The organism is Rahnella sp. Larv3_ips (assembly GCF_003697865.1).
GTDB classification, from domain to species: domain Bacteria; phylum Pseudomonadota; class Gammaproteobacteria; order Enterobacterales; family Enterobacteriaceae; genus Rahnella; species Rahnella rivi.
In genome coordinates this window covers 459,778-543,606 of the sequence record NZ_MJIB01000003.1, presented here as the reverse complement: position 1 = coordinate 543,606, position 83,829 = coordinate 459,778, and the positions used below count along the sequence as shown (strand labels likewise).

The 83,829-nt window shown below is 55.0% G+C and carries 70 protein-coding genes, 1 tRNA gene, 2 rRNA genes and 1 riboswitch (1 of these 74 only partly in view); of the genes, 50 read left to right on the top strand and 23 right to left on the bottom strand.

The annotated features are described in order from the left end of the window. The 7 genes from rrf (ED901_RS02495) to aceK form a co-directional block, all read left to right on the top strand. Positions 1–90 (top strand): 5S ribosomal RNA (rrf, locus tag ED901_RS02495); the annotation flags it as partial. Between the two features lie 50 nt (positions 91–140). Continuing rightward, positions 141–216, top strand: a tRNA-Thr gene (locus ED901_RS02490). Positions 217–253: 37 nt separating this feature from the next. After that, positions 254–369 (top strand): 5S ribosomal RNA (gene rrf / locus ED901_RS02485). Positions 370–661: 292 nt separating this feature from the next. After that, a complete protein-coding gene (gene metA / locus ED901_RS02480) occupies positions 662–1,591 on the top strand; it encodes a homoserine O-succinyltransferase (protein ID WP_056775984.1) in 930 nt (309 codons plus the stop codon). A gap of 373 nt (positions 1,592–1,964) precedes the next feature. Beyond that, positions 1,965–3,563: a malate synthase A gene (gene aceB / locus ED901_RS02475; RefSeq protein WP_122094583.1), complete on the top strand. Its 1,599-nt coding sequence runs from the start codon at positions 1,965–1,967 to the stop codon at positions 3,561–3,563. Between the two features lie 40 nt (positions 3,564–3,603). Further along, entirely contained in the window at positions 3,604–4,926 is a 1,323-nt protein-coding gene (aceA, locus tag ED901_RS02470) for an isocitrate lyase (protein ID WP_122094581.1), read from the top strand. A 52-nt stretch (positions 4,927–4,978) separates the two neighbouring features. Further along, a complete protein-coding gene (aceK, locus tag ED901_RS02465) occupies positions 4,979–6,700 on the top strand; it encodes a bifunctional isocitrate dehydrogenase kinase/phosphatase (RefSeq protein ID WP_122094579.1) in 1,722 nt (573 codons plus the stop codon). A 35-nt stretch (positions 6,701–6,735) separates the two neighbouring features. Here aceK and ED901_RS25020 read toward each other — a convergent pair whose 3' ends face one another. Continuing rightward, entirely contained in the window at positions 6,736–7,485 is a 750-nt protein-coding gene (locus ED901_RS25020) for a hypothetical protein (protein WP_156361983.1), read from the bottom strand. Between the two features lie 117 nt (positions 7,486–7,602). Continuing rightward, complete coding sequence (iclR, locus tag ED901_RS02460; RefSeq protein WP_122094577.1) at positions 7,603–8,445, bottom strand: glyoxylate bypass operon transcriptional repressor IclR; 843 nt, start codon at positions 8,443–8,445, stop codon at positions 7,603–7,605. A 248-nt stretch (positions 8,446–8,693) separates the two neighbouring features. Here iclR and metH point away from each other — a divergent pair, with 248 nt between their 5' ends. Continuing rightward, positions 8,694–12,395 carry a methionine synthase gene (gene metH, locus ED901_RS02455; protein WP_122094576.1) on the top strand — a complete coding sequence of 1,234 codons (3,702 nt, stop codon included), beginning with the start codon at positions 8,694–8,696 and terminating at the stop codon, positions 12,393–12,395. A gap of 149 nt (positions 12,396–12,544) precedes the next feature. Here metH and ED901_RS02450 read toward each other — a convergent pair whose 3' ends face one another. Next, positions 12,545–13,255 (bottom strand): UTRA domain-containing protein, encoded by a 711-nt coding sequence (locus tag ED901_RS02450; RefSeq protein WP_122094574.1) that lies wholly within the window; start codon positions 13,253–13,255, stop codon positions 12,545–12,547. Positions 13,256–13,457: 202 nt separating this feature from the next. On the opposite strand from ED901_RS02450, the gene ED901_RS02445 reads away from it, so the two are divergent. From ED901_RS02445 to ED901_RS02415, 7 genes are all read left to right on the top strand, one after another. Next, positions 13,458–14,516 carry an ABC transporter substrate-binding protein gene (locus ED901_RS02445; protein ID WP_056775999.1) on the top strand — a complete coding sequence of 353 codons (1,059 nt, stop codon included), beginning with the start codon at positions 13,458–13,460 and terminating at the stop codon, positions 14,514–14,516. A gap of 78 nt (positions 14,517–14,594) precedes the next feature. Further along, positions 14,595–15,392, top strand: coding sequence for an alkaline phosphatase family protein (locus tag ED901_RS02440; RefSeq protein ID WP_122094572.1), 798 nt, complete (start codon positions 14,595–14,597; stop codon positions 15,390–15,392). Between the two features lie 26 nt (positions 15,393–15,418). Next, on the top strand, positions 15,419–16,261 hold the full coding sequence (locus tag ED901_RS02435; protein WP_056776004.1) for an ABC transporter permease subunit: 843 nt from the start codon (positions 15,419–15,421) through the stop codon (positions 16,259–16,261). 22 nt (positions 16,262–16,283) lie between these two features. Next, complete coding sequence (locus tag ED901_RS02430) at positions 16,284–17,069, top strand: ABC transporter permease (protein ID WP_056776006.1); 786 nt, start codon at positions 16,284–16,286, stop codon at positions 17,067–17,069. 1 nt (position 17,070) lies between these two features. After that, entirely contained in the window at positions 17,071–18,063 is a 993-nt protein-coding gene (locus ED901_RS02425) for an ABC transporter ATP-binding protein (RefSeq protein WP_056776008.1), read from the top strand. Beyond that, positions 18,060–18,716: an HAD family phosphatase gene (locus ED901_RS02420; RefSeq protein ID WP_122094571.1), complete on the top strand. Its 657-nt coding sequence runs from the start codon at positions 18,060–18,062 to the stop codon at positions 18,714–18,716. The genes ED901_RS02425 and ED901_RS02420 overlap by 4 nt, the downstream gene beginning before the upstream one ends. A gap of 15 nt (positions 18,717–18,731) precedes the next feature. Then, the gene (locus tag ED901_RS02415) at positions 18,732–20,384 is read left to right on the top strand and encodes a Na/Pi cotransporter family protein (RefSeq protein ID WP_056776013.1); all 1,653 of its coding nucleotides are present in this window, start codon (positions 18,732–18,734) and stop codon (positions 20,382–20,384) included. A gap of 77 nt (positions 20,385–20,461) precedes the next feature. Here ED901_RS02415 and panS read toward each other — a convergent pair whose 3' ends face one another. Then, on the bottom strand, positions 20,462–21,379 hold the full coding sequence (gene panS, locus ED901_RS02410; protein WP_056776016.1) for a ketopantoate/pantoate/pantothenate transporter PanS: 918 nt from the start codon (positions 21,377–21,379) through the stop codon (positions 20,462–20,464). 90 nt (positions 21,380–21,469) lie between these two features. Next, positions 21,470–22,861 (bottom strand): lysine-sensitive aspartokinase 3, encoded by a 1,392-nt coding sequence (lysC, locus tag ED901_RS02405; protein WP_056776018.1) that lies wholly within the window; start codon positions 22,859–22,861, stop codon positions 21,470–21,472. A gap of 106 nt (positions 22,862–22,967) precedes the next feature. Then, positions 22,968–23,159, bottom strand: a riboswitch (Lysine riboswitch). Positions 23,160–23,419: 260 nt separating this feature from the next. Here lysC and pgi point away from each other — a divergent pair. The 4 genes from pgi to ubiA all read left to right on the top strand — a co-directional run bounded on the left by pgi (position 23,420) and on the right by ubiA (position 27,160). After that, positions 23,420–25,069 (top strand): glucose-6-phosphate isomerase, encoded by a 1,650-nt coding sequence (pgi, locus tag ED901_RS02400; RefSeq protein ID WP_056776020.1) that lies wholly within the window; start codon positions 23,420–23,422, stop codon positions 25,067–25,069. Positions 25,070–25,214: 145 nt separating this feature from the next. Beyond that, positions 25,215–25,622, top strand: coding sequence for a phosphate-starvation-inducible protein PsiE (gene psiE / locus ED901_RS02395; protein ID WP_056776022.1), 408 nt, complete (start codon positions 25,215–25,217; stop codon positions 25,620–25,622). Positions 25,623–25,712: 90 nt separating this feature from the next. Beyond that, positions 25,713–26,252 (top strand): chorismate lyase, encoded by a 540-nt coding sequence (ubiC, locus tag ED901_RS02390; protein WP_122094569.1) that lies wholly within the window; start codon positions 25,713–25,715, stop codon positions 26,250–26,252. Between the two features lie 41 nt (positions 26,253–26,293). Next, complete coding sequence (ubiA, locus tag ED901_RS02385; RefSeq protein WP_240993860.1) at positions 26,294–27,160, top strand: 4-hydroxybenzoate octaprenyltransferase; 867 nt, start codon at positions 26,294–26,296, stop codon at positions 27,158–27,160. A gap of 95 nt (positions 27,161–27,255) precedes the next feature. Here the strand turns inward: ubiA and plsB are convergent, their stop codons facing one another. Further along, the gene (gene plsB / locus ED901_RS02380) at positions 27,256–29,736 is read right to left on the bottom strand and encodes a glycerol-3-phosphate 1-O-acyltransferase PlsB (RefSeq protein ID WP_056776028.1); all 2,481 of its coding nucleotides are present in this window, start codon (positions 29,734–29,736) and stop codon (positions 27,256–27,258) included. A gap of 140 nt (positions 29,737–29,876) precedes the next feature. Between plsB and ED901_RS02375 the strand changes: the two genes are divergently transcribed. From ED901_RS02375 to ED901_RS02360, 4 genes are all read left to right on the top strand, one after another. After that, positions 29,877–30,245, top strand: a complete 369-nt coding sequence (locus ED901_RS02375) for a diacylglycerol kinase (protein ID WP_056776031.1) — start codon at positions 29,877–29,879, stop codon at positions 30,243–30,245. A 119-nt stretch (positions 30,246–30,364) separates the two neighbouring features. Then, positions 30,365–30,973: a transcriptional repressor LexA gene (gene lexA, locus ED901_RS02370; protein ID WP_056776034.1), complete on the top strand. Its 609-nt coding sequence runs from the start codon at positions 30,365–30,367 to the stop codon at positions 30,971–30,973. 265 nt (positions 30,974–31,238) lie between these two features. Continuing rightward, positions 31,239–32,603, top strand: coding sequence for an MATE family efflux transporter DinF (gene dinF, locus ED901_RS02365; RefSeq protein WP_122094565.1), 1,365 nt, complete (start codon positions 31,239–31,241; stop codon positions 32,601–32,603). 191 nt (positions 32,604–32,794) lie between these two features. Then, on the top strand, positions 32,795–33,004 hold the full coding sequence (locus ED901_RS02360) for a CsbD family protein (RefSeq protein WP_056776037.1): 210 nt from the start codon (positions 32,795–32,797) through the stop codon (positions 33,002–33,004). A 178-nt stretch (positions 33,005–33,182) separates the two neighbouring features. On the opposite strand, the gene zur is transcribed toward ED901_RS02360, so the two are convergent. After that, positions 33,183–33,692, bottom strand: coding sequence for a zinc uptake transcriptional repressor Zur (gene zur, locus ED901_RS02355; RefSeq protein WP_056776039.1), 510 nt, complete (start codon positions 33,690–33,692; stop codon positions 33,183–33,185). A gap of 99 nt (positions 33,693–33,791) precedes the next feature. Continuing rightward, the gene (locus ED901_RS02350; RefSeq protein WP_122094563.1) at positions 33,792–34,979 is read right to left on the bottom strand and encodes an ROK family transcriptional regulator; all 1,188 of its coding nucleotides are present in this window, start codon (positions 34,977–34,979) and stop codon (positions 33,792–33,794) included. A gap of 109 nt (positions 34,980–35,088) precedes the next feature. Here ED901_RS02350 and ED901_RS02345 point away from each other — a divergent pair, with 109 nt between their 5' ends. The 5 genes from ED901_RS02345 to pspG all read left to right on the top strand — a co-directional run bounded on the left by ED901_RS02345 (position 35,089) and on the right by pspG (position 42,280). Then, positions 35,089–38,343 (top strand): DUF5107 domain-containing protein, encoded by a 3,255-nt coding sequence (locus ED901_RS02345; protein ID WP_122094561.1) that lies wholly within the window; start codon positions 35,089–35,091, stop codon positions 38,341–38,343. A gap of 18 nt (positions 38,344–38,361) precedes the next feature. Next, complete coding sequence (locus tag ED901_RS02340) at positions 38,362–39,261, top strand: aldose 1-epimerase (protein WP_122094559.1); 900 nt, start codon at positions 38,362–38,364, stop codon at positions 39,259–39,261. A 9-nt stretch (positions 39,262–39,270) separates the two neighbouring features. Next, the gene (locus tag ED901_RS02335) at positions 39,271–40,710 is read left to right on the top strand and encodes a sugar porter family MFS transporter (RefSeq protein WP_122094558.1); all 1,440 of its coding nucleotides are present in this window, start codon (positions 39,271–39,273) and stop codon (positions 40,708–40,710) included. Positions 40,711–40,840: 130 nt separating this feature from the next. Further along, complete coding sequence (gene dusA / locus ED901_RS02330; protein ID WP_056776049.1) at positions 40,841–41,851, top strand: tRNA dihydrouridine(20/20a) synthase DusA; 1,011 nt, start codon at positions 40,841–40,843, stop codon at positions 41,849–41,851. Positions 41,852–42,043: 192 nt separating this feature from the next. After that, positions 42,044–42,280 (top strand): envelope stress response protein PspG, encoded by a 237-nt coding sequence (gene pspG / locus ED901_RS02325; protein WP_056776051.1) that lies wholly within the window; start codon positions 42,044–42,046, stop codon positions 42,278–42,280. Positions 42,281–42,659: 379 nt separating this feature from the next. Here pspG and ED901_RS02320 read toward each other — a convergent pair whose 3' ends face one another. Further along, positions 42,660–43,643 carry a quinone oxidoreductase gene (locus ED901_RS02320; protein WP_056776054.1) on the bottom strand — a complete coding sequence of 328 codons (984 nt, stop codon included), beginning with the start codon at positions 43,641–43,643 and terminating at the stop codon, positions 42,660–42,662. Between the two features lie 193 nt (positions 43,644–43,836). On the opposite strand from ED901_RS02320, the gene dnaB reads away from it, so the two are divergent. Further along, positions 43,837–45,243: a replicative DNA helicase gene (gene dnaB / locus ED901_RS02315; protein ID WP_056776056.1), complete on the top strand. Its 1,407-nt coding sequence runs from the start codon at positions 43,837–43,839 to the stop codon at positions 45,241–45,243. Positions 45,244–45,350: 107 nt separating this feature from the next. Next, a complete protein-coding gene (gene alr / locus ED901_RS02310; RefSeq protein ID WP_122094556.1) occupies positions 45,351–46,430 on the top strand; it encodes an alanine racemase in 1,080 nt (359 codons plus the stop codon). A gap of 3 nt (positions 46,431–46,433) precedes the next feature. Here the strand turns inward: alr and ED901_RS02305 are convergent, their stop codons facing one another. After that, the gene (locus ED901_RS02305; RefSeq protein WP_056776060.1) at positions 46,434–47,213 is read right to left on the bottom strand and encodes a transporter substrate-binding domain-containing protein; all 780 of its coding nucleotides are present in this window, start codon (positions 47,211–47,213) and stop codon (positions 46,434–46,436) included. Positions 47,214–47,357: 144 nt separating this feature from the next. On the opposite strand from ED901_RS02305, the gene ED901_RS02300 reads away from it, so the two are divergent. The 3 genes from ED901_RS02300 (at position 47,358) to ED901_RS02290 (ending at position 50,162) form a co-directional block, all read left to right on the top strand. Continuing rightward, positions 47,358–47,822 (top strand): Lrp/AsnC family transcriptional regulator, encoded by a 465-nt coding sequence (locus ED901_RS02300; protein ID WP_056776062.1) that lies wholly within the window; start codon positions 47,358–47,360, stop codon positions 47,820–47,822. Between the two features lie 245 nt (positions 47,823–48,067). Further along, complete coding sequence (locus ED901_RS02295; protein ID WP_056776065.1) at positions 48,068–48,700, top strand: YitT family protein; 633 nt, start codon at positions 48,068–48,070, stop codon at positions 48,698–48,700. Between the two features lie 268 nt (positions 48,701–48,968). Continuing rightward, positions 48,969–50,162, top strand: coding sequence for an amino acid aminotransferase (locus ED901_RS02290; RefSeq protein ID WP_122094617.1), 1,194 nt, complete (start codon positions 48,969–48,971; stop codon positions 50,160–50,162). Positions 50,163–50,206: 44 nt separating this feature from the next. On the opposite strand, the gene ED901_RS02285 is transcribed toward ED901_RS02290, so the two are convergent. Continuing rightward, on the bottom strand, positions 50,207–50,992 hold the full coding sequence (locus tag ED901_RS02285; protein ID WP_056776069.1) for a DeoR/GlpR family DNA-binding transcription regulator: 786 nt from the start codon (positions 50,990–50,992) through the stop codon (positions 50,207–50,209). A gap of 35 nt (positions 50,993–51,027) precedes the next feature. Beyond that, entirely contained in the window at positions 51,028–51,924 is an 897-nt protein-coding gene (locus ED901_RS02280) for a sugar kinase (RefSeq protein ID WP_122094546.1), read from the bottom strand. A gap of 171 nt (positions 51,925–52,095) precedes the next feature. Here ED901_RS02280 and yihU point away from each other — a divergent pair, with 171 nt between their 5' ends. The 7 genes from yihU to ED901_RS02245 all read left to right on the top strand — a co-directional run bounded on the left by yihU (position 52,096) and on the right by ED901_RS02245 (position 60,582). Continuing rightward, on the top strand, positions 52,096–52,992 hold the full coding sequence (gene yihU / locus ED901_RS02275) for a sulfolactaldehyde 3-reductase (protein WP_122094544.1): 897 nt from the start codon (positions 52,096–52,098) through the stop codon (positions 52,990–52,992). A 22-nt stretch (positions 52,993–53,014) separates the two neighbouring features. Next, a complete protein-coding gene (yihT, locus tag ED901_RS02270; RefSeq protein ID WP_122094542.1) occupies positions 53,015–53,890 on the top strand; it encodes a sulfofructosephosphate aldolase in 876 nt (291 codons plus the stop codon). A 15-nt stretch (positions 53,891–53,905) separates the two neighbouring features. Next, positions 53,906–55,147: a sulfoquinovose isomerase gene (gene yihS, locus ED901_RS02265; protein ID WP_122094615.1), complete on the top strand. Its 1,242-nt coding sequence runs from the start codon at positions 53,906–53,908 to the stop codon at positions 55,145–55,147. Positions 55,148–55,210: 63 nt separating this feature from the next. Next, on the top strand, positions 55,211–57,247 hold the full coding sequence (locus ED901_RS02260; protein ID WP_122094540.1) for an alpha-glucosidase: 2,037 nt from the start codon (positions 55,211–55,213) through the stop codon (positions 57,245–57,247). Positions 57,248–57,304: 57 nt separating this feature from the next. Then, positions 57,305–58,690, top strand: coding sequence for an MFS transporter (locus ED901_RS02255; protein ID WP_122094538.1), 1,386 nt, complete (start codon positions 57,305–57,307; stop codon positions 58,688–58,690). 46 nt (positions 58,691–58,736) lie between these two features. After that, positions 58,737–60,152 (top strand): MFS transporter, encoded by a 1,416-nt coding sequence (locus ED901_RS02250; protein WP_056776083.1) that lies wholly within the window; start codon positions 58,737–58,739, stop codon positions 60,150–60,152. Between the two features lie 76 nt (positions 60,153–60,228). Then, complete coding sequence (locus ED901_RS02245) at positions 60,229–60,582, top strand: MmcQ/YjbR family DNA-binding protein (RefSeq protein ID WP_056776086.1); 354 nt, start codon at positions 60,229–60,231, stop codon at positions 60,580–60,582. 2 nt (positions 60,583–60,584) lie between these two features. Here the strand turns inward: ED901_RS02245 and ED901_RS02240 are convergent, their stop codons facing one another. Next, the gene (locus tag ED901_RS02240) at positions 60,585–61,496 is read right to left on the bottom strand and encodes a pyridoxamine 5'-phosphate oxidase family protein (RefSeq protein ID WP_122094536.1); all 912 of its coding nucleotides are present in this window, start codon (positions 61,494–61,496) and stop codon (positions 60,585–60,587) included. A 5-nt stretch (positions 61,497–61,501) separates the two neighbouring features. Then, on the bottom strand, positions 61,502–62,122 hold the full coding sequence (locus tag ED901_RS02235; RefSeq protein ID WP_122094534.1) for a glutathione S-transferase: 621 nt from the start codon (positions 62,120–62,122) through the stop codon (positions 61,502–61,504). 99 nt (positions 62,123–62,221) lie between these two features. Between ED901_RS02235 and ED901_RS02230 the strand changes: the two genes are divergently transcribed. Beyond that, entirely contained in the window at positions 62,222–63,139 is a 918-nt protein-coding gene (locus ED901_RS02230; protein ID WP_056776092.1) for a LysR family transcriptional regulator, read from the top strand. 115 nt (positions 63,140–63,254) lie between these two features. After that, complete coding sequence (locus ED901_RS02225; RefSeq protein ID WP_122094532.1) at positions 63,255–64,436, top strand: esterase; 1,182 nt, start codon at positions 63,255–63,257, stop codon at positions 64,434–64,436. Between the two features lie 48 nt (positions 64,437–64,484). Here ED901_RS02225 and uvrA read toward each other — a convergent pair whose 3' ends face one another. Next, positions 64,485–67,340, bottom strand: coding sequence for an excinuclease ABC subunit UvrA (gene uvrA, locus ED901_RS02220; RefSeq protein WP_056776097.1), 2,856 nt, complete (start codon positions 67,338–67,340; stop codon positions 64,485–64,487). A gap of 347 nt (positions 67,341–67,687) precedes the next feature. Here uvrA and ED901_RS02215 point away from each other — a divergent pair, with 347 nt between their 5' ends. After that, positions 67,688–68,239, top strand: coding sequence for a single-stranded DNA-binding protein (locus ED901_RS02215; protein WP_056776099.1), 552 nt, complete (start codon positions 67,688–67,690; stop codon positions 68,237–68,239). Positions 68,240–68,324: 85 nt separating this feature from the next. On the opposite strand, the gene ED901_RS02210 is transcribed toward ED901_RS02215, so the two are convergent. Together ED901_RS02210 and ED901_RS02205 are read right to left on the bottom strand one after the other, a co-directional pair. Then, entirely contained in the window at positions 68,325–69,755 is a 1,431-nt protein-coding gene (locus ED901_RS02210) for an amidohydrolase family protein (RefSeq protein WP_122094530.1), read from the bottom strand. 94 nt (positions 69,756–69,849) lie between these two features. Continuing rightward, entirely contained in the window at positions 69,850–70,704 is an 855-nt protein-coding gene (locus tag ED901_RS02205; protein ID WP_056776103.1) for a LysR family transcriptional regulator, read from the bottom strand. Between the two features lie 257 nt (positions 70,705–70,961). On the opposite strand from ED901_RS02205, the gene hpxO reads away from it, so the two are divergent. Together hpxO and ED901_RS02195 are read left to right on the top strand one after the other, a co-directional pair. Beyond that, positions 70,962–72,119: an FAD-dependent urate hydroxylase HpxO gene (gene hpxO / locus ED901_RS02200; protein WP_122094528.1), complete on the top strand. Its 1,158-nt coding sequence runs from the start codon at positions 70,962–70,964 to the stop codon at positions 72,117–72,119. Between the two features lie 126 nt (positions 72,120–72,245). Continuing rightward, positions 72,246–73,820, top strand: coding sequence for a hypothetical protein (locus ED901_RS02195; protein ID WP_122094526.1), 1,575 nt, complete (start codon positions 72,246–72,248; stop codon positions 73,818–73,820). Positions 73,821–73,871: 51 nt separating this feature from the next. Here the strand turns inward: ED901_RS02195 and ED901_RS02190 are convergent, their stop codons facing one another. Together ED901_RS02190 and ED901_RS02185 are read right to left on the bottom strand one after the other, a co-directional pair. Beyond that, positions 73,872–74,360 carry a hypothetical protein gene (locus tag ED901_RS02190; RefSeq protein ID WP_122094524.1) on the bottom strand — a complete coding sequence of 163 codons (489 nt, stop codon included), beginning with the start codon at positions 74,358–74,360 and terminating at the stop codon, positions 73,872–73,874. Positions 74,361–74,416: 56 nt separating this feature from the next. After that, entirely contained in the window at positions 74,417–75,319 is a 903-nt protein-coding gene (locus ED901_RS02185) for a LysR family transcriptional regulator (protein ID WP_122094522.1), read from the bottom strand. Between the two features lie 120 nt (positions 75,320–75,439). Here ED901_RS02185 and ED901_RS02180 point away from each other — a divergent pair, with 120 nt between their 5' ends. Beyond that, positions 75,440–76,180, top strand: coding sequence for an SDR family oxidoreductase (locus ED901_RS02180; protein WP_122094520.1), 741 nt, complete (start codon positions 75,440–75,442; stop codon positions 76,178–76,180). Positions 76,181–76,314: 134 nt separating this feature from the next. Here ED901_RS02180 and ED901_RS02175 read toward each other — a convergent pair whose 3' ends face one another. Beyond that, positions 76,315–77,223 (bottom strand): DMT family transporter, encoded by a 909-nt coding sequence (locus tag ED901_RS02175; protein ID WP_122094518.1) that lies wholly within the window; start codon positions 77,221–77,223, stop codon positions 76,315–76,317. A gap of 189 nt (positions 77,224–77,412) precedes the next feature. On the opposite strand from ED901_RS02175, the gene ED901_RS02170 reads away from it, so the two are divergent. The 3 genes from ED901_RS02170 to ED901_RS02160 all read left to right on the top strand — a co-directional run bounded on the left by ED901_RS02170 (position 77,413) and on the right by ED901_RS02160 (position 79,565). Next, positions 77,413–78,285 carry a helix-turn-helix domain-containing protein gene (locus ED901_RS02170; RefSeq protein WP_056776116.1) on the top strand — a complete coding sequence of 291 codons (873 nt, stop codon included), beginning with the start codon at positions 77,413–77,415 and terminating at the stop codon, positions 78,283–78,285. Between the two features lie 79 nt (positions 78,286–78,364). Next, positions 78,365–78,904: a GNAT family N-acetyltransferase gene (locus ED901_RS02165; protein ID WP_122094516.1), complete on the top strand. Its 540-nt coding sequence runs from the start codon at positions 78,365–78,367 to the stop codon at positions 78,902–78,904. 37 nt (positions 78,905–78,941) lie between these two features. Then, positions 78,942–79,565, top strand: a complete 624-nt coding sequence (locus ED901_RS02160; RefSeq protein WP_056776120.1) for a glutathione S-transferase family protein — start codon at positions 78,942–78,944, stop codon at positions 79,563–79,565. A 97-nt stretch (positions 79,566–79,662) separates the two neighbouring features. On the opposite strand, the gene ED901_RS02155 is transcribed toward ED901_RS02160, so the two are convergent. Next, on the bottom strand, positions 79,663–80,778 hold the full coding sequence (locus tag ED901_RS02155) for an SDR family oxidoreductase (protein WP_122094514.1): 1,116 nt from the start codon (positions 80,776–80,778) through the stop codon (positions 79,663–79,665). Positions 80,779–81,250: 472 nt separating this feature from the next. On the opposite strand from ED901_RS02155, the gene ED901_RS02150 reads away from it, so the two are divergent. After that, entirely contained in the window at positions 81,251–82,108 is an 858-nt protein-coding gene (locus ED901_RS02150; RefSeq protein ID WP_122094513.1) for a PA4780 family RIO1-like protein kinase, read from the top strand. Positions 82,109–82,115: 7 nt separating this feature from the next. Here ED901_RS02150 and modA read toward each other — a convergent pair whose 3' ends face one another. Next, positions 82,116–82,856 (bottom strand): molybdate ABC transporter substrate-binding protein, encoded by a 741-nt coding sequence (gene modA, locus ED901_RS02145; protein WP_122094511.1) that lies wholly within the window; start codon positions 82,854–82,856, stop codon positions 82,116–82,118. Between the two features lie 80 nt (positions 82,857–82,936). Then, a protein-coding gene (locus ED901_RS02140) for an ABC transporter substrate-binding protein (protein ID WP_122094509.1) crosses the window boundary here: on the bottom strand, positions 82,937–83,829 show its 3' portion. The gene runs 181 nt beyond the window's last position; 893 of the gene's 1,074 nt are visible here — the last part of the coding sequence; its start codon lies off the right edge, out of view; the stop codon is at positions 82,937–82,939.

Here is an 83,829-nt window from a genome sequence, read left to right as displayed (position 1 = left end):
ACCTGACCCCATGCCGAACTCAGAAGTGAAACGCCGTAGCGCCGATGGTAGTGTGGGGTCTCCCCATGCGAGAGTAGGGAACTGCCAGGCATCAAATTAGTAAGATTTGCTTTAAAGCAAATTGTTATAAGAATAAGCGTGCTGATATGGCTCAGTTGGTAGAGCGCACCCTTGGTAAGGGTGAGGTCCCCAGTTCGACTCTGGGTATCAGCACCAGTAATAAGCGTAGAGTTCGGTAAATTAACAGAATTTGCCTGGCGGCAGTAGCGCGGTGGTCCCACCTGACCCCATGCCGAACTCAGAAGTGAAACGCCGTAGCGCCGATGGTAGTGTGGGGTCTCCCCATGCGAGAGTAGGGAACTGCCAGGCATCAAACAAGTGGAAAGCCCTGTACTGACGTACAGGGCTTTTTGCTGTGTGGAATTTGAGTAAACATGTTCATTAATTGTTCTGTTACCCGCATAAACCGACGTCCTGAAGCATTCTTTTTATCTCTCTCCGCCCCTTATTTTCCTTTCTTTATAACCAGATCCTCTAAATTAATAACCTAAGCTGAAACATTTTCACTTACCGGATGCAGGCTCGACATTGATTCAAAAAACCGTTATCTTCGGCTGTCTAGAAGTCTAAACGTATAAATGGATGCAGTGAGGAAGTTGTTATGCCGATCCGGGTTCCAGATGATTTACCAGCCGTTAATTTCCTGCGCAATGAGAATGTCTTTGTCATGACCTCTTCACGTGCGAAAACCCAGGAAATCCGTCCTCTTAAGGTGCTGGTTCTCAACCTGATGCCGAAAAAAATTGAGACTGAAAATCAGTTTTTGCGGCTGCTTTCCAACTCTCCATTGCAGATAGATGTGCAGCTGCTGCGTATCGACAGCCGCGAGTCAAAAAATACACCCGCCGAGCATTTGAATAATTTCTACTGTGATTTCGAAGATATCCAGCATGACAATTATGATGGTCTGATTGTCACGGGTGCACCTCTTGGTCTGGTCGATTTTTGTGATGTCGCTTACTGGCCTGAGATTGAGCGGGTTATTCACTGGGCAAAAGAACATGTCACGTCAACGCTGTTTGTCTGCTGGGCCGTTCAGGCTGCTTTAAATGTGTTGTACGACATACCCAAGATGACCCGTGAAACCAAGCTCTCGGGCGTTTATCCGCACCAGACGTTGCAATCTGTCGCACTGCTCACCCGCGGGTTTGATGAAACCTTCCTGGCTCCACATTCACGCTATGCTGATTTTCCGGCAGATGTGCTGCGTCAGTACACAGATCTCGACATACTGGCGGAGTCAGAGGAAGCGGGTGCTTACCTTTTCGCGACGAAAGATAAGCGTATGGCGTTCGTTACAGGCCATCCTGAATATGATGCAGGCACGCTGGCCGGTGAATATCTGCGAGATGTCGCGGCCGGTCTTTCTCCCGATATGCCCTACAACTATTTCCCGCAGGATAATGTAGAGCTCTCTCCTAAAGCGACCTGGCGTAGCCACGGGCATTTGCTCTTCACTAACTGGTTGAATTACTACGTTTATCAAATCACACCGTTTGATCTTCGCCAGATGAACCCTACCCTCGAGTAATACTTTGCACGTTCTGACAGACGATCCCCGCGATCGTCTGTTTCATTTCAACGTCTGTCAGATTTTATCCCTTCTAAGAAATCCCCCTTCGTCGTATTCCATATGCAATTACGAAATTCATTATCATTTTTTGAAAATTAATTTTCTTCATATCTTATTGATCATAAATACAAATTATTTTGTTTTAAAATAAAATGGAAATCGTTTTTGATTTTGTGGAAATTCTGATTACGCTTAAATCTATCGGGCAATAAATAACCAGAGCCAAATCGTCAAACGTTGCATCTGACGACGCTGGATTGTTTTCTACCCTAAAAGTATCTGCTAAGTGAGGCGGTCTGGCAGATTAAGCAGATAAATCAGGAGAATAGCGATGTCAGAGCAAATTATCCGCAGTCAGCTTGGCTTCACACGCCGTTTTGGTGAGCACGAAACACATATTCTGACAGAGGAAGCCGTCGATTTTCTTGCGGAACTGGTCATGCGTTTCACGCCACAGCGTAATCGCCTGCTGGCCGAACGCATCGCTGTACAGCAGAGAATTGATCAGGGAGAGCTGCCTGATTTTATTTCGGAAACTGATTCCATTAAAAATTCCGAATGGAAAATCCGTAGTATCCCTGCTGATTTGCAGGACCGCCGTGTTGAAATCACTGGACCTGTTGAACGCAAAATGGTCATTAACGCGCTCAATGCCAATGTAAAAGTATTCATGGCGGATTTCGAAGATTCTCTGGCTCCGGACTGGCAGAAAGTCATTGAGGGGCAGATTAACTTGCGTGATGCAGTTAATGGCACGATCAGCTACACCAATGAGTCGGGCAAAATTTATCAGCTCAGGCCAGACCCTGCCGTGCTGATTTGCCGCGTTCGGGGTCTGCATCTGCCGGAAAAGCATGTCACCTGGCAGGGCGAAGCCATTCCCGGTTCGCTGTTTGATTTTGCTTTGTACTTTTTCCACAACCACCGCGCCTTGTTATCAAAAGGCAGTGGTCCCTATTTTTACCTGCCGAAAATGCAGTCTTATCAGGAAGCTGACTGGTGGAGCAAGGTCTTCAGCTTTGCCGAAGATTATGCGGGATTGTCACGCGGTACGATCAAAGCGACGGTGCTGATTGAAACCCTGCCCGCCGTTTTTCAGATGGACGACATTCTTTACCACCTGCGTGATCACATCGTTGGCCTGAATTGTGGTCGCTGGGATTACATCTTCAGCTATATCAAGACGCTGAAAAATCACGGCGATCGCGTTCTTCCCGATCGCCAGTCAGTCACCATGACGCAGCCCTTCCTCAACGCTTACTCACGATTACTGATCAAAACCTGCCATCGACGCGGCGCCTTCGCGATGGGGGGAATGGCGGCATTTATTCCCAGCAAAGATGCCCGGCGTAACGAATGGGTATTGAACAAAGTCAGAACGGACAAAGAGCTGGAGGCAAAAAACGGGCATGACGGTACCTGGATAGCGCATCCGGGGCTGGCTGATACTGTGCTTGAAGTGTTCGATAAAGTGCTGGGTAATCGCTCAAACCAGCTTGAGGTATTACGTGAAGAAGATGCTGGTATCACCGCAGAGCAGTTACTGGAGCCTTGTTCCGGCGAGCGCACTGAAGAGGGAATGCGCGCCAATATCCGCGTGGCCGTGCAGTACATCGAAGCCTGGATTTCCGGCAACGGCTGCGTGCCGATTTACGGGCTGATGGAAGATGCGGCGACCGCAGAAATTTCCCGCACCTCGATCTGGCAGTGGATCCACCACGGTAAAACGCTCAGCGATGGCCAGCTTGTTACCAAGCCGATGTTCCGGCGCATGCTGAATGAAGAAATGCTGGTGATCCAACAGGAGCTGGGGGAACAGCGTTTCAGCGCCGGTCGCTTCACACAGGCCGCTGCATTGATGGAAAAAATCACCACACAGGACGAACTCATCGATTTCCTGACTCTGCCGGGCTATCAGCTGCTGGCCTGATCTTTCTTACCCTACTTATAAAAAGACCGGAGCACTCGCCATGAAAACAACACGTAATCAGCAAATTCAGCAGCTTGAAGAAACATGGAAACAACCCCGCTGGGCAGGGATCACCCGCCCCTACACTGCAGCACAAGTGATCAGTCTGCGCGGTTCTGTCAATCCGGAATGTACTCTGGCTCAGCACGGAGCCTCCCGTCTGTGGAATTTATTGCACGGCTCGTCACGCAAAGGTTATGTGAACTGCCTCGGCGCGTTGACTGGCGGTCAGGCTTTACAGCAGGCAAAAGCCGGTATTGAAGCCATCTATCTCTCCGGCTGGCAGGTTGCCGCCGATGCCAATACGGCTTCCAGCATGTATCCGGACCAGTCGTTATATCCGGTGAATTCAGTGCCTGAAGTGGTGGCGCGGATCAATAATACTTTCCGCCGTGCAGATCAGATCCAATGGTCGAATAACATTGAACCGGGTCAGCCGGGCTATACCGACTATTTCCTGCCGATTGTGGCCGATGCTGAAGCCGGTTTTGGCGGCGTACTTAATGCCTTTGAGCTGATGAAATCCATGATTGAAGCGGGTGCGGCGGCGGTCCATTTTGAAGACCAGCTTGCTGCGGTGAAAAAGTGCGGTCATATGGGCGGCAAGGTGTTAGTGCCGACTCAGGAAGCGGTGCAGAAACTGGTGTCTGCGCGTCTGGCTGCGGATGTCCTCGGTGTGCCAACGCTACTGGTCGCCCGAACCGACGCCGACGCTGCGGATCTGCTGACGTCTGACTGCGACCCGTATGACAGTCAGTTTATTACCGGTGAGAGAACACACGAAGGCTTTTACCGCACGAATGCCGGTATCGAGCAGGCGATTAGCCGCGGACTGGCGTATGCGCCTTATGCGGACATCGTCTGGTGCGAAACCTCTACGCCAGATCTGGCGCTGGCCCGGCGTTTTGCGGACGCCATTCACGCCAAATTCCCCGGAAAATTAATGGCTTATAACTGTTCGCCATCCTTTAACTGGAAGAAAAATCTCGACGACAAGACCATTGCCAGCTTCCAGGATCAGCTTGCTGCGATGGGCTATCAGTACCAGTTCATCACGCTGGCGGGCATCCATAGCATGTGGTTCAACATGTTTGATCTGGCACATGCCTACGCGCAGGGTGAGGGCATGAAGCATTATGTCGAAAAAGTTCAGGAACCGGAGTTTGCGGCGATAGGGCGCGGCTACACCTTTGCCTCGCATCAGCAGGAAGTGGGGACCGGTTACTTTGATAAAGTCACCAACATCATTCAGGGCGGACATTCTTCAGTCACTGCGTTAACCGGTTCGACGGAGGAACAGCAGTTTTCCCCGACGCCTCACTGATTTCTCTTCAGCCCGGTGTCAGCCGGGCATTTCGCCTTCAGGAACCCAGACTATGCGCATAGAGTTGTTGATTGCTCAGACGATTTTGCAGGGATTCGATGCACAGTATGGCCGTTTTCTGGAAGTGACAGCGGGGGCTCAGCAGCGTTTCGAGCAGGCAGACTGGTCAGCCGTGCAGGCGGCGATGAAACAGCGGATCCATCTTTATGATCATCATGTCGGGCTGGTGGTCGCGCAGCTGAAATGCATTACCGGTCCGCATTTTTATGATGCGGCATTCCTTATCCGCGTTAAGCGCTGTTATTCCGGCTTACTGCCAGACTATCCGCGGGCAGAAATTGCCGAAAGTTTCTTTAATTCCGTCTACTGCCGGATCTTCAAACATCGGGATCTGACCGCAGACAAACTCTTTATTTTCAGCGAACAGCCGGTTCACCGTCCGCAACATTGCGCGCGTCCGTTAGCCAGACAGTATCCGGTACAGGGTCATCTCGCAGATTGCCTCGGGAAAGTGCTTGATGATTTGCCGATACGTTTACCCTGGGAAGACGCCCGGCGTGACGTCGGATTAATTATCACTGTGCTGAAGCAGCGTTTTACCGTGGCAGACCTGTCAGATGCGGTTCTTGAAATGGCGACTGAAATTTTCTACCGCAACAAAGCGGCGTGGGTCATTGGAAAAATCCGCGTTAATCAGCAGATTTTTCCGCTGTTGCTGCCGGTACATCTGAGCCATAAAAACGAATTATTTGTCGATGCCTGCCTGACGGGCAGTGATGATGCCAGCATCGTATTTGGTTTTGCCCGTTCCTATTTTATGGTGTATGCCCCGCAGCCGGGCACGCTGGTGGAATGGTTGCGCGAGATTTTACCCGCTAAAACCACCGCTGAACTTTACAGCGCGATCGGCTGCCAGAAGCACGCCAAAACCGAATGCTACCGTGAGCATTTACGCTTTATGGCGCAGACAAATGAATCGTTCATTATTGCACCGGGCGTAAAAGGAATGGTGATGCTGGTGTTTACCCTGCCGGGTAGTGACCGGGTGTTTAAAGTGATAAAGGACCGTTTTTCACCTCAAAAAGAGGTCACCGAAGCGCAGGTTATGGCGTGCTACCAGCTGGTGAAAGAACACGACCGCGTGGGGCGAATGGCGGATACCCAGGAGTTCGAGCATTTTATTCTGGAGAAGAAAAATATCAGCCCTGAACTCATGGCAGAATTATTACGCGAAGTGCCGGCCAAAATTGAAGATCTGGGAAACTGCATTGCGCTTCGACATCTCTACATTGAAAGACGCATGACACCGCTGAATATCTATCTGGAACAGGCGAGCGATCAGCAACTGCATGATGTGATTGAAGAATATGGCAATGCGATAAAACAACTGGCAGCGGCTAATGTTTTTCCCGGTGACATGTTGTTTAAAAATTTCGGTGTCACCCGCCACGGACGGGTAGTGTTCTATGATTACGACGAAATTTGTTATATGACAGAAGTGAATTTCCGCAATATCCCTGCACCGCGTTATCCCGAAGATGAACTCGCCAGCGAACCCTGGTACAGCATCGCGCCACAAGATGTTTTCCCGGAAGAGTTTCGGTATTTCCTGTGTACTGATCCGCGCATTCGGCATGTGCTGGAAAATCTACACGGCGATATCTTTAAAACAGATTACTGGCAAAGACTCCAGCAGAGGATCCTGAGCGGTCATGTGGAAGATGTTTATGCCTACAGACAAAAGCAGCGTCTGAAAAATATATCAGGGCATTGAATGCCCTGATATATAATTAAAAATCCTGAGATTATTTAGCTGTTATATCCGTCACTCACATTGGATGCTCTGCTGCAATGTGAGCCAAAGGAGGAAAAACTTGAAATATCGGACATGCCCCGCGAACTTGCAGAACCTGCCGAGCTAAATTGTCTGTCAGCGCCCGTACTCAGGCATTCGAAGTCATACGCACTAAAAAGGCTTTCCGGAAGGATTTTCTTAATATTAGGATAGAGATTCGTATGACGGCGGTCCGGTGCAGGTTGATAGTGCCCGCTCGCGTTACTCCATGATACTAAAGTACGATGATTGAAAAGCATGTCTCCGGCAAAAAGCACGTCCTGGCATTGTGTCAGTGAAGTATGCCCTTCAACTTCGCACCGGGTGGTCGAATTAAATACGTTACCCATTGCATCAGCGCCTCTGTCAGATTTATTACTGCCAGAACTTTCGAAGGCTAAAAACTGATTAATGGAGTCGTAAGCTAATCCGCAATAAATTTGTGCAGGGTTGCTGGAAAGAATAACAAACAAGAAGCGACCATTTAAAGGCGGATTAAATATAGAGGATCCTTCAATAGGCGTAATAGAATAACCCTCCGCCAGGCTATGTTGCAAAGTAAAAATCTTATCTCTTCTTGCCGGCGTTTGCGGGGTGTTCAACACAACCTCCATTGGCATTAAAGGATACTTTAGCGAATTAGCTTTTTTTATCCTTTCTAAATGTTTTTCCTTAAGTCCGAAAGAAAAATAGGTTTCCAGCAACTTTAATTCTCTGTGATTCAATGTGAAATATCCTTATAAAACACGGGTGCTATTTTTCAAAAACAGAGGTTATCCTGACCGTCCTTGAAAATCCGTAGCCTGCCTTTCGGCCCATTTGCTACCCCGCTATTTTCTCTTTTAATGCTTACCACCGCCATAGGCTTGCGTAATTTCTTTCGCTGCATGGATAACTAATGCACCTAACTCGGTCACACGATCGTCGGTGATGCGCGAGATCGGGCCTGAAATCGAAATAGCGGCATACGCATCATTATGCTCATCGTAAATGCAGGTCGCCACGCAGCGCAGGCCAAGTGCATGTTCCTCATCATCAAAGGCATACCCACGTTTACGGGTGTCGGCCAGCTCCTGTTTCAGGTTTACCGGAGACGTTTTGGTCAGCGGCGTGTAGCTGTGCAATCCGATTTTATGCAGCAACTTCACCAGCCGCTCTTCCGGCAGCGTGGAAAGAAAAGCTTTCCCCGCGCCCGAAGCATGCATCGGTAATTTTCCGCCGATGGGGGCGGACATGCGCATCAGCGCATTGCATTGCACCTGATCGATGATGATCGCCTGATAATCACTGTGATCCAGTACCGCCAGATTCACCGTTTCTCCAGATTCCTCCATCAGACGGCGCAGCATCGGGTGCACCATCGCCAGTAAATTACGACTTTGCAGGAAGCTGCTGCCCACCACAAAGGCATGTGAACCTATGGTCCACAAACCCAAATCGCCGACCTGACGAACAAACCCCTGCTGTTGCATGGTGGTCAGCAAACGGTGGGTGGTGGAATTCGGTAAACCGGCCTGCTGTGCCAGATCGGTCAGCGCCACGCTGCCCTGAGCTTCGGCAATGTATTCCAGCAATTTCAGTCCACGTGTCAGGGATTGCACCTGCCCGGTGGCGGCGCTGCCTGTCGCGGCAGCGGCTTTGAGTTTTTTAACACGTTTGGCCGGAGTGGAGGCGGAAGTTGCCATGAGTCTGTTCCTTATAAGATGCGCCAAAGACTGGCAAAGAAAAAATCGTTTTTGGAATTGGTTTTCGTTTTTACAGTATGGATCGCAACCTGCCTTTGCGCTCATCCGATGTGTTGCACGCTATTTGCGGGATGTCTTCCCGAATTGAAAAAGTCTCACGTCGGCGCGGCCTTTTGGCCGGGGAAGGTATGCTAGGATGTTGACCATAATTTCCGGCGCAGAAATGAACAATTTGCCGGGTGTGCGTGATGGGTGATGAGGTGAAAGTGACTAATCGAGTAGAGGCGCTACATAAGCAGCTGGCACAGCGCATTTTGGTTCTGGACGGTGGCATGGGCACCATGATCCAAAGCTATCGTCTGGAAGAAGAGGACTACCGTGGCGAACGTTTTGCTGACTGGGAAAGCGATCTTAAAGGCAATAACGATCTTCTGGTGCTCTCCAAACCTGAAGTGATCGTCGAGATCCACAATGGCTACCTGGCTGCTGGTGCCGATATTCTCGAAACCAACACTTTTAACTCCACCACCATCGCGATGGCTGACTACCATATGGAATCGCTGTCAGCTGAAATTAACTACGAAGCGGCCCGGCTGGCGCGCCAGTGCGCCGATGAGTGGACCGCCCGCACGCCGCACAAACCGCGTTATGTGGCCGGTGTGTTAGGGCCGACTAACCGTACCGCCTCGATTTCCCCGGATGTGAACGATCCGGCGTATCGCAACGTCTCTTTTGATCAGCTGGTCGAAGCCTACCGGGAATCTACCCGCGCGCTGGTTAAAGGTGGCGCGGATTTGATCATGATCGAAACCGTTTTCGACACGCTTAACGCCAAAGCCGCCACCTTTGCGGTAGAAACTGAATTTGAAGCACTGGGCATCGTGCTGCCGGTGATGGTTTCCGGCACCATCACCGACGCCTCCGGACGAACCTTATCAGGCCAGACCACCGAAGCCTTCTACAACTCACTGCGTCACGTTAAGCCGCTGACCTTTGGTCTTAACTGCGCGCTGGGGCCGGATGAATTGCGCGAATATGTCGCCGAACTATCACGTATCGCGGAATGCTACGTCACCGCCCACCCGAACGCCGGTCTGCCGAACGCCTTTGGTGAGTACGATCTGGAAGCCAAAGAAATGGCGGAGCACATCGGTGAGTGGGCCCGTTCGGGCTTTCTGAACATCGTCGGTGGCTGTTGTGGCACCACGCCCGCGCATATCGCGGCGATGGTGAAAGCCGTAGAAGGCGTGCCGCCGCGCGTTCTGCCTGACATTCCGGTTGCCTGTCGTCTGGCCGGGCTTGAACCGCTGACCATCGATGCGAAAACGCTGTTTGTGAACGTCGGCGAACGAACTAACGTGACCGGTTCCGCCCGTTTTAAGCGGCTGATCAAAGAAGAAAAATACGCAGAAGCGCTCGCCGTCGCCCGCCAGCAGGTGGAAAGCGGCGCGCAAATCATTGATATTAATATGGATGAGGGAATGCTCGACGCGGAAGCGGCGATGGTGCGCTTCCTCAATCTGATTGCCGGTGAACCGGATATTGCCCGTGTGCCGATCATGATCGATTCCTCCAAATGGAACGTCATAGAACAGGGCCTGAAATGCATTCAGGGAAAAGGCATTGTTAACTCGATCTCCATGAAAGAGGGCGAGGAAGCTTTCCTGCATCATGCACGCATGGTGCGCCGTTACGGTGCCGCCGTGGTGGTGATGGCCTTCGATGAAACCGGGCAGGCGGATACCCGCAAACGCAAAATAGAAATCTGCCGTCGTGCCTATAAATTGCTGACAGAGAAAGTCGGCTTTCCGCCGGAAGACATCATTTTCGACCCGAACATTTTTGCGGTCGCCACCGGCATCGAAGAGCACAACAACTATGCTGTCGATTTCATTGAGGCCTGTGCAGATATCAAAGCGCAGCTGCCGCACGCGCTGATTTCCGGCGGTGTTTCCAACGTTTCATTCTCGTTTCGCGGTAATGACCACGTTCGCGAAGCCATTCACGCCGTTTTCCTCTATCACGCCATCCAGAACGGTATGGATATGGGGATTGTTAACGCCGGTCAGTTAGCCATTTATGATGATCTCCCGGCTGAACTGCGCGATGCCGTTGAAGACGTGATCCTTAACCGGCGCGACGACGGTACTGAGCGCCTGCTCGATCTGGCGGAGAAATATCGCGGCAATAAAGATGATGGGGAGGCCAATAAGCAGCAGGCCGAATGGCGCGGATGGGATGTAAAAAAACGTCTCGAATACTCGCTGATTAAAGGCATTACCGAGTTTATCGAACTGGATACGGAAGAGTGCCGCCAGCAGGCTGCGCGCCCGATTGAAGTGATCGAAGGGCCGCTGATGGACGGCATGAACGTGGTGGGCGATTTATTCGGCGCCGGTAAAATGTTTCTGCCGCAGGTGGTGAAATCTGCCCGCGTGATGAAGCAGGCCGTGGCTTACCTCGAGCCATACATTGAAGCCAGCAAAGAGAAAGGCAAAACCAACGGCAAAATCCTGCTGGCTACGGTGAAAGGCGATGTGCATGACATCGGCAAAAATATCGTCGGTGTGGTGTTGCAGTGCAATAACTACGAGATTATCGATCTTGGCGTGATGGTCGCGACTGACAAAATTCTGAAAACGGCCATCGAAGAAAAGGTCGATATCATCGGGCTTTCCGGCCTGATCACACCTTCGCTGGATGAAATGGTGAACGTGGCCAAAGAGATGGAGCGACGTGGCTTCACAATGCCGCTGCTGATCGGCGGCGCAACGACCTCCAAAGCGCACACCGCCGTTAAAATCGAGCAAAACTACAGCGGCCCGACGGTCTATGTACAAAACGCCTCGCGTTCGGTGGGCGTGGTGTCTGCGCTGCTGTCCGATGAACAGCGCGGCCCTTTCATCGAGCGTACGCGCAAAGAGTACGACACCGTGCGTATTCAGCATGGCCGTAAAAAGCCACGCACGCCGCCGGTCAGTCTGGAGGTCGCGCGTGATAACGCCACCACCATTGACTGGGAAAGCTACACGCCGCCGGTGGCGCACCGTCTGGGCGTGCAGAAAGTGGAAGCCAGCATTGAAACGCTGCGCAATTACATTGACTGGACGCCGTTCTTTATGACCTGGTCGCTGGCCGGAAAATATCCGCGCATTCTTGAAGACGAGGTGGTCGGCGAAGAGGCGAAGCGCCTGTTTAAAGATGCCAATGACCTGCTCGATAAACTCTCCGCAGAGAAATTACTCAACCCGCGTGGCGTTGTCGGCCTGTTCCCGGCAAACCGCAGGGGCGATGATATTGAGATCTACAGCGATGAGCGTCGTCAGGATGTGCTGGTTGTCAGCCATCATCTGCGCCAGCAAACGGAAAAAACCGATTTTGCCAACTACTGCCTGGCTGACTTTGTCGCCCCGAAATCCAGCGGTAAGAAAGATTACATGGGCGCATTCGCCGTGACCGGCGGGCTGGAGGAAGACGCGCTGGCCGAGGCCTATGACAGGCAGCACGACGACTACAACAAAATCATGATCAAAGCGCTGGCTGACCGTCTGGCGGAGGCCTTTGCGGAATATTTGCATGAAAAAGTGCGCAAGGTGTACTGGGGCTTTGCGGCCAACGAGAACCTGAGCAATGAAGAGCTGATCCGTGAGAATTATCAGGGGATACGCCCGGCGCCGGGTTATCCGGCCTGTCCGGAACATACGGAAAAAGGTCAGATCTGGACGTTGCTGGATGTGGAAGCCAACACCGGCATGCAACTGACCGAATCTTTCGCCATGTGGCCGGGAGCGGCTGTTTCTGGCTGGTACTTCAGCCACCCGGACAGCAAATATTTCGCCGTGGCGCAGATTCAGCGCGATCAGGTCGAAGACTACGCCGCGCGTAAAAATATGCCGGTCGCCGAAGTTGAACGCTGGCTGGCGCCAAACCTGGGTTACGACGCCGACTAACACCCGTCATCCTTCAGGCTGACTCTGCGTTGGCTGCCATCACGAACCCCAGTCACTTTCTAAAATAAGTGACTGGGGTTCATTCAGTTGCCGCCTTGATTCATCCCGAATGATTCAGGGTATCCCGGCAGAGTTTTTGCCCACTGAAATCAATTCACTTCTACATCAATGTGCAGCGCGTCATAGCGCCAGTATTCCAGATCGCAGTCGATGACCCGATCGTGCTGGTCGCGGTTGGTGCGCGTAATAAACAGCGCCGGACTGCCGGAGGCGACTCTCAGCGCGCGCGAAGCTTGCTCGGACAGCAGCGTGGGCACCATATCAAAACGAACGCGTCCGTAATGAATATCATAACGGGCAGCGTATAAATCTGTCAGAGATGTCGTGAGATCGGCGCCGAGAATACCCTGAAAATACAGCGGATTAAGGTAGTGCTCGACATACAAAACGGGGCGCTTGTCGATATAACGTAACCGGCGGATACAAATCACCTCACTCCCTGATGGCAACAGGAGTTTCTGGCAGACCGTCTCACTGGCAACGCAATATTTTGCATCAATGACTTCGGTTTGCGCATCGCGCCCCTGATCTTTCGCCATCGCGTGAAAATGACTTCTTTGCAACGGGTTATAGACAATGCGCGGCGGTGACACAAACCAGCCGCGCCGGACTTCGCGATAAATCAGCCCCTGCGCTTCGAGCTGGCCCAATGCTTCCCGCAGCGTGATGCGGGTTGTGGAAAAATGGTCACTCAGCGCACGCTCAGAAGGCAGCCTTCCCTCGGCTGAAAATGCCCCCGTTGCGATACTTTCACTTAACGCCTTACAAATCACGGCAACGGTCGTCTGCGATTCACCCATCGGTCAGCAAGCCTCATTTCAGTGCGTTTTTGCACCAATCCGACCCTTTACTGTGTAAATAATGTGCGCCCGTTAACAGCTGCAAGCTTAAAACTGCTGCTTTTTCACGCTGACATATAATTATCACAATTGATCGTTAGATTGGCTTGGTTCTTGCTGGACTAGACCAGCACTTCACACACTACCATCTGGAGCATCCGTTATGAAACAGTTGTTCGCTTCTGTGTTAACCAGCGCGCTCGTATTGTCCACCTCTGCCGCTTTTGCCGCTGAGCCTCCTGCTGAACTCGTGAAAGCGGCGCAAGCTGAAGGAACGGTAAACAGCGTCGGTATGCCTGATGACTGGGCGAACTGGAAGGGAACCTGGAGTGATTTGAGCACCAAATATGGCCTCAAACACAGCGATACTGACATGAGCTCGGCGCAGGAAATCGCCAAATTCCTCGCGGAAAAAGACAACGCCAGCGCAGATATTGGCGACGTAGGAGCCGCGTTCGGGCCGGTAGCCGTGCAGAAGGGCGTCACCCAGCCTTACAAACCGACCACCTGGGATCAGGTGCCGGACTGGGCGAAAGATAAAGAAGGTATGTGGGCACTCGCTTACACCGGCACCATTGCTTTCATCATTGATAAATCTCAGGTGAAAGATGAGCCGCACAGCTGGGCCGATCTGCTGAACAGTAAATACAAAGTCACTATCGGCGATGTGAGCACCGCAGCGCAGGCCGCCAACGGCGTGCTGGCGGCCACTTACGCCATGGGCGGTAACGAAACTAACCTGAAACCGGGGCTGGAATACTTTGGCAAGCTGGCGAAAGCAGGGCGTCTGAGCCTCACTAACCCGGTGATCGCCTCTCTGGAAAAAGGTGAAGTGCAGGTCGGTGTGGTCTGGGACTTCAACGGTCTGAGCTATCGCGACAAAATCGACAAAACCCGCTTCGACGTGGTGATCCCATCCGATGGTTCCATCACTTCCGGCTATACCACCATCATCAACAAATTCGCCAAACACCCAAACGCCGCCAAACTGGCGCGCGAATACATCTTCTCTGATGCAGGCCAGATCAACTTAGCGCAGGGTTATGCCCGTCCGATCCGTGCCGACCACATCACCCTGCCTGATGATGTGAAAGCCAAACTGCTGCCATCGAGCGAGTACAAAAATGCGCATCCGATTGCGGATACGGCTGCCTGGGATAAGAGCGCTAAAACCTTGCCTCGCCTGTGGCAGGAAAACGTCATGATCAATATGCAGCAGTAAGCGTGGGATCAATAAAATAAAAGCGAACAGCGAAAGCATTGTTTTCATTACAACACCTGCACCAAAGGCAAACGTGTCATGAAGAGCATTCTGGTAGTACTGGACGGCCTGAATTATCAGGTCGGCCACGACGCAATGGGGTATTTACAGGCGCAGTGTGCCGCAGGACGCGGCCGCTTGTATCCGCTGGAATGTGCACTGCCTTCGCTGTCCCGGCCACTGTATGAGTGCATCCTCACCGGCATCACGCCGGTGATGAGCGGCATTGTGAATAATCAGGTTGACCGGTTATCCACACAGCGCAGTATTTTTCATTATGCCCGCGACGCCGGTCTGACGACGGCGGCTGCGGCCTATCATTGGGTCAGCGAATTGTATAACCGCACGCCGTTCGACCCGCCGAGGGACCGTCATACCAGCGATGACACGCTGGCTATTCAGCACGGTCATTTTTATTACGACGACGTCTACCCGGATTCGCATTTGTTCGACGATGCCGAGAGTCTGCGTCGCCGCCACGATCCTGATTTCCTGCTGATCCACCCGATGAACATTGACGACGCCGGGCATAAATTTGGTCTGTCGACGCCTCAGTACCGCAACAAAGCGCGGACGGCAGACGGCATCCTGTCACGCTATCTGGGCGAGTGGCTCGATGCGGGTTATCAGGTCATTGTCACCGCCGACCACGGCATGAACGACGATCGCAGCCACGGCGGCATTTTGCCGCAAGAGCGCCAGGTGCCGTTATTTGTTTTCGGCAGTGCGTTCAGCTTGCAAGATGCCGCGCCTCTGCAAACTGAGCTGTGCGGAACCCTCTGTCAGATCCTCAATATTGCCCACGATAAGCCACACTGCGCGGCATTACTGGCCTGAATCCCGTCACTTTTAAAGGATACCCGATGAAAGCTAAGTGGATTGCAGCGCTTTTTATGCTGCCGTTTCTGGTGTTCTTCATTGCCTTTCAGCTGGCGCCGCTGGCCTGGATTGCGGTCAGCAGCTTTTACAGTGAAACCTATGAAGCCTGGGGGCTGGGAAATTACACCGACATCCTGACCTCGCCGTTCTATCTGCAGGCCATGCGTTTCTCGCTGGATATTTCGATCTGGTCAAGCGTCTACGGTTTGCTGATTGCGTTAGTGGGCAGTTACTCACTTCGCCAGCTCGGCCCGACAAAGCTGCATGACTTCGTGATGTCGTTTACCAACATGACCAGTAACTTTGCGGGTGTCCCGCTGGCCTTTGCCTTTGTGATACTGCTCGGTCTTAACGGCTGCCTGACCCTGCTGCTGCAAAAATACGGGCTGATGGAAAACTTCAATCTGTATTCAAAAAGCGGACTGATCGTTCTCTATACCTATTTTCAGATCCCGCTCGGCGTATTGCTGATGTACCCGGCATTTGATGCGCTGCGCGAAGACTGGCGGGAGTCTGCCGCTTTGCTGGGGGCAGGCCGCTGGAGTTACTGGCGCTACATCGGTATGCCCGTGCTGTTTCCGGCGCTGATGGGGACGTTCGTGATTTTGCTCGCCAATGCACTCGGCGCCTACGCCACGGTGTACGCCCTGACCACCGGCAATTTCAACGTTGTGCCGGTGCGAATTGCCGCGCTGGTGTCCGGCGATATTTCCCTCGACCCCAATATGGGCAGTGCGCTGGCGATGTTACTGGTGGTGCTGATGGCCTTTATCACGCTGATCCATCAGTGGTTATTGCGTAAAAGTTATCTCAGTCAGCGCAGCTGATTGCCGGAAAAAGGAACGTAACATGTCGCGGTCTGAAGCAATTTACCACCGTGTGGTGATCTGGGTTTTACTGATTTTACTGATGCTGCCGCTGCTGGCGACGCTGGTGTATGCGCTGGTACAGGAGTGGGGCGCGACGATTTTGCCGAGCGGTTTTACGCTGAAATGGCTGGTGGCGTTATGGAGTGATCCGCGATTTCTTATCGCGCTCTGGCACTCGCTGCTGGTGTGTTTCGGCACGCTTTTCCTCTCGCTGGTGCTGATCCTGCCACTGATGTTTGTGATCGCTTACTATTTCCCTAAGCTCGATGCGCTGATGAATATCCTGATCCTGCTGCCGTTTGCGGTGCCGCCGGTGGTGTCTTCCGTCGGCCTGATGCAGCTCTACTCCGGCGACCCTTTTCCCCTCACCGGGACGCCGTGGATCCTGATTGGCTGTTACTTCACTATCGCGCTGCCGTTTATCTATCGCGCCATCTCTAACAACATGCAGGCCATCAACCTGCGTGACCTGATGGACGCCGCGCATTTGCTGGGAGCCAGCACCTGGAAAGCGGCGCTGCTGGTGGTTTTACCGAACTTACGCAAAGGCGGGATGATCGCAGTCCTGCTCTCATTCTCCTTCCTGATTGGTGAATTCGTGTTCGCCAACCTGCTGGCAGGCAGCCGTTATGAAACGGTGCAGGTCTATCTTTACAACATGCGTAATGGCAGCGGCCATTTCACCAGCGCGCTGGTCATCTCCTATTTTATGGTCGTCCTGATGTTTACCTGGGTGGCGAACATGCTGAACAAAGGAAAGAGCTGATATGTCATATTTGCAGGTCACTCAACTCAACAAATCGTATGGCCCGACGCAGATTTTTCACAACATTGATTTCTCTGCCGAAGAGGGGGAATTTGTGACCCTCCTCGGGCCGAGCGGTTGCGGAAAATCAACGCTGCTGCGCTGTCTGGCCGGTCTGACCTCCGTCGACAGCGGAAAAATTCTGATCCAGGGGCAGGATATTGTGCCATTGCCGCCACAACAGCGCGGCATCGGCATGGTCTTCCAGAGCTATGCGTTGTTTCCCAATATGAGTGTCGAGGCTAACGTGTCTTTTGGCCTGAAAATGCAGAAACTGCCCGCTGCTGAAGTGCATCGTCGCGTCGGCGAGGTGCTGGAACTGGTGGAAATGAGCGATTATGCCAAACGTTATCCGCATCAGCTTTCCGGCGGGCAGTGTCAGCGTGTGGCGCTGGCGCGATCGCTGGTGACGCAGCCGCGTCTGTTGCTGCTCGATGAGCCGCTGTCGGCGCTCGATGCCCGCATCCGTAAGCATTTGCGTGAACAAATCCGCCGTATACAGCGTGAAATGAACCTTACCGCGATCTTTGTCACCCATGATCAGGAAGAAGCGCTGACCATGTCAGACCGGATTGTGCTCATGAACAAAGGACAAATCGTCCAAAATGCCGATGCCGAAACCTTGTATACTGAACCTGTCGATGCGTTCGCCGCAGGCTTTATCGGCAGCTACAATCTGCTGAGCCCTGAACAAGCGATGGCGCTGACCGGCATGACCTACACTGGCCGCGTCGCCATTCGTCCTGAATCGGTCACGATGTGCGAACTGATTGAAGGGATACCGGCAAAAATCCTCAGCCACAGCCTGCTCGGTAACGTTGTGCGCTATCGCGTTTTAGCGCACGGCGTGGAGCTTTCTGTGGATGTTTTAAACCGTTCTGTGGCCTCACTTCGCGCCGACGGCAGCGATATTGGTCTACAGTTAGATCTTGTTACGTTACGGGAAGTTGCATGAAACTGGCGCTGTTTGATCTCGATGAAACCCTGATTAGCGGCGACTGTTCCAGCCTGTGGTCAGCGTATATGGTGGCACAGGGCTGGGTGGCCGATAAACAGGCTTTCCTGCAACAGGACGCCGCCCTGATGCAACAATATGCGGTGGGAAAAATGGATATGCAGGAGTACATGCGATGTACCCTGATGCCGCTGACCGGTCGCAGTGAACATGACGTGGCGGCGATGGTTGGCCGGTACGTAGAAGAAATTATCGCACCGCGCATTTATGCGCAGGCGCGTGAGTGTCTGGCCACTCACCGCGCACGGGGCGACCGGACGGTGATTATCTCCGCGTCCGGTGAGCATCTGGTGCGACCGATCGCCCGTTTCCTCGGTGTTGAGGAAACGCTGGCGATCGGCGTAGACATTCAGCATGGCCGCTTTACCGGGGCCACGCAGGGAACGATGACCTATCGCGAGGGCAAGGTTTCGCGATTGTTGGAACTCATCAATCAGGACGCATCCCTGCTGCTGCAAGCCAGTTTTTATTCGGATTCTCATAACGATCTGCCGTTACTGACCAAAGTGGGTCAGCCGCATGCAGTGAATCCGGACGCCATCCTGCTCCAGCACGCCCGGCAGGCAGGATGGCCGGTCTATGCCTGGCGTTAATGGAGCTGTTTTTTCGTGTTAACCCTTCTTCATCTGTTATCTGCTGTCTCGCTGCTGGTGTGGGGGACGCACATCGTCCGTACCGGCATCATGCGTGTTTTCGGCGCCAATTTGCGCCGCGTGCTGAGCAGTAGCGTAGAAAAAAAACCGCTGGCCTTCGTGGCCGGTATTGGTGTGACCGCGCTGGTGCAAAGCAGTAATGCCACCGCGCTGCTGGTGACGTCCTTTGTTTCTCAGGGGCTGGTTGCGCTGGCACCTGCGCTTGTGATCATTCTCGGTGCGGATGTCGGTACCGCCGTGATGGCGCGTATCCTGACGTTCGATCTCTCCTGGCTTTCTCCGCTGTTTATCTTCGTCGGCGTGGCGTTTTTCCTCAGCCGTAAACAAACCCGTGCCGGCCAGATGGGGCGCGTCGGTATTGGCCTCGGGCTGATTTTACTGGCGCTTGAACTGATTGTTTCCGCGGCGACGCCGATCATGCAGGCGTCGGGCGTCAAAGTGCTGTTCTCCTCGCTGACCGGTGATGTGCTGCTCGATGCCCTGACCGGCGCCGTTTTTGCCATCATCAGTTACTCCAGTCTGGCAGCCGTTCTTCTGACCGCCACGCTGACGGCGACCGGGGTGATTTCCCTGAAAGTGTCATTGTGCCTGGTGATCGGTGCCAACCTTGGCAGCGGTTTACTGGCGATGATCAACGCCAGCAAAATGAATGCGGCGGGCCGCCGCGTGGCGCTCGGCAGCACCCTGTTTAAACTGATTGGTCTGGTGATTGTGCTGCCGTTTGTCGGGCCGCTCTCGACGCAACTGGCGCGGCTGGGCATCCCGGACGAAGAGTTGGTGATCTATTTCCACATGTTCTACAACCTGATCCGCTGTCTGGCGATGGTGCCACTGACCGCGCCGATGGCCAGAGTGTGCGAGATGATGATTGCTGATGTGCCGGAAGACGATCCGCGCCTGCGTCCGCGCCATCTTGACGTCAGTGCGATTGATACCCCCACGCTGGCGCTGGCCAATGCCGCCCGCGAAACCCTGCGCATGGGCGACGTGGTGGAACACATGCTGATCCTCAACCGGGAAGTTATGCACGGCAAACTGGCACAGGATCGCGAAGTGCGCCGTCTCGATGACGATGTGGACGTGCTGTACACCGCCATCAAACTTTATCTGGCGCAAATCAACAAAGAAGGGCTGGGCGAAGAGGATTCACGCCGCTGGGCTGAAATCATCGAAATGGCGCTCAACCTGGAGCAGGCGGGCGATATTATCGAACGCATGACCGGCGATATTACGGCGAAATCTCATGCCACGCGCCGCGCATTTTCCCCTGAAGGGCTGGTGGAACTGGACGCGCTGCACGAAAAACTGCTGGATAACCTGCGTCTGAGCCTCGGGGTATTCCTGTCGAATGACCTGACCAGCGCCCGTCGTCTGCGCCGTTCTAAACATCGTTTCCGTATTCTCGACCGCCGTTATGCGCACGCGCACGTTGACCGCCTGCATCAGCATAATGTGCAGAGTATCGAAACCAGTTCATTGCACCTTGGCCTGCTGGGCGACATGAAGCGTCTGAATTCGTTGTTCTGTGCGGTCGCGTATAACGTGCTGGATCAGGACGAGCAGGAAGATGAACAGCGTGAACCGAATGATGATATGAAACGGGTTTAATATCCGCTTTCATGAGTAAAAAAAACGGGCGCTGAGGAAGGCGCCCGTTTTTTTATTGCTCTTTTAAGCGTCTGAAATCAGTCTTTTTTGACCGGTTTACCCGACCAGTAACCGGCCAGCAACGAGCCGGAAAGATTGTGCCAGACCGAGAACAGGGCGCCTGGCAACGCGGCCAGCGGGGAGAAGTACATTTTCCCGAGCGTCGCGGCCAAACCCGAGTTCTGCATACCGACTTCCATCGCCAGCGTGCGGCAGGTGGTTTCGTCAAAGCCAAACAGTTTCCCGCCCCAGTACCCGCTCAGCAAACCGATACCGTTGTGCAGAATCACCGCCACAATCACCACTAAACCTACGGAACCGATAAAGCCCTGACTTCCGGCCACTACGGCGCTGATGATGGCGATGATACACACCATGGAAAACAGCGGCAGCAGCGGTTCGATGCGTTTCACGATTTTCGTGAACAGATGATGAATGATAAGGCCAGCCAAAATCGGGATAACCACGATCTGCAAAATGCTCAGCAACATGCCTTCCACATCCACTTTGATGTGCGTATCCACATATAAGCGCGTCAGCAGCGGCGTGGCGAAAACGCCGACCAGCGTGGAAACCGCAGAAATGGTCACGGAAAGCGCGACGTCACCTTTCGCCAGATAAATCATTACGTTGGATGCGGTACCGCTGGCAACGCTGCCTACCAGAATCATGCCGGCAGATAAATCCGCGGGCATGTGGAACAGTTTTGCCAGTACCCAGGCCGCCAGCGGCATGATCAGATAATGCAGGAAGGTGGCGGCGGCTACCGGGCCGGGGCGGGAAAGGACGCGTTTGAAATCCCCGAATTCAAGGGTGACGCCCATCGCGAACATAATCAGCATCAGCAGGGTAGACACATGGGGGCCGATAGGCGTGAAGGTGGTCGGCGAAAAATAGGCCGCGACGGATAACAGCACGGCCCACAGCGGAAACAGGCGGGTGATTATGGCTAACATTGAGGATGATCCTTGTCTTTGTTGTTTTGCAAAAGTACTGACAAAAAAAAGACCGGGCACAAGGCCCGGTCTTCTCAGATACCGCGCCCGTTATTGTTCGAATAGGTTGCGGTGCAGAGTTTTAACGACCTGATCGGCATCGCTGCCCGGCACCAGGAAGCACAGGTTATAGCTGCTCGCGCCGTAACAAATCATGCGGATATTGAACGGATCCAATACACCGAACACTTCTTTGCCCACGCCGCAGGCCTGCGACAGTTTGTTGCCGATAATGGCGATCAGCGCCAGATTCTCTTCCACTTCAACACGACACAGTGACGACAGTTCAGTCAGCAACGACGTGGTCAGCAGGCTGGCATCGGAAGACGTCGAGCCGGTGGTGTCGAGGGTCAGCGCCACGCTGACCTCAGAGGTGGTGATCAAATCAACGGAAATATTGTGGCGCGCCAGAATACCAAACACGTCGGCGAGGAAACCGCGTGAATGCAACATGCTCAGGCTGTGCAGTGTCACCAGCGTCTGCCGGCGACGCAGGGCAATGGCACGGAACAGCGGCGGGTTATCGGAGGTATCACACACCAGAGTGCCGCCGCCCGAAGGATCTTTGCTGGAGCCGACAAACACCGGGATGCCGCGACGTACCGCAGGCAGCAAGGTGGCCGGGTGCAGAACTTTGGCGCCGAAGGTCGCCATTTCGGCCGCTTCTTCAAACGCAATACGATCTATACGTTTTGCCGCCGGGACCAGACGCGGGTCAGTGGTGTAAATACCCGGTACGTCAGTCCAGATATCGACGCGCACAGCCCCCAGCGCTTCGCCCAGCAATGCGGCGGTGTAATCGCTGCCGCCACGGCCCAGCGTGGTGGTGCGGCCTTTGCCTTCCGAGCCGATAAAGCCCTGGGTGATCACCAGCGCATTCTGTAAACGTGGCTGCAATTGCTGAAGGGTCAGGTCGGTGAGCGCCTGCGTGTCCGGCTCTGCGCGTCCGAAATGGTCGCTGGTACGCATGACTTTACGCACATCAAACCATTCCACGGGCACGTTGCGCTGGCGAACGATTTCAACAAACAGCAGGGTGGACATCAGTTCGCCGTGGCTGACCAGTTCGTCGGTCAGCGCGGTGGACGTCGCGAGGCTCGCCGCTTCTGACAGCATCGCAATATTTTCCAGCATGCGGCCAATTTCTTCACGAATAACCGTGGGGTTATCGAGACGATCAATAATGGCATTCTGGATACGGCGGATTTCATCAAGCAGGAACACGCGGCGTTCGGTTTCTTTACCGACAGCCAGCTCGACTAATAAATTGGTGACGCCCGCAGAGGCGGAGAGAACGACCAGACGAACTTCAGGGCGCGCAAGAACGATGTCTGCGCTGCGGTTCATCGCGTCGAAATCCGCCACGCTGGTACCGCCGAATTTGGCGACGATGACGCTGCCAAAAGGCTGTGGGTTGGCGTTGCGGGATGCTGCGTAATTCATGTAAAACCTCATGTCCGGGCCATCAACATCGTGACAGCCAGCTAATCCATAAGAATTGGCACAAGGGGAGAGCGGGAAACGGGGGCAGACGTAGAGATACTACGATACACCCAGAAGCGCCCCACCATGCCAATACCCTTTTTCGGGTATGTCGGTGACAACCCAGAGGATTCAGCCCCTGTGGTCGATCGTCTGCCTGCCGTCAGCATCTGACCTCGGCGCCGCTCCCCCTGATGCACCTTCGTAGGATTTCGGCTCCTCCGGTACACTGCCTGGGCGACGCGCCTCTTCTGGCTCACGCATACCCCGGCGACGTGAATGATTTCGGGGATAAGCTATGCGTAAGTTAGGTGCTTAGGAATAACGGGTTATGGCGCGTCTGTCAACGGTCTGACGGCTTAGCGCGCCACATTTTGAGCGATTGTCATCTAATATTGTTCTCTGTCATTGTGAATCCACAGATCTGGCCTATCGCAAGAAAAGGCATCTCATCTCGGGAAGTTCAGGATACAATCGGGACAGTTACCTCATATTTATTCTCAGCCTAAGAGCATTGCTATGAAAAATATCAATCCAACTCAGACCGCTGCCTGGCAAGCCCTGCAGCAGCATTTCGACACGATGAAAGATGTGCAGATTAGCCATCTGTTTGCTGAAGATGGTGATCGTTTCTCGAAGTTCTCTGCCACTTTTGAAGACCAGATGTTGGTCGATTTCTCTAAAAACCGCATCACTTCAGAAACTCTGGATAAGCTGCAAGCCCTGGCCAAAGAGACTGATCTTCAGGGTGCAATCAAATCGATGTTCTCTGGCGAGAAGATCAACCGCACCGAAGACCGCGCTGTTCTGCACGTTGCCCTGCGTAACCGCAGCAACACGCCGATTGTGGTCGATGGCAAAGATGTCATGCCGGAAGTGAACGCCGTGCTGGCGAAGATCAAAGGCTTCACCGAGCGCGTAATCGGTGGCGACTGGAAAGGCTATACCGGTAAAGCGATCACTGACATCGTGAACATCGGTATCGGCGGTTCTGACCTCGGCCCGTTCATGGTGACCGAAGCGCTGCGTCCTTACAAAAACCATCTGAATATGCATTTCGTCTCCAACGTTGACGGCACGCACATTGCCGAAACGCTGAAAGACCTGTCGCCGGAAACCACGCTGTTCCTGGTGGCGTCAAAAACCTTCACCACGCAAGAAACCATGACCAACGCCCACAGCGCGCGTGACTGGTTCCTGAAAACGGCGGGCGATGATAAACACGTGGCGAAACACTTCGCGGCGCTGTCTACCAACGGCAAAGCTGTGGGTGAGTTTGGTATCGACACCGACAACATGTTCGAATTCTGGGACTGGGTCGGCGGCCGTTACTCTCTGTGGTCTGCAATCGGCCTGTCTATCGCATTGTCTGTAGGTTTCGAAAACTTCGAACAACTGCTGAGCGGTGCTCACGCGATGGATAACCACTTCGCCAATACCCCTGCAGAGAAAAACCTGCCGGTTCTGCTGGCGCTGATCGGTATCTGGTACAACGATTTCTACGGCACTGAAACCGAAGCCATCCTGCCATACGACCAGTACATGCACCGTTTTGCGGCGTACTTCCAGCAAGGCAACATGGAATCCAACGGTAAATTCGTTGACCGTAACGGCAACCCGGTGGATTACCAGACTGGCCCGATCATCTGGGGTGAGCCGGGTACCAATGGTCAGCACGCGTTCTATCAGCTGATCCACCAGGGTACCAAAATCATTCCTTGTGACTTCATCGCGCCGGCTGTCAGCCACAACGCGCTGAGCGATCATCACGCGAAACTGCTGTCTAACTTCTTTGCTCAGACAGAAGCGCTGGCATTCGGTAAATCTCTGGACGTGGTTGAGAAAGAATTCGCCGACCAGGGTAAAAAACCGGAAGACGTTAAACACGTCGCGCCGTTTAAAGTGTTCGAAGGTAACCGTCCGACCAACTCCATCCTGCTGCGTGAAATCACGCCATACAGCCTGGGTGCGCTGATCGCGATGTACGAGCACAAAATCTTTACTCAGGGCGCTATCCTGAACATCTACACCTTCGACCAATGGGGCGTAGAACTGGGCAAACAGCTGGCAAACCGTATTCTGCCAGAGCTGGAAGGCGACAAAGACGTGACCGGCCATGACAGTTCAACGAATGGTCTGATCAACCGCTTCAAAAACTGGCGTGCATAAGTCTTTAGCAAAGTCGTAAATCGCTAAAGTCCGCCAAAATAAAAGGGTTAGCCGTAACTGGCTGACCCTTTTTTAATGCCGCTTTTACTGTGCGGACTCTGTGGTATTCTGCGGGTATTAATAACAAAAGTGGGATGTAGATCACATGGCAGGATCAAAACGTGCAACGATGATATCGGTCATCATGCAGCGAATTTTGAACGTTTTCTTATTAGGGCTGGCGGCGATCCTGATGATTTTTATCGGGCGCGAAACCTATCATCTGGCAATGGTACTGTTCGTGAATAACGATCAGTCATCGTCATATCTTCTGATAGAGGGGATTGTCATTTACTTCCTCTATTTCGAGTTTATCGCGCTGATTATCAAGTATTTTTCATCGGGCTATCATTTCCCGTTGCGCTATTTTATTTATATCGGCATCACGGCAATTATCCGCCTGATTATTGTTGACCACAAAAGTCCTTATGACACGCTGGTTTACGCCTGCGCGATTTTGGTTCTGGTTGTGACGCTGTTCCTGGCCAACAGTGAGCGTCTGCGCCGCGAGTAAAATGATGCGATTACTGCCTCGCATTCATGCGTTAGAATACGAGGCAGATAATTCATTGGAGGTATGAATACCTCCATTACGGAGCCGTTGATGTCTGATTCCCATTCCCCTGCACAACCCCCGATTCACTGGTTTAACGACCCGACAGATGTCCCTGCGGATGTTGCTGACTGGCTGATGGAAATGGGATCCATGACCCGTCGCTTTGAAAAACAGGGTGTTACTGTCACCGTTAAACCTCAAAATGAGTGTTTTGTGACCCGCGCGGAGCTTGGCGAAAGTGAAGCGCAGCAACTCCCGGAAAGCGCCCGTTACTGGGTTCGGGAAATTGTGTTGTTCGGTGATGCCGAGCCGTGGTTACTCGGACGCACCGTGATCCCCGAAGAGACACTGACCGGGCCGGATTTGGCGCTGGTTGATCTCGGCACCGTGCCGCTTGGTCGCTACCTGTTTAGCGGCAATAATCTGACCCGTGATTACATTCATCTCGGGCAGTTACAGAGTGAGCAGGGCGATCTGTGGGCGCGCCGCTCGCGTCTGCGCCTTTCTGATAAACCGCTGCTGCTGACGGAAATCTTCCTGCCAGATTCGCCGGTTCACCGCCCAGAGGGCAAAGTGAGCGGGACATGACCCAAACTAATCAACAAGGAGAACAGAGAGTGTCCGCAAGTATGCCGCAGGGTACCTGGCGTGATTATTGCCGTCTGATGCGTATTGATAAGCCCATCGGTTCGCTGTTGCTGCTGTGGCCGACGTTGTGGGCGCTGTGGCTGGCCGGTGGCGGCATGCCTTCGGCTAAAATTCTCGTGGTGTTTGTGCTGGGGGTCTTCTTCATGCGCGCCGCCGGCTGTGTGGTGAATGATTACGCCGATCGCAAAATCGACGGCCACGTCAAACGCACTGCCAACCGCCCGCTGCCGAGCGGGACTATCAGCAGTACGCAGGCCAAAATGTTGTTTGTCGGGCTGGTGCTGGTGTCTTTCCTGCTGGTTCTGCTGCTTAACCGCATGACGATATTGTTATCTCTGGCCGGGCTGGCGCTGGCGTGGGTGTATCCGTTCATGAAGCGTGTCAGCCATTTACCGCAGTTTGTATTGGGTGCGGCTTTTGGCTGGGCGATCCCTATGGGGTACGCCGCCGTCAGTGAGACGCTGCCGCTGAGCTGCTGGTTATTGTTCCTGGCGAATATCTGCTGGACGGTGGCCTACGACACGCAATATGCGATGGTTGATCGCGATGATGATGTGAAGATCGGTGTGAAATCCACGGCAATTCTCTTTGGTCGTTTTGACACGCTGATTATCGGATTGCTGCAACTGGCGACGCTGGTTCTGATGGCCGTTGTCGGGCATCTTTCAGAGCTTGGCGCGCCATTCTACTGGTCGCTGCTGCTGGCCGCTGCGCTGTTTGTCCATCAGCAAAAGTTGATTGCTAAACGTGAGCGTGACGCCTGTTTTCTGGCCTTCCGCCAGAATAACTACGTGGGCCTGGTGCTGTTCCTCGGTATTCTGATGAGCCTTCAGGCGTTCACTTTCTAAGTTTTCAGCCAGCAGAGCGCGCATAAAAAAACGCCCGGACTTTTACAGAGTCCGGGCGTTTTGTTTTCTGCCATTCATCGCGTTACTGCGGGCGATCAGTGGTCAGTGTCGCGCACATCCATCTTAGGCTCAGCCGGAGGTTCCGTTGGCTGTGGCAGCTCTGAAGGCATACCGGCGCTCTCGATAGTGAGTTTGATATCCGGCGTCATCAGGTCACTCAGCATGATGTAAATCTCACGCGTTTGTTCCTGAATCGCATCCCCGCTATCGCTGATATAGCCTTCTGCGCGCAGAGTGCCGACCAGCGTCGAGAAGACGGCTTTATCGAAGAACTCAGGGGCATTGATGCCGTGCAACACTGACAGGCGCTGAGCCATAATCCGGCTCTCTTTTTCCAGCGCACCACGGTTGATGCTGGGATTCGTGGTGAGCAGCGAGAAGGTGATCGCATAACGTTGCAGCGTTTCACGCACACCCGCAGCCAGCAGTTGCAGCGTGCGGATACGCGCCGGGTTAAGCGATAACTCATCATCTTCCAGATGAATAATCTGCTGACGTGCCAGCTCAAGCGTCAGCACATCCAGCACCTGCGGCAGTTCGGCTTTGTCGAAATGCATAAACAGTTCAGCTTTCAGCATCGGATAAATCAGCTCAACCTGACGCAGTAATTCCGCGCGGCTAACCTGACGATGGTGCATCACAATGCTCGAAATCAGCGACGGCAACACCAGCATATGATGGATGTTGTTGCGGTAATACGTCATCAGCACGGCCTGTTCCCGCGGCAGAACGATGATGTCGCCAATGTTATCTTTTTCGACCTGGAACTTGTTCATGTTCAGCGCGTGATCGAGCAACTGATTAGCGGTCAGATCAGGCACGGTCGAATCCGCGTTATACGGCACATTGCGCAGCAATTGCAGATAACAGTCGATCTGTTCGGTCAGCTGTTCGCGGGTCAGTGAGCGCTGACGCGATGCCAGCAGCGCGGTACAACACAGGTTCATGGCGTTAGCCGCCGCTGAATTGTTGATACGCACCATAATCTGCTCAGCCAGATCCTGCACCGTTGGCGTCAGCCAGCTCGGACGTTGCGCTTCGATAGGGTCGATCGCTTCACGCCAGGTTGGTACGTTCTGGTTCAGGTAAGTGGTCAGATGCAGCGGCTCGCCGAAGTTCACATAACCCTGGCCGAGGTTGCGCAATTTACGCAGGCCATTGAGCATCTGGGTCAGGCTCTCTTTTTCTTTCGTCGCGCCGCGCAACTCTTTGGCGTAAGTGCCCACTTCCATCACGTGCTCGTAACCGATGTAAATCGGCACTAACGTAATCGGACGTGAACCGCCGCGCAGCATGGCCTGAATGGTCATTGCCAGCGTACCTGTTTTTGGCTCCAGCAGGCGTCCGGTGCGTGAACGGCCCCCTTCGACAAAGTATTCCACCGAGTAACCCCGGCTAAACAGTTCGCCCAGATATTCGCGGAAAACGGTCGAATACAGTTTGTTGCCTTTAAAGGTACGGCGAATGAAGAACGCGCCCAGACGGCGGAAAATCGGGCCGGCTGGCCAGAAATTCAGATTGATACCGGCAGCAATGTGCGGCGGCACCAGCCCCTGGTGATAAAGCACGTAAGACAACAGCAGGTAATCCATGTGGCTGCGGTGGCAGGGCACATACACGATTTCCTGTCCGTCTTGCGCTAACTGGCGGACGCGCTCGGCATTGTTGACGTTGATGCCCTTATACAGGCGGTTCCACGTCCAGCTCAGCACGCGGTCAGAAAGGCGCACGGCTTCATAAGAGAAGTTTGCGGCAATTTCTTCCATCAGTGCGATAGCGTTTTGCTGGGCTTTTTCGTGAGAAATTTTCTTGCTACGCGCTTCGTCTTCAATCGCTTTTTCGATGGCTTTAGAGGCCAGCAGCTTATTGAACAAATCCTGACGGGCAGGAAGACGAGGACCGACGGCCGCCAGACGCAGACGGGAGAAGTGCATACGCGCCACGCGGGCCAGTTTCTGTGCGATGGTTTTATCCGTCCCGTGCTCGGTCGCCATGTAGCGCAACGAAACGGTATTGGAGAAACGGACAAAGCTGTCGCGGCCCAGCCACAATACGGCGAAGAATTTCTGGATCCCGTTCAGCACGCGCAGATGCGGCGTGTCCTGACCTTCACGGCCTGGTGCCCGGCCGAACATCACCGAGACCGGCAACATCTGAATGTCTAATTCCGGGTTATTGCGGTGCAGGTCCAGATAGTCATGGAACAGCTTTACGGATTCCTGCTTCGGCGTGTAATACGAGAACACGCGCGGGCCTTCCGCGATAAACACGTGGCTTGGCAGCAGCGTTCCGTCGATATCCAGCGGGATCAGGGGATCGGGCAAATTCTGGGCGAGACACTGCGCACGCAGGGTCAGCAAATCTGCTTTGGAGTTATAAGGTAATACGTACAGGATCGGGCGCGTCGGGTCTAAGTGCAACTCGGTAACCGGATCTGTAGGTATGACTTTGCTCTTTACCAGCATCGAAAGCGGTAAATTCAATAATGTGTAATAAAGTCTACGCCAACCTGACATAAAAACGTGAAGCCTCTTGTTAGCCATTTCGCCGCAAGGATACCAGAAAGCTCAAATGAGATCTGTGGTGATGAGATACCATTAAACCGCTAAAATGCATCAAACACCCGAAGGACAACCCCTCAAGGATCAGTAACAGAATGGCGAACCAAGTCACTGGATTTACCCGAATTTATAAAGCAGCCGGTTACTCATGGAAAGGGCTGAAAGCGGCGTGGCAGAATGAAGCTGCCTTTCGTCAGGAAGCCAGCGCTGCTATCCCGTTAATTTTTCTCTCTTTCTGGTTCGATGTCAGCAGCATTGAACGCATCTTACTTATCGGCTCAGTGGTGCTGGTTTGCGTGGTCGAACTGCTCAACAGCGCCGTGGAATGTGCGATTGACCGCATCGGACCTGAGTTCCACGTTCTTTCTGGCCGTGCAAAAGATATTGGCTCGGCTGCCGTGCTGCTGACCATCATATTGGCGATTTTTGTCTGGGTCAGCATCTTTTGGCCGCGATGGTTCTGATTTGGAATCTGTCTTCCAGTAATCGTGCTTATGCACTGTTTTTATTCAATCTTAGGTTTTCATTGCCCGTTTAGCTGTATATACTCACAGCTAGACTGTATAAACAACCAGGGGGCGGAATGAAAGCTTTAACGACCAGACAACAAGAGGTCTATGACCTGATTCGCGATCATATCTCCACCACGGGTATGCCACCAACCCGCGCGGAGATTGCCGCTCGTCTTGGGTTCCGTTCCCCGAATGCTGCGGAAGAACATCTGAAAGCGCTGGCACGTAAAGGCGTGATCGAGATTGTTTCCGGCGCGTCACGCGGTATTCGTCTGCTGATGGAAGAAGAAGAAGGTTTACCGCTGATCGGCCGCGTTGCCGCCGGTGAACCTCTGCTCGCTCAGCAACATATCGAAGGGCATTATCAGGTTGATCCGGCGATGTTTAAGCCGAGCGCCGATTTCCTGCTGCGTGTCAGCGGTATGTCGATGCGTGATATCGGTATCCTCGACGGCGATTTACTGGCTGTTCATAAAACGCAGGACGTGCGTAATGGTCAGGTTGTCGTAGCCCGTATTGATGATGAAGTCACCGTGAAACGCCTGAAAAAACAGGGCAGCGTGGTGCAGTTATTGCCGGAAAACAGCGAGTTCCAGCCTATCGTGGTGGATTTACGTGAGCAGAATTTCAGTATTGAAGGGTTGGCCGTAGGCGTCATTCGCAACGGCGACTGGATTTAACCTTCGTACTTCGGGCTATCTCTGCGTTGGCTGCCTTCCCGAACCCTGGTCACATACTTGCGTATGCTCCCGGCGTTCGTTCAGTTGCCGCCTTGATGTAACTCGAATGACTGGGTCAAATTGTTGATCCAAAGGGTCATGTTTTTGATTTGCGGGTCGTGAGCCGCCTCTGACATACCGCTAAGCTTTAACGTTTCATCTCGTCGCCCCTCTCGGGGCGATGTCATTTACAGGCATATCCCGAACCTCCGGCATGAGATTCTCTATGCAACAACATTCCCTTCTGCAAAAGCTAAAACACACCTTTTTGAGCCCGACCGATAAAGCCCTCTGGATGCTCGCGCTACCGATGATTTTTTCTAATATCACCGTGCCGTTGCTGGGGTTAGTGGATACGGCAGTGATCGGTCATCTCGACAGCCCCGACTATCTTGGCGGCGTTGCGGTCGGTTCGATGATCACCACCTTCCTGTTTATGATGCTGCTCTTTCTGCGCATGAGTACCACCGGCATGACCGCTCAGGCGCTCGGTGCGCAAGACAACCTGTTGCTGGCCCGCGCGTTCGTACAACCCTTTCTTCTGGCCGTGCTCGCCGGTGTGGTGATTTTGCTTTTCCGCCATCCCCTGATGGAAGGCGCTTTTCACATCGTCGGCGGGAGCCAGTCTGTGCTTGAACAGGCGCGGCTTTTTCTGGAGATCCGCTGGTACAGTGCCCCCGCGTCTCTGGCAAATCTGGTGATTTTGGGTTGGCTGCTTGGTATCCAGTACGTGCGTGGGCCGGTAATGCTGCTGATTGCCGGTAATCTGCTCAATATCGTGTTGGATCTTTGGCTGGTGATAGGGCTTGGCTGGAATGTCCGTGGTGCCGCCACGGCCACGGCCTGCTCAGAATATTTCACGCTGTTTATCGGATTGTTTTTGGTCTGGCGCGTGATGCAGCGCCGGGGCATCAGTCCTGCGCTGTTAACCTCTGCCTGGCGCGGTGATCTGCGGCGGCTGTTAAGTCTTAACCGCGACATTATGCTGCGCTCACTGCTTCTTCAGCTGTGCTTTGCCTCACTGACCATTCTGGGTGCGCGTCTGGGCAGCCAGATTGTGGCGGTCAATGCCGTGTTGATGAATCTTCTGACCTTCACCGCTTTTGCGCTCGACGGTTTTGCTTACGCCATTGAAGCCCATTCAGGTGAGGCGTTTGGTGCCCGCAATCGCGAAAAATTGCTCAATGTCTGGCGTGCCGCATGCCGTCAGGCCGGGCTGGTCGCTCTGGCATTTGCACTGATATACGCGCTGACCGGTGAACAGATTATCAATGCGCTGACGTCATTACCGGAGCTGCGCCAGCTGGCCGATCGTTATCTTGGCTGGCAGATTGTTCTGCCGCTGGTGGCGGTGTGGTGTTACCTGCTCGACGGGATGTTTATCGGCGCCACGCGCGGAAGGGATATGCGTAACAGTATGGCGGTTGCTGCGCTGGGGTACGGGCTGACGCTGTTCACTTTGCCGATATTGGGTAACCACGCGCTTTGGCTGGCGCTGACGGTGTTCCTCGGATTACGTGGTATTGCACTGGGCTGGATATGGCACCGCTACTGGCAGCGCGACAGCTGGTTTTCATCGTCAGTTCACTGAATTAGCGGGCTTTTCAAACGGTGGGTAATCGCGGGTTGCCGTTATATCGTGCTTTGGAATAATCCTAATAATGGTTTTTATCCCTCCGATGGCAGGATAAATCGAAATTCTCTACTAACCTTTAAAGTGTTAAGCCCGAGCTGCAGCGGTAATCCGCAGCTCCACAACCCTAAGGTAACAGGAGATATTTTATGAATAAGGACCAAGCCGACGGTAACTGGAAGCAGTTTAAAGGCAAAGTAAAAGAAAAATGGGGCAAGCTGACCGATGATGACCTGACTGTCGTTGAAGGTAAACGCGATCAGCTGGTAGGGAAGATTCAGGAGCGTTACGGCTATCAGAAAGATCAGGCCGAAAAAGAGCTCAAAGATTGGGAATCAAGCAACAAATATCACTGGTAAAGCGCGACTCCCCCTCGCGTGTCAGTGACGTATCCTGAGATTTAGCTGCTCCTACCCGGAACGCTTCAGGATACGGGTACACGGATGTACCCAACTGCTTCACTGTACAAATTTGTGCAAAACATCCTTCACCTGAACATTTCACCCGCTAATGACCTTCCGCTTTAAACCCGACCCGTCAGCGTTTCTTCACCACAATTGAATGATCGTGATCGCAGTGATCGTGGCTTTCGCAGGTTTCAACGACTTTGCAGTCGCCGCACAAGCCATGCGCTTCGACCACGGAATGACGCAGTTCAAAACCCGAATCCAGTGCCAGTTTCGCTAAGCGTTCTTCGATGCCGTCAGTGGTTTTTTCGGTTACCAGCCCGCAGCGGTCGCAGATAAACAGCGCAGAGGTGTGGCTCGGCTCTTCGAAATGGTGGCACAGCACATAACTGTTGGCTGACTCGACCCGATGAATAAAGCCCTGTTCCAGCAGGAAATCCAGCGCCCGGTAAACGGTGGGCGGTTTAGCCTGTGGCTCGCTGACACGCAACAGATCCAGTAAATCATAGGCGCTGATCGCACCGGGTTGTTGCGCCATCAGACGCAGTACTTCCAGCCGCTGCGGGGTAAGGCGAACATTGCGCTGCTGGCAAAGTTCTTCAGCTTGTGAAAGTAATTTTTCCGGATTATTCAGGGTCATAGCAACGTTCTCTGAGCGCAGATGGGGGTCGATAAGCCACATCATGCGGCCATCATTGATTTTATCATGCTTCGGCCAAATCGACGAATTATGCGCCGTTCAGCCTGCCATCGCGTCCAGTGCCTTTTCCACATACAGATAGCCAATGCCCATAATTTGCTGCTCCCGGCTCAGCGTGCCCGGTGCAATATGCGTTGCCTGAGTTTTGACATGATCGGTACGGTCAAAAGGATTCAGGCCGCTTTGTGCGCAGACGGTTTTCAGCCAGGCATCACCAAAACCGCAACTGCGACCATAAAGATAAATGTGATTGATATTCAGAATGTTGAGGAAGTTATACAGGCTCAATCCCAGTGCGCGGGCGCCTTCCATCACCTGTTCGCAAATGGCGCTTTCGCCCTGATGATAGCGGTCGATCAGTTCCTGCGTTGAGGGCGTGCGGATGAAAGAGTCCGCAGGCTCGAGCAGACGTGCTTTTTTCTTTAATGCCGACAATGACGCCAGTGTTTCGAGGCAACCATACCGCCCGCAGGCGCAGCGGTCACCGTGAGGATCAACGATGGTATGGCCAATCTGTCCGCTGCCAAACAGATTGCCGCGATAGATTTTGTCGTTGATTACGAAAGAGGAACCAATGCCGTAATCGACATTGATCACGCAAAAATCCTGATGATTATTAGTATTTTGCCATTTCTCCGCCAGCGCAAGCATGATGCAATCATTATCCATCAGGATGTCGGTTTGCAGCTTTTCTTCCAGCAGATATTTAATCTCAATTTCACCGGTCCAGGGCGCCTGCGGCATCCGCTGTGACACGCCGGTGGTCGGATTGACCTGACCGTGGATCGCCAGCGCCAGCCGGATTTTCAGGCCGGGATAATTTTTCCGGTACTGATGAAAGCAGGCTTCGATTTGCGCCAGCAGCGCATCCGGCGTTTTGACTGAAATTTCCGTCATCTGATATCCACTCAGCGGCAAAACCAGCCTGCTGACCAGAATACTTTCGATGCGGTAAGGCGTGATATTCAGGCACAGCACGGCGCTGCCGTCGGTGGCTATCTGATAACTGCCGCCACCCAGCCCGCGCGTGTGTAAATTCACCGGACTGTGGATGATCAATCCGTCACGTTGCAGATCGTCGAGGATCTTGCTGACCGCCGGGATCGACAGACGGGAAAGCCTGGCAAGCGTGGATTTACTGGCATTTTTCTCTCGGTACAGCGGCGTCATCAGCACCTGTTTATTGAACTGGCGCAGCCGCAGATTATTCAACCCGACCTCGGACATTTACTCAACCCCGTTTACTGAATTGCGTGACCGTAGCAAATTCCCCGCCCCGGTACGCTGCGTAGAATCCCGGAATTGATATTTCAGACTGGCGTACTGAGGGGAAATCATGAGCACAGCAGTAAAAGTCTGGCAGGAAGCGGTCGAACTGCCGACCTGGCTGACAGGAAAGCAGGACACGCACCCGATGTTTCTGGCGCACCGGGTTTATCAGGGCTCTTCCGGTGCGGTCTATCCGTACGGCGTGACGGATACGCTGACCGGTGAAAAGGTCATGAAAACCTATCAGGCGCTGTATCTGGAAAATGATTATCTAAAAATCATGCTGTTACCGGAACTGGGTGGCCGTGTTCACCGCGCCTGGGACAAAATCAAACAGCGTGATTTTGTCTACTACAACGACGTCGTGAAACCCGCGCTGGTCGGCTTACTCGGGCCGTGGATTTCAGGCGGTATCGAATTTAACTGGCCGCAGCATCACCGTCCGACCACTTTTATGCCGGTGGATTTCACCGTACAGGCGCACGATAACGGCGCTCAAACCGTTTGGATGGGCGAAGTGGAACCGATGCGCGGCCTGCAGGTCATGACCGGTTTTACCCTCTTTCCCGATAAAGCGCTGCTGGAAATCAGTGCCAAAATTTACAACGGCAACCCGACGCCACGCCATTTCCTGTGGTGGGCCAATCCGGCAGTCACCGGCGGAGACGGTCATCAGAGCGTATTTCCGCCCGATGTCACCGCCGTTTTCGACCACGGTAAACGCGATGTGTCTTCCTTCCCGATCGCCACCGGCACCTACTACAAAGTGGATTATTCGGCGGGCGTGGATATCTCGCGCTACAAAAACATTCCTGTCCCGACGTCCTACATGGCCGATAAGTCTGACTATGACTTCGTCGGCGCGTATGACCACGATCAGCAGGGCGGATTGCTGCATATCGCTGACCATCACGTATCGCCGGGCAAAAAGCAGTGGACCTGGGGCAACTGCGATTTCGGCCGCGCGTGGGATCGCAACCTGACCGATAACAACGGGCCTTACATCGAGCTGATGACCGGCGTATTCACCGACAATCAGCCGGATTTCACCTGGCTGGATGCTTACGAGGAGAAGTGTTTCGTTCAGAACTTCCTGCCTTACAGCGACCTTGGCACGGTGCAGAATGCCTCTGAGCAGGCGGTGATCAAACTTGAACGTCACGGGCAAACACTGGCGTGGGGCATTTACGCCGTCAGCCCGTTAATGGCCGCGCGAATTGAGATTGCTTCTGAGGATGGCACGCAAATTCTGCTGGAAAAGGACATCACTTTGCAGCCGGGCGACGTGCTTCAGGGCGAACTGAGCGGAGAATTCCCGTCGCGCCTGCGGCTGCGTTTGCGCGATGAGCAGGGGCATGAACTGTTGTCCTATCTGGAGCATCAGGCCAGTGAAACGCCGTTACCGTCGCCTGCCAGCGCGCCATTGCCCGCGCAGGACATCACTTCTGCCGACGAAGCCTGGTTTATCGGCCAGCATCTTGAGCAATACAACCATGCCAGCCAGGGAGCGGTGAATTATTACCGGCGCGGGGTGGAACTGGATCCACTGGATTACCGCTGCAATCTGGCGCTGGCTACGCTCAGCTACAATCAGGCGAATTTCAGTCAGGTGCTGGCGTTTGCTGATGCGGCGCTGAGCCGGGCGCACCGGCTGAATAAGAATCCGCAATGCGGTCTGGCGAGCCTCGTCCGTGCGAATGCCCTTGAGCAAACCGGCGATGTTGATGCGGCTTTTGACAGTTATTACCGCGCGGTCTGGAGCGGGAACGCCAAATCCGGGGGCTTCTTCGGCCTGGCGCGGATTGCCACCCGCCGCGGGCAGTACCCGCAGGCACTGAATTTTTGCGAGCAGGGGCTGGCGACGCAGGCCAACCATTACGGTCTGATTGGCCTGAAAGCCACCTTGCTGTGCCTGATGAATCAGGGCGCCCGGACTTATATCGAAGAACATTTACAACGCTATCCGCTGCATTACCTGCTGCACTTCCTGCGTTATCACCTTTCTCGTGATGCGCAATCAGCCGCGCAGTTGCGGGATGTCACCGGGCAGCGTGGTGAAAACGCCATGAATATTGCTGATCAGCTGACCGCTTGCGGGCTGGATGCGATGGCACTCGACGCGCTGAACGCCGTCAACAACCAGGAAACACTGCCGCTGTATTTGCAGGCTTCCCTGCAAAAAGAAGGGCGCGAGGCATTGTGTCTGGCGGCGCGAAAGGCTTTTCCGCAGCATGTCCGTTTCCCGCAATGGCTGGCGGAAGTGCGTATGCTTGCGGCTTTTCCTGATGACGCTTTTGCCCTGCACTTGCTGGCCTCTTTCCATTACAGCAAAGGCAATACACAAACGGCAGTGGCCTGCTGGAAGCGTTGTCTGGAGCTGGAACCTGACTTTGCGGATGCATGGCGCGGGCTGGGGATTGATGCGTGGAACCAGAAGCAGGACGCCGCCGAAGCGCGCCGCTGTCTGGAAGAGGCGTGCCGGCTACAGCCGCAGGATGCGCGGCTGTTATTTGAATCTGATCTGCTTAATCGTCTGACCGGCGTAGCGCCGCAAATCCGTCTGGCGCGGCTCGAGAAAGTGCTGCCCGTCGCCACGCAGCGCGACGACCTGACCGCTGAACTGCTCAGTTTATATCACCAGTGCGGTCAGCTACAGGCGGCAAGGGCGCTGCTGGCCGACCGGAAATTTCATCCGTGGGAAGGCGGTGAAGGGCGCATCACCGGCCAGTATCTGCTGAACAAACAGTTGCTGGCGTTTGATTATCTCAACAGCGGAGATGTGGTTGCCGCGCAGACGCTTTTACTGTCCGCGCTGGAATACCCGCAAAACCTCAGCGAAGGGCGGCTGGTCGGGCAAACGGATAACGATATCTGCTTCTGGCTGGGCATTTGCGCGCAAAAACTTCAGCAGCATAAACAGGCGCAGGCATGGTTTGAGCGTGCCGCCGCGGGCGACAAAGGGATTGGCGAGCGGCGTTATTACAACGATCAGCCGGTGGATTATGTGTTCTATCAGGGCATGGCGCTGCGCAAACTTAACGATGTGGTGCAAAGCCGTCAGGTCTTCCGGCAAATGCTGGAATGGGCGGAAAGCGCGGCGGATCAGCCTGTCCACGCCGATTTCTTCGCGGTGTCCTTACCGGATTTAGTGGTGCTGACCAGCGATCGCCAGAAAGAACATCGCATTCACTGTCTTCTGGTGAAAGCGCTGGCGCTGCGCGGTCTGGAAGACGAAGCCTTTGCTGATGTGTTGCAGCAAATCTTCGCGCTGGATCCTGCCTGTGGCAAAGCGCATCTCTTCTCGCAGTTGCCGGATTGCTGAGTGAAGGAGAAGAGAAAAATGCCGCTGTATTTCCTGGAGAATCATTACCTTGCAATGACCGTGTCGCCCTCGGGCGGCACCCTCTTGCAACTGCTGGCAAAGCGGACGGACGGCAATCTCCATCTGCTGCGCCCGTCAGTGTTGAGTGAGGAAACCCCCGCCGCAGAATCGGCGTGTTTTCCGCTTCTGCCTTTTGGTAACCGACTGAAAGGCAATGCTTTTGATTTTGAAGACCGTCACTACACGCTGCCGCCCAACACCAGGGACGCGCACTATCTGCATGGTGATGGCTGGCTGGGAAACTGGCAATGCATTTTCCAGAGTGAGAGCGCGCTGACGCTGGCCTTTACGCATCACAGCGACAGTTACTGCTACCGTGCGGAGCAGCATTTTTCTTTGCAGGACAGCAGGCTGGATATGCGTCTGCGCATCACGAATCAGGGGGCAGATTCGTTGCCTTTCGGGCTGGGATGGCATCCGTTTTTCCTGCTCAGCGAAACCACACTTTTACAGGCTAACGCGTCCGGTTACTGGCAGGAGGACGCGCAGTGGCTGGCGGGCAAACATCATCATGAACTGCCCGCCGGTCTGGATTTCTGCACGCCAAAGCCGCTTCCCCGCCGCTGGGTAAATAATGGTTTTTCCGGCTGGGATGGCAAGGCAGAGATTGTCTGGCCTGAATCCGGCCATCAGCTTCGGCTGACGACATCTCCGGAATGCCCGGTATTTTTCCTGTTTATCTCCGACAGCCGTTTCGACCCCGGCTATCAGCACGACTTCTTCTGCTTTGAACCCATGACCCATGCGGCAAATGATCATCATCTGCCACAGGGTGGCTCGCTGCGGGTGTTATCGCCCGGCGAATCTCTGACACAGCACATGTCGCTGTACAGCGCGACGATTAACATCCCGGAATGAGGAATGCTTATGTCTGATTCAAAAGCTTTAAATATGCCCTACGTGTGGATGATTTGTCTGGTGGCTGCCTGCGGCGGCTTACTGTTTGGCTATGACTGGGTGGTGATCGGCGGAGCCAAACCTTTCTACGAGGCGTATTTTGGCATCACCGACGCGGCAATGTCCGGCTGGGCGATGAGCTCCGCGCTGCTGGGCTGCGTGCTGGGCGCGGCGGGTTCTGGCACGCTTTCCGACCGCTACGGACGCCGCCTGCCTCTGATTATCGCCGCCGTGCTTTTCACCGCCTCGGGTGTCGGTACGGCGCTGGCTGACAGCTTTAACAGCTTTGTTTTCTGGCGGATCGTCGGCGGCGTCGGCATTGGTCTGGCGTCCGCGCTGGCACCGGTTTACATCGCTGAAATCAGTCCGGCAGAAAAACGCGGGCGCTTTGTGGCGGTGAATCAGCTGACGATTGTGCTCGGTGTGCTGGCCGCGCAGCTTATCAATCTGATGATTGCCGAACCGGTCGCCTCAGCCGCCGTGCAGGCGGATATTTTACAAAGCTGGAACGGTCAGACCGGCTGGCGCTACATGTTTGGTGCCGAAGCCATCCCGGCCGCCATCTTCCTGGCCCTGATGTTTGTGGTGCCGGAATCCCCACGCTGGCTGGCGAAAGCTAACCGCTATACTCAGGCGGAAAAAGTGCTGCAACGCATCGGTTCAGTGGAATACGCCCGCGAGACCCTGGCGGATATCCGCCGTTCACTGGGCTCGGAAAACCAGAAAGTGCCGTTTTCCGCGCTGTGGGAGCCACGCGTCAGGCCTGTGGTGCTGATGGGCATTGTGCTGGCGGTTTTCCAGCAATGGTGCGGGATCAACGTGATATTCAACTATGCGCAGGAGATTTTTGCCTCTGCCGGATTTGATATCAACGATACCCTGAAATCGATTGTTGCCACCGGCCTCATCAACCTGATCTTTACCCTGCTGGCGCTGCCGCTGGTGGACAGAATTGGCCGCCGTCGCCTGATGCAGCTGGGTTCTGCGGGGCTGACGGTGATTTATATTTTGATCGGGCTGTCCTACTCGTTTGGTGTCACGGGCCTGCCGGTGTTGCTGCTGGTGCTGGTGGCGATCGCCATTTATGCCATGACGCTGGCGCCGGTGACCTGGGTATTGCTGTCTGAAATTTTCCCTAACCGGGTGCGCGGTAACGCGATGGCGGTGGGCACGCTGGCATTGTGGATCGCCTGTTTCCTGCTGACCTACACCTTCCCGCTGATGAACGCGGCGCTGGGGGCGGCGGGCAGTTTCTTCATCTACGCCGTGATCTGTCTGGCTGGCTGGATTTTCATTCAGTGCAAAGTGCCGGAAACCCGGGGGGTGACGCTCGAAGTGCTGGAACAGCGCCTCAGCCGTACCGATGCCGAGCGGAAAGCCGAAAAAGCGGTGGCCTCAGAAAGCCACTAAACCCCGCAAGATGCCGAATCTTTGTTCTGTGGTATAATCAGCGATTACCTTCCCTCTGGCCGCCGCGCCGGAGGGAGTGCCGCAAACTCCTTCAGCGAATGTCAGGTCGATGTCAGAAACTCAACACGCAATGCCCCAAACTACTCCGTTTTCCGCCCAGCGTTTTTCCGTTGCGCCGATGCTCGACTGGACCGATCGTCACTGCCGCCATTTTCACCGGCTGATGACCGGCCAGACGCTGCTGTACACCGAAATGGTCACCACCGGCGCGATTATTCACGGTAAAGGGGATTATCTCGGGTTTGGCGACGCTGAACATCCGGTGTCGTTGCAGCTTGGCGGCAGCAATCCGGCTGATCTGGCGCATTGTGCGAAACTGGCGGAAGAGCGCGGTTATGACGAGATTAACCTGAACGTCGGTTGCCCGTCGGATCGCGTACAAAACGGTATGTTTGGTGCCTGTCTGATGGGGCAGGCGTCACTGGTCGCTGACTGCATCAAAGCCATGCGTGACGTGGTTTCTATTCCGGTTACGGTCAAAACCCGCATTGGCATTGACGATCAGGACAGCTACGAATTCCTGTGTGATTTCATCCGCCAGGTGTCAGAAAATGGCGGCTGCGATACGTTCATTATCCATGCGCGCAAAGCCTGGCTTTCCGGCCTCAGCCCGAAAGAAAACCGTGAAATCCCACCGCTGGATTACCCGCGTGTGTATCAGCTCAAGCGTGATTTTCCGCATCTGACGATGGCGGTAAACGGCGGCATCAAAACCCTTGAAGAAGCCAAAACGCACCTGCAATTTATGGATGGCGTGATGGTCGGTCGCGAGGCTTACCAGAATCCGGGCATGTTGCTGAATGTCGATCGCGAGCTGTTTGGCTCTGATGCACCGCTGAAAACCGGGCCGGACATCATCCGTGCGCTGTATCCGTATATCGACGCGGAGCTGAGTAAAGGCACCTATCTCGGCCACATTACCCGCCACATTCTTGGCTTGTTCCAGGGCGTGCCGGGTGCGCGTCAGTTCCGTCGCCATCTCAGCGAGAATGCGCATAAAGCAGGCGCGGGTATTGATGTGGTGGAACAGGCGTTGCAGATGGTGGCTCATCAGCAGCAGGAAGTCGCGGCGCAGGCCTGAAAACGGGGTGAGTAAAATTACTATCTGTTAGTCAAAATCACTATCTTTCCGCAGGCCGTCCGCGCCTGCGGGATATTCTCTTCCTTATATTTCAATGCATTATCTGTCAGAGCCAGTTGGCACGTTTCTTGTAATAGTGATCAGGGTTTTGACAACAGGTCTTAACACCCTTCGCTTATTAAGGAGCACCCGATGCTGGAAATTCTCTTTGTGCTTGGCTTTTTCTTTGTGCTGATGGTGACCGGCGTGTCTTTGCTGGGGATGGCTGCCGCACTGATTGTCGCGTTTGCGCTGATGATGCTCGGCGGGTTCCTGGCGATTGTTATTAAAATGTTGCCATGGTTAGTTTTGGCCGTGGTCGCGGTCTGGATTTACCGGGCATTTTTCCGCGCGGATGAGCCAAAATACCGCCGCCGTCGCTTACCCTGATAACAATTTCTAATTAGTCGTTATTGTAACCGCATGAAATCATGATGATTGCTGGCTGTGTTTTGAGCGCAAAAAAATGTAACTGTTGCATCAATAACTTTTGCTTATGTGCTAGCGATCACAAGCTGGATCAGAAAGTGCGGTCAAAAGTTATAAATCATATTTTTTAACATGGGTGACTGTTAGGATGACATTCATACGTGGTCAGCAGGCCATAAACTGAATTCATCAAGTCCGATGAGGTACACAATAGTCGCTTAAGTGACACCACCCTTCGGATTTACCTGGCAGTACCCTACGGCAGTACCCGTCTGACATCAGAGGTCGTCTGGATCAGACAGTAAGAAAGGCTTCCATATTCTGGAAGCCTTTTTTGCATTTAAGGGATCAGTAAGCTCGATCCCTGCGTCACCCGGCTCTCCAGCGTTTCATGCGCGCGTTGGGCTTCTGAGAGCGGGAATTTTTGCGCGTCGCTGACGTCCACTTTTATCGCGCCGCTGGCGATCAGTGAAAACAGCTCGCTGCTGGCTTCGGCCAGTTCTTCACGGTTAGTCACGTAGCCATTCAGGGAAGGGCGCGTGACAAACAGTGAACCTTTCTGATTGAGGATCGCCAGATCCACGCCTTTTACCGGGCCGGAGGCGTTGCCGAAACTCACCAGCAAACCGCGGCGTTTCAGGCTGTTCAGTGATTTCTCAAACGTGTCTTTGCCGACGGAATCGTAAACCACCCCGACTTTTTCGCCGTCAGTCAGTTCTGCCACGCGGGTGGCGATATCTTCTTTCTGATAATTAATCGTTGCCCAGGCACCGGCCTGTTTGGCGCGTTCCGCTTTCTCGTCAGACCCCACGGTACCGATCAACTTCACGCCTAACGCTTTTGCCCACTGGCAGGCAATCAGCCCAACGCCACCGGCTGCGGCGTGGAACAGAATGGTTTCGCCGGCCTGCACTTCGTGGGTTTTGCGCAGTAAATAATACACCGTCAGCCCTTTCAAAAAGGACGCTGCCGCCTGCTCGAAACTGATGGCTTCCGGCAGCAGGGCGATTTTTTCCTGCGGCACGTTATGGAATTCGCTGTATGCGCCCAGCGCAGACTGCGCGTACACCACGCGATCGCCCGGCTGGATGCCGGTCACGCCGCTGCCCACTTTGCTGACCACGCCAGCGGCTTCGGTGCCTAATCCGGCCGGGAAACTGGCCGGCGGATACAGGCCGCTGCGCACATAGGTATCAATATAATTAATGCCGATGGCTTTGTTTTCGACCTGCACTTCACCTGCCTGCGGGTCTTGTGGCTGATAATCAACATATTGCAGAACGTCGGGTGTACCTGTTTCAGAAAACTGGATGCGCTTTGCCATGCTTTTCCCTCGTGATGGAGTCTGATTTCAACCCTAGGCTAAATGCCGGGGACAATCCAGATTTTAGGCACAGCGGGTTAATACCCTTTTGAAATGAGACATGACAACCTATACTAACGCGCTAGTCTGGCTTTGGTTTTCCACAGGCCCGACGCTCACAAAACAGGCGCTTAGAGCAGGAAGTAACCCACAGATGGCAGCAAAAAAACCGACCTATCAACAGAACGAAACCCGCGATCGCCAGATGGAAGGCCTCAAGCTTCCGCCGCATTCGCTGGAAGCAGAGCAATCCGTTCTGGGCGGGCTGATGCTGGACAACGAACGCTGGGATAACGTCGCCGAGCGCGTGGTCAGCAATGATTTTTTCAGCAGGCCGCACCGTCTGATTTTTACCGAAATGCAGCGTTTGCTGGAAATGAGCAAACCGATCGACCTGATTACGCTGTCTGAATCTCTTGAGCAAAAAGGGGATCTGGACTCGGTCGGCGGCTTCGCCTATCTGGCAGAACTCTCAAAAAATACCCCAAGTGCGGCCAACATCGGCGCTTACGCGGATATCGTGCGCGAACGTGCCGTTGTGCGCGAAATGATTTCCGTCGCCAATGAAATTGCCGATGCCGGTTACGATCCGCAGGGCCGCAGCAGCGAAGACCTGCTGGATTTAGCCGAATCCCGCGTATTCCAGATCGCCGAAAGCCGCGCCAGTAAAGACGAAGGCCCGAAAAGCATCGACCGCATTCTGGAAAGCACCGTTTCCCGTATCGAAGAACTGTTCCAGCGCCCGCACGACGGCGTGACCGGTGTGTCTACCGGCTATGCGGATCTCGACAAGAAAACCGCGGGTCTGCAAAAATCGGATCTGATTATCGTGGCGGCGCGTCCGTCGATGGGTAAAACCACGTTTGCGATGAATCTCGCCGAAAACGCCGCGATGATGCAGGATAAACCGGTGTTAATCTTCAGTCTTGAGATGCCCGGCGACCAGATCATGATGCGTATGCTGGCGTCGCTTTCCCGCGTCGACCAGACCAAAATCCGTACCGGTCAGCTTGATGACGAAGACTGGGCGCGTATTTCCAGCACCATGGGCATTCTGCTCGAAAAACGTAACATGTATATCGATGACTCCTCCGGCCTGACGCCTACCGAAGTCCGTTCGCGTGCGCGACGTATTTTCCGTGAGCACGGCGGCCTGAGCCTGATCATGATCGACTACCTCCAGCTGATGCGCGTTCCGGCACTGTCCGATAACCGTACGCTGGAAATCGCCGAAATCTCCCGCTCGCTCAAAGCGCTGGCGAAAGAGTTGCAGGTGCCGGTGGTGGCGCTGTCGCAGCTGAACCGAAGCCTGGAGCAGCGCGCCGATAAACGCCCGGTCAACTCCGACTTGCGTGAATCCGGCTCCATCGAGCAGGACGCCGACTTGATCATGTTCATCTACCGTGACGAGGTTTATCACGATAACAGTGAAGAAAAAGGCATCGCGCAAATCATCCTCGGTAAACAACGTAACGGCCCGATCGGTACCGTCCGTCTGACCTTTAACGGCCAGTGGTCGCGCTTCGACAATTACGGTGGACCGCAATACGACGAGGATTAACCTCCCGGTTTTGAATTTATCCCTCCCCGTTCACATGGGGAGGTCAGGTGGGGTTTGGTTCTCCACCCGGCTATCAAAAAATCTCAATTTCATGCAAAGGACTCAAAATGAAAGCGGCTACGGCTGTCATTGATCGCCGCGCTATGCGACACAATCTGCAACGGGTACGTCATCTGGCACCACAAAGTCGTCTGGTTGCGGTAGTGAAAGCAAACGCTTATGGGCACGGTCTGCTGGAGACGGTGCACAGCTTGCAGGACGCCGATTTTTACGGCGTCTCCCGGCTCAGTGAAGCGTTATCGCTGCGTAAGGCCGGGATTGTGAAACCCATTCTGCTGCTCGAAGGTTTCTTTTCCGCCAGCGAATTGCCGCTTCTGGTGGAGCATCAGTTGCATACCGCCGTACACAGTCACGAACAGATCGAGGCGCTGGAAAACGCGCAACTGACCGCGCCCCTCAACGTCTGGCTGAAAATTGACACCGGTATGCACCGTCTGGGCGTTCAGCCGGCGCAGGCCGATGCGTGTTATCAGCGTCTGAGTGCCTGTCAGAACGTGGTTCAGCCGGTGAATATGATGAGCCATTTTTGCCGCGCCGATGAGCAGCAAAGCGATGCCACACCGAAACAGATGCGCTGTTTCACGGACGTTACCTCAGGTAAACCGGGGCTGAAATCCATCGCGGCCTCCGGCGGGATCTTGCTGTGGCCGCAGTCGCATCTGGATTTGGTGCGTCCGGGTATTATCCTTTACGGCGTGTCGCCGATGGAAACCGGCGACGCCAGTGATTTTGGTTTACAGCCGGTGATGACGCTCACGTCGAGCCTGATCGCCGTGCGTGAACATGCCGCCGGTGAGCCGGTGGGTTACGGCAGCACCTGGGTCAGCGAGCGTGACACCCGCCTTGGCGTGGTGGCGATGGGGTATGGCGACGGTTATCCGCGCAGCGCACCCAACGGCACACCGGTGCTGGTGAATGGCCGCATTGTGCCGATTGCCGGACGCGTCTCGATGGATATGATCACCGTCGATTTAGGGCCGCAAGCCACGGACAACGTCGGTGATGAAGTGATTTTCTGGGGCAAAGCGTTACCGGCGGAGCGCGTTGCTGCGGCCACCGGCATCAGTGCTTACGAACTTATCACTCAGCTGAGCGAACGCGTTACCCGCCAGTACATCGGTGATTAAGACTTACTTCTTCACCGCCAGCCACTGGCTGACAACCTTCTGATAGTCGCCGGTGGCTTTACTCAGGTGCAGCCACTGGTCGACATACATCTTCCAGCTCACATCATCACGCGGCAACATGTAGGCTTTCTCGCCATATTGCAGCGGCTTCTTCGGATTCACCGCACACAGTTTCGGATAGCGTTTTTGCTGGTACAACGCTTCGGACGCATCGGTGATCATCACGTCTGCTTTCTTATCCACCAGCTTCTGGAAGATGGTCACGTTATCGCTGAGTGTCAGCGAGCCTTTTGGCAGATGGCTGTGAACGAAGGCTTCATTGGTGCCGCCCGCCGGTTCGATCAGGCGAACCGAAGGCGTATTCAGCTGGGCGACCGTCTGATATTTACGCACGTCTTCACAACGCACCAGCGGGATTTTGCCATCCTGATCCAACACGTTGGCGAACCAGGCTTTCTGCTGGCGCTTGAGCGTGACCGAAATCCCGCCCATGGCGATATCACAATGCCCGGCGGTCATCTCATCCATCAGTGATTTCCAGGTGACCGGCACCCAGTTCACTTTCACGTCCAGACTGGCCGCCAGCGATTCCGCCATGGCGATATCAATGCCTTCGTACTGGCCGTTTTCTTTCAAAAAAGTATAGGGTTTATAGTCGCCGGTGGTGCAGACATTCAGCGAGCCTTTCTGAATAACGCGCTCAAGATGTGAGGATGTGGCGTCTGCCATTGCCAGCGTGGGGAAAAGGGCGAGCAGGGCGAGAGGGGTGAAGATCTTTTTCATTATTCTGTCCTTGCGATGAAATCATTCTGTTTGCAATTAATCTGCGCAAGTATAAGAAAAAACAGCCGATAAGTATTTACGTGGGTATAGTCTTTGCAACTGAAATTCATCACAGACAAAAAATATAATGACAGGAAAGGTGCCATGTACAGCATTGATGATTACGACCTGAAAATTTTGACATTATTACAAGCCAACGGAAGACTGACCAATCAGGAACTCAGCGAGCTGGTGGGATTATCTGCCTCGCAATGCTCACGCCGCCGTATCGGCCTGGAACAGGCGCAGATGATCCTCGGGTATCACGCCCGGCTGGCACCGGAAGCGGTGGGGCTTGGGATGATCGGCCTTATCGAAGTGCGGTTAATCAATCACTTGCCCGCGCAGGTTGAGGCATTTCACAGCATGCTGGGCGACGTGGACGCCATTATCGATGCCTACAAAACCACCGGAGATGCCGACTATTTGCTGAAAGTCGCGGTGAAAGATTTAGCCGGTTTAAGCACGTTGATAAGCCAGATCCTTTCTGTGCATAAAAGTGTCGCCCATGTAAAAACGTCAGTCGTGCTTAACCGCCTAAAAGAAAACGGCTTATTAACCGTAGGGTGAAATTCGCAAAGGGTTATTTTCACCGCACTGTTATGGTGATTTATTTTGGTGCACCTTCACTTTCGTGGTGCATAATTATTAATTAAAATGCGCAATTTGTGCATGTAAAGAATAATTAACGCCACTAAAAATCTTATTTTCGTTTTTTAATGCAAATTCCGTGCGTGAATATTGCCTTGTTCGCGTATCTCCTTAATTATCGCTAAAACGACTTTAGTGATTATTCTTTGGGGAAATGGGTATTTATGGCAAGTCTCGACAGTTTAGAAAAGCCGGTGGAACAACCAGGCTCCACGCACACCGTGACAGAAGACGTGCTGGCGATAGTGATCGGCACGCTGATGGTGTCGTTTGGCGTGGTGATGCTGCGTCAGGTTGGCGCGCTGACCGGCGGCACGGCAGGCATGGCGTTTCTGGCGCACTACCTGACGCAAGTGTCATTCGGTACGGCCTTCTTTATCATCAACCTTCCTTTCTACTATCTGTCTTTTCGCCGCATGGGCTTGCAGTTCACCCTGAAAACTTTCGCCGCCGTGGCGATGGTTTCGGTCTTCTCCGATCTGCATCCGCTGTTTGTTCATTTTGATCATCTGCAACCTTTCTACGCCACGCTGTTTGGTAACGTGATCATGGGCATCGGCTTCATTGTGCTGTTTCGCCACAAAGCCAGCCTCGGCGGCATGAACATTCTGGCGCTGTTTCTGCAGGACAAATACGGCATCCGCGCCGGTAAACTGCAAATGGGCGTGGACTGCTGCATCGTGCTCGCTTCGCTGTTTGTCGTCAGCTATGAAATGCTGATTGCCTCGGTGCTGGGCGCGGTGATCGTCAATCTGATCATTGCGATGAACCACCGTCCGGGGCGTTACAGCGTCTGACCACATTGAGACAAACAGGGCGCAGGGTTCTGAGGGCTGCGCCATATTGAGATGCTCCGGTCGCTGAGGTGTCTGTATGATCCTGGTCTATGTGAGCCCAACAGCATCTCAGACGAACGGGCGGTTTTATATGCGGGGCGTGCCTGAAAAATGCCAACATAGTTGTCATTTTCTTTAACGAACTTTGATAGTCTGTGAAACAGTGTTGATCCGCCGCTCCGGCCGTGAGATCGCCGCGCTACTTAACCAAACCAAGGAGATCTATACCGTGTTCCAACATGTCGATGCCTATGCCGGTGACCCGATTTTGTCGCTGATGGAAAGCTTCAAGACCGATCCAAGACAAGACAAGGTGAACCTGAGCATCGGTCTTTATTACGACGAGCAGGGTATTATTCCGCAACTGGCGGCGGTGGAAAATGCAGAGAATCAGCTGAACGCCGGGCCGCAGGCCGCGTCAGTGTATCTGCCGATGGAAGGTCTGACCGCGTACCGCGCAGGCATTCAGGAACTGTTGTTTGGTGCCGCACATCCGGCGTTGAAACAACAGCGTATCGCGACGATTCAGACCGTCGGCGGTTCCGGTGCACTGAAAGTCGGCGCTGATTTCCTGAAGTTTTACTTCCCGAATTCTGAAGTGTTTGTGAGCGACCCGACCTGGGAAAACCACGTGGCCATTTTTGCCGGCGCGGGTTTTAAAGTTCACACCTACCCGTACTATGATCCGCAGACGCTGGGCGTGAATTTCACCGCGATGATCGAACGTCTGAACACCTTGCCTGCGCAAAGCATCGTGCTGCTGCATCCGTGCTGTCACAACCCGACCGGTTCTGACCTGACGCCGGCGCAGTGGGATCAGGTGATTGAAGTCACCAAACAGCGCGAGCTGATCCCGTTCCTCGACATCGCCTATCAGGGCTTTGGCGCGGGCATCGACGACGACGCTTACGCCATCCGCGCGATGGCCTCTGCGGGCGTAAACTGCTTCGTCAGTAACTCCTTCTCGAAAATTTTCTCCCTGTACGGCGAGCGCGTGGGCGGGTTATCCGTGGTGTGTGAAGACAGCGACGCCGCAGGCCGTGTACTGGGCCAGCTGAAAGCGACCGTGCGCCGTAACTACTCCAGCCCGCCGAATTTCGGTGCAAAAGTGGTGGCAAAAGTGCTGAGTGACAGCGCGCTGAACGCCCAGTGGAAAGCCGAAGTGGAGAAGATGCGGACCCGTATTCTGGAAATGCGCCACACGCTGGTCGATACCCTGAAAACGGCGCTGCCGGGCCGTAACTTTGATTACCTGCTGCAACAGCGCGGGATGTTCAGTTATACCGGTTTCAGCGAAGCGCAGGTGGTGCGTCTGCGCGAAGAGTTTGGTGTGTATCTGATCGCCAGTGGCCGCGTCTGCATGGCTGGCCTGAATCACCATAACGTGAAACAGGTCGCTGAAGCCTTCGCTGCCGTACAATAATTCCCGTCATACTTCGAAAAGGCCGACAGAGATGTCGGCCTTTTTTATTCCGCCGAACTGACGTTAATCACTTCCACCTGATGATTTTTCAACACTTTTAGCAGCCCGGCAGCCGGAAGTTCATCGGTAAACAGCGCCGTGGCCTGCGAGACATTGCCTATTTCTACCGCAGCCGAGGCGTGATATTTGGTGTGATCCGCCGCCAGCAAGATATGCCGGGAGTGCGCCATCATGGTTTTCACCACGCTGGCCTCGTTGACATCAAACTCCAGCAATGCGCCGTCACTCTCAATCGCACCGACGCTGGTGACCAGATAATCCGCCCGGAAACCGGCGACAAACGCCGTGGCGGACGGGCCAATAATCCCGCCATTGTGCGGACGCAGCGTACCGCCCGGAACCATCACCTCAAAGCGCGGATTTTTATACAGAATATGCGCCACCCGCAGACAGTTGGTGATAATGCGCAAATGGCTGTGGTTGAGCAGGGCATGCGCCACCTGCTCGACGGTCGTGCCGATGGTAATAAACACCGTGGAACCGTCGGGAATGTAATCGGCAATCGCTTCGGCGATGGCTTTCTTTTCTTCCGTCCAGGAAATTTCCCGCTGCTCAAAGGCGGTATTGACCACGCTTGACGCCCGGCCAGCGCCCCCATGATGGCGGCTCACTAATCCCTGCTCGCTGAGTTTGCGGATATCACGACGAACGGTTTGCGTCGAGACGTCCAGCAGCGCCGCCAGCTCTTCAATATTCATGTAACCGCGTTCAGCAATCAGTGCTAACAGCTGATCGTGGCGCGGGTTACCGGTCAGTTCAGTAAGACTCATAGCCATACCCCTAAAATGAGCGTCTGAGTCGTATTCTATACAGAAAGTGACATAAAAGACCGGGTTTGATCACAGTCGGGAATACCGGCCCGCCCGCCTGGCTGTGTACATTTCAGCGCCGCGACGCCGCTGGCAAACCGCACTGCCTCCGCCGCAGGCAGGTGTTGCGCGAGGCTTATCGCCAGCGCGCCATGAAACACATCTCCCGCACCGGTGGTATCAACGACGTCTACGCGAAATCCTGGCTGATGATGCAGCCTGTTGTTTTCCCACCAGAAGCATCCGTCTGCGCCATGGGTGACATACACCTGTCCGTTTGTGAGCGTTTTTGCATGCCTGAGCCCGCTTTCTGCATCACTGCTGCCGGTCAGCCGCTGTAAACCCGGTGCGGAGAAAGCCGCATGGTCGCTCAATGCCACCAGCGCCGAAATATCCTGCGGCGTGACATCGGCATCCAGTACCGTCATCACACCGGCGTTGCGCGCCAGGGTAAACGCCTGCCTGGTGCCTTCATGCCAGCGCACATCCGCCAGCACTACATCCCACTGCGAAAAATCGATATCGTTCAGCCATTCACCGCCTTGCGGCAGATCCGGGCTGGGATAGTTGATGATGATGCGTTCACCGTGCGCATCCACCAGAACGGCAGATTGCGATGACCTGGCCTGCTTGACGCGCAGGGCATAACGGGTATTTACCCCAAGAGATTCAAGCTCTTCGAGCAGCCGGTGGCCGGTGTCGTCATCCCCCACGCGGCCAATAAAATCCACCTGTGCCCCCAGCTTTGCCGCCGCAACCGCCGCCGTGGCAGCCGGACCGCCCCCCACTTCGGCATAGGTTTGAGCGACATACTTCCCCCCTTCCGACGGTAAATTCTTCACGCAGTAGATGCGATCCATCACGGCAATTCCGACACAAGCAATACGAATCATGGCTATTCCTTAAGCATTTTTGGTGGATTTATTTTAATTAAGCCAATTGTTAAAAAAGTGATGGCTGTCAATTTTTTGACTTGAAATTACAAATACGATCAAAAAAAGACAAATAACAACATCGCCGATAATCAAAAAATGACACCCGCTGTCATTGAAAAGGAGACGTGCATGGCAACTATCGCATTTATTGGTCTGGGGCAGATGGGGTCACCGATGGCCAGCAATCTGATCAAGAAAGGGCACAGCTTGCGGGTTTTTGATCTGAACCCGCAGGCGACGCAAGTGCTGGTTAAGCAGGGGGCTACCGGCTGTCGCAGCGCCGCGCAGGCGGCAGAGTACGCCGAATTCGTGATCACCATGCTGCCCAACGGCGATCTGGTGCGTGAGGCTTTATTTGCGAAAGGCGGGGTTTGCGAAACCTTATCGCCGTCTGCGCTGGTGATCGACATGTCCACCATTCATCCGTTGCACACCGACAGCCTGATCGGCGAGATGCGTCTGAAAGGCTTCAGCATGATGGATGTGCCGGTGGGCAGAACGTCCGATCACGCCATTGCCGGCACCTTGCTGCTGCTGGCGGGCGGCACGCCGGAACAGGTTGAACGCGCCACGCCGGTGCTGATGGCGATGGGGTCGGAGCTTATCAATGCGGGCGGTCCGGGCAAGGGCATCCGCGTCAAACTGATCAACAACTACATGAGTATTGCGCTGAATGCGCTCTCCGCCGAAGCCGCCGTGCTGTGCGAAGCGCTGGATCTCTCCTTCGATGTTGCCCTGAAAGTGATGAGCGGCACACCCGCCGGCAAAGGCCATTTCACCACCACATGGCCGAATAAAGTCCTGAAAGGTGACCTGTCACCGGCCTTCATGATTGACCTCGCCCACAAAGATTTGGGGATCGCGCTCGACGTGGCGAACCAGCTTCACGTGCCGATGCCGCTCGGTGCCGCTTCCCGCGAAGTGTACAACCAGGCGCGTGCCGCAGGGCGCGGTCGTCAGGACTGGACCGCCATTCTCGAGCAGGTACGCACCAGCGCCGGACTCACTCAAAAATCCACACAGTAATGATTTAACAAAGGAAAGATGAATGAATAACTACACCCTCAGAGACATCGCCCGGCCTTCCGGCGGTTTTGCCATGCTGGCTGTCGATCAGCGGGAAGCGATGCGCTCAATGTTCGTGACGGCAGGCGCGAAGCCGCCGGTATCCGATCAGACCCTGACTGATTTCAAAGTGAATGCCGCCAAAATTTTATCGCCTTTCGCGTCGGCCATTCTGGTCGATCAGCAGTTCTGTTACCGGCAGGTGGTCGAACAACGGGCCGTCGCGCAGAGCTGCGCCACGATTGTCGCCGCCGACGCATTTATTCCCGGCAACGGTATTCCGGTGGACAGCGTGGAGATCGACCGGCAGGTGGATGCGCAGGCTGTGCGCGATAACGGCGGCAAAGCCCTGAAGTTACTGGTGCTGTGGCGCAGCGATGAAGATCCGCAACAGCGTCTGGACATGGTGAAAGACTTCAATCATCTGTGCCACGCCCATGGCCTGCTGAGCATTATCGAACCGGTGGTCAGACCGCCGCGTCGTGGCGATAACTTTGACCGCGAACAGGCGATTATCGATGCCGCAAAAGAACTCGGCGACAGCGGAGCCGATCTCTACAAAGTGGAAATGCCACTGCACGGCAACGGCCCCCAGGCGGCACTGCTCGCTGCCTCCCGCAAGCTGAATGAACAGATCAGCATGCCGTGGGTGATCCTCTCATCAGGCGTCGATGAAAAGCTGTTCCCGCGTGCGGTCAGCGTGGCGATGACGGCTGGCGCATCCGGTTTTCTCGCCGGGCGCGCAGTGTGGTCATCGGTTGTGGGGTTGCCGGATACCGGGCTCATGCTGCGTGACATCTCCGCGCCTAAGCTGCAACGCCTTGGCGAGATTGTTGATGAAATGATGGCCTGCCGCTAACCAGAGGACTGAATGATGAAATGGTTTAATACGTTGAGCCACAACCGCTGGCTGGAGCAGGAAACCGACCGGATCTTTGATTTCGGCAAACAGGCGGCCGTGCCCACCGGCTTTGGCTGGCTGGGAAATAACGGGCAAGTCCGGGCAGATATGGGCACGCATTTGTGGATCACCGCCCGCATGTTGCACGTCTATTCGGTTGCCGCGGGCATGGGGCGTCCCGGCGCGTATTCGCTGGTGGATCACGGTATCCGCGCCCTCAACGGTGCGCTGGCAGATAAAGAATATGGCGGCTGGTACGCCTGCGTAAATGATGAAGGTGTGGCAGACGCGTCGAAGCAGGGATATCAGCACTTCTTCGTGTTACTGGGCGCGGCCAGCGCGGTCACTACCGGCCACCCCGACGCCAGAAAATTACTCGATCAGGCCATCGGTGTGATTGAAAAATACTTCTGGAGCGAAGAAGAACAGATGTGTCTCGAGTCGTGGGATGAAGCCTTCAGTCAGACGGAAGATTACCGTGGCGGCAATGCCAACATGCACGCCGTCGAGGCTTTCCTGATTGTTTACGACGTCACCCACGATCGCAAATGGCTGGATCGCGCGCTGAGAATTGCTTCGGTGATCATTCATGACGTCGCCAGAAAGGGCGAGTACCGCGTCAACGAGCACTTCGATGCGCAGTGGAACCCGATCCGGGATTACAACCAGGATAATCCCGCGCACCGTTTCCGCGCCTATGGCGGCACGCCGGGCCATTGGATCGAATGGGGGCGTCTGATGCTGCATCTCCATGCCGCGCTGGAAGCCCGCTTTGAAACGCCTCCGGGCTGGTTGCTGGAAGATGCCAAAGGGTTGTTCCACGCGACCCTTCGCGATGCCTGGGCGCCGGACGGCGCTGACGGCTTTGTCTATTCCGTCGGCTGGGACGGCAAACCGATTGTACGTGAACGGGTTCGCTGGCCGATCGTCGAAGCGATGGGCACCGCCTATGCGCTGTATTGCGTCACCGGCGATACGCAATATGAATCCTGGTATCAGACATGGTGGGAATACTGCATCACTTATTTAATCGACTATGAGAACGGCTCGTGGTGGCAGGAGCTGGATACCGATAATCGCGTCACCACCAAAGTCTGGGACGGCAAACAGGATATATATCATCTGCTCCACTGTCTGGTTATTCCACGGCTGCCACTCGCGCCGGGGCTGGCTCCCGCCGTGGCCGCAGGTTTGCTGGACATTAATGCAAAATAAAAACAGTGAAAAATATAAATTCCTGAACGCATTGATGACATAAAAAAATAGACGGAGTTCACCATGAGTACCCTACAAAATACCCTTTCTGATCTTGAATTAACGGCGGGTAATAATGAATTTTCGCTGGTATACCAACACCGGCTTATTCTGCGTCATACGCCAGATGCCCCCTGTTTATGGATTGGCGGCGGAGAAGCCGATATTGAAATGTTTCGCGGCAATTTCAGTATTAAAGATCGTCTGAACGAGAAAATCGCCCTGCGCGATGTGACGGTGACTCCTCAGTCAGACGGCTGGCTGTTCCATTTCAGCCGCACAAACCTGCTCACTGCGACGCTTCACGTCACCTGCGATGAGCGTGGCCGTTTGCGGATATCGCTGCAAAATCAGGACCGGGCGCACAACCGCATCTGGCTGCGGCTGGCGGCGCAGGCGGAAGATCATATCTACGGCTGTGGCGAGCAGTTCTCCTACTTCGACTTGCGCGGAAAGCCTTTCCCGCTGTGGACCAGCGAGCAGGGCGTCGGGCGCAACAAGCAAACTTACGTCACCTGGCAGGCGGACTGCAAAGAGAATGCCGGGGGCGATTATTACTGGACCTTCTTCCCGCAACCGACGTTCGTCAGCACGCAAAAATACTATTGCCACGTCGAAAACAGTTGCTACATGAATTTCGATTTCAGCGCGCCGGAATATCACGAGCTGGCGATGTGGGAAGACAACGCGACGCTGATTTTTGAGTGTGCGGACACTTACATCAGCCTGCTGGAAAAACTCACGGCGCTGCTGGGGCGACAGCCTGAATTACCGGACTGGGTGTTTGATGGTGTGACGCTGGGCATTCAGGGCGGCACCGACGTCTGCCAGCAAAAACTCGATGCCATGCGCGACGGCGGCGTGAAGGTCAACGGCATCTGGGCGCAGGACTGGTCCGGGATCCGCATGACGTCCTTTGGTAAGCGCGTGATGTGGAACTGGAAATGGAGCCGCGAATTGTACCCGCAACTCGACGAGCGTATTAGCCGGTGGAAAGAGGAGGGCGTGCAATTTCTGTCGTACATCAATCCGTATGTCGCCAGCGATCGTGATCTGTGCGCAGAAGCCTCGGCAAAGGGCTATCTGACCAAAGATGCCAGCGGTGCGGATTACCACGTCGAGTTCGGTGAGTTTTACGCCGGTGTGGTCGATCTGACCCATCCGGCGGCCTATGACTGGTTTAAGAACATCATCAAAAAGAACCTGATTGAACTGGGCTGTGGTGGCTGGATGGCCGATTTTGGCGAATATCTGCCGACCGATACCTTCCTGCACAACGGCGTCAGCGCAGAAATCATGCACAACGCCTGGCCCGCACTGTGGGCGAAGTGTAACTACGAGGCGCTACAGGAAACCGGCAAGCTCGGCGAAATCCTGTTCTTCATGCGCGCCGGTTACACCCACAGCCAGAAATACTCGGTGATGATGTGGGCGGGCGATCAGAACGTGGACTGGAGTCTGGACGATGGGCTGGCGTCCGTCGTGCCTGCCGCACTCTCTCTGGGGATGAGCGGTCACGGCTTACATCACAGCGACATCGGCGGTTATACCACCCTGTTCGGGATGAAACGCAGCAAAGAGCTGTTGCTGCGCTGGTGCGATTTCAGCGCCTTCACGCCGATGATGCGCACCCACGAAGGCAACCGTCCGGGAGATAACTGGCAGTTTGACGGCGATGCCGACACCATTGCGCATTTTGCGCGCATGACGGACGTCTTCACCCGCATGAAGCCTTACATCAAACAGGCCGTGGCGCAGAACGCCCAACGCGGCCTGCCGGTGATGCGTCCGTTGTTCCTGCATTACGAAGACGATGCGCACACCTATTCACTGAAATACCAGTATCTGTTTGGCCGCGATCTGCTGGTGGCTCCGGTGTATGAGGAAGGGCGTCGCGAGTGGTCGCTGTATCTGCCGCAGGACACCTGGATCAACCTGTGGACCGGGGAAACCTGCCACGGCGGCGAGAAAACCGTCGATGCTCCGCTGGGCAAACCGCCGGTATTTTACCGTGCCGACAGCGAGTGGGCAGCGCTGTTCAGTGGTTTCCGGCATATCTGATAAGGCTCACCCGCCGGTGCGCTGTCATCAGGTACCGGCGGCACAAGGAGAAGAATAATGAGTCAGACCCGCACTGCTGATCCCGCCACCCTGCGCTTACCGTTCAAAGAAAAACTGGCGTACGGAATGGGGGATTTAGGTTCCAATATCCTGCTGGATATCGGCACGCTGTACTTACTGAAATTCTATACCGATGTGCTGGAATTACCGGGCACCTACGGCGGCATCATCTTCCTGATTGCCAAATTCTTCACGGCTTTCACCGATATGGGCACCGGCATCATGCTGGATTCCCGGCGTAATATCGGCCCGAAAGGCAAGTTCCGCCCGTTTGTGTTGTACGCCGCGTTTCCGGTCACCTTACTGGCGGTGGCCAATTTCGTCGGCACGCCGTTTGAGATCACCGGTAAAACGGTGGTGGCGACGGTGCTCTTCATGCTGTACGGGCTGTTCTTTAGCATGATGAATTGCTCATACGGCGCGATGGTGCCTGCCATCACAAAAAATCCGGACGAGCGCGCCTCACTGGCGGCGTGGCGGCAGGGCGGTGCAACGCTGGGCCTGCTGTTGTGTACGGTGGGGTTTGTGCCGGTGATGAATCTGCTGGAAGGCAATTCGCAGCGCAGTTATATCTTCGCCGCCACGCTGTTTTCACTGGTGGGGTTACTGTTTATGTGGCTGTGCTATGCCGGGGTAAAAGAGCGGTATGTCGAGGCGCAGCCCGCCAGTTCAGCGCAAAAGCCGGGGCTGCTGGCGTCTTTTCGCGCCATCGCCGGTAACCGTCCGCTGTTCATTCTGTGCATCGCCAATCTCTGCACGCTGGGGGCGTTCAACGTCAAACTGGCGATTCAGGTGTATTACACGCAGTACGTGCTCAATGACCCTATCCTGCTCTCTTATATGGGTTTTTTCAGTATGGGATGCATTTTCATCGGCGTGTTTATGATGCCCGGCGCGGTGCGGCGGTTCGGCAAGAAAAAAGTGTATATCGGCGGGCTGACGCTGTGGATTATTGGCGACGTTCTCAACTACTTCTTTGGCGGCGGTTCGGTCAGTTTTGTGGCGTTCTCCTGCCTGGCGTTCTTTGGCTCGGCGTTTGTGAACAGCCTCAACTGGGCGCTGGTATCGGACACCGTGGAATACGGCGAATGGCGCACCGGCGTGCGCTCGGAAGGCACGGTTTACACCGGTTTCACCTTCTTTCGCAAAGTGTCGCAGGCGCTGGCCGGGTTCTTCCCTGGCTGGATGCTGACGCAGATCGGTTATGTGCCTAACGTGGTGCAGTCGGCGGGAACCCGCGAAGGGCTGCGCCAGCTGATCTTCATCTATCCCTGTGCGCTGGCGGCGATCACCATTGTGGCGATGGGCTGCTTCTATAACCTCAACGAAAAAATGTACGTGCGCATCGTTGCTGAAATAGAAAACCGAAAACGTCAGGCGTAATTCACTCAACAGAATGGCGCGCCTGCGGGCGCAATGAGGATCGATTATGACGCATTTACACTCCGATGATCCGCTGACGCTGCGTGAGAAGTGCGCCTACGGAATGGGCGATTTTGGCTCAAACCTGATGTTGTGCATCGGCACCTTGTATCTGTTGAAGTTTTACACTGATGAACTGGGAATGCCGGCGTTCTATGGCGGGGTGATCTTTTTAGTCGCGAAGTTCTTCACCGCCTTTACCGACATGCTGACCGGCGTGTTGCTTGATTCACGCCGTCGCCCCGGCGCCAGAGGAAAATTCAGGCCATTCATTCTCTATGCGTCGGTGCCGGTCGGGCTGGTAGCGACGGCGCAGTTCATGGCGAATGATTTCAGTCTGCCGGTGAAAACGGCGCTCGCCACCGTGCTGTTTATGTTGTTCGGCCTGTTCTACAGCCTGATGAATTGTTCCTACGGCGCGATGGTTCCGGCCATGACCAAAAAATCCCATGAACGCGCGCAGCTTGCCGCGTGGCGTCAGGGCGGGGCAACGCTGGGTTTACTGTTGTGCACGGTCGGATTTATGCCCGTGCAGGCGTTGTTCAGCCAGTCGCCTTCGCTGGGATACCTTATCGCCGCGCTGATCTTCGCCACCTGCGGCGTGTTTTGCATGTGGTGGTGTTACAGCGGCGTAAAAGAGCGCTACGTGACGATCACGCCGGAAGGGCATCAGCCCAGCATTCTGCGATCCTTTCGCGCCATCTTCCACAACCCGCCGTTGCTGGTACTGTGCATCGCCAATTTGTGCACGCTGGCCGCCTTCAACATCAAACTGGCGATCCAGGTCTATTACACCCAGTACGTTCTCAACGATATCGGTTTGCTGTCGTGGATGGGTTTTTTCAGCATGGGCTGCATTTTGTTCGGAGTGCTTCTGGTCCCCGGCGCGGTGAAGCGCTTTGGCAAAAAACAGGTCTATATGGGCGGGTTAGGGCTGTGGGCGGCGGGAGATGTGATGAATTTCCTGTGGGGCACCAGCTCACTCTCTTTCGTGTTGTTTTCCTGCATGGCCTTTTTTGGCACCGCCTTCGTCAACAGCCTCAACTGGGCGCTGGTGCCGGATACGGTGGATTACGGCGAATGGAAAACCGGTATCCGCGCCGAAGGGTCGGTGTACACCGGCTATACCTTCTCACGCAAAATTTCTGCTGCGCTCGCCGGTTTCCTGCCGGGGATCATGCTGACGCACATCGGTTACATCCCTCATGCGGTGCAAAGCAGCCAGACGTTGCTGGGGTTGCGCACGCTGATATTTCTCTGGCCCTGTGCACTGGCTATCAGTGCGGCGATCATTATGGGCGTATTTTACACACTCAATGAAGCGCGCTTTGCCAAAATCATTCAGGAAATCAGTGCGCGCAAAAAGGGGGAGATGCCCGAACCTGCTATTGAGACAGAAAAGACGTCAGTGCTGAGCCTGTAACGCGTTCAGGTTTGCTATGGTTAACCGAGGGCATTTTCATCCCCCCAGCCATCACGTTACAAGGAGACACCTAAACATGACCAGTTCGGAACTGCTGACATACTGCATGGCAAAGCCCGGTGCAGAACAAAGCGTCGAAAATCAGCGCGGTGCAAATCAGGTAAAAGTGGGAGAGGCGATGTTTGCCATGGTGTGTGAAGTTGACGGGCGCGAAGCGATTTCGCTGAAAACCAGCCCGGAACTGGCCGAACAGCTGCGCACCCGACACCCGGAAATCGTGCCGGGCGATCATCTTAATAAATCCCACTGGAACACGGTCTATCTCGACGGTTCGCTGCCGGATTCGCAATTCTATTATCTGATTGACGGCTCCTACCAGCTGGTCGTCTCCGGTTTACCGGAAGCCGTTCGCCACGAGTTAGGCATCTGACTTCAGGGTGCAGCGGCGGGCCATAACCCGCTTTTCAGCGTGGTGGGCGCGTACTCTACCGCGTGAGCGCGCCAGGGCAACGCGGCGCGAAAACGCCACAAACGGGTAATATCCAGCGTCCAGTAGCGTTCTGCGCCCGCCGGGCCAGGGATCTCCTGCGGCTGCCAGTGGATCTGCGTGGTGCCCTGAACATGCAAAATATCGCCGTTATCGAAATCCATAAACAGCAGCGCGGCGCGGGGTTCGGCCAGTAAATTTCCCAGCGTGTTCATGTACTTGTTACCCCGAAAATCCGGCACCCACAGCCGGTTATCCACCAGATGCGCAAATCCCGGCTGACCGCCGCGGTGCGAGACATCCGCGCCGTCGTGCCCGTGGCTGGCGATGAAAAAAGTATCAGCACGCGCTATCAGCGCGCGGGCGTCGGCATCCGCTTGCGTCATCTCTTCCCGTGCGGGCAGCGGCAAACTGACCGGCACATCGGTCAGCGTGCGGATCTGAATATACTGCGGGCAGTTACCAAAACTCTGATCGACCAGGATCTCGATCCGATTTTTATCCATGCGCCCGATCCTGCCGTTCACCCGATTGCGCCGCCGGTTGGAAAAGTCGATCCCCAGCGCGCCGATCTGTTTTCCCGGCTGTAATGCCGCCAGCGCCGGATCGTCCGTGCGTCGCGGCGCATTCACCCGCAAATGTCCGTCATCCGGCGTGCGGATAAAACCGGCCGGTCCGCTCAGCAGCGTCGCCACCGGCCAGCCGTTGTCATCCAGCGTCGAGATAAACAGATAAGGCAGCGCCGCGAAAAACAGCTGGTGCTGCTCCGGCATTGCCTCGCGGATCCCATGCGCGACGACGTCAAAACCGGCCAGCTGTTGCGCCTGAAGTTCGCCGGTATGGAACGGGCTTTTCATGGCGCTTACTCAGTCTGAACAGGCAGCGGCAGGGCGGGCAGCGGCGTAAAGCCGGGCAGGCTTTCCACCCGTTGCAGCCAGCGCTGGATCGCCGGATAACCGGCCAATGAAACGCCGCCTTCCGGTGCCGTCGCCACATAGCTGTAACAGGCCAGATCGGCGATGGTGGCGCGATCTGTCGCCAGAAACTCACGATATTGCAGATGATCTTCCAGCTGCGGCAGGAATTTTGCCGTCACTTTCAGCGCGCTTTCATACACTTCCGGCGCGGAAAACTGCTTCACCATCCGGGCCGACGCCGGGCCGTAACGCACTTCACCGGCGGCATGGGATAACCATTTTTGCACTTCTGCGGCTTTCAGCGGATCTTCCGGCAGCCAGTGGCTGTCCGGCGCGTAACGTTTCACCAGATACACCAGAATCGCATTGCTGTCGGTGAGCACAAGTTCGCCGTCGGTCAGAACGGGGATTTGTCGAAGCGGATTCAGCCGGGCAAATTCTTCGGTCTGGCGCACATCGGCACCGGCTTCAGTGGCCTCAAACGGCAGATTGAGCATTGTCAGCAACAACGTCACGCGGTGGCAGTGGCCGGAAAGCGGGGTGCTGTAAAGTTGAATGGCGGGCATAGGTGTCTCCTCTGTGGCAGTGAGTCCAGATTACTCTTGCATTAAATGAATGAGATCCACGAAGATTGAAATTGAGTGTTTCACTTTGTGGAAGAATCTATGGACCGTTTAGACGAAATGGCGATTTTTGTCGCCGTTCTTCAGTATGGCAGCCTGGCGGAAGCCGCCCGTAAACTTCACCGTTCACCTCCGGCGATCACCCGCGCCATTGCCTCGCTGGAACACCGCTTCGGCGCGAGGCTGGTGGAGCGCACCACGCGCAGCCTGGCCCCGACCGAGGCGGGCGCACGGCTGGCAGAAAAGGCGAGGCTGCTGCTCAGCCAGTATCAGGACGCCGTGCAGGATACCGCTGAAACTCAGCTCAGCGGCCTGCTGCGCATCACCGCGCCGGTGCAGTTTGGCCGCAAACACGTCGCGCCGCTGGTGATGGAATTTCTGGCGCAGAACCCGGACATGCAGATCGAAATGATGCTCAACGACCGTAATCTCGATCTGATCGACGAAGGATTAGACCTGGCGGTACGCATCGGCCATCAGGACGATTCCGGCAAAGTGGCGCGCAAAGTCGCTGAAGTCACCCGCGTGCTGGTCGCCAGCCCGGCGTATCTGGCGCAGCATGGCGAACCGCAGCATCCGTCGGAACTGGCCGGGCATCAGACCGTCATGGGCACCTTGCGGACGCCACTGCGCGAATGGCGTTTCGGGCCGCACGAGGATGAACTGCGCGTCCGGCTGTCGCCGCGTTTACTGCTCAACGACGTCGAGTCGCAGCTGCTGGCGGTGCGCAGCGGTCAGGGGATTGCCCGGCTATTGTCGTATCAGGTGAGGGATGATGTGCTGGCGGGCAACATGGTGCGGCTGTTAACCGATTTCGAACCGCTGCCGTTGCCGGTGCAACTGGTGGCGCAGCAGGTACAGCAGATGCCGCGCAAAGTGCGGACATTCTGGGATTTCGCCTGTCAGCGGCTGAGTGTGCTGCCGCAACTTCATGCGCTGAACGCATCTTCGGAACAGTGACCCAGGTCACGCTCGTGTGCGGTAAAAATAACCTACTCTGAGAGTTGTGCAAAAACAGTGAGTTACTTCAGGACAGGTTGTCCGCTTGCTCACACCAACCCAGAAGGAAAGGATGATGACCCGTAACCGGCTGAATCTTGCCACGCTTTTGATACTGGCGCTCAGCGCGCCGCTTCCCATGACTGCGTTCGCGCAGAGTTTGCCACAGGATCCTGACCCGGCCACGCCGGCGAAAACCTACATCAGCGCCGTGAACCCGGATCGCACTATCACTTACCGCCTGTATGCCCCGACGGCTCAGCATGTGGACGTGGTAACCGGTTCAACGCCGGTCACGTATATTCCGCATCAGATGAGCAAAGACGACAAAGGCGTGTGGAGCTGGACGTCGGAGGCGCAAAAACCTGATCTGTATGAGTATTTCTTCAACGTGGATGGCCTGCGTATTGCCGATCCCGGCAGCGCAATGCCGAAACCGCAGCGTCAGGTCAATACCAGCCTGATCCTGGTGCCGGGCAGCATTCTGGATGTGAAAAATGTGCCGCACGGCGAAGTCCGCACGCTGACCTATCATTCCGCCGCGCTCAATTCCGAACGTCAGGTCGCCGTCTGGACGCCGCCGGGTTACACCGATGCGTCACAGCCGCTGCCGGTGCTCTATTTCTATCACGGCTTTGGTGATACCGGCCGTTCGGCGCTGGATCAGGGGCGTATCCCGCAAATCATGGATAACCTGCTGGCGGAGAAAAAAATCGCGCCGATGTTAGTGGTCATTCCGGATACCGAAACCGACGCCAAAGGGGTGGTGCCGGAAGATTACGTCACCAAAGATCGCCGCAAAGAGTTTTATCCGCGTAACGCAGCGGCAGCAGATAAAGAGCTGACCGGCGACATTATTCCGCTGATTGCCAAAACCTTCCGCGTTCGCGATGACGCCGCCGGGCGCGCTCTGGCCGGTCTTTCACAAGGCGGTTATCAGACTCTGGTCAGCGGCATGACTCACCTGGATCAGTTCGGCTGGCTGGCGACCTTCAGCGGTGTGAGCACCACCACGGTGCCGAATGAAAACGTGGCGAAACGCTTCGCCGAACCGGAAAAAATCAACGCACAGCTGAAAAACTTCACGGTTGTGGTCGGTGAAAAAGACGTGGTGACAGGCAAAGACATCGCCGGGCTGAAATCCGAACTGGAGGAGAAAAAGATTAAATTTGATTACCACGAATACCCGAATCTCGGCCACGAAATGGACGTCTGGCGTCCGGCCTATGCGGAGTTTGTTCAGAAGATCTTTAAGTAGGGTTTCAGGAGTAACGCCTCCCCTGTGAAGGGGAGGCGCTGGTTGACGTTAAGCGCTTTTCTTCGCCTGCTGGCTGTGGCGTTCCAGCAACGGTTTCAGGAAGCGTGCGGTATGCGATTCTTTGCATTCCGCCACGGTTTCCGGAGTACCCGCCACCAGAATCTGACCGCCGCCTGCACCGCCTTCCGGCCCGAGATCGACAATCCAGTCTGCAGTTTTAATCACGTCCAGATTGTGCTCAATCACCACGATGGTATTGCCCTGATCGCGCAACTGATGCAGCACTTCCAGCAACTGCTGAATATCAGCAAAGTGCAGGCCGGTGGTCGGTTCATCGAGAATATACAACGTCTGACCTGTGCCGCGTTTTGAGAGCTCACGCGCCAGTTTCACACGCTGCGCTTCACCGCCGGACAGCGTGGTCGCTGACTGGCCGAGGCAGATATAAGTCAGACCGACGTCGATCAGCGTCTGCAATTTACGCGCAAGGGCAGGCACGGCATCAAAGAATTCACGGGCTTCTTCGATGGTCATTTCCAGCACTTCGTGGATGCTCTTGCCTTTGTATTTCACTTCCAGCGTTTCGCGGTTATAGCGTTTACCACGGCACTGATCGCAGGGGACATAGATGTCCGGCAGGAAGTGCATCTCCACTTTGATCACGCCGTCGCCCTGACAGGCTTCGCAGCGGCCGCCTTTCACGTTGAAACTGAAACGCCCCGGCGTATAGCCGCGCGAACGCGATTCCGGCACACCGGCAAACAGTTCACGAACCGGCGTAAAGATGCCGGTGTACGTCGCCGGGTTCGAGCGTGGCGTACGGCCAATCGGGCTCTGGTCGATATCGATGACTTTATCGAAATGCCCCAGGCCTTCAATTTCACGGTAAGGCGCGGCTTCGGCAAGCGTTGCGCCGTTCAGTTCGCGCTGTGCCAGCGGGAACAGCGTGTCGTTGATAAGCGTCGATTTACCGGAGCCAGAGACGCCGGTGATGCAGGTAAACAGGCCTACCGGCAGCGTCAGCGTCACATCTTTCAGGTTGTTGCCTTTGGCGCCGGAAAGCTTCAGCACTTTGGCGGCGTCCGCCGGCACGCGCTGCGCCGGTACGGAGATTTCGCGTTTACCGCTGAGGAACTGACCGGTCAGGGAATCTTCCTGCGCCATGATGTCGTCGGCGGTCCCCTCGGCGACAACGCGGCCGCCGTGGACACCCGCACCCGGACCGATATCAATGATATGGTCGGCGGCGCGGATCGCGTCTTCATCATGCTCTACCACAATTACGGTATTCCCGAGATCGCGCAGGTGGATCAGGGTTTCCAGCAGACGTTCGTTGTCGCGTTGATGCAGGCCAATAGAAGGCTCATCCAGCACATACATCACGCCCACCAGACCGGCGCCGATCTGGCTCGCCAGACGAATACGCTGAGCTTCACCGCCGGACAACGTTTCCGCAGAACGGGACAGCGAAAGGTAATTCAGGCCGACGTTCACCAGGAATTTCAGGCGATCGCCAATCTCTTTCAGCACTTTCTCGGCTATCTGCGCACGCTGGCCGCTGAGTTTCATATTGCGGAAGAAATCCATCGCATGACCGATGCTGAAATCAGAGATTTGCGGCAAGGTCGTTTCTTCCACAAATACGTTACGCGCTTCTTCCCGCAGGCGGGTGCCTTTACAGGATGCGCACGAACGGTTGCTGATGTATTTCGACAGCTCTTCACGCACCGCGCTGGATTCCGTTTCTTTATAACGGCGCTCCATGTTGTGCAGCACGCCTTCAAACGGATGACGACGAATCGACGTGTCACCGCGATCGTTAATGTATTTGAATTCAATGGTCGTTTTGCCGGAACCATGCAGAATGGCATGTTGCACATCGCTGCTCAGGTCGTTGTACGGCGCTTCCACATCAAAATCATAATGCTCGCCGAGAGAGCGCAGCATCTGGAAGTAATAGAAGTTACGGCGATCCCAGCCACGGATGGCGCCGCCTGCCAGTGAAAGCTCAGGGTTTTGCACCACGCGGTCCGGATCGAAGAACTGCTGAACGCCCAGGCCGTCACAGGTCTGGCAGGCACCGGCCGGGTTGTTGAACGAGAACATGCGCGGTTCGAGCTCGCTCATGCTGTAACCACAAATCGGGCAGGCAAAGTTCGCCGAGAACAGCATTTCTTCCGCTTTCGGGTCATCCATGTCGGCGACCACGGCGGTACCGCCGGAAAGCTCAAGCGCGGTTTCAAACGATTCCGCCAGACGCTGCTGTAAATCCTCACGGACTTTGAAACGGTCAACCACGACTTCGATGGTGTGCTTTTTCTGCAATTCCAGCTTCGGCGGATCGGACAGATCGCAGACCTCGCCGTCGATACGCGCACGGATGTAACCCTGCGACGCCAGGTTTTCCAGCGTTTTAGTGTGCTCGCCTTTGCGATCTTTAATGATCGTGGCGAGCAGCATCAGGCGCTGACCTTCCGGCTGTGCGAGGACGTTATCCACCATCTGGCTGACGGTCTGTGCTGACAGCGTCACATTATGATCCGGGCAGCGCGGCTCACCCACGCGGGCAAACAGCAGGCGCAGATAATCGTGAATTTCCGTGATGGTGCCGACGGTAGAACGCGGGTTATGCGATGTGGATTTTTGCTCAATCGAAATCGCCGGAGACAGACCTTCAATGTGGTCGACGTCCGGTTTTTCCATTAAGGATAAAAATTGACGAGCATAGGCTGACAGCGACTCAACGTAACGACGCTGGCCTTCGGCGTACAGCGTATCGAACGCCAGAGAGGACTTGCCTGAACCCGATAAGCCGGTGACAACAATCAGTTTGTCGCGCGGGATAATCAGGTTGATATTCTTGAGATTATGGGTACGTGCGCCCCGAACTTCGATCTTATCCATTCATCATTCCCGGATTAACGTGATAGCTCACCGTGCCGGTGACCTGCGGAAAATGGAGCATCGCGCCGGTCAGCGAGTCAGGCACAGAGAAGAACGTAACGCGCAATTATGACACAAATCACAGTCTATGCCACCCCGAAACCTGAATGTATATCCAGTACTCGATGTAACAGCGGAACGTTTGCTGAACAATCTGGAAGGAATCTTCCAGCGAATGACATCCATTGGACTGGGGCTACGTTTTGTGGTTATGACGGCGGCGTTTTGTGGTTATAATGATACAAAGTGAGTCTTTCACATCTCAAACTGTGGTTTCAGCCACGACATACATCATCAGGAGAATCCACATGGCCAGCAGAGGCGTAAACAAAGTAATACTCGTCGGTAATCTCGGACAAGATCCGGAAATCCGCTACATGCCAAACGGCGGCGCAGTGGCCAACATGACACTGGCGACCTCCGAAAGCTGGCGTGACAAAGCCACCGGCGAGCAGAAAGAAAAAACCGAATGGCACCGCGTTGTGTTGTTCGGCAAACTGGCGGAAGTTGCCGGTGAATACCTGAAAAAAGGTTCTCAGGTTTACATCGAAGGTGCACTGCAAACCCGTAAATGGACCGATCAGGCTGGCGTTGAAAAATACACCACCGAAGTTGTCGTTAACGTGGGCGGCACCATGCAGATGCTCGGCGGCCGTACCGGCGGCGGCGCACCAGCAGGCGGCGGCCAGGCAGCAGGCGGCCAGTCAGGCGGTCAGCAAGGCGGTTGGGGTCAGCCTCAGCAGCCACAAGGCGGCAACCAGTTCAGCGGCGGCCAGCAGGCTCGTCCGGCTGCGCAAAACAACGCGCCAGCACAGAACAATGAACCCCCAATGGATTTCGACGACGATATCCCGTTCTGATACCTGCCTTCGGGCATCCATGTCAGAAATGAAAAAGCCCCGAAAGGGGCTTTTTGTTGTCCGGCATTCAGGAATCTCTCATCCTTCAAACTTTCCCCACAGCCCCGAACACCAGCCGTCCCTGATGGAACGTCGCTTTCACCTCGGACACCCTGGCTACCGCTTCGGCGGAGCAGCTGGCGTCGACCAGGATCATTTCGGCGTTATCGTTCACCGCGGGCCACTGGCGGTTGCCGCTGTCGTCGAGCGGCAGGACGTTGCCGGTGGCGATGGCGAGGGAACGCGTCAGGCCGAATTCGTCGGAGTTGCCGTAGAGCTGGGCGTACAGGCTGGCTTTTTCCAGCATGCTGCCGGTGCCGAACGGCGACCAGTGGTCGATCACGCTGTCGGTGCCGGTCATCACGAATACGCCGTTCTGGCTGAGCTGCGGCAGGGGCATGTTCAGTTTGCCGAGCGGAATGGTGGAGGCGACGGTGAACTGCTGCTCGGAAAGCCCGGCGATCACGCCTTCCAGTTCCGCACCCTGCATCATCGCCAGGGCGAAACCGTGGCTGAGCGTCACTTTGCCTTTCAGTTGCGGGTTTTTCTTCACGGTCTGAATCATGTATTTCACCGCCGCAATCCCGGCAGGCGTGGTTTCATGCAGATGAATATCCACGCCTTTGTTTGTATCCAGCGCAATCTGGAACATCGCATCGAGGGATTTTTCCATCGCGCCGTCTACATTCGTCGGGTCCAGCCCGCCGACGTACTGCACGCCCATTTGCATCGCTTCGCGCATCAGCCCGTCGACTTTCGAATGCAGTAGACCGTGCTGCGGAAATGCCACAATTTCACAACTGAAATCCTGCTGATGTTTTTCCAGCGCGATTTTCAGATGCTCAAGGCTTTTCAGGCCGCTCACCGGGTCGATATTGCAGTGGCTGCGCGCCACGGTGGTGCCTTTGGAATGCAGCAGGCCGATGATCGCCTCTGCGTGTTCCACCGAGGTCGGCAACAGTTGCGGGATCAGCACCTGTTCGCGGGCAATCATGTCCATGATGGTTTTGCCTTTACGCGGGCGCGGCGCTTCCCACTTGCCGCCGTAAAAGGTCTTGTCGAGGTGAATATGCATGTCGCGCGTGGCGGGCAGCAGGAGTAATCCCCGCGCATCAAAGGCAGGTAAGGTGCTGACCGGTGCCTCTTTTGCAGGCTGGATCGCCACGATTTTGCCGTTGTTGATGTCCAGATTGTACAGGCCGGTTTTGGTGGCAATGACTGTCTCGCCTTCGCGCTCAAAACCCTCTTCCAGCCGCACATTGCGCAGCTGATAGTGCGGCGCAGTAATCGCGTTGATCTGGCTGGCATCGTCACATTTTTCATCCATCGCGCCTGCTTTAAACGGCGCTGCTGATGCGATGCCGGAGGCCATGCCTGCGGTCAGCAGTGCGCCGGTCGCGGTGATTTTGGCGCTATGAGAGAGAAAGTGTCTGCGGCTTTGTTGCTGAGGATTTTGCACGTCGAATTCCTTAATCATGATGCGGGAGGATGCTGTTTCCCTTTCACCCTAAAAGATATCGCCGGTTCCGGCTGCGATTTTTCCCACTGCCAGCCAGTGGGAAACCTAATGGCTAACTGAGCTGACAAAAATCCTTTAATTTTCCGGCCAGTGCGATTTGCGCAGGCGTGGCATCGGGGCGGTAAAACAGCGCCAGTTCGACGTTATCCACTTGCGGTAATCCGCTTTCGGTGCCCAAAACCCGGTGCGCCGGCAGGCGGCAACTGGCGGGCAATAAGGTGACGCCCAGTCCGGCGGCGCTGGCGGCCACCAGCGCGGCGAGGCTGGCGCTGCTGTAACTGATGCGCCAGCTGCGCCCGAGGGCATCGAGCGCCTGACACAGTTCTTCGCGATACAGCGCATTGAGCGGAAACAGCACCAGCGGCACCGGATTGCGCTCAAATGCCGGATACTCGGCGCTGTCGAGCCACAGCATCGGCTCGGGGCGTGAGGCATTGGCTTTTTCGCCGGTCAGCTGTTTCACCAGAATGATGTCCAGCATGTCCTGCTGCCAGGCGCGGCGCAGTTCGTGGCTCAGGCCGCTGGTGACGTCGAGGCGGATATGCGGATGGGCGCGGCAAAACTGCGCCAGCAGGGAGGTGGTCGCTGCCGCAAAATCTTCCGGTACGCCGAGTCGCACCACGCCGTCCGGCCACTGGTCGCTCAGCGCATCGTGTGCTTCACCGTTGAGCGCGATGATCCGCCGGGCATAGCCGAGCAGACGTTCGCCCTCTTCGGTGAGCTGAACCTGATGGGAAGTGCGTTCCAGCAGCGGTTTCGCTAACGCCTCTTCCAGGCGACGGATTTGCTGGCTGACCGTCGATTGCGACAGATGAACGCGGTCGGCGGCGCGGGTAAAACTGCCGGTTTCACACACGGCGACAAAACTGAGTAACTGCTGCGGGCTGAACATGGGATAGCGATTCATTTCATCACTACTTATGGTTGTGGTATTTGAAATTTGAATACCGGGGAGAGTATCAACCTTCACGCCGCCGCACCAGACTGGCTCATTGCGCGGTGGTTTCGTGCCTCCTGCTCCAAAAGGACGCCTTGTTTTAGGGCATCACTCCCGCACTCCGGCAGTTTCTGATTTCACTTAAGATTGTATACAAGGCTTCGGCGGCAAATTGTCTTTCTGGTACAGAAATTGCTTTTTCCTTGAGAGACTTCAAGGAGAAATATATGAAAGCGATCGTGATTGGTGGCGGTATTGGCGGTACGTGTGCGGCGATTGCGCTGAAGCGTTTTGGGATCGAGACGGCGGTCTTTGAGGCGGTGAAAGAGATCAAACCGGTCGGCGCGGCGATTTCCATCTGGCCCAACGGCGTAAAGTGCCTGAACTATCTCGGCATGAAAGACGCGCTGCGCGAGCTTGGCGGTAACATGCGTTTTATGGCCTACAAAGAATATCAGCAAGGCCAGACCATGACGCGATTCAGTATGGATCCGCTGATTCAGAGCGTTGGCGAGCAGCCTTATCCGGTGGCACGCGCGGAACTTCAGGCGATGTTGCTCGACACATATGGCCGCGATCGGGTGCAGTTTGGCAAGCGGGTGACGCACGTTGAGGAATCCGCCGACAGCGTCACCGCCTGGTTTGATGACGGCACATCTGCCACCGGCGATTTACTGATCGCCGCCGACGGCACCCATTCCATTATCCGCCAGCATGTTTTGGGCTACGCCACAGAGCGCCGCTACGCCGGTTACGTTAACTGGAACGGTCTGGTGGAAATCGACGAAAGCATCGCCCCTGCCGATCAGTGGACGACGTTTGTCGGCGAAGGCAAACGCGTTTCCCTGATGCCGGTGAGCGGCAACCGTTTCTACTTCTTCTTTGACGTGCCGCTGCCGAAAGGTTTACCGCAGGATCGCACCACCGTACGCGACGATTTACAGGGCTATTTTACAGGCTGGGCGGAACCGGTGCAGAAGCTGATCCGCCAGATTGACCCGCAGACGACTAACCGCGTCGAAATCCACGACATCGACCCGTTTATGCAACTGGTGAAAGGGCGAATTGCGCTGCTCGGCGATTCCGGCCACAGCACCACGCCGGATATCGGGCAGGGCGGTTGCGCAGCGATGGAAGACGCCGTGGTACTGGCGAATATGTTGCAAACCAATTCGTTAGGCATTGAAGATGCGCTGCTGCGTTATCAGGAAAAACGCGCGTACCGCGTGAAAGATCTGGTGCTGAAAGCCCGCAAACGCTGCGACGTGACCCACGGCAAAGAGATGGCCGTCACCGAACAATGGTACGAAGATCTGAAAACCGAAACCGGCGAGCGCATTCTCTCCGGCATGTGCGAAACCATTCTGGGCGGCCCGCTGGAATAACCTGTATTGCGCAGGAAATAAGTTTTTACAACTCCTTAAAGTTTCCTGTGTTTTTGCCGAAAATAACATCAGAAGGATCAAGGTATCCACTGGCGCTATGACGCAAAAACATAGGGACTCATCAGGATGACAGTTATCTCTGCGACAGGTAATCAGGCGCTTAATACGCTGCTTACCGCCACCAAAACGACGGCCACGGTGTCTCCGTCGGCCAGTCAGCAGCAAGCGACAACGGCGCAATCCGCCGCGGTAATGATCGGCCAGACCGATGCCACGTCGCCGGTCTACAACATCACCAAACCGGCACTGGTCTGGGAACGTTCTTCCAGCGACCTGATGTCTTCAAAGCTCGCCTCGAATTTCAGTAACGCCGGTAATGCGGCGCGTTTTTCCGGACTCGGTGCCGCCCTGCTTGAACGCTTTACCACCGACAGCGGCAGTTATTCGCAATCGGTGATGAAGCAGACTTCCGCTCAGTCCGCCAGTTCTGCGGGTAACGTCGCCGCCCAAACCCAACTCCACACCAAAGCCGACAATCAGATCAGCCTGAGTATTAAAACCGCCAGCGGCGCGCTGGTGGAGATCACGCTCGGCAGTGATGATGACGGGCTCGGCGTGCAGGTGAATGTCAGCAAAGGCACGCTGAGCGATGCCGACCGCAAGGCGCTGGCGAACATGGCGGAAGGTTTTCAGAAAGCGATTGATGGCCTGACGGCGCAGCCGCCGAAGCTCGATCTGAGCGGACTGACAAAGTTTGATACCTCGGTGCTGACGTCGGTGGATTTGCACGCCAGTCTGGGCACTGAAAATACCCGGACGCTGGATTTTCACGCTGACGCCAGTACCCGCTCGGTGAAATCCACCGGGATCGACGGCACCGTGAATATCAGCGTGGACATGAGTAAGCGCGCCCTGTTGGGTACGGAAAGTCAGCAGACGCAGGCGCTGAACCAGTATCTGAAACAGTTCGACAATGCGGGAAGCCGGGGTAACGCGGACGATGCGCTGATGACCATGTTCAGGGATGCGTTTACGGCACTGAACTCGAATTATGGCGAGAGCGCGACCACGCACAAAAGCAGCGCCAGAGAACCGGTGTATTTCTCGCTGACCCGGACCGATAAAAACATGGTATCCGGTCTGGCAGACTTCACGGCCTCTGTCTCGCAGACGCCGGTGGATAAAACCAATCCGATGCGCCCGGACGAGGTGGACACCTTCTCTTATCAGGTGTCGCAGTCGAGCAGTATTACCGGTACGGGCACGCAGGATCGGCATATTTCACAGAAGCAGCAGTCACATCTGGTCGCCAGCTACCACAAAGCGCTGACGTCGGGTTTACAGCTCAACCTGACGACCGACAGAAACTCGCAAAATTATCTGTATTATCAGATTGATGACAAGGCCGAGAGCACCACCAATATCCAGTATCAGAAGGGGGCTCTGGTGAGTGCGTCGGTGGATCAGCGCGCCAGTACTTCCACGCATATCCAAAAATATGTGAAAGGATGGCTGGAGTCAGACACCACCACGCCGGTGGACACCTCGAAAACCACTGATCTGCTCGGCAAGCTGCAATCAGACTGGGAGAGCAACCATCCGCGCATCTCCTTTGAAGATTATATGCGTCAGCAAAACCAGCCAGATCTCAGCAGTCTGGTGCTGCTGGAGTCTGATCCGAGCGCGCTGAAAAACCGATGAACACTGGCCTGACGGTCTTTTCAACAGCCCCGTGAGGGGCTGTTACTGTTATCACAACATCTCAAACTTCGCCCCTTTCAGCACGATATCCGCAAATTGCAGATGATGCATAAACTCGCGCAAAATCAGCAGAGTGGCGGCGAAATCATTGCCATCGGGTATGCCCTCGAACTGCGCAGGACGTCCGTTGATCACCAATGCCAGCCGGTCGAACGTGCGCTCCACGGCCTCGAGAGACAGCGTCATCACTTCATTTTCAGCAACGCCTGCAATGCGTGCCAGTGCGCGAATATCATTGTCGGTACTGAACAATTGTGCGCCCGGCGGGATATCGTGGCGGATGCGGATGATTTCATCCTCGACCACCATAATGGCGTTTTCCATTTCATCCGGCGTTGGCGGCGTATGACGAAAATAGCCGACGGAAGTCAGCTGTGAGCCCAGTGTCAGCGGCAATATTTTCTCGTCGATATCTTCATGCCGGACGGTAACCCGCGTTTCTTCGCGGCCAATATGCAGCAATACAGCAGGTTGGGTCATCGGCGTCTCCTGATTTTTAGCCTTTCAACGTAGCGGGTTCAGACCTGAGAAATCTACTATGTCAGATGCGGATCGCGCCGCGCAAACTCTTTGACCATCCAGTCAATGAATACCCGCACGCGTGGCGAAAGCTGGCGGTTGCGGGGATAAAGCAAAGCCACCGGCATCGCACCCACCGGAAAACCGGCCAGGATCTGCACCAGTTTTCCCTGCGCGAGATCGTCAGTCAGCGCGTATTTTGGCACCTGAATAATGCCCATTCCGCGCCGTGCGGCTTCTTTCATGCTCTCCGCACCGTTGACGGAAAATGGTGTCGGCAGCAGAATTTCACGGGTTTTGCCCTGAACCTGAAAAACCAGCGGCAACAGCCCGCCGGTCGCACTGGAGCGGTAGCCAATCATCCGGTGTCCGGTGAGATCGTCCGGTGTGTCTGGCGTGCCGAACCGTTGCAGATAGTCCGGGCTGGCGCAGGTGATTTCCGGCAGCGTGCCGAGCGGGCGCGCCACCATATCGCTGTCTTTCAGCTCACCGGCGCGGATCACGCAGTCGATGCCTTCGCGCACCAGATCCACCAGCCGGTCGCCCTCGCTCAGGTAAAACTCAATATCAGGATATTGCGCCAGAAAATCCGGCAGGCCGGGCAACACGAAATGCCGCGCCAGCGTGCCGTGCACATCCACCCGCAACAGCCCTTTCGGCTGCGCCCCTGCGAAGGCCATTTCGGCATCTTCCACCTCTGCCAGAATGCGCAGACAGCGCTGGTAATAGGCTTCGCCATCCAGCGTCGGGCTGACGTGGCGGGTGGTGCGCTGTAAAAGCCGGATGTTGAGCCGCGTTTCCAGCTGTTTAATGGCGTCAGTCACCGTCGAGCGTTTCAGGTTCAGCGCCTGCGCGGCCTGCGTGAAACTCCGCAGTTCCACCACGCGGGTGAACAACGCCATGCTGTCGAGTTTATCCATGATGATTGTTCGCCTTTTCCGGATAGTGATAACGAATATCAGGGAATTATCCGGCAGCGTCAATCGGCTACTCTTTCCTCAGCGACAACGAATCCGAATCACTCAAAAAGGAAACACATCATGACGTCATCCAAACAAAAAGTGGCGCTGGTTACCGGCGCATCCCGTGGCATCGGCGCGGCTATCGCACAGCGTCTGGCGCGGGACGGTTTCACCGTGATCGTGAACTATGCGCGCGGTGCGGCAGAGGCTGATGCAGTCGTCAGTAAAATCGAAAAGGCAGGTGGCCGGGCTATCAGCGCGCAGGCCGATGTCAGCGACGCGGCGGCGGTCAGCCGGATGTTTGCCAGTGCGCAACAGGCATTTGGCGGCGTGGATGTGCTGGTGAACAACGCCGGGATCATGACGCTTTCTGCCATCGCCGACACCGACGATGCCGCATTCGATCGCCTCATCGACATTAACCTGAAAGGCACCTTCAACACCCTGCGCGAAGCGGCGAAACACCTGCACAACGGCGGGCGCATCATCAACTTCTCATCGACCGTTGTCGGGTTATACCAGCCGACGTACGGCGTGTATGCCGCAACCAAAGCGGCCGTCGAGGCGCTAAGCCGCGTGCTGACCAAAGAAATGCGCGGACGCCAGATCACCGTGAATACCGTGGCTCCCGGCCCGACGGCCACGGATTTGTTCCTCAACGGCAAATCTGAGCAACTGGTGGAAACCCTCGCCAAAACCTCACCGCTCGAACGCCTCGGCCAGCCGGAAGATATCGCCTCCGTGGTGGCGTTCCTCGCCGGCCCCGATGGCGCCTGGGTAAACGGCCAGACGCTGAGGGCGAATGGCGGGATTATCTAACCTCCCCGCTTAAAGAGGAGAGAATCGCCGGAATACAGATCGCAAAACCCGGATCAGGAATACTGCTACGGGTTTTAACGACGTGCTCGCGCGCATCATTCCGCGGATTGGCGGGGAGAGTTTATTGGGCTGATTTAAAGCGACACCACCGCCTTGCGCCTGAACATCTCCAGCCATGCCGGGCGGCAGAACATCACCAGATTACCGAGCAGGATCAGCGCCAGCCCGATGACGGCGTTGATGTGCCACTGATACCCTTCGTACAAAGTGGAAACGGTCAGGGCGACCAGCGGGAACAGCAGCGTGCTGTAGGCTGCCTGGCTGGCGCCAATGCGTCCGACCAGCGTGAAGTAAATGCCGAAGGCCAGCACGGAGCCGAATACTGACAGGTAGACCAGCGAACCGAGGTATTGCGGCGTCAGATCGATGGCGAAAGAGGCACCCTGAAACACGCTCAGTGCGCCCATCACCGCTGTGCCGTAGAACATCGCGTAGGTGTTGGTGGACAGAACGTCCAGCCCCCGGCGCTGATGACGGGCGCTGATCATATTGCCGAGCGAGAAACCGTAGGTACCGAGCAGGCTCAGGCCAATGCCTTTGAGCAGTTCCGGTGCAATGTGGGCGGCGCTGAGATCGTGCCAGAACAGGGTGATGATCCCCGCCAGCCCGAGGAGGGCCGCCGGAATAACCGCCGGTGCCAGTTTCTGGCGGAAAAACACCATGCCGTTGAACGCGTTGAACAGCACGGCCATCGAGAAAATCACCGATTCCAGCCCGCTGGTGATGTAAGCCGCTGCGTGATAGAAGCAGTAAAAATTGAAGCAAAAGACGCAGCAGCCCTGCACGATGCAAAAAAGATGATCTTTCAGGGCGAGCCTGCGCAGGCGACGGGCCGCCAGCAGCGCCACCAGCATAATCACCGCCGCCAGCAGGAAACGGTAAAAGATCGACACCGTCACCGGCACATCGCCCTGTTGCAGGTAAATCGCAAACCAGGTGGTGCCCCAGATAATAATCACCGAAATATAAAGCAGTGCGTTCATCGACTTCTCTCATTGAAAAATAATGGTCTGAGGGAAGTGTGCGGTAATCCGGTGACGTTGGCTTTCAACGGCTTGCGGTTGAGTTGCATATTCTTGCGCATTTCTTTGTGCGCCGGCGTGGCAATATCTGGCTCTCATGCCGTCAAAACCCGTAAACTGGGCCTCTTCTTTTTCCTCCGGGTGCAGGTCATGACCAAGGTTTATCAGGCTTTCGACACGCTGCGTAAGCACAAAGCGGTTCTGCACGACAGTGTGGAGCTGAGTTCAGGTATTCAGCTGGCGGCCTGGTCGAATAAAAATGACACCGTGACCCAGGAAAGCCCGGATCACCATACGCTGAGTCTGTACGTCGCCGACGGCTACGAGTGTTATCACAAAACCCGTGGTGGCTGGCGCAACGGCGGCGGCCCGGACCGCTTTTGTCTGATGCCAAAAAACAGCATGTCGAGCTGGGATGTGCGCGATGATTTGTCATTCGTGCATGTGTATTGCTCTGATGAGCATCTGCGTCATCTGGTGGAGCAAACCTGGGATCGCAGCCCGGCAGCGATTCAGATGGAAGAACGCACGTTCGAAGAAGATCCGCAGATCACGCTGCTCTATCGCCACTTTTTGCTCAGCAGCCAGTGGCAGGAAAACAGTAATCAGCTGATGCTGAGCAGTGCGGCAAATCTGCTGATGGCGCATCTGGTGAAGAACTACACTCATCTGCAATGGGCGTTGCCGACGGTGCGCGGCGGACTGGCACCGCATATTCTGAACCGGGTAAAAGACTATATTCACGCTCACCTTGCGCAACCCCTGATGCTGCCGGAACTGGCGCTTCTGGCTGAACTGAGCGAGTTTCATTTCGCCCGCATGTTCAAACAAAGTATGGGCATGGCGCCGCATCAGTACGTGATGAACGCCCGTCTGATCCGCGCCGAACATCTGCTGAAAAGCACCGGCATGGAGATCACCGCCATCGCGTTGGAATGTGGTTTCAGCTCCGCCAGCCACTTCAGCCACCGCTTCAAATCCGTGCGCGGTATCACGCCGAGCGCACTGCGCAGCGGATCTTAATTTCTTTCTCCGCCCGCACTTCCCGTCTTTTCAACTTCAATGCTAACGTGATGGTCATTCTGAGAAATGAGGAGCAACCATGCACGCCCAAGCGCCTGTTATTGAAACCGAACGTCTGATTTTACGTGGTCATCGCATTGATGATTTTGATGCTATTGCCGCGCAGTGGGCGGATCCTGCCGTGGTGAAATACATTGGCGGCACGCCGTCCAGCCGCGAAGCCAGCTGGAGCCGGTTACTGCGCTATCCCGGCCACTGGCAGATGCTGGGCTTTGGTTACTGGATTGTGTTTGAAAAACACAACGGTAAAGAAGGGGCGTTCGCCGGTGAAATTGGTCTGGCGGATTATCAGCGGGAGATGACGCCATCGCTCAACGGCATGGCGGAAATGGGCTGGGTGGTGGCACCGCAGTTTCACGGCAAAGGCTATGCTGTCGAAGCGGCCAGGGCGGTACTGTCATGGGCCGATGAAAACCTCGATCGTCAGCTATGCTGCATTATTGCGCCGGAGCATCAGGCGTCAGTCCGGCTGGCGGAAAAGTGCGGATTTGTGGCGCACACCGACACCACCTATCACGGCTCGGCAACGCGGATTTTTCTCCGTCAGCCCAAAGCCTGATGGTTATTCCGGTTGTTCCATTTTGTCAGGGGAAGTCATGCTGAAGATTCTGGGTAAATCGACGTCGATCAATGTGCGTAAGGTGTTATGGACCTGCCACGAGCTGGGGCTGGAATTTGAGCAGGAACAGTTTGGTTCAGGTTTTCAGTCTGTGCAGACGCCACAATTCAGGGCGCTGAATCCGAATGCCATGGTGCCGGTGGTGCTCGATGGCGAATTCGTATTGTGGGAATCCAACGTCATTTGCCGATATCTGGCGGCGAAGGAAGGGCGGGAAGACCTGCTGTCATCGGATCCGAAACGGCGTGCGCTGACCGAACAGTGGATGGACTGGCAGGCGGGTGAGCTGAATAATTCATGGCGATATGCGTTTCCGGCACTGGCGCGCAACAGCCCTCAGCACACCGATCCGGCGCTGATTGATGCCGGTGTCAGCGAATGGAACCGTCATATGCAGATGCTGGAAGAGCAGCTTCAGCGCAGCGGCGACTATGTGCTGGGCGATAATTTTACCTTGGCCGATATTGTGCTGGGGCTTGCCGTTAACCGCTGGTCGATGACGCCGATGTCGCGCCCGGCACTGCCTGCCGTCTCGGCGTATTACGATCGGTTGAATCAGCGCGAAGGTTACCGGCTGTTTGGTCGCAACGGCATGGTCTGATGCGCATGCCTGGCTGAAAATAAAAAAAGACGCGGCAATGTCCTGTGCCGCGTCCTGTTATTCTAAACCTTCTCTATTTTTCAACAGACGCATCGGTTTATTTAAAATCGACTCTCATGAGTTCAGGAATTGTCTGACCATGCGTCGAGAAAACACACTTATCAATATAACTCTTAAATGCCGCCGGTTTAGGAATGCCCATATCCATCAACCGGGAATTATCAAACTTCACGTTTAACTGCGCGAATCCGCCGTACAATTTAATGGCACGTAAAATAATTTTGTCATTACACGGCCCTAAAACATCTTTAAATTGTTTGCGAATGCCGGTGAATTCCTGATAACTGATCTGCTCGTATTCATTAATAATACGCGAAGTATTATTGGCTTTTGCCACCGAGGTATCTATTTCATGGAACGGTGTACACATTTCCGCGCCGGACGAAATATGATAGAAGCTGTGGCTCAGTTCGGCGGCCAGGCATAATTTCACCAGCACCATGGCGCAATAATCGACAGGAATAACATCGACTTCATCGTCGAGGTTACAGGTGAATTTCTTCAGCTTGATGGCCATCATAAAGACCCAGAAAATGCTGCTCGACGGCTGGCAACCGTACTGGGTGTGACCGACGATAATCGACGGACGTGCCACCACAAACGGCAGTGTCGGGCACTCTGAACGCACCAGATTTTCGATAGCGCGCTTGGAAATGGTGTACTGCACCAGGTCTTCGTTGTGCTCGTTGTCCGGCATTCCTTCATAGAACACGCTGTCTTTGTCCGGCATGGAGGCCATCGCCGTGCCGACGTGAACGAAACGCTGCAAGCCTTTCACCTGCGCCATGCGTTTGGCGAACACCAGAGAGCCTTCGACATTGACACGCCACATGGCCGGATTATTTCCGAACGAGGCAATCGCCGCACAGTTGATCACGTGAGTGACCTGATCTAAACGCGGGTCGTGAATAAAGCTTTCGGGTTCGGCCAGATCGCCGGTTAAAATAGACTGTTCAGTTAAGGCAGAAAGCAGTTCGTCGCTTAATTCAAATTTCTTTAAATTATCGATGATTCTGGCGAGTCCCGTCGCATTATCGTCGGCTCTGACTAATAACAATAACTGGCTCTTCGCCGTTAATTTTTGACGTAAAAGATATTCAACAACTGCACCGCCGACAAAACCAGTGGCACCGGTAATTAAAATACTGTTCATTATTAAGACCTGCAACGGGAAAGTATTGAGACAGTATCACCCGGACTGTAAACAGAACGTATACCATTTTTTGCGCTAATTAAACGGCAGTTAAACAGCACGAAAAGCTTAAAAAATCAGGAAAGTTCATTTTAATGAAAAACTAAATATATGGCATTCGTTGGTTACACCGGGAAACATCTTAATAATACACTCGTTCTCTCTTCTCGTTATTTAAGCCAAATTAACAGCGAATAAACCGGAGGGGCAACAGGGCGCGCAGGGGGCCATTTTTACGCATAATAGCGAGAAGATACGTGCAGAAAGTATCCACCATGCTGTCACTACGTTAAACTACTCATGTTTAGGGGGGTCTGTCTTTGGACTGCTCCGGAGCGATAACGAGGATGACGCGAACGGCGTGTCTGGTGTGTAATGCAGGGAATATTGCGCAGGTCATTCCCTCACGCGCTGAAATAAGGTACAAGGCTGCATGAAAATCCCAAATAGAATCCAACCTCTGGTGGATGACGGCCTGATAGACGATGTGGTCCGTCGACTGAAAAGTGGCAAAGAAGCCGACGTTTACACTGTTTTATGCGGTGAAGAGATCCGTTGCGCCAAGGTGTACAAAGAAGCTACGCAGCGTAGTTTCAAGCAGGCCGTTCAGTATCAGGAAGGCCGAAAAGTCCGTAACAGCCGCAACGCCCGTGCGATGCAAAAAGGCTCGAAGTTTGGCCGCAAGCAGCAGGAAGAATCCTGGCAGACGGCGGAAGTCGATGCGTTGTTCCGTCTGGCGAATGCCGGTGTGCGCGTACCGCAGCCCTATATTTGTCTGGATGGCGTGCTGCTGATGGAGCTCATCACCGACGGCGATGGCGTGGTAGCGCCACGTCTGAGTGATGTGATCCTGACGGAAGAAGAAGCCGTGGCGGATTTCGAGACGATGATCCGCAATATCGTGCGGATGTTGTGTGCGGGTATCGTTCACGGAGATTTGTCAGAGTTTAACGTGCTGATGGATGCCGAGGGGCCGGTGATTATCGACCTGCCGCAGGCCGTGGATGCCGCGGCGAATAACCACGCCGAGTCCATGTTTGAACGCGATGTGAATAACATGACCGAATACTACAGCCGCTTTGCGCCGCAGTTGCAGACGACCCGCTACGCGAAAGAAATCTGGGCGTTGTATGAAGATGGCAAACTGACGCCGGAAACCCTTCTTACCGGGCACTTCGCCGAAGATACGCATAAAGCCGATGTGGATTCACTGCTCGATGAGATCATTGCCGCCGAAGATGAATACTACGATCGTCAGCGGGCAATGAAAGAACGCGATCTAGACCACTAAGCCGTCATCAGTCCGGCATCACCGAATGCTTCCCGCAAAAACCGGCGTTCTGCAAAATATGCTGGCCGGTTTCTGACAGGATAAACTCCGCCAGCGGTTTCGCTTTCTCCGTACAGGTGGCGAGCGCATAGCTGGCGCGCACGTTGTAATCCGCAGGAATATTAAACACCTCCAGCTCATCATTTTCCCGCAGCAGGGTGGCGTAACTGGTGTAGCCGATAAAGACGTCGGCCTGCCCGGTGCAAATCAACCATTCTGCCGCCAGTTTCCCCTCCGGCACTTTCGCCGACTTCTCGCCGCCCACCAGACGCAACGCTTTATTGCGCAGCACCGCGCCGGAATCGGGATGACGTCGTTCAATCAGTTCGAACATTTGCCAGGTGTAATCACCGGAAGGATCGCTTTGCGGCGTCGATGTCGCCAGGCGAAAACGCGGATCGAGCAGTACGCTCAGCCAGTTAAGCTTCTCCAGTTCCGGCATCTTACGCGCGGTGACGCACAGGCTGTTGCCGCAAAAGGTCTGCACGCCCAGCGCTTTGCCGTGCTGTTGCAGCGCCAGCGGGTGCGCGGTGTTGGCAGAGGCGAACAGATCGGGTTTTTCACCTTTTTCGATCCGTTCACGCAGCAGCCCGGCAGGGCCGAATTCGGTGACCACGCGGATGCCCGTTTCTGCCTGAAACGCCTCACACAGTGGCGCCCACGCCCGCCGCAGACTGCCCGCGGCGAGCACTTTGATCGATTTTGTCATCAGATCTCCTTGTCACATTGCTTCAAAACAGTCGTTGAAACGCAGTCATTTCAACAGCATGTACGACACGGAGAAGAGCATTATTTCCCCGCGTGCGGGGCTTCTGCGGCGGGTTTGAAATCCGTCCGGTAGAAGCGCTGATAGTAAGCATCTGCCTGTTTCTGCATGTCGATGTCAGCAAATTTTTGCGGATACAGCTTTTTCGCCATCCACAATTCACCGATCGCCATCGCTTCAGGCATCGGGTAGCCCCAGGCTTTGGCGTATTCCGGCATCAGGTATACGCGGTGGTTTTTCACTGCATCGATGCTCTGCCAGTTCGGATCGTGGTTGATCTGCCCGACCACTTCCGGGTAACGATCCTGCACGAAGATCACCTGCGGATCCCAGGCGATGACCTGTTCCAGCGACACCTGTTTGTAACCTTTCACCGTCGCGGCCGCCACGTTCATGGCACCGGCACGCGCCATCATCAGCCCGGTATATTTACCGGATCCGTAAGTGGTCAGGTCAGGATTGGCCATATACGTGCGGATACGCTGCGCCGGCGCAATGTTTTTCAGCCGTTCGCCGGTGAGCTGACGCTGAGAAAAAGTATAGTCGATCAATGCCTGCGCCTGTTTCTGGCGGTTCATCACGTCGCCGATAAGCGTAATGCCTTTTTTCAGCCCTTCGGTATACGCCCGGTCTTCATCCGGCAGCGCCGGGTTCATTTTGTGTTCTTCGCCTTTCGGATCGTCACGCAGCGACACCGCCACCACGGCGATACCGGTCTGACTTATCTGGTCGATCATTTCCTGCGGCGCATAGTTAGTGACGAACACCACCTGCGGATGCAGCGCGACCACGCTTTCCAGATTGACGCTGGTCAGATCGCCGACCACCGGCGTGTTCACCAGTGAAGGCGCGAGCCGCACATAACCGCTGCCGAGCTGCTGTTGCCAGTTATTGAGCACACCGACGATGTTGCGGG

Coding starts and splice junctions, on each gene's coding strand:
- ED901_RS02195 (WP_122094526.1), top strand. CDS start 72,246: ATGACAGTTATCTCTGCGACAGGTAATCAGGCGCTTAATACGCTGCTT.
- panS (WP_056776016.1), bottom strand. CDS start 21,379: ATGTTAGCCATAATCACCCGCCTGTTTCCGCTGTGGGCCGTGCTGTTA.
- hpxO (WP_122094528.1), top strand. CDS start 70,962: ATGAAAGCGATCGTGATTGGTGGCGGTATTGGCGGTACGTGTGCGGCG.
- ED901_RS02165 (WP_122094516.1), top strand. CDS start 78,365: ATGCACGCCCAAGCGCCTGTTATTGAAACCGAACGTCTGATTTTACGT.
- ED901_RS02155 (WP_122094514.1), bottom strand. CDS start 80,778: ATGAACAGTATTTTAATTACCGGTGCCACTGGTTTTGTCGGCGGTGCA.
- ED901_RS02210 (WP_122094530.1), bottom strand. CDS start 69,755: ATGATTAAGGAATTCGACGTGCAAAATCCTCAGCAACAAAGCCGCAGA.
- ED901_RS02350 (WP_122094563.1), bottom strand. CDS start 34,979: ATGTCCGAGGTCGGGTTGAATAATCTGCGGCTGCGCCAGTTCAATAAA.
- ED901_RS02225 (WP_122094532.1), top strand. CDS start 63,255: ATGACCCGTAACCGGCTGAATCTTGCCACGCTTTTGATACTGGCGCTC.
- ED901_RS02260 (WP_122094540.1), top strand. CDS start 55,211: ATGAGTACCCTACAAAATACCCTTTCTGATCTTGAATTAACGGCGGGT.
- ED901_RS02235 (WP_122094534.1), bottom strand. CDS start 62,122: ATGCCCGCCATTCAACTTTACAGCACCCCGCTTTCCGGCCACTGCCAC.
- modA (WP_122094511.1), bottom strand. CDS start 82,856: ATGACAAAATCGATCAAAGTGCTCGCCGCGGGCAGTCTGCGGCGGGCG.
- ED901_RS02445 (WP_056775999.1), top strand. CDS start 13,458: ATGAAACAGTTGTTCGCTTCTGTGTTAACCAGCGCGCTCGTATTGTCC.
- dusA (WP_056776049.1), top strand. CDS start 40,841: ATGCCCCAAACTACTCCGTTTTCCGCCCAGCGTTTTTCCGTTGCGCCG.
- ED901_RS02320 (WP_056776054.1), bottom strand. CDS start 43,643: ATGGCAAAGCGCATCCAGTTTTCTGAAACAGGTACACCCGACGTTCTG.
- metH (WP_122094576.1), top strand. CDS start 8,694: ATGGGTGATGAGGTGAAAGTGACTAATCGAGTAGAGGCGCTACATAAG.
- lexA (WP_056776034.1), top strand. CDS start 30,365: ATGAAAGCTTTAACGACCAGACAACAAGAGGTCTATGACCTGATTCGC.
- ED901_RS02340 (WP_122094559.1), top strand. CDS start 38,362: ATGCCGCTGTATTTCCTGGAGAATCATTACCTTGCAATGACCGTGTCG.
- ED901_RS02280 (WP_122094546.1), bottom strand. CDS start 51,924: ATGATTCGTATTGCTTGTGTCGGAATTGCCGTGATGGATCGCATCTAC.
- aceA (WP_122094581.1), top strand. CDS start 3,604: ATGAAAACAACACGTAATCAGCAAATTCAGCAGCTTGAAGAAACATGG.
- ED901_RS02285 (WP_056776069.1), bottom strand. CDS start 50,992: ATGAGTCTTACTGAACTGACCGGTAACCCGCGCCACGATCAGCTGTTA.
- ED901_RS02300 (WP_056776062.1), top strand. CDS start 47,358: ATGTACAGCATTGATGATTACGACCTGAAAATTTTGACATTATTACAA.
- alr (WP_122094556.1), top strand. CDS start 45,351: ATGAAAGCGGCTACGGCTGTCATTGATCGCCGCGCTATGCGACACAAT.
- psiE (WP_056776022.1), top strand. CDS start 25,215: ATGGCAGGATCAAAACGTGCAACGATGATATCGGTCATCATGCAGCGA.
- ED901_RS02420 (WP_122094571.1), top strand. CDS start 18,060: ATGAAACTGGCGCTGTTTGATCTCGATGAAACCCTGATTAGCGGCGAC.
- yihS (WP_122094615.1), top strand. CDS start 53,906: ATGAAATGGTTTAATACGTTGAGCCACAACCGCTGGCTGGAGCAGGAA.
- dnaB (WP_056776056.1), top strand. CDS start 43,837: ATGGCAGCAAAAAAACCGACCTATCAACAGAACGAAACCCGCGATCGC.
- ED901_RS02240 (WP_122094536.1), bottom strand. CDS start 61,496: ATGAAAAGCCCGTTCCATACCGGCGAACTTCAGGCGCAACAGCTGGCC.
- iclR (WP_122094577.1), bottom strand. CDS start 8,445: ATGGCAACTTCCGCCTCCACTCCGGCCAAACGTGTTAAAAAACTCAAA.
- ED901_RS02450 (WP_122094574.1), bottom strand. CDS start 13,255: ATGGGTGAATCGCAGACGACCGTTGCCGTGATTTGTAAGGCGTTAAGT.
- ED901_RS02345 (WP_122094561.1), top strand. CDS start 35,089: ATGAGCACAGCAGTAAAAGTCTGGCAGGAAGCGGTCGAACTGCCGACC.
- ubiC (WP_122094569.1), top strand. CDS start 25,713: ATGTCTGATTCCCATTCCCCTGCACAACCCCCGATTCACTGGTTTAAC.
- ED901_RS02360 (WP_056776037.1), top strand. CDS start 32,795: ATGAATAAGGACCAAGCCGACGGTAACTGGAAGCAGTTTAAAGGCAAA.
- ED901_RS02435 (WP_056776004.1), top strand. CDS start 15,419: ATGAAAGCTAAGTGGATTGCAGCGCTTTTTATGCTGCCGTTTCTGGTG.
- yihU (WP_122094544.1), top strand. CDS start 52,096: ATGGCAACTATCGCATTTATTGGTCTGGGGCAGATGGGGTCACCGATG.
- zur (WP_056776039.1), bottom strand. CDS start 33,692: ATGACCCTGAATAATCCGGAAAAATTACTTTCACAAGCTGAAGAACTT.
- ED901_RS02180 (WP_122094520.1), top strand. CDS start 75,440: ATGACGTCATCCAAACAAAAAGTGGCGCTGGTTACCGGCGCATCCCGT.
- ED901_RS02335 (WP_122094558.1), top strand. CDS start 39,271: ATGTCTGATTCAAAAGCTTTAAATATGCCCTACGTGTGGATGATTTGT.
- ED901_RS02205 (WP_056776103.1), bottom strand. CDS start 70,704: ATGAATCGCTATCCCATGTTCAGCCCGCAGCAGTTACTCAGTTTTGTC.
- metA (WP_056775984.1), top strand. CDS start 662: ATGCCGATCCGGGTTCCAGATGATTTACCAGCCGTTAATTTCCTGCGC.
- plsB (WP_056776028.1), bottom strand. CDS start 29,736: ATGTCAGGTTGGCGTAGACTTTATTACACATTATTGAATTTACCGCTT.
- ED901_RS02190 (WP_122094524.1), bottom strand. CDS start 74,360: ATGACCCAACCTGCTGTATTGCTGCATATTGGCCGCGAAGAAACGCGG.
- ED901_RS02440 (WP_122094572.1), top strand. CDS start 14,595: ATGAAGAGCATTCTGGTAGTACTGGACGGCCTGAATTATCAGGTCGGC.
- aceK (WP_122094579.1), top strand. CDS start 4,979: ATGCGCATAGAGTTGTTGATTGCTCAGACGATTTTGCAGGGATTCGAT.
- ED901_RS02305 (WP_056776060.1), bottom strand. CDS start 47,213: ATGAAAAAGATCTTCACCCCTCTCGCCCTGCTCGCCCTTTTCCCCACG.
- pspG (WP_056776051.1), top strand. CDS start 42,044: ATGCTGGAAATTCTCTTTGTGCTTGGCTTTTTCTTTGTGCTGATGGTG.
- ED901_RS02160 (WP_056776120.1), top strand. CDS start 78,942: ATGCTGAAGATTCTGGGTAAATCGACGTCGATCAATGTGCGTAAGGTG.
- uvrA (WP_056776097.1), bottom strand. CDS start 67,340: ATGGATAAGATCGAAGTTCGGGGCGCACGTACCCATAATCTCAAGAAT.
- ED901_RS02295 (WP_056776065.1), top strand. CDS start 48,068: ATGGCAAGTCTCGACAGTTTAGAAAAGCCGGTGGAACAACCAGGCTCC.
- ED901_RS02215 (WP_056776099.1), top strand. CDS start 67,688: ATGGCCAGCAGAGGCGTAAACAAAGTAATACTCGTCGGTAATCTCGGA.
- ED901_RS02375 (WP_056776031.1), top strand. CDS start 29,877: ATGGCGAACCAAGTCACTGGATTTACCCGAATTTATAAAGCAGCCGGT.
- ED901_RS02170 (WP_056776116.1), top strand. CDS start 77,413: ATGACCAAGGTTTATCAGGCTTTCGACACGCTGCGTAAGCACAAAGCG.
- ED901_RS02245 (WP_056776086.1), top strand. CDS start 60,229: ATGACCAGTTCGGAACTGCTGACATACTGCATGGCAAAGCCCGGTGCA.
- ubiA (WP_240993860.1), top strand. CDS start 26,294: ATGCCGCAGGGTACCTGGCGTGATTATTGCCGTCTGATGCGTATTGAT.
- ED901_RS02255 (WP_122094538.1), top strand. CDS start 57,305: ATGAGTCAGACCCGCACTGCTGATCCCGCCACCCTGCGCTTACCGTTC.
- ED901_RS02430 (WP_056776006.1), top strand. CDS start 16,284: ATGTCGCGGTCTGAAGCAATTTACCACCGTGTGGTGATCTGGGTTTTA.
- dinF (WP_122094565.1), top strand. CDS start 31,239: ATGCAACAACATTCCCTTCTGCAAAAGCTAAAACACACCTTTTTGAGC.
- ED901_RS02185 (WP_122094522.1), bottom strand. CDS start 75,319: ATGGATAAACTCGACAGCATGGCGTTGTTCACCCGCGTGGTGGAACTG.
- ED901_RS02150 (WP_122094513.1), top strand. CDS start 81,251: ATGAAAATCCCAAATAGAATCCAACCTCTGGTGGATGACGGCCTGATA.
- yihT (WP_122094542.1), top strand. CDS start 53,015: ATGAATAACTACACCCTCAGAGACATCGCCCGGCCTTCCGGCGGTTTT.
- lysC (WP_056776018.1), bottom strand. CDS start 22,861: ATGAATTACGCAGCATCCCGCAACGCCAACCCACAGCCTTTTGGCAGC.
- pgi (WP_056776020.1), top strand. CDS start 23,420: ATGAAAAATATCAATCCAACTCAGACCGCTGCCTGGCAAGCCCTGCAG.
- ED901_RS02175 (WP_122094518.1), bottom strand. CDS start 77,223: ATGAACGCACTGCTTTATATTTCGGTGATTATTATCTGGGGCACCACC.
- ED901_RS02425 (WP_056776008.1), top strand. CDS start 17,071: ATGTCATATTTGCAGGTCACTCAACTCAACAAATCGTATGGCCCGACG.
- ED901_RS02250 (WP_056776083.1), top strand. CDS start 58,737: ATGACGCATTTACACTCCGATGATCCGCTGACGCTGCGTGAGAAGTGC.
- aceB (WP_122094583.1), top strand. CDS start 1,965: ATGTCAGAGCAAATTATCCGCAGTCAGCTTGGCTTCACACGCCGTTTT.
- ED901_RS02230 (WP_056776092.1), top strand. CDS start 62,222: ATGGACCGTTTAGACGAAATGGCGATTTTTGTCGCCGTTCTTCAGTAT.